Source organism: Candidatus Chloroploca mongolica (genome assembly GCF_004762035.2).
Lineage (GTDB): Bacteria > Chloroflexota > Chloroflexia > Chloroflexales > Chloroflexaceae > Chloroploca > Chloroploca mongolica.
Window position 1 is genome coordinate 1 of the sequence record NZ_SIJK02000001.1, and the last position, 84,201, is coordinate 84,201.

Below are 84,201 nucleotides of genomic sequence, written 5' to 3' on the forward strand. Positions count from 1 at the left end.
GGGCAGCAGCAAGGCTGATCCTCTGGCCGAGGAGGATGAGCAACCACAACACATGGCCGCGCCGACTGCTGCACTTGTACCGAGTGCTACGCCAGTAGTGCCACTGGCAACTAAAACACCCAAACCGGCAGAGCAAATTGGTTTTGATTTTACTAACCGAACCCCCGAACACCCAACGGGAGACAGCACTGCTTCATCCCACATTTTTATTCATAAATATCCTATGCCTGGCGCTGGTTCTATTACGAGAGTGATCTATGTTAATGATAGCGAGTTAGGTCAAGAGATCCCAGAGGCAGTCACTTTACTTATATTACGCCCTGTGACTGGGGGATGGGAAATTATGCACCGCGTTACTCTACCGGATGATGATCGTCCACCTACTACAACAGGAATTACTACGCTAACACTAGACTTCCCATTACCCGTCGAGACAGGAGATGTCTTTGCTCACTGGCAACCTCGAGCAGCAGGATCTATCCCATTTAATAATGACAGGTCATCTATTGATGGTCGTAGCGTTACGGAAGTCGGTTTCAGTTTTGCAGATATCGAGGAAGGACAGATCATTACCAATAGTGGCTTCATTGGAAGACGGGACTATTTCATAAACATCATTTTCGAACCGACACCTTAGTTCGACTTTATCCATCTGCACTGCCTACGCGGCGTAGGCCAGCGCGTCTGTGAGACGAGGGAGGAATGCCTTCGGAATTTTGACCTTGTCGGCTTCCGCAGGCGATATCCAAGAAAGAGTGACGTATCAAGAATGCGGGCGAAGTCCTTGAGCGGGTTGTTCAACGGCATCACAAAGGGTTAGGCAGTGCGGCCAAGGCCGTGGATCCTGCGTACGGCGTGCGTTCCCTTCCCGATGCAGCGTACCAGCCGGAGGGCCTGAGCCGCACACCGCGCTCGGCTCGCCCTCACGACAGCTTCCGTACGCCCGGCAACGGCGGTTTGCGCAGTACCAGGACGTGGTGGTGCTCGCGGAGCAGGAACTCGGGCCAACCATGATCGCAGCTCAGGTTGGTCTGACCCGGCAGACCGTCGCGCTCTGGCTGAAAGCGGGGGCCTTTCCCGAGCGCGCGTCTCTCGCACCACGAGCAATGCTCGTGACCGCCTACGAACCGTATCTGCGTGAGCGCTGGCAGGCTGGGGGTCAGAATAGGCGTCAACGTTGGCGTGAGGTGCAGGCACAAGGCTTTGCTGGGGGCAGGAGACCATACGTCGCCTCATTACCGGGCGTGCTTACTCAGGGCCGCAGCGCCAGCCTGTGACGACTGGGCCAGTATCACAGCATACGCCACCACCACCACCGACGACACGTCCGTGGTCACCGCGACAGGCCCGCTGGTTGTTGCGCAAGCCCGAGGTCAAGCTCACGCCAGCGCAGCAGGCGTATATCCAACAGCTTGGCCTGGTTTGCCCAGACATTGTGGTTGCTCAGGGCCTGATCGTGGCATTCACCCAGCTCGTGCGGAAGCGTGACAATGCAGCATTCTGCCCCTGGTTGACAGCAGCGCAGGAAAGTGGACTGCCAAAGCTGATAGAATTTACCAAAAGTATCGTGCGTGATCGAGCGTCCGTAGAAGCCGCGCTCACATATCGCTGGTGAAACGGCATCACCGAGGGTCAAATCGGCTCAAGATGATCAAGCGGACGGCATATGGACGCGCCAGCTTCGGGTTGCTCCATCAGCGCGTCTTGGCAAAACTGTGACGGCATGACGTGAGCACGGGAGATGCGGAAGAGCAGATCTTTCGTGAGGCAGCGATCCCCCCAACGTAAGATTCTCGCGTGAGGCGCTGCGGACAGCAAATCTAGTTGACATTCAACAGAAAACAGTCAGATGTTGTGTCTTGACAAATGGATCCACCTTACTTTACGGCCGACCTCAAGGTTATTGATGTGGCCGTGCGTGGTAGGGGGTGGCAAGCGTGCGAGCGCGGCCCGGACGCCGGTGGCTTCTCTGGTGTGTGTCAATGCAACCCAACACCCTTGCCCGCTGGGAGGTTCGCATTGGGAAGGATCGCATCTTCTATGTGATTGACGTCATCGATACAGTGGTACTCGTCAATCAAGTACTCCATAAATACTTGACGGGTTACACAAAAATATGTCTTTGTGAAGAGCTCGACCACGGCACGTTACGCCAGTTAGCGGTGATGACGCCATCGCTTACGACCAATCTTCAGGCCCATAACGTGCTGCGGCAAGCAAGCGTCTTGTTGCACACCCGCCTGATGCACCAGCGCCCGGAGCGGGCCATTTGATGGTGGTTCATGTGTGCCTTATGTGAAAACGCTGAACGGCCAGGTCGGCGCAGGCCTCAGGTTGACGATGATCCGCTCCAGGCTCTCATCGCGGATCATGGCCTCGGCCAGCGGTGCGTCCTCGACGGTGGTGATCACACGCGATATCCAGATCTCGTTCAGGATCAGCCATCCGTCGTCGAGGTTCGCGGCGACATAGATTGGACCTTGGTCGCAAAATTGCGCGCGGAGCGCCTGGGCACGGGTTGCCGTGGTTGCGTAGATACGCGTTTCCGGTCCGTCGTCGGGCTGGCGCATAGAACCCTCGGCGATGCGCACCTCCGCGATCAGTGCGCGCACCAGCGCATTGGGCGGCGGCGAGGCCCATCCAGGGCGACGCACATCCACCGACCCAGCGCGGCCCAATGGCATCGGGGAGCAATGGCGGTCGGTAGGGTATCCGGTGCGGCGAGGCTTCGCCTCTGACCACGAAGACACCCCTACCCCCGCCATGACCCCAAATTGCCTCATCTTTGACTCTTTTTGACTCATTGACACATGTGTGCAATAACGGTACGATACGCTTATCCTCTGGGGATGCGGCGCTGGGCACATTGAGGGAACCCGTCAGGGGGCCAGCATGGCCGCTTCAGCGTCAGCTATCGGCCCATCAGCATCTTGACAAGGAAGGAAGGTCAGGGTAGCATGGTGGCACGGTAAACATGGAGGATCTATGGCCGGGAACGACCGGGCCAACGAAGGACGTCAGGCGGGGGTACCCGCCCGCATTTCCGAAACAACGCATCGTGAGCTACGCTATGTGGCTGCGGTCTGGTCGCTCAGCGCGAAGGACGGCGCGCCGACGACGATTCGGAGTCTGATTGATCTGGCCTGGGAGACGTTGAAGCAGCAACGCCCAGAGGTGGTTGAGTTGCTGAAACGGGTCGATTCAGCCGAGGCTGATTGACGAAACCCACGGATTCTGCGAACCCACCCGTCGTGCGCATCTGCCCTTCCTTCCGCGACCGATGGGCCTCATGAGGGAGATGATTGATGGACGTGCTGCCCCGTTGTGGTTGGCAGGGTCTGCGCAAACGGTTCCTGTCCCCGTCCCGCTTCCTAGGTTGGAAGGATGTCCGTTGGACCTTCCCATGTGAAGAAGGTGTCGTTCGGGTGGTCTGCCGATGCAGACCACCGCAGTGCTGCCACCTCGTCGGAGGTGGCCAATGAAGCTGACGCATCGTCCGCGCATCACGGCGCATGTGTGCCACGTTCCCGGCGATCCGGGCGCTGGCTTGACCGAACTCGCCGATGCGCTCCTCATAGTGCGTGCAGAGCCGGCGCTCCAGGAGGCGTTCCGGATCGCGCATCAGTTCACCAGCGTTGAGGCCCACCTTCATACCCGGCGGCGCACGCTGACGCAGGCCGCTGAGACGCTGCGTGCCCAACTCGCTGCGCTGACGGCGCAACTGGGGGAGGCTGCCTGATGTCAAAACGTACGGCCCTCTACATTCGGTGTTCCAGTCGCGACCAGGTTGCCCACGGCGTCAGCATTCCAGATCAGTTGGCTCGCTTGCGGGCAGATGCCGGAACCGCTGGCGAGGTAGTGGTGGCGGAGTACATCGACCAGGCCCGTTCCGGCACGAGCGCGGCCCGCCGCGAGGAGTTCCAGAAGTTGCTCACGGCGGCCCGCCGCCGTGAGTTTGACCGGGTACGCGTCGAGAGTGTTGACCGCGGCCATCGCAACGATATGGAGCGCCGCCAGTTCGAAGCTGAGCTACAGACGTTCGGTATCCAGGTGCTCTATGTCGGTGAGCCGGAGAAGCAGGCCCCGCAGTATCGTAAGTTGCAGCGCGGTATCCGCGGCGTGCTCGCCGAGTGGGAGGTCGATGAGACGAGCCAGCGCACCTACAAGCGCCATCGCTTTCGTGCCCAGCAAGGCAAGTGGCGCGGTGGCCCAATCCCGTACGGCCTCCAGCCCGATCGCACCGGCTGGTTCGAGCCTGATCCGGAGACCTACCCGATCTTGCTCTGGATGCTGGAGCGGCGTGCGGCGAGCCAGGGCTACCACGCGATCACCAAGCAGCTGAACCAGGGTATCGCGCTGGCAGAGGGGCAGCCACGCGAGGTGCCGCCGACCCCCGGTTTGATCATGTATCGGCGGAAGCCGTACCTAGAGCGCCAGGATCCCGAGACGGGTGAGCTTATCCATGAGCCACGCCCGATGCCCTCCGGCACCTGGACAGTCTCGACTATCGAGAAGATCTGCAAGCGGGTTTTTGACGGGGTCTATGCTGGCGTCTTGCGCTGGGGTGAACGCTACAACAAATTCGAGGAAGACGCCGATGGTAATCGCAAACAGGCGGTGCGGGTCGAAACCGGCAGGCCGCTGATCCCTGAGGAACTCCTCCGCCGCGTCCAGGCCGTGGAGTTGGCGGCGCACGAGGGTGAGGCGGCGACGATGTCGGCCTTCAACAGCTACCTGCTCACGCTCCGTTGTGGTGCGTGCGGAGGCGCGATGCATGGCTATACCAGTACCAAATACAAGGGAGACAAGACGTATCGGTATCGCAAATATCGTTGTGCCAGACGGGTCAACAAACCTGGCGCATGCCGTATGCCAATGCTCAGCGCCGACGAGCTCGAGCGCCTGGTACTTGACGTTGTGATGAAGGACATCATTGAGCGTAGCCACGAGGCGTTGGTGGAAGAGATCAACGATGCCATCGCCCGGAAGCACACCGAGTTGCTCAGCGCCATCGCGGTGGCGGAGGTGCGGCTGCGCGAGTTGGAGGAGCGGCGCGAGGCGGCGCTTGACGCGCTGACCACGCAGTACAAGGGGGTGACGGAACGCACGCGCGCCGCGTTGGCCGAACAAGCCGACCGAATGGTGTGCGCGTACGATGAGGTGGAGGAGCAGATCCGCAAGCTCCGCCTCGGGATGGCCGTGATGGACGAGCAGGCGCGGTCAATCATGTTGATCTTGACCGACCCATTGCTTGACCCGTCCCGCTGGCAGGAACCCGAGGCGATCCATGCACTTAAGCGGGCTTTGAAGCTTCTCGTCCATGACCTGATCCTCAGGGAGAAGGTACCGGGCGAGTTTCATGTGGAGGTACAACTCTATGCAATTCGTCAAAGTCTATTGCACGAGAGCGCGTGGGAGTCGAACCCACCGACGAAGCTCGTCACCCCGTCCGCTGGTTTTGAAGACCAGGACAGCCACCAGGCCACATCCGCTCTCGCGGTGATTGTAGCCTGATCTTGTCCTTTGTGTCAATGCGTTGTTTGACGCAACGGCGCAGAGGCGTGAAGGTTTGCAGCCGAGCCTGTCAGGATGCACCGACACAGGGCGATACCAACACGTCTGTTTGTGTGATAGAATGGCGTACGTAAGCTGTTCGTGGGCCAACACCCCAGAGGGCGGACAATGATTGTTGACATTGAACTGACGCGGCGAGCACATGATCGCTACGTTGCACGAGCACTCCAGTTCCCAGATGTCGAGGTTGAAGCGGTCTCACGTGAAGCTGCGCTTGCCCAAATACGCGAGGCCCTCACTGCGCGTCGTCGTGCTGGCACCGAGATCGTTCAGATAACCATTGAGAACGGCAGCGCCGCACTCCAAACGGTCTGGCCTCGTCATGCCGGCACCTTTCCCGATGACGAAGCGTATCGCTTGATGCTTGCCGACGTAGAGCGTCAGCGCCGTGAGCTTGACGAGGATTCTCAGGCGTGACGTTTCTCCTCGACACAGACCATGTCAGTATCTGCGCCTCGGGTCAATTCTGGCAACATTAGACGACCAGATGTATCGGATCCGCGTTCTCCTCCCACGCTCGGCGGGGTGGATCGCAGAGGCCGAGCATGAGCACCGCGCCGTTGTTGCGCGGATTAACGATCGTGATGGTGACGGGGCCGCACAGGCGATGGAGCGACACCTGCGCGCTTCCTGCGACCGGGCTATCCGCCTGGTTCTGCCGATTCAGCGCTGAACCTTGGCACCCACGTGCAAGCCGCTCCGGTCTCCCGACGCTTCACGTACCGATGTTCCTGTGTCCTACGTACGTGATCGCAGTTCTATCCAGAAAGTGTACCGCATCCTATGACAAGCCTCGCCATCCTCGGTGCCTTAGGAACGCTCATCGGCCTGGTTCGCGCAATGCCACAACTTGTCCTGCTGCTACGCACCCGCCATGCCTACGGGGTCTCCGTCGACACGGCTGCCACTAGTTCTATTGTAAGCTTCGGCTGGGCTACTTATGGGTTGTGGACCAATCAGTTCTATGTCAGCCTCGCTACAGGGGCCTCCGGCGTTGTCTTTGCGATCATTACGGTGTTGGCCCTCCGCTTTGGACGTCGGGTCCGCGAGTTCGCTATCGCACCCGTCTGGCTCGTCGTTCTGCTTCTCGCCGCTGGGCTGGGAGGGACGACCGGGCTCGGCATGATCCTTCCCGTTAGCGTGCTCGCCGCGAATGTTCCCCAGCTTTGGGTCGCCTCGCGCGAAGGCAATCTCGCCGATGTATCGTTGGGTACCTGGCTTCTCTCGATGGCCGATGGGCTCGTCTGGGGTCTCTACACGCTCATCCAACCGGATATGGCGATTATGATCTTTGCCGGTTTGCAACTAGCGACAAGCGGCGTGATCGTAGCCATGAAGCTTGCCCATATGCTGCGACTGTCACGCCAGCCGGCGTAGCCCCCACCCTTTCCCCAGGCCTATGCCGAGCGCGGCTGGCGCAGCCTGCCGCGCTCGCCATCCTTTACCCCAGTTCTTGCTCAAGCAACGTACGCACTTGCTGCGGGTTCGCCTGCCCTCGCGTTGCTTTCATGACCATGCCTACCAAAAATTGTACCGCGCTCGTTTTGCCTCCACGGTATTCGGCGATCGCTTTGCTCGCTTTGCTGTCGGCGAGTACGTCGCGTACGATGCTTAGCAGGGCGTCGCTGTCGTTGATCTGCGTGAACCCGCGCTCGACGACGATCTGCGCCGGCGCAGCGCCAGTGTCAAAGCTGACTTCAAAGACTTGCTTGGCAATGCTTCGTGTGATCGTGCCGTTGGCAATGAGTTCGATCACTGCGGCGATGTGACTCACGGGCATGCGTTCGCTGAGCTGCGTCGGCGCTTCGCCACGCTCTTTTAAGAGCCGGAAGCCTTCGTTTAAGACCCAGTTGGCGACGTCTTTTGGGCTGCCGCCGCTCGCTTCTGCTGCCGCAACCGCTGCTTCGTAGTAGTCGGCAATTGAACGCTCGAGCGTCAATAGATCGGCGTCTTGCAGGCTCAGTCCGTACGCACGTTCAAAGCGCTCGCGCCGTGCGTCAGGAAGTTCAGGCAACTCTTCGCGGCGCGCAGCGATCCAGGCCGCATCCAGTTCCAACGGTGGGATGTCGGGTTCGGGAAAGTACCGGTAGTCGTGGGCGAATTCTTTCGACCGCTGACCAACGGTCTCCCCTTTGAATTCATCCCAACCGCGGGTCTCCTGGACAAGGGTTCCGCCCGCTTCAAGTACCGCCGTCTGGCGCTCGATTTCGTACGCCAGCGCGCGCTCGACAAAACGGAACGAGTTGATGTTCTTGATTTCAACTTTTGCTCCGTAGGCCTCTTGCCCTTCCGGGCGCACGCTCACGTTGGCGTCGCAGCGCAACGCTCCTTCCTCCAGGTTGCCGCTGTTGACCCCGATCCAGACCAGGATCTGCCGGATCTTCTCAAAATAGAGCCGCGCTTCCTCGGGGGTGGTTATATCCGGATGACTCACGATCTCCATCAAGGGCACGCCGCTGCGGTTGTAGTCGATCAGCGAGCCACCCTCGTCGGCATGCAAGAGCCGCCCGGTGTCCTCTTCGATGTGAATTCGCTCGATGCCGATCCGTTTCTCCACGCCGTCGCTCCGTCGAATCGTGAGCGAGCCTTCGGAACAGAGCGGCTGGTCGTATTGCGAGATCTGATACCCTTTGGGAAGATCGGGATATGGATACGATTTTCGACTGAAAACCGAGCGTTCGTTGATTGTGCATGTCAGCGCCAGGCCACTCAGCGCGGCCATTTCCACCGCACGTTGATTGACGACTGGCAGTGTCCCCGGCAAGCCGAGACTCACCGCCGAGACGTAGGTATTTGGTTCGGCCCCGGCATAGTCCGACGGGCAGCCGTCAAACATTTTTGAGGCTGTCTTGATGTGGGCATGGATCTCCAGGCCGATCGTGACAAGATAGGTGGGCATAGGCTCCTCGTTTGAACGTAGCCTCAGATGATGCGGATAAATTTGCGGCGACCAACCTGGATGACGACGTTAGCCCCAGGGCTCACGGTCTGTTCATAGCTGGTGACGCGCTCGCCATCAAGTTTGACCCCGCCACCGTCAATGAGGCGCCGCGCTTCACTCTTCGACGCAGCTAGCGCTGCGGTGACCATCACCTCAATGATGCTCACCGGCGCGTCAAGTTGGTGCTCGGGGATCACTTCGGGCAGTTCGCGGTTGACAAATTGCCGAATGAACGCCTCTTCCGCCGCCTGTCCGTCAGCTGGGCTGTGGAACTGCGCCACCACTTCGCGGGCCAGGCTCATCTTGAGGTCGCGTGGGTTGACGCTGCCTTCAGCCAGACTCTGCCGGATTGTGGCAACTTCGCTCATCGGGCGGTGGCTCAACACTTCAAAATAGAGCGGCAAGACTTCGTCGCTCATTGACATAATGCGACCAAACATTTCGTTCGGGGGCATCCGAATATCAACCGTATTGAGGAACGTCTTGCTCATTTTGCGTCCGTCGGTGCCGGGGATCAAGGGCACCAGCAAGACCTGTTGCGGCGTCATGCCGAGTTGACCCATCAGTTCGCGGCCAGCCAGGATATTGAACTTCTGATCGGTGCCGCCAAACTCAACATCGGCGTTGATCGCAACTGAATCATAGGCCTGCAACATCGGATACATCAACTCAAGGATGGTCAGAGGTGTCCCGGAATCATACCGTTTGCGGAACGTCTCGTGCGCGAGCATCTGCGCAAGGGTAAAGCGTCCGGTCAGGTCAAGCGCCTGCTCAAGCGTGAAGGTGCCAAACCACTCGCTCTGCCAGCGTACCTCGGTGCGTTGCCGATCAACCACGCGAAAGAACTGTTCCATGTAGGTCTCGGCATTTTGCCGTACCTCATCGGCTGTCAGGCGTGTGCGCGCCTCGTCGCGGCCCGACGGATCGCCAATCTGCGCCGTCCAGTCGCCAACAATCAGGACGACCTGATGCCCGAGATCCTGGAACATGCGCAGCTTGCGCAGGCCCACCGCGTGACCAATATGCATATCGGGTTTGGTCGGATCAAAGCCCTGTTTGAGACGCAACGGCTTGCCCGCAGCCAGGCGCTGACGCAACTCTGCCTCGACAATCACCTCGGCTACCCCGCGCGACAAGAGATCATTCGGCTCCATCTGTCTCTCTCTTCATGATAAGCAAGCGTTCTCGCAGGGGGTATTGTACACCAAAAAGCTGATCATCTGGCACTGGCCTGTGCTACAATCTCCGTAGGGGCGAAGCACCCGCCCCTGCCGGATCTCGAAGCTGTACCGTGCGCACACGGGCGGGTGCTTCGCCCCTACGTAATACGCGTCATCGCTCGTTCTGGTGACGCATCGCACCACCAGAACAAGCAAAGAACGGAAAGTCTCATGTTTCGACGTTTTCTGGCCCTCTTCGCCCTCGTTCTCCTCGTGACACTCAGTGGCTGTGGTGGTACACCCGCTGCCAGCTCTGCAACCGAGGTTCCTCCCGCACCGGCAACGGCTGTGGCGGAACGAACCCCGGTTCCGCCTGCACCAACAGTGGCTGAACCCACTGCCGAGCCATCTGCTGAACCCACTGCTGAGGCTACTACGTCAGTTGCTGGCGATGCCGCGACCCCTGAAATTGATCTGAGTGGCCTCCTCGGTGGTGGCGTCGGAGCCGGTGAGACCGTGACTAATGAACTCGGCTATTCCCTGGTCGTTCCTGAGGGCTGGACGGTTCTGATGAATGTTGCTTTTGAGGGTACTGGCGCGGTGATGATGGTGCCCGAAGGTACCGATCCGATGGAAGGTCCTGATGAGAATGTTCTTGCCATCAATGTTGGCGACTCTTCGGTTGTCTTTGATGAGGCTGCGTTGCCGCCAGATGCGAGTCTCGATGATCTCCTTGACTCATTTCAGAATCAAATGATCGAAGAAGATCCGACGGTGACGGTAAGTGATGTGGAAAATGTAAGCATCGGTGGCCTGCCCGGACGTGCCGTCAATATCACTGGTTCTGTGCCCGATACTGATGATGAGGTCTTTGTGCGCCTCGGGATCGCGCGAATCGATGATGCTCGCATTGTAACCGTCATTGGCATCGCGACTCGCGAGCTCTGGAATCCTGCCTCCGTGGATAGTGTCTTTGCGTCACTCGATCTGAGTGGGCTGGAATAGATTAGTTTCTTTGAGGTGATTGTCTTGCTTCAGCGCTTCCTTGTTGCTCTGTTGCTCATCGCTCTGCTGAGCGCCTGTGGCGGGCCTGCTGGCCCGCCACCGACGCCGACGCCGACGCCGCGCGAAATCAGTACCGCCGTTGGTCAGGCGACCCAGGCCAGCCAGAGTGTCCATTTTCGGATTGCACTCAGTGGTCGCCCCGTTGCTATCGATGCAACCGGCTTGACTCTGCTCAATACAATGGAGGGCGATCTGCTCCGCCCTGATGCGGTGCTGGCGGTGCTCAGTGTTACGGTCGGTGGTGCTGTCGCCGAGTTGCGTACGGTCTCGTTTGAGGGTCAGCAGTATCTGACCAATCCCCTGACCCGTCAGTGGACTTGTCTCGATGAGGGGCTTGCTTTCGATCCGGCGGTGCTCTTTGCGCCCGATCGCGGCATTGAGTATCTGCTGCAAGAGGGTTTTGCTGATGTGATCCTCGTTGGTACCGAGGATCTTGATGGTCGCCCCCATTACCATCTGCGCGGCACGATGGATGGGGCGCAGTTGCAGGCGATTAGCCTCGGTCTGCTCGGTGCAGGCCCGGTGGCCGTTGATCTCTGGGCTGACCAGGCGACGATGCTGGCGACCCGGTTGATCCTGGTGGATACCGCGACTGACCCGGAAAATCCGACGACATGGACGGTTGACTTCAGCGATTATGGCAAGGCCGTTGATGTCCGTGCGCCAGTGCAGTGTCCGTGATGCGCTTGCAGCTTGCAGCTTTGTGCTTATAGATTGGGCGCAGCGAAGGGTCTCAGAGGCTGTCTGAAAAGGCGACGGTTTGCTCTGGAGTGCCGGCTTTAGCCGGCTAAAGCCGGCACTCCAAGGGATCACCACGTGGTGGCGGACGATGCCGACACCCTTTTCAGCCAGTCTCTTATGCTCGGAGCGCAACGGCGCCACGGTCATGCCGCACGGAGCCGCAGGCGCCGTGAGGAATCTGCACGGATCGGCATGGAAGATCCCTCACTCCGTTCGGGGTGACAAGGGCGGGCCTGGGCACCACCCTGGTTGCTCACGGCATCACTGGCCTGCGGGCCATGTGATACTCAGCATGACTATGCGGCACCTTCACGTGTCATTGGATGAAATGACGATATCACCAACCTCAGGCACAACCCAGGCCCCACCGCGCCCCAACGTTGATCCACGCCTCACGCTGGCACTGCTTACGCTGGCGATCTTTGTGGGTGCCGTCGATCTGACGGTGGTCAGTGCGGTGCTGCCCAAGATCATGCTCGATCTGCGTGTCTCGCTCGATACCGAGCTCAACCGCGCGGCCTGGGTGGTCAGTGGCTATCTGCTCGCCTATACGATCAGCATGACGTTTATGGGCCGCCTGTCGGATCTGCTTGGCCGCCGCCAGGTCTATCTGGTTTCGCTCGTCGTCTTTCTCGTTGGTTCGGTGATCGTTGCGTCTGCTCCGACGCTCACGATTCTGATCACCGGTCGCATCGTGCAGGCGCTCGGCGCGGGCGCGATGGTGCCGGTGAGTATGGCGCTCGTCAGCGATCTCTTTCCGCCCGGGGCGCGGGCTGCTGCGCTCGGCTTTATTGGGGCCGTTGATACCGCCGGTTGGATGGTTGGGCACCTCTATGGCGGGGTGCTCATGCGCCTCTTCGATGATTGGCGCTTGCTCTTCTGGATCAATCTGCCTATTGGCCTCGTGGCGCTGGTGTTGACCTGGTGGGCCTTGCGCAACGTGCCTCAACAACGCGCTACCGGCAGCTTCGATTGGCGCGGGACGCTCTTGATTAGCGCGAGCCTCACGGCGCTTAACCTTGGTCTCTCGGCAGGGGCCGAACTGGGGGCGACCGATTTCTATGGCGAGCGCGTTGGGCCGCCACCGTATGCGCTTCCGCTTGTGCTGCTGGCCTTTCTGCTGCTGGCCGCCTTTGTCGTGTGGCAGCAGCGCGCCCGCGATCCGTTGCTCGATCTTGCCCTTTTTCGTGACCGTGGTGCCGCCGCTGCTTCGGTGATCAATGTTATGATCGGTTTTGCGATCGCACTGGCGATCACCAATGTGCCGCTCTTCATTAATACACGCCTCTTGCTGACGGCCCCGACCGATCCCGATATTCTGCGCCAGGCCGCCTGGGATGCCGGCTGGATGCTGTCGGCCCTGACTCTGACGATGGCGGCAGCGGCCTTTCCCGGTGGTCTCGCCGCCGGTCGTTTTGGCGATCGTCCCGTTGCGCTCATCGGTCTCGCCCTGACCATGTTCGGGTTTGGCTTGATGAGTCGCTGGAGCGCTGCCGAGACCTATGCTACCATGGCGGCACACTTGGTTCTTGCTGGTCTTGGACTTGGCCTGGTCATTGCCCCCGCTGCCGACGCGGTCATCCGTGCCGCCGCCGAAGACCGTCGTGGCGCTGTTTCGGCCGTTGTCATTGCGCTGCGCCTCGTTGGTATGACCGTGGGGGTCGCCATGCTGACGCTCTGGGGGGTGCAGCGCCAGGATGCGCTCCGGCGCGCTGGGGCCGATAATCCGCTGGTGAGTAGCGATCCGGCCTTCTTTTTGATGGAGATTGCCGCCCAGGTTATCGGCGAAACCTTTCTCTTTGGGGTGGTGGCTCTGGGTATCGCGCTCATAAGCGCAGGCTTGATGCAGTCGTCACGTTCGCAGCAGAGGGCGCGATGAACGAGATTGATGAGATCCGCGACAAAATCGATCTGGTTGAACTGATCAACAGCAATGGGGTGAGTCTGCGCAAGGCGGGACGCAACTACGTCGGGTTTTGTCCGTTTCACCCCAATTCGCGCACGCCCGCCTTTACGGTCTTTCCTGATACCCAGAGCTTTTATTGTTTCGGGTGCCAGGCTTCTGGCACGGCCTTCGATTTCCTGATGCGCAAGCAGGGCCTTGATTTCCCGACGGCGCTCGAGCAATTGGCGGCACGGGCGGGCGTCAAGCTGAAGCCGCGTACCGAACAGGCACGCGTCGAGGATGCGCGGCGCACCAAGTTGCTCGAGATCAATGCTGCCGCCGCTAAGTATTTCAACTACGTCCTGCGCGAGTTGAAACGGGGTGAGCCGGCGCGCGACTATGTGGCGCACCGAGCGGTCAACGATGCGATGGTTGAAGCCTTTCAACTTGGGTATAGCCTCGATGACTGGAGCCATCTCTTCACCTATTTGACCGAGAAGAAGGGCTATGCGCCTGAGGATGTCGAAGCGGCGGGCCTGGCGATCAATCACGAAAACCGGGGCTATTATGATCGGTTTCGCGGGCGGCTGATCTTTCCCATCCGCAATGCCAAAGGTGAAGTGGTTGGTTTTGGCGGGCGGGCGCTCGGTGACGGTACGCCCAAATACTTGAATACCCCCGAAACTCTGATCTACAAAAAGGGCGAACTGCTCTATGGCCTCGATCTTGCCCGTGAGGCGATCCGGGTGGACGATTGCACCGTGGTGGTCGAGGGCTATCTTGATGTGATCACGGCGCATCAACACGGCTTTCGCAATGTTGTGGCCCCGCTGGGCACGGCTCTGACCCGTAGTCATGTCGGCCTGCTCAAGCGCCTCTCGCACCAGGTCTATCTGGCCCTTGACGCCGATGCCGCCGGCCAACGCGCCACCCTCAAAGGGCTGAATACGCTCCGCGAGAGTGCCGACGAAGAGGGCGGCCATCTGGTGACGACGGCGCAGGGCGCGGTGCGCCTCGAAAGCGACGTTGCCCTGCGCATTATCCGTATGCCCGAGGGCCGCGACCCCGACGAGGTCATTCGTAGCGACCCCGACCTCTGGCAAAAGTTGGTCACCAGTGCCGTGCCGGTGATGGAGTTCTACCTGAGCGCGTATACCGCCGGGCTTGACCTGACGCGCCCCGAAGATCAACGCCAGGCGCTCGACCGACTTTTGCCCTTGCTCAAAGAACTTGACGGTACGCAGCAACGGGTCTACATTGCGCGCATCGAACATGTCGTCGGCATCAGGGCCGAGCTGATCCTCGATCTGCTCAAGGGCAAGGTTGACCGTCCGACCAACCGGCGTCCTGCGGGCAAAGGCCAGCCCGACCACGTGCGCCCCGGTATCCAGGTGCGTGCCATCCCAACCCCACCGCCCGACGATGCCCCGCACCCTGCGACAAGCGCCGAAGAGAGCGAGGGGCGCCAACCACAGCGGCGCCCAGGTTCCCCCACCGAAGCCTTTCTGCTGACGCTCGCCCTGCGCCACCCCACCGTCGAAGCAGCGGTCGAGGCACTCCTCGAAGCCAGCAACCTCCACCAACCGGCCCTGCGCGAAATCTTTGGCACGGGCATCGAAGATCTGCTTGAAAATCCGATCTATAAAGAGATTTGGCGTCACTACGCAACCCTCCCGATCGAATGGAGGCCAACGAACGCCGATGATCTGACCCGCTGGATCGACGGGCTCGATGAGGCGCTACGCAGCACCGCGAGTGCGCTGCTCGCCATGCACCAACGCACCGCCGAAGACTTTCGCTACCGCCAGGAAGCCGAGCATTGTGCCCGTAGCCTGCGCATCGAACAGGCCCGCCGGATGCAGCAACACCTCTTGCAACGCATCAAAGACGAGCAAGACCCACGCCTCCACAACGACATGCTGAGTCGCTTCAGCGCCCTTACCGCCTTTCTTGCGACCACTACCGCCCCTCGGCGCAGCAGCACCTACCCTGATCTGCGCGACACACTCGGTAAAGAGTGACGGCACCCGCCGGGAGGACGCGGTTGACGGTGCTCAACGATAATTCTCATCATGATCTCATCAACGACATAGAACCATGTATCTCGATTATACGTCATACATAACAGATAAGCCGGGATTGCCGATGATGCAATGACGCAAGCGCAAACCCCTCCCCTGATGCGAGGATGCGGCTTATGCCTAGAAGTGGATGCATACGGCAGAGGAGATGATCATGGAGCAGATGCTAACCCTTCGGACTGAGTTTCGTGTCTGGCAGGATGAGCGGTTCGGATGTATCTGGCGGTTGGCGTATCGTGAAGGTGCTGATGAAACCGTCGTGAGCTTCCCTGATATCGAGGCGCTCGGCGACTTCCTCAACGAGCAGTTTGGCCTTGATCTACTCGAAACACACGAAAACATGGCCCTCGCGGCTTAGCCGACATACCTTGCAAAGAAGGCGCTCTTTTTGACGCAAAGGCGCAAGGGCGCAAAGTTTTGTCGTAGTGTCCGCAGATTACGCAGATGTGGACGCTCTAAATCTGCGTAATCTGCGTAATCTGCGGACGATTGGGAAGACTTTGCAACAGCCCTACCCGTGCCACGACGCCTGCTACCCCATGCGCAACAGTCCATGGTATAATAGGGCCGCCCGCTGTTGGGGCCGCTAGCTCAACGGCAGAGCACTCGGCTCATAACCGACTGGTTCCCGGTTCGAATCCGGGGCGGCCCACCACGCCACATACGCCGGAGATGCCAGTTGTCCTGGTCTCTCCGGCGTATTGTATATGCGAACTGTGAAGCAAGGCGTGTGGTACAATAGGCCAGGCTTCTATCCTTGTTTACCCTTCAACAATTATGGCTATTCGGATCACAAAGACTGAACTGGACGGAGTCTTGATTGTCGAGCCCGATCTCTTTCGCGATGAGCGTGGGTTCTTTCTGGAAACCTATCGCCAGGATCTCTATGTGGCTGAGGGCATTACCTGTAGCTTTGTTCAGGATAACCACTCGCAGTCGCGTCAGGGGGTCTTGAGGGGCTTGCACTATCAAGATTTGACGGCCCCGATGGCAAAGCTGGTACGCTGTTCACGGGGTACGATTCTTGATGTTGCCGTTGATTTGCGGATCGGGTCACCAACGTTTGGGCGCTGGGTGGCGGCTGAATTGAGTGACCAGAATGCACGTCAACTCTTCATCCCCGTTGGCTTCGGGCACGGCTTTCTTACCTTGTCGGCGGTGGCAGAAGTGCAATATAAATGCTCGGGCTACTATGCACCTGCCGCTGAGGGTGCCGTGCGCTGGGATGATCCGGCCCTGGGCATTATCTGGCCGGTTGCTGACCCCATTGTCTCGCTCCGCGATCAGCAGGCGCAATCGATTGCCGCCTATGGCGAACGACCGGCCTTTGTCTATGAGCCTTGAATCGGACCCCCATCCGTATCCTCACAGGTTCTAAAACGGTAGATCATCAGGCGTACTGAGATCACATTTCGGCTTTGTTGCGCAAAAAGAGAGGCTTATGTCTGCACGTCGCAAACGTTGGGAGCTCGCGCCGCCTGCATCCTCCGAATTTACCAGGGCTACCGGGCTGAGTCCTTTGCTCGCGACGTTGCTCTATCAGCGTCAGCAACATACTCCGGAAACAATTGCGGCGTTTCTGACTGACGATCACCGTACCGGCCTGCATGATCCGTTTTTGATGAAAGGTATGGCGGAAGGTTGTGATCGTATTCTGCATGCTATTCAGCATGAAGAGAAAATCGCGATCTATGGTGACTTTGATACTGATGGTGTCACGGCGGTCACCTTGCTGATCCAGGCCTTGACGGCGATGGGGGCACAGGTGCAGCCCTACATTCCCCATCGTACCCGTGAGGGGTATGGGCTCAATGTTTTTGCCATCAACGAACTGGCCTCGCGTGGGGTGCAACTCTTGATCACGGTTGATTGTGGCATCAGCAATGTGGTTGAGGTTGCCGAAGCAAAGCGACTTGGGCTCGATGTAATCATTACCGATCACCACCAACCCCATGCTATTTTGCCCGACGCGCTGGTTGTGATCAATCCGAAACAGGCTGGTTGTTCCTACCCCTATAAAGATCTGGTGGGGGTTGGCATTGCCTACAAACTGGTGCAGGCGCTGGTTCGACGCGGGTTGACGTTGAACGGGTTGCGTGGGCGTGATCTGCTTGATGTGGTTGCCCTGGGCACGGTGGCTGATATGGGGCCACTGCATGGCGAAAACCGCACCCTGGTGAAGATGGGGCTCAAGGCGATCCATTCCTCTGAACGGCCCGGCCTCAAGGCGTTGATTGAGCTTGCTGGCTTGCGGCGGAGTGCCGTGACGGCGACGGATATCGGGTTTGCGCTGGGGCCGCGTCTGAATGCGGCGGGCCGCCTCGATGATGCCGTGCGCTCGTATGAACTCTTGCTTGCCCAGGATGCGCCAACTGCCGTTACGCTCGCCCAGGCGCTGAATCAAGCCAACCGCGAACGACAGGATTTGACGAAACGTGTCCAGACCGAGGCGCAGGCGCTGGCTGAGGCAACTGGTCTGGCGCAGCGACGGTTGGTGCTGCTTGCGCACGAGGAGTTTCCCGCCGGGGTGCTGGGCCTGGTGGCGGCGCGCCTGGTTGAAGAATGGGCGCGTCCAGTGCTCTTGATCGAACGTGGCGAAGGCGAGTCTCGTGGCTCGGCGCGTTCGGTGCCGGGTTTTAGTATCATTGACGCGCTCACGCAGTGCCAGGATCTTTTTGTCCGGTTTGGAGGCCACGCGGCTGCGGCTGGCTTTACCATTCACACGCTGCGTCTGCCTGAACTTGAAGCACGGTTGCTGGCGATCGCGGAACAGCACCTTACTGATGAGATGCTGGTGCCGCGGCTGTTGATTGATGCCGAAGTTGAACTGAATAGGCTTGACTGGGGTCTGCTTGAGGAACTCAAACGGCTCGAACCCTTTGGTCAGGCCAATCCAATACCGGTGCTGATGAGCAGTCGCGTTGAGGTTGTTGATGTGCGAACCCGTGGGGTAGGGGGGCAGCATCTGCGTTTGGTGGTGCGCAAGAATGGTACAACCTACGAGGCGATTGCCTTTCGCATGGGCCACCTTGCCGATGCGGTGCGCCGCCATCCGCTGCTCGATCTCGCCTATACCTTCGAGGACGACGAGTGGAATAACGACCGCCGCTTGCAGTTGAAGATCAAGGATTTCCGTCGAGCGACGCAGGGGTGAGCAGTCCCATCATTGTGCGCTCGTCCTGCGTAAGAATCGCCCCCTTTGACCGGGCACGCAGCAACGCGGCAACACACTCCTCATCCAGTTCACGGCCGGCAATGCGTTGCAGAATGGCGAGCGCTTCTTCGACCGAGCGCGCCGGGCGATAGGTGCGGTGGCTCGTGATCGCGTCAAAGACGTCAGCGACAGCGACGATGCGCCCGATCAGTGAAATCTGAACATCTTTCAGCCCATATGGGTACCCGCCTCCATCCAGGCGCTCGTGGTGCTGGGCTAGGGCCTGCCAGGCATCACGCAATAACTCTAGTTCAAGCAACCCATTTTCTTTGAGAAACTCTACCCCATAGAGTGGATGTTGACGCATCTGGCGGAATTCGGCCTCGGTCAGCGTGCCGCGTTTCTTCAGAATACGGTCAGGGATGCGAATCTTGCCGACATCGTGCAACTTGCTGGCAATGCGTACCCGATAGATCATGGCGTGATCAAGGCCCAGTTCTTGCGCAATTGCCACCGAGAAATCACTGACTCGTTGACTGTGGCCCCGCGTGTAGGGATCTTTCAGGTCAATGGCCCCGGTAATTGCATCAATAATGCGGGTCGACAGGGTCTCGACATCGGTATAGAGCTGGGCCAGGCGAATGATCGTTGCGGCTTGTCCGGCTAATGACTCGAACAGGCTAATATCTTCGGCATTGAAGCTGCGTCCCTGGCGCGGATTCAACGCCTGGGCTCCCCCAATGATCCGCCCCTCCAGGATACCAAGCTGCCCGCCCACGTCAATTTTGGGGGCCCTGAGGGGGACACAGAGAATCGAACGGGTCACAAAGCCACTCTCACTATCAACCTGGCGATAGAAGCGCTGGTCATGATGGACATCATTGACGACGACGGTTTCGCCGGTTGCGACGACATGACCAATGATGCCCTGTCCAGCTGGGATCCGCTTCGCCTCAACTTCGCTCCGTCGGTACCCCGTCGCCAGATAGAGCACCAGTTCGTTCTGGATCTCGTCGTAGAGCCAGATTGAAGCCGCCTCGATATCGAGCAGTTCGCACGCATACTCCATGATCCGATTGAGCAGATCGTCGCGGTTGAGCGTGGTCGTTAGGCGTGAGATAATCTCGATGAGGACGTGTTGCCGCCGTTCGCGCTGGCGGGCCTCGGTGAGCAAACGAGCTTTTTCGACTTCGGTGACCAGTCGGCTGCAGATGAGGTCGATCAAAGCGATCTCGTCTGGCTCATCGCATGTATCGTTGGTGAGGTTGAAGAGTTGCACCACGCCAACTGCGACGCCTCGTAGCATCAAAGGAACGCAGTACATCGTGCGCAATTCCATGCCTGCGAGTTCGCCGACGGCGCGATCCCAATGCGGATCATCAACGACATTGGCAATAAAAAGGGGTTGACCCTGACGAAGAGTCAACCCTGCGACCCCACGGTCGGCATTGATGCGCATCCCAATCAAGCTACGACTTGCCTCATTGCCTTTGACCACCGTAAAGATGAGCTCGTGGCTCGCCTCTTCATACAGATAGAGGGTTCCGGCTTCGGCCCCGGTCATTTCAATCAACAGATCGAGCATCTGATCCAGCAGTCCGTCCAGTTCGGTACTGGCCGCAATCTGATTGGCGCGTTGAATGACGTCAATCGTTGATGTGAGGCGTGTCTGCTGGTCTGGCATGATACGGTATCCTCTACCCTTTGGGCTGCCGCCCTCAAACATCATAGGCCAGGGCGCGTACATAGCGCACCAACTCGTCAGGATCGCCGGCGAGGGCGACCGGGACACCGGAGGCTTCCGTGATCTGGTGCAGCGTATAGTCGTCAATGGTGCGTTCACCAGTATAGTTGAACATGACCCGTGGCAAGAGCGCACGGGTGCAGCCGCTTGCACGGAGAACCGGGATCAGATCCTGGGCGGTCAATAGCCCGCTGACCGTGACAGTTTCACCAAAGAAGAGATTGGTGATCGGCAAGACGTGTATCGTTAACCCTTCAATCCGTCTGAGTCGTCGAGCGACCTGTTCAAGCAGTGGCGCAGCCAGGGTGCCACAGACGAGCGCCAGACTGGTCGGCTGGGCAAGGCGGGCAGGGAGTTTGCGGCGAGCGCGTGCCCACAGGTCGAGGAAGTCGCGTACCATGCCGACGCCATTCGAATACTGGGGCATATCATCGTACTGTTCGGCAGGGGGCAGCGTTCGTTCGGCCAGCAGATAGAACTCATCACTCGGATAGACGAGGGTAAAGCCGGTTTCAGCCCGGCAACGTGCCCCGATAGGCTCGATCAGGTCGATCACCGCTGCTGCTTCTTCACCCGTATAGCAACGCAGCGGAATATCGGTTGCCGCCCCGAGACGTGAGCAGAACCCCATCTCGGGGTTGTGCAGTGGTTGTACGGGTTGATCCTGCGGGGGCCTTTGCTCTTCCCAGAGGGGCTGTGCTTCCCAGTTGGTATTGATCCAGTCGGGCGTCTCGTGAACCTGAATTGCCGCCTTGATCGTGCTGGGGCGTTTGCCGTCAAAGCGATACTTCGTCAAGCCTACCGGAACAACCGCAATCGACTGAACAATTGGCTGGAGGGCCAGCAGATCCTCGATGCTCTGCCGCAAGACTTCGCCATCATTGGCCCCCGGGCAGGCGACGATCTGGGCGTGAACATCAATGCCCATGGCCCCGAGGCGGCGGATCTGCTCGCGCACATCGGGCACATCACGCTTGCCAAGCATCAGGGCACGCCAGAAGGGATCAGTCGCGTGAACACTAATATTCATCGGTGAAAGGCGCTGTTCGCCGATGCGCTGCCAATCCTCCTCGGTCAGATTGGTAAAGGTGACAAAATTATTGTAGAGAAAAGAGAGCCGGTAATCGTCATCTTTGAGATAGAGCGTTTTGCGAAACCCTTTGGGCATCTGGGTCAAAAAGCAGAAGGGACATTTATTATTGCATGTACGCAACCGATCAAAGAGTGGTTCGGTAAACTCAATGCCAAGATCGTCGTCGGGATCTTTGTCGAGTTGATGAGTATGTTCATCGCCACCGGCAGTGCGTACCCGCAACGTGACCGACTCTTCGGCGATGGCAAAACGATAATCAATCACGTCGCGCAGACGTTGCTGCCCGATCGCGACCAGCGTATCACCAGGCTTGAGTCCAAGCGTTGCCCCGAGACTACCCGGCGCAACCGAGGCAATGACCCCACCTTCGCCCGTAATCTGTTTGAGATCAGGTTGATATTCCACAGCACCTACATACGAGAACCTCTGATGAATCGTCCCCCAGAGGCTCTGCTAACTATACGCATAGATTTATATTATACCATCCTTCAGGGGATTTTTGCCCACCTAAAGGGTCTGCTGCACGGGCACCCGCAAGGGGTGCCCCTACACCGGGCCCGGCCCCGTAGGGGCACCCCTTGCGGGTGCCCGTGCGGGTGCCTGTTTCGTATGATGCCATCTCGTGTCTGCTGAGGCAACCGGCCAGCTTTGCTGGCCGTTGGCCTCAACAGACACAGAGGTATCCTACGAACTACACGAAAGCATTGAGCACCCGGCACGTTCGCGGGCCCAGTCGGGGCGTTTCTGGATGAATGGGGCGCTGACGGGCTGATCATCGTATGGTCTGCGGAGGGCGTTGAGCAGGGCGTGAATGCGACTTGGGTCGCCCTCTTCGGCAAGATCAATGGCCTGTTGGGCCAGATAATTCCGTAAAACAGTGCGCGGGTTGACCGCGTTCATCTGGGCGCGGCGCTCGGCGGGGTCAAGCCGATCACGCTGAACCCGCGCCGCGTAGTGGTGAATCCAGGTGGCAAAGGTCTGTTCGTGGCGAGTGAAGAGCTCATCACGATAAAAGGCCTCACGCAGGGGTTCCAGTGATGGTGCGGCGGGGTTGAGATCGGCTAGGCCGCGGAAGAACCAGGTCATATCCACTTCAGCGATCTGCATCAGCCGATAGGCCTCGCTGACGAGGGCCTGATCGTGCTCGTCAAAGCTCTTGAAGCCAAATTTTGCTGCGGTCATGGTGCGCTGTTCTGCCAAAAAGACCGCAACATACCGATCCAAGCTGGCCTGCAGGATCTGCTGGTCAGGCAAGAGGCTAGCAAGCGCCCCGGCGAGACAGGCCAGGTTCCAGTGCGCAATCTGTGGTTGATGGGCAAAGCGGTAGCGGCGCCCGCTCTCATCGGTGGTATTCGGCGTCCAGTCGGGATCAAAATTGTCGACCCAGCCATACGGCCCGTAATCGATTGTTAGCCCCAGGATCGACATATTGTCGGTATTCATCACGCCATGCACAAAGCCGACCCGCATCCAGTGCGTGATCATGTGGGCGGTGCGGACGCAGACCGCTTCAAACCAGCGGCTCCGCAGCGTCTCGGGGTCGCCTTCAAGTTCGGGAAAGTCACGGTTGATCGTGAAATCAACGAGTTGCGCCAGCAGATCACGGTCGCCACGGGCCGCCAGGATCTCAAAATTGCCAAAACGAATGAATGAAGGCGCCACGCGACAGACAATCGCCCCCGGCTCGGGGCGGGCATGCCCATCGTAGAACATATCGCGGATGACCTCTTCGCCGGTCGCCACCAGGCTAAGCGCCCGGGTTGTCGGCACCCCGAGGTGGTGCATCGCCTCGCTGCAGAGGAACTCGCGGATCGACGAGCGCAATACGGCCCGCCCGTCGGCGGTGCGTGAATAGGGCGTTAGCCCGGCTCCTTTGAGCTGTAATTCCCAGCGCTCGCCAGCACGATTGATCACCTCGCCGAGCGTAATTGCCCGCCCGTCACCCAATTGCCCGGCCCAGTGGCCGAACTGATGCCCACCGTAACAAGCCGCATACGGCTGCATCCCCCTGACCAGCGCATTGCCCCCAAAGACCTGGGCAAAGGCCGGTGACGTGATCGCTTCGTGGTTGAGATCGAGGAGCTCGGCCACCTCGGCGGCATACGCCAGTAACCGTGGTTCGGCCACAGGTGTGGGCAATACCGGCGACCAGCATGCGTTCAATACCTGACGTGGATGTCGGCTCTCTTCAGGATCACCAGGAAGTTCGTTGACAAAGCGGTTCTCAAAACGCCAGTTTTGCATACAAGAACAACTTGTTTCTAGATCTATTAATAGATAAATTCTGATAGATGATACAGAACGACTTTTGTCGCCGGGTCAACGTGTGCTTTGAGCCCCGCCTTGAGGAGGTCTAGCTGGACGTCAATGGCCTGCTCGTCGAGCGGTTGGCTGTTTACATCGCGCAACTGGGCGAGATAAGGGCTCTCATCAGGCACCATGAGGGGCGACAGATAGACCAGATCGCCTTCGCCGAGGCCCATCGCGCCAACGATGCGCAGCGAATTGGCGACGTGCTGCGCCGCCAGGCGCTCACCCCCGGCCCCCGCGAGCAAAATGACGCCCACACTGATCCCTGCCTGCTTGATCGTCTGCACGACCTCAACGCAGGCGGCGGGCGAACCGGGCTTGTTGAGCAACCCAAAGACCTCGGGGTCGCCAGTTTCGAGGCCCAGGTAGATTCGGCGCACCTGAGCCTCGCGCAACTCACGATACGCGGCGACCGACTTGCGTTCAGCGCCAAAAATATCGAGAAACGCATAGATCCCACGCAACGCATTCCCTGAACCCAGCGCAAACTCGCGCTGCACCACCTCAAGCAGTTCACGCAGGCGGGGCTGGGGGATGATCAACGCATTCGCATCACCGAGAAAAATGGCATTGCGCAGCTCCATGCCGCGCCCGAGCAGTCCCTTGACCTCGTGAATATGTTGACATAACTCTTCAGGGCCTTTGATCCGAAAAGGCCGGTCGTGGTACAACGTACAGAAGGTACAGCGGTTCCAGCTACATCCCTCGGTTGCCTGCACCACCACAGCCTGATAGTGATCAGGCGGAAGGATAGAGATCGGCTTGTAGATCGCATCAAAGCGTTCCCGTTCAGCCTCAAGCCGAGGGACATCCCAGGCGAGGATGCGTTCAAGCCACGCGTTGAGCTCAGGCTGCTGGCTAGCTTCAAGTTGACCAGCGAGATGGCTCATATGCGTGACCATCTCGTGCAGAAAGGTCTGCCGTTCATCCTGGTTCAGCATATAGCGGAGCTTCTGGCCAGGAGCCAGGGACTGCTTGCGCAACACATCGCCCCGCAGACCACGCCGATAATTGATCCCCTCACGAAACGCGCCGATCAGCCGTCCTTCGCCATCGAACGAATAGCGGTGGGTAAAGTTGTCGGCAAGCGTAAAAAAATGCGGTTGCACATTGAGTGACAGCACATGCTGATCGGGCGTCACGATTGTCTGCGCACCAGTAAGCGAAGGTTGCATATGAAATCCCTGGGTAAGTCTCTATTTATTGTACACGTTGTCACGACCTTGAACAAGGTGGCGCTTCCCAAGGAGCAATGCTTTTCACAGAAGACGGTTTTGATTTTGACGCAAAGGCGCAGAGGCGCAAAGATTTGAGGCATCTCCAAGCGTAGCTTCGTGCCTTTGCGTCAAACCAACCATCTTCGTTGAATGGCAAGCCAGGCCGGCTACCCTGATCTTGCCAGAAGGGAGTATACTTAAGCTTGATGAAGGTTACGCGTTTCATCAAGAAAGTTGCCCTATGCCGACCTTAGAACAACGTTTTGCTGCGCTCGAAGCAGAGAATCGGCAACTCCGTGCGCAGATAACGGAGTTAAGCAAAAAGACCACCCGCTTTCGTGACATGATTCTCTCGACGCCAGTGGCAGTGGCTGTTGCATCAGTCGAGACTGAACTGGTTGATTATGGCAATCCGGCATTTGCGAGTCTTCTTGGCTATGATCTCGAAGAGCTTATGGGCCTGCCGCTGACCAAGGTTTTTGCCGAAGAACCGGACTATATCCAGCATCTTTTTGTCAAGTGTGTTGCCGAGGGCGCATGGCAGGGCGAGTTGCGCTATTGTCACAAAGATGGCTCACCGATCCCTGCTTTGCTGACGGCCAGCGTGCTGCATGATAGTGATGGCAAGCCTTATGCGGTGGTTGGTTTTGCCCATGACCTGCGAGAGCAGAAAGAGCAAGAAGGGCAGTTACGCATCTTCAAGTTGCTGGTTGACAATGCACCAGATGGCATTGCCCTCTCTAATACGGATCTGCGCATTACGTATGCCAATCCTGCCTTTGTGACCATGATGGGGCATCACGATTCTCTGATTGGGCAGCCTGTCAGCAGTTTGATTATTGACGAAGATCATGCGCTGCTTGAGACGCTTGCCAAGAAGGTGCTTGTCAGTGGCACCGTGATTGAGCAGCTTCACTATCAACGCCCAAATGGCGATATCTTTACCGCCCAGGTCTCGGGACTCATTATCTATGATGAGCAAGGTCGCCCGATTGGCTTTGCCTCGATCAACCGTGATCTGACTGATCAGCTGCGGGCTGAGCAAGAGCGACGGACGTTGCAGGAAGAAGTGATCCAGGCCCAACAGGCGGCCCTGCGCGAACTTTCGACCCCGTTGATGCCGATTGCCGATAAAGTTGTGGTGATGCCAATTATTGGCAGCATTGATCAGACGCGGGCGCAGATGATTATGGAGACGTTGCTCGAGGGGATTGCAGCGCACCGGGCAACCTTTGCGATCCTCGATATTACCGGGGTGCGCGTGGTTGATACCCAGGTTGCCGCAGCGATGATCCGCGCGGCCCAGGCGGCGCGCATGCTCGGGGCCGAGGTTGTCTTGACCGGCATTGGCCCAGAGGTAGCACAGACCCTGGTGCATATCGGTGCTGATCTGCGTGAACTGGTTGCCCGCAGTAGTTTGCAGCAGGGCATTGCGTATGCGATGAAACGCATTTAGCTTCCGGGAAGCTTGAAGCTTCCCGGAAGCTACCCTTTTAGGGCAGGTTGCCCCCGCCAAAGTCATCGAAGGCTGCCCCTGCGGCGTTCATAAACCAGACACCAATCTGCCCGCCCTGACCGACGTACCTGTTGCCGGCAACCGTACGGGTATCGGCTGTGCCAAGCAGCAGGCAGTCGGCATAGACTGTGATTGTTCCATCAGCCAAGGCCCGCGCTCCAAGTAGCGCCCCCGGTTGGAGTGCCACCGGGTAACTTGCTATGCTGCGCCAGCCTCGCCCTGGCACAAGCGCCTCGACGCTGATGCGTTCTCCCCGTGCGTCGTAGCTGACCAGGATTGCATGGCTCTGCCCTCGTACTTTCAAGGCCAGGGTGTGGTGTGCGCTTGTTGGGTTGAGCGTACTCAGGCGCATGAACGCCTCCTGGTTAGAACCGAAGGGCGGTGTGCGCCATGTGGCGAGCCCGCCTTTGCCAACGCTGACGACGCCGTCACTGAGACGGTACTGATCGCGTTGGGTCGCGCCACGCCAGTTGTTGCCCAGTCTTCCGTCGGCGCGGTCGAAGTTGTCGAGGATGACCCTGGCAGGGAAGTTGCTGACTTTGACGACGATGCTTTGCACGGCTTCGCGATTGCCGGCATTGTCGGTTGCAAAGAACTCGACCCGGTTCGCGCCCTCGGTGGTGATCGCAAACGGGTTGGTGTAGGGTGCGAAGTCAGCCTCTCCGACGCGGTACCAGATCGTGTTTACCCCCGAGCGATCATCCTCGGCATTGAGCGTCACCGTTGCGCTGCCAGCAAAGCAGTCGCTCGGGCAGAGCGGGTTGCGCTCGCCACTGGTGCTGGCTGTGGTCGTGGGTGGGGTGAGGTCCGGGGTGCGGTCCTCGAAGCTGATTGTCCCTGTTGCCGCCGGGTTGATGCCGTCGCTCACGCTGGCGTTGACCGTAGCCGTGCCTCTTGCTCCAAGGGCTGAGGTGAAGAAGAGGTTGCTGCTGATCGCGTTGAGTGTGGCGGTGTTGCCCGTTGCCCGGTAGAGGCCACCACCCAGGTCGCTCAGGCCTGCGCTGCTGCTGCTAAGGGTGCCGATGCCTGCAGGAGTTACTTGCAGATCGAGCGTCAGGATGTCGCTGCCATCGCGGTCAATGGCCCCAAGCCCAAAGCTGCGCGGCGTGGCTTCGGTGTAGCCCAGCGTGATGTTCGGGGTGTTCACCGGAACCGTCGCAACGGTCACGGTGCCTGAGACCTCGTTGGCACTGAGCGCAAAGAGTTGCCCAGCGCGTTCAATGAGCTTGATGCTCTCAGGGGCCAGGCCCGTTCGTACCAGCCCGAAGGCCTGCGGGGCCGTCGGTGTCGTGATGTCAACAAAGGCCATGGCGTTGGCCCGTTCAAGGCCAACAGCGACCAGCACGCGCCCGTTCACCCTGATCACGTCAAGCATTTCGGGCTCGACGCCACCATTCGGGCTACGATTATCTGGGTAGACGCCATATTGGTTGGCTAGATCGGCCAACTGGTTGCTCAGATCGGCGACGAAGGCTCCGCTGGTGGCATTGAAGATGCTGATCGTGCGTCCACCACGTGGGTTCGGGCGCGTATCGCCTTCATCGGCGGTGATCAGATAGAGCGTGCCGTCAATTTCTACCGCACGGATGCCATCCGGCTCGCGGAAGGCGACCAGCAGTTCGTTCGGGTTGTAGATCCCGTCGTTGGTTCGGTCGGTTAGCAACGCAACCTGGCCCAGCCCGAAGATGTTGTCGGTCGGCATGAGCGTGGGCAACGGATCAACCAGGCTCAACCGTGCGATGGCGTTATTTTCTTGCAAGGCCACAAAGACCGTCTGGCTATCGGGCGCAAACGCGATTCCTTCTGGTTCGATGGTGCCAGGCGCATTGGTAATTGCGGCACCGCTGGCATCACCGTGCGTACGACCGATGCTCACTCCGGGTACCCCCGCGATGTCAGGGAACTCAACCGTGCTGACGGTCAGTACCGCTGGATCAGGATTGGCCGGGTCAAACGCGCTCACATCCATCACAACGAGCGCACCTGCGCCACCATCATCAGTGGCACTGACCTGCTCGGCTTCGATCGCAATGACGGCAAAACGTCCATCCGGTGAAATTTCCACCGAGTCGGGTTGGCGTCCGTCAGGCGAGGTGGCATCAAGGCCAACGATGAACTGTACCAGCGGCATGCCGTCCGAGAGACGGAAGACGAAGACACGGCCCGAACGGGGGTTGCTGCTGCCGGTGACGGCCACAAAGAGATCCTTGGTCGGGTGGATGGCAACCGAGGTCAGGTTGGCAAGTTCAGCGAACTGTAGCCGCTGGATCAGGCTGATGTCAGGCAGCGCACTGAGATCGAGCAGATCAATGCTGCCATCGCCCGCGTTCGAGAGCACGGCACGGTCGCCACTGACACTGATGATCTCGGCCCCACGGTCGCCAAGGCCAGTATCGTACGTAGCGAGCGCCGATAGTGCCGGCGGGCTATTGGGCCGGGTCAGGTTCAAGCCGATCAGCACCGGGTCGTGGTCAGAGGTGCGAAATTCGTCGGGAGCAAAGAGGCTCTCGATCTGATTGGCAATCTTGAACTCGACGTTGTAATCGAGCACGCTCGGTTCGTCGGCGTTGATATGGTACTCGTCAGTGCCTACGACCTGCTCGACTAGGCTCGGTGAGGCCAGGGCGTAGTCAAGATAGCCCCATTGCCCGTCGAAGACGTATGAGTAGGCGTCGGCCCCGCCAAAGCGCTCGATCAGATTGACAAAGCCAAACTCCTCGATAACCGCAATCGGATCTTCTTTCGCATATGCATTCAGATCGCCAATGATGAGCCAGTCGGTGTCGCTACTTCCTGTCGGATTCGTGGCGATCCACTCCATCAGCGCCAACGCAGCGGCGGTACGGGTACCATTGCAGTTGCCCTGGCCGTCGGTCAGATCATCATCGCCGAGGCCACAGGCCGAGCCCTTGCTCTTGAGGTGATTGACCACGACCGTCAACTCGCCGCCCGTCGCAATTTCGCGGAAGGTCTGGGCGAGTGCAGGCCGATTGCGGTCGGTTGCGGCATTGAACGGATTGACGAAGGAGGCTGCATCAAGCACCGCAAAGTCGCCGACGGGTTGCACGCTGGTCTGCTTGTAGAGGAAACCAACCCGAATGGCGTCGGTGCCGATAATGTCCGTATCGACATAACGATAAATATTGGCTCCCAGGGCGGTGTTGAGGGCGCTCGCAAGATCACCTTCGGGCGAGACACCGGGCGTATTCTCGATCTCGATCAGGCCAAGGATATCGGCATCAAGCTTGAGCAGAGCCTGCACCAGTTTGATGCGCTGGCGCTCGAACTCCAACGGCGAGTCGGCCCCACGACAATCAGCATTCTGCAGCGGACCGCAGTCGCCAACGGTTGAACTGGCCGTCGTGTCAATCGTCAAAAAGTAATTGAGCACATTAAAGGCTGACACCTTGAGCGAACCGCCGACCTCGGGGCGGGCCGTTGGGCGCGGATTAGTCGGTTGAAAATCAGGGACGCCCCCACCGAGCGCACCTACGGGGCGCAGGCGATAGTTGTTCGGGCTTGCCGCATTGCCGGCCCACCCATAGGTCATCACGCCAACCATGCCGGTTGCGCTATCGCCACCGCGCAGCGTATTGCTTGCGCTCAGTGGTTGGCCGCCACGTCCGAAGAGAATCGGATCGGGGTTCTGATTGTTGAGGTTATCGTCAACAATGATGCGGTTAAGATTATTGGCGGCCTGGAGTGTCGCAGCGGCAGCGCCTGGTTCAACGACATTGGTTGGTTGACGCAAGCGATCTCCCGACGACATCACGATCTGGCCGAAGCGACCAAGCTGGAAAAACTCGGTGGCAAAGAGTTGCTGCGGGAACCGTACCAGCATGCCCTCGTAGCGCTCAAGATAAGGCACCCCATTGACGGCATCTGGGAAGGGCATCATCACATCAGTTGGTGTGATGGTCGCACTGACCCCACAGTCAATGATGCTAGAGACCGAACTGATCTGCGTTTGATCCTGGAATTCGCCGGCTGTGCCGGTGATGCGTACCAGTTGGCCGAGTTGTACCGAGACAGCATCGCCATTGAAAACAAAGATGCCATCAGAGGTCGTCGGGTCGCCGTCGCCAACCGAATCTTGCAGATAGAAACCGCGGAGGGCTGGGGTTGGCCCCTGGAAATCGCCAACCACAACGCCCTGGGTGGTGACATTGCCGGTCACGGCCGCACTATTGCCATTGCCTTGAATGGCATAGATCGGCACAAATGCTTGTTCGCAGATCGGTGTCGGCACGGTGACCGTCAGCGTTGCTGTCTGGCTATCAACACTGCCCACCTCATTGCTGACGCGCACCCAGTAGCTGGTGGTTGCATTGAGGGCCGGGGTCGTAAAGGTCGCGCTATTCTCGCCGACAGGGTTGGTTGTGTCAGGGGCATTGCCCTGGTACCACTGATAGCTCAGCGGGGCGGTGCCTGTCGCGGCGACCGTCAAGGTTGACGTCGTGCCATCAGCGATGCTCTGACTCTGCGGTTCCGTCGTGATCACAGGGGCTTCTGGCCCGCTCGCCAGTGGCTCACCGATCACCGTCACCATATCAAAGCGCCAGGTTCCCGCAGTGCCATAGTTCGAGGTAGCATTAGTCGCCGCGTAGGCACTGCTTCCAGGCGCAAACGCCGCCACAATGCGAAAGGCAAAATTAGGATTATTATTGACCCCAGGCAACCCGGCAAGATTCACAGTCCGCCCGTTGAACCATGTATCCCCGCCCGTTGCCTCGAAGAGTGGCTCAACATTGGTAAAGTTGATGCCATCGGTGCTGTACTGAAAGCGCACAAACCGCGAGGCCGTATTGCTATGGCGCTGATCCCAGCTCACAACAATGTTCTGGCGACCGACGGTACTTGCATTGAACTGCACCCCACGCGTCTCGTTGCCGGCACCTTGAGCCGCAAAGGTAGTCACATTCCAACCAGAATTGTCAGTTGTAGCCGGATCGGAACTGCCATTTCCTGCCGTGCCACTGGCAAAAGCAGCCGTTGTGCCGCCGACCAGGGCCGCGGTACCCGTGCCTGTCGCTGGGTCAGTGGAACCGGTAGTCGTGCTCGTATCAGGCGGAACCGAATTGAACGTCCACTGCGTGAATGTGGTTGTCGCAAAAACCGATGCTGGTGCGAAACCAATGATTGAAACTAGCAGGGCGATCAGTAACCCAAGACTGCTTACCATGCGTACGCCCGCAGTGCGCCGCCGATGTCTGGCCAAAGCCATCATGCCTTGCTCTCCCTCAGATTGCTCTACAAACCTCAAACGCGAATCAATCCACCCCTATGTCAAAGGCAACATCCTGGTTTAGTCGTCGCGCTCTGCAACGCACAGAGAAACCAACCCTCGCCAGTATGACGAGAGCATGCAACATAGCGCCTCGGGGCGCAGGATGGCCTGACTCAGCTGCAAGCCGTGTCAAGGAATGAAGACGGAGGGGTGTGATCAGGGAAGATAATAGCAGAGCAATGTTAAGACTCGTCGGATCTTAGGATGACAAAACTGTTATCTGCGCAAGACCCTAAAACGGCTCAAGCGGGGGGCGATTGAAGGCCATCGCCAGCATCCAGACTTCGAGCGTGCGCCAGGCAAGGTAGGCGAGCACGGTACCAGTCACCAGTTTGCCTGCCCAGCCTCGTCGTCGGTAGTGGATGACCGCAAAGGTTGCGCCAACGGTCAGCGCCCAGCCCGCAAAGGTGACCCAGCGGGTCGTGATGGTTGAGAGCGTGATGAGCGGCAGGATTGCCTGCGAGAGACCCAGGCCAAAGGTGAGCCAGAGCAGGATGAGCAAACTGCCCCGCCGCCGGTGGGGGTTGAGCGTGAGGATGAGCGCCCCGGCAAGCCCAAGTGGCACCAGGAAGAAGCCGTTGAGCGTGAGAATGCCGTCCTGCCACAACGAACCAAGCCAGGCCTGGCGCGAGAGGGGCTCGCGGTCAGTGACATTCGCCATGCCGCCCTCGGTGAAGCTTGCGGCATGGCCAAGGATCAGATCGCTGTAGCGGCTGTAGAAAAAGATCATCACAAAGCTGAAGGCAATGATCCACGCCACGAGCAAGTGCCGTGCTGCGGCCCGTTCTTCCCCCGAATTGGCTTGCAGCCAGAGCAGAGCGGCAGCCGCAACCACCACAGCGCTGACATTGATAAACGATCCAATATGACCAAGAAAAACAAGAGTTAATAAAACAGGAAGCCACCCTAGCCCGGGGAGACGGGTGGGTTGACCGTGCATGCCCCATTGATCATAGGCAGGCCAGGTCAGCACCAGCAGGGCCATCAAGAGGATGCTGAGCATCTGGGCACCGATTTGGGCTTGAAACGACCACCAGATATTCTGCATCGGGATCGGGCTGAGCGCATAGATCACCGCACCGATGAGCCCACCGTAGGTACTGCCAGTCAGCCGGGTCAGCAGCACAAAAAAGATCAGGATCGCCGCCAGTTCGGCCAGCGCTGCCGTGCCCCAGAGCAGGGTATCGAGTGGGAGGCCGGTCAGGGAAAGAGGGGCAATCAGCAGGTACCATCCGCCGGGGTAGGGCGCAACGAGGCCGCGATGGCGCATTACCAGCGTCAAATTGCCCGTGAGGGCCTCGATAAAGCGATTGGTGTGGAACTGAATATCGCCGGGCATCGCGGCAGGATGCAGTCGACCGGCATATTTGGCGACAACCGTAAGCACCAGCACCAGCAGCAACCAGCGCATGATCGTCGCACGCGGGGCCACAGCAAAGCGTCGCAGCAGCGGCGGTACCACGAGCCGCGCCGCTGCCGCGCTGAGCAAGGCGATCCCCGCTGCCTGCGCCATCCAGGGATGCATTGCCCCCATGCGCGGCGGGACGAGGCCAACCAGAACGAGCAGCGTTGCCACAAGCCCCAGCAGCAACCAGCCTGCGGTACGTTGCGCAAAGCCCATCAACCCGAGCGCTGCCCAGCCCAGCACGATCGTCAACGCATACCCTGCCATCAGTGAACGACCCGGCCAGACCAGGGCTTGATCCGCAAGACTCGTGAGCGCAAATGCATTGCCAACAGCAACACCGAGATAGCCGCGCACATCCGTGGGATGTTGCCAGGGGTCAGCGCTCAAGCCAAGATGCAGCGTCCCATCCTGGAGGGCCGCAGGCGGAACGTAGATGTGGTAGGTGCTTGCATGCTGGCGCAGGGGTAACAGCAAAGGCGCCCCTGTGCCTAGATCAATGCTGAGCAATGGTTGTTCAGGCGTCTCAAGCCAGTTCTGCTGGTGCGAAACGATGGTCAATGCGACCATCAGGGGTTGCTGGCCCACGCCAGGCACCGTCACCGTGGCAGATGGTCGGGTCCAGCGCCATGTCTGTTCACCAGGGATGCCCTCGGCATCGAGAAAACCCTCGAGAAAAGGGTGATCCGTCCCGATCCCTTGATCAATTCCCACCTGAAACGTATAGTGCAAGGGGCGCTGATAGATCGCGAGCAACCCGATCATGGCGAGGAGCACGAGCAACCAGAGCCGCCAGGCCAAGAACCAGCGGCCAATCTCGGCAACCCTGGCAACGAGGGCGTCCTGCCCTCGGGGTGCGTCCGAGCGCGGGACGCCCTCGCTCCCAGGAGAAGTGTGAACACTGCCGAAGCGCGCTTGGGCTGCGTTTGCGCCAGCACGGGTTTTTCGGGTGATTGCCTTCAACTTGATCGGCATAGAATTCGGACGTGTCCTGCAGCTACGTTACGGAAATAGCCCGTAAAGCCCAGGCGTTATAGGAGTGCCGACATCAGTCGGCTTTGTACAAAGCCGACTGATGGTTTTCAAGAAATAAATCAGGGAGTGCCGACTTCAGTCGGCGTCCGGCTTAGCCGACTGAAGTCGGCACTCCGGTACACCGGATTTAATGCTTAAAGCCCATAAGTCGGCACGACCTGATGCAATGCGTAAAAACCAGTAGCCCTGCGAGGCGTCACAACTTCTCGCTGATCAGCTTGGCCTGGGTAAAGAGCGCGACATAGTCAGGCCCACCGGCTTTGCTATCGGTTCCCGACATATTGAAGCCGCCGAAGGGCTGAACGCCGACGAGTGCGCCGGTACACTTGCGGTTAATATACAGATTGCCGACGTGAAACTCGTCGTAGGCGCGTTCGATGCGCGCGATATCACGCGAGAAGATCGCCCCGGTCAGGCCATATTCGGTATTATTCGCAATCTCCATCGCGTGATCAAAGTCACGTGCCTTGATGATCGCCAGCACCGGCCCAAAGATCTCCTCTTGAGCGAGGCGAGCATCGGGGGCGATATCGGCAAAGACGGTGGGATTGATGAAATAGCCACCATCTTCGAGCAATTCATGGTCAACGACTTCGCCCCCAGCGACCAAGCGTCCCTCTTCTTGCCCGATAGCAATGTAGCTACTGATTTTATCGAAGGCAGCCCGATCAATGACGGCCCCCATAAAGGTGTCGGGCTGGGTCGGATTGCCGAGTTTGACGGCTTTGGTGCGCTCGACAATGCGGGTGACCATCGTATCGTAGACATCGGCGACAATGATTGCCCGCGAGCAAGCGCTACACTTCTGGCCCTGGAAGCTAAAGGCCGAACCGACAATCGCATCAGCGGCGGCTTCAAGGTTGGCGGTCTCATCAACAATGATGCCATCCTTGCCGCCCATCTCAAGTACCGTCCGCTTGATCCAGATCTGGCCGGGTTGACGCACACTGGCGCGCTCGTGGATGCGCAGGCCCACCTCTTTGGAACCAGTGAAATTGACAAAGCGAGTCTGTGGATGATCTACGAGCAGATCGCCGATCTCGCCGCCTGACCCGGGCACATAGTTGAGCACACCTGGGGGTAGGCCGGCCTCTTCGAGGATTTCGACCAACTTGGCCGCAATGATCGGGGTGGCGCTGGCTGGCTTGAGCACCATCGTATTGCCGGCCACAATCGGGGCCACCACCAGACCGGTAGTGATTGCCAGGGCGAAATTCCACGGCGGAATCGCCACCCCCACCCCAAGAGGAATGTATTTCAGCGTATTATTTTCACCCGCCCACGGATAGAGCGGCTGCTCGGTGCCTTGCAGCTTGAGTGCTTGGCGGGCGTAGTACTCGATAAAATCGATCGCCTCAGCGACATCAGCATCGGCCTCGCCCCAGCTTTTACTCACCTCATAGACGAGCCATGCGCCCAGTTCCTCTTTGTGGCGGCGCATCAACGCACTTGCCCGCAGCAAGACCCTGGCACGTGCCTCGACGGGCACCTTGCGCCACGTGGCAAAGGCTGCCGTTGCGGCTTCAATTGCCTTGACGGCATGCTCAGCGCTTGCCTTGCTTGCATAGCCCACAACGGTTTTTGGCTCAGAAGGATTGAGCGAAGCAATCTTATCTTCGGTCAGAATGCGTTCACCACCAATAATTAAGGGGTAGGTTGTCCCAAACTGCCCGGCCACGGTGCGCAACGCACGCTGCATCATCGCACGTCGCTCTGAGCTTGAAAAATCGCCAAAGGGTTCATTCTGGTATTCTGGTAGCATCTCCTGGCTCCTCATACTAAGGCTTGTTGCCGCATATTGTACCAGATTGAGCCAGGTCGCTGTTCTGCCTGTGAAGTACCCTTCTGATGATTTGACGCAAAGGCATGTAGCACCGGCTTCCAGCCGGTGGGGCGGGCACCCGCAAGGGGTGCCCCTACAGGGCCGGGGCCCGGGCCTGGTGTACGGGCACCCCTTGCGGGTGCCCTGGTGAGGTCTGGTCGAGCGGATTCATTTCGTGAAGCCCAATGCGCCCCCAGATTCTGGCTTCTGGCTCAAAGTGCCAGCATAGGAGCAAGCAAAAATGGTATCATACTAAGCGAGATACGGAATCAACTAAACTAAAATGATGAGCGCTATGAATCGTTTGTTGCGTAGCATAATGCTACTCTTGATCATACTTGGGTTGCTTGCCGGGTGTACGCAGGTACCCTGGGCGGCACTGAACCCGACGCCGGTGCCACCTTCGCCGGTGCCGCCTTCGCCCATGGCAACGCTGCAACCTTCACCCGAGCCGACGTCAACGCCGCGGCCAACGGCGACTCCGTTGCCTTCGCCGACCTTTGAGCCTTTGCCGCCGACCCCGACGCTTGCGCCTGTGGGGGCTGCGTCGCGTCTGCAGATCTTTGAGCGCACCTGGGAACTGGTGCGCGATAACTATGTCTATGAAGATTATCGTGGGGTTGACTGGGATGAGGTGCGCCGCTCGTTTACGCCGCGGGTCGCTGCGGCTGAAGAGCCTGAAGCCTTCTATGCGCTGATGCGCGAGTTGATCGATCTGCTTGATGACGACCATTCGCGCTTTGAGTCGCCTCAGGAAGTAGCGGCTCAGCAGGCCGAGTTTCGCGGTGAGTTGCGCTACGGTGGCATTGGTGCGCAGATCCGTACGCTTGATGAGGGCGGGTTGATCACCGGTACGGCCCCCGATGGCCCTGCTGAACGGGCTGGCATTCAGTTGAATGATCTCATCGTGGCGGTCAATGGCATTCCCTTTACCAATACTGATGCGTTTGGCCCCGATGGGCCGATTGGCACGGTGCGTGGTGAACCAGGAACGCCGGTGACGCTGACGATCCGCACGAGCAATGAGGCCCCACGTGAAGTCATCGTGATCCGCGAAACCGTCGCGATGGACGCCTTCAATCAGGTGCGGGGTCGCTTCCTTCCCGATCTGCCCGTGGGTGTGGTGACGATTCCCAGTTTTTATGTTGATGAACTTGATACCAAAGTGCGCATCGCCATTGAGGAGTTGCAGGCCGCGCAGCCGCTGGCTGGTCTGATCATTGATGTGCGCGAAAATGCCGGTGGTTACGTTCATCTGATGCGCAATACCGTGGCGCTTTTTCACGATGGGGGCAGCATTGGGAGCACCGCTGGCCGCACAACGAGTGAAGAGCAGCGCATTCCGCAGGGCAAGACGATCCCGGGGCTTGAAGATGTGCCCGTCGCCATCTTGATTGGCTCCGGCTCGGCGAGTGCCACCGAGATGTTTGCCGCCGGGATGCAGGTGCTTGGCCGGGCGCGCATCGTCGGCGAACCGAGTGCCGGCAATACGGAAAATCTGTATGGTTACAACTTTGACGATGGTTCGCGCTTGCTGTTGGCCCAGGTCGCTTATCGCTTGCCTGATGGGACGCTGATCGAAGAACGCGGCGTGATCCCTGATCGCCTCGTTGAGGTGGACTGGTGGCGTTATCCACCTGATGACGATCCTCAGCTTCGCGCTGCGGTAGAAGAGTTGGGTTTTGGGCTTCGTCCTGCGAGTACATCACCATGAAGACTGGCACTGAAACGTCAAGAGGCTCACTGTGAGTACGTCGTTGTATGGTCGTGTGTTGCAAATTAATGTCAACCCGCGTGGTGGTGTCCCTAAATATGCCGTGCCGAGTGCCGAAATTACGCTCAATGGGGTGCTTGGCGATAAACAACGCGACCACCGCTATCACGGCGGGGTCGAACGCGCGGTCAGTCTCTATGCGCTTGAACGTATCGAGGCGCTACGGGCCGAGGGCCACCCGATTGGCCCTGGTACCACTGGCGAAAATTTAACCCTCGCCGGGATCGATTGGGCGCGGCTGAAGATCGGCGCTCATCTGCTCATTGGTGAATGGGTCGAGCTTGAGTTGACTGGCTTTGCGGTGCCATGTAGCACCATCAGTGACTCGTTTCGCAATGGTGAGTTCAAACGCCTAGCCGAAAAATTGCATCCCGGCTGGAGCCGCGTCTATGCCCGCGTGCGCGCCGAGGGCATTGTTCGTACTGATGATCGTGTCATTGTCAATAGTTAGCCCTCTGCAATTATTCTTGCAAGGTTATGAAATAGTTGTTTACAGTTATGGTACTTACCCATAACTGATCTCCAGAAGTATGTTATAGTCCCCGCAACCTATCCCTTACTGATCAGTCTGATCGTCAATTCAAACCCGTACACACGCTTCTCCTGGCCAGAGGAGCATGTCGTTATTCCGCTGCATTGTCGCAGCCGTCCTCCCAAGCATGATGCTATGACGAGCCTGAGATCTGGGTTGTCCAGGTGCGGTTCGCAAGGAGGAGCGATCTATGGGTGCTTCAAAGAAGCCTGCGCGTGGCTCGGTTTTTTTTCGCGAGGTCGTTGGGGCTACGGCAGTCGATCCGCATCTTGAGGCTTGCCTGCAATGCGGTACCTGCGGTGGCTCGTGCCCATCGGGCAACGACATGGAACACACGCCCCGTACCCTTTTTGCGATGATTGCCGCCGGGATGCGCGAAACCGTTCTGCGTAGCAATACGCCCTGGTATTGTGTTTCGTGTTATTACTGCATGGAGCGTTGCCCGCAAGAGGTGCATATCACCGATGTGATGTATACCCTCAAGCGCCTCGCGATCAAAGAGGGCTTCTCACGGCAGTCGAGCGCGGCCCAGGCCCCGGCGTTTTCGGAAACATTTATGGAGCATGTCGAGCGGTATGGCCGTAGTTTTGAACTGGGCTTGATTACGCGCTATTTCTTGCGCCATCGCCCCCTTGATACGGTCAAGATTGCCCCGATCGGGGCCGGTATGCTTCGCCGGAAACGCTTCGATCTCACGCCGCGCAAGATCCGTCAGATCGAGCAGCTTCAGGCGATTCTTGCGCGGGCCGATGAGCTTGAGCGGAATGCTTATCGTGTTTAAGCAGTGCCTCAGGGAGTGCCGACTTCGGTCGGCTTCCGGGTTAGCCGACTGAAGTCGGCACTCCGGTTCGCCCGGTGGCATGTTTCAGCATGATGAGCGTAGCGCTTAGGAGTTGCTGCCTGGCGCTTTTGCGGCATTGATTCGACGATATATCTTTCATCCTTCTTGACTGGCGACTCCGGATCAAGCAAGGGTGGAGAAGGATTCCCCGCTATGCAGTATGGCTATTATCCGGGCTGCTCGCTTGAGCGCAATGCCGGTGCCTATCACGAATCGACGATGGCGGTGGCGGGGGTGCTGGGCCTCCAGTTTACCGAAGTTGATGATTGGAATTGTTGTGGTGCGACCGAGTTCTTTTCGGTGAACCAGATGCAGGCGTATGCGCTGACTGGGCGTAATCTGGCCCTCGCTGCCGATCAGTTTGCCCCGAAACCCGCGCTGCCGGTCATTCCGGTGGAGGTTGCCGAACCACCCCAGCTTGTGGCTCCCTGTAGCGCCTGTTACCTCAATCTGAGCAAGGTTGATCGGTATCTCGCCAGTTCGCCTGAGCTTGCCGCAAAAGTTAATACGGCCCTTGATGCGGGTGGCTTGCACTATGATCCCGGCAGTTTGCGCGTACGCCATTTGCTGGATGTGATGGTCAATGATGCTGGCTATGATGCGATTGCTGCCCGTGTGCAGCGGGCGCTGACTGGTCTGCGCGTCGCGCCCTACTATGGCTGTCTCGTGGTGCGGCCTGGCTTCCAGGGGCAGTTTGATGACCCCGAGTATCCGACGACGCTCGATAAGCTGATGCGCGTGCTCGGGGCGAAAGTGGTTGATTTTCCCCTCAAGGCGCACTGCTGTGGCGGCCATATGACCCAGATTAGCGAGGAGGTTGCGCTTGAGTTGCTGCGTCGGTTGCTCAAGAATGCCGCTGATTATCAGGCCGATGTTATTGTGACCCTCTGCCCAATGTGTCAACTCAATCTTGATGTCTTTCAGCGGGCAGTCAATCGGCGCTTTGGCACCAATTTCAATCTGCCGGTGCTCTTTTTTACCCAGTTGATGGGCCTCGCCTTTGGCCTTGCCCCCGAGCGGCTCGGCATCGGCAAGGAGTTTGTCGCTTCCCGGCCTGCTCTCGCCAAAATTGGCACATCGGTGGAAGTAGAGCAGGAACGCGCGGTTGGCAAGCGGGCGAAACAACGCAATGATCAGAGCCTGCCTATGCCGTATATGCCCGAGGAGGAAGAGCGATGAGCAATGATCAGATCCCTCCACCGCACGCTTCGCCTGATGAGGAACGCGTTGGCGTCTATGTCTGCCATTGTGGCAGCAATATTGCTAGGACGATCGCGGTTGAGGATGTGGCTCTCTGGTCCGAGCAGCAGGAGCATGTGGTTGTTGCCCGCGATTATAAGTTTATGTGTTCGAGCCTCGGTCAAGAGTTGATCGAACAGGATATTCAGGCGAAGGGCCTCAGCCGGATTGTCGTGGCAGCATGCTCGCCACATATGCACGAGCGAACCTTTCGTGGCGCATGCCAGCGGGCCGGGCTCAATCCCTATCTGTTCGAGATGGCAAATATTCGTGAGTTGACCTCGTGGGCGACTGATGACCGCGAGGCGGCGACGAGCAAGGCGAAAGCGCAGGTCAAGGGGGCGATCGAGCGCGCTGTGTTGCAAGAGCCACTCGAGCCGCTCTTTGTTGATATTAATCCCAATACGCTTGTGGTTGGTGGGGGCATTGCTGGCCTGACGGCGGCACTTGAACTGGCCGATTCTGGCTACCACGTCTATCTGGTTGACCGCGATTCGTCGATCGGCGGCCAGATGGCGAAACTTGATAAGACCTTTCCGACCCTCGACTGCGCGGCCTGCATCCTTACCCCTAAAATGGTTGATGCGGCCAACCATCCCAATATTACCCTCATGACCTGGAGTGAGGTGGTGGCCGTGGATGGCTTTGTCGGCAATTTCAGTGTGCAGGTGCGCCACAAGCCGCGTTATGTGATCGAGGATCTCTGTACCGGGTGCGGTACTTGTATCGAGAAGTGTCCCTCGCGGGTGCTCGATCAGCATTTCGAGGTTGGTCTGGGCTATCACAAGGCGATTGATCGCAATTTCCCCCAGGCGGTACCAAAATATCCGGTGATTGACACCACGCATTGTACCTATTTTCAGCGGGGCAAATGTCGTGCCTGTCAGGTTGTCTGCCCAACTAATGCGATTGATTTCACCCAGAAAGAGACCTTCGAGCAGCTTGAGGTCGGCAATATCATTCTTGCCACCGGCTATGAGCAATTTGATGCTCGCCGCGTGCCGCAGTATGGCTATGGGCGCCTCGCGAATGTCTTTACGAGCATGGAGTTTGAGCGCATGGTCAATGCCGCCGGACCCACCAGTGGGCAGGTGGTGCTCCGTGATGGCGTGACGGCTCCGCAGTCGGTCGGCATTATTCACTGCGTTGGCTCGCGTGACAAGAACTATAACGAGTATTGCTCGCGGGCGTGTTGCATGGCTGCGCTCAAGTTTGCCCATCTGGTGCATGAACGGGTGCCCGACGCCGAGGTCTATAACTTTTATATTGACATCCGTGCTGCCGGCAAACACTACGAAGAGTTCTATCATCGGGTATTGGAAGAGGGTACGCACTTTATTCGCGGGCGCGTGGCTGAAGTAACCGATGCGGCGCGTGGCCCCGGCGAAGAGGGCTCGTTGATTATTCAGGCCGAGGATACGCTGATCGGCAAACAACGCCGAATCCCGGTTGATATGGTGATCTTGATGGTGGGGATGGAAGCCCGTCACGACTCGCGCAATGTTGCCTCTACGTTCGGGCTCGGCTGCGATTTCGAGGGCTGGTTTACCGAGCGCCACGCCAAACTCGATCCGGTCGTCACCATGACCGAGGGCATTCTGATCGCCGGGGCCTGCCAGGGGCCCAAGGCCATCCCCGAATCGGTTGCCCAGGGTTCCGCCGCGGCTGCACGGGTGTCCGGGCTGATTGGGCGTCGTACGATCAAACTCGAGCCGGTGCGCGCAAGCATTGAGGCGGCGGCCTGTTCGGGGTGCCGTATTTGCAACAATGTTTGCCCCTATCATGCGATCGTCTTCCATGAAGAGATCAAGATCTCCGAGGTGATCACGGCCCTTTGTCAGGGGTGTGGCGCGTGTGTGGCAGCCTGCCCAAGTGCGGCCATCACCGGTGCTCACTTCACGCGTGAGCAGGTGCTCTCGCAGATCGATGGGTTGCTCTGGGATATGCAACCCGGTGTGTTGGTGCTCGCCTGAGCGCCTCTGGTACAACGACTATGCACGCGACAAGCGCACGAAGGAGACCATCACTATGGCAGAGCCAACAACGTTTCAACCGGTGATCATCGGCTTTCTCTGCAACTGGTGCTCGTACCGGGCGGCTGACCTGGCGGGAACGGCGCGAACTCACTATGCGCCAACGATGCGTCCGATCCGGGTGATGTGTACGGCCCGCGTTGAACCCGAGTTTGTGCTGAAAGCGCTGCGTTCGGGGGCCGATGGAGTGCTGATTGCCGGCTGTCATCCCGGCGAATGCCACTATGTTGAAGGCAATATCAAGGCGCTGCGACGCTTTCTGTTGCTCAAACGGATGCTCACGCAGTTTGGCATCGAACCGCAACGGGTGCAACTCGTCTGGGCTGCGGCCTCGGAAGGCCATCAGCTTGCCGCTGCGGTTGACCGCATGACCGAAGAGTTACGTGCGCTTGGCCCCTTGCACTGGCAACAGACGGTGTTGCGTGCAAAAGTTGATATTCCGCTGATCAAGCTTGAGGTTGGTGGTTAGGAAGATACCATGAGCAAAGCGACCTTTGCGATGTACTGGGCGGCGTCATGCGGCGGGTGCGAGATTTCGTTGCTCAATATTGGCAATGATATTCTCGCGGTTGATGAGGCCTTCGAGGTGCTCTTCTGGCCGTGTGTCGCCGATTTCAAGTATCACGATGTCGAGCAGTATGCCGATGGCGCGATCGATCTCTGCCTCTTCAATGGGGCCATTCGCAATAGCGAAAATGAGGAACTCGCCCGCTTGCTCCGCCGGAAGTCCAAGATCTTGGTGGCCTTTGGTTCATGCGCCTCAGAGGGGTGCATCCCTGGTCTGGCCAATTTGACCAGTTCCTCGGCGATCTTCAACGCGGCCTATGCCGACTGTTTGACGACGGACGCGTCACGGACGCAGTTACCGCAGACGGTGACGATGGTGCCTGAAGGCGAGATCCATCTTCCTCGGTTTTACGAGACAGTGCGCACGCTTGACCAGGTGGTGCCGGTAGAATATGTGATCCCCGGGTGCCCGCCCGAGGCGCATCAGATTGCCGCCGTCATCAAGGCGATCATCAGTGGTGCGCCGTTGCCCGCCCCTGGCAGGACAGTGATCGGCGCGAGCCAGACGGCTCTCTGCGAAGAGTGCCCGCTGACCAAGGATGTCAAGCAGATTACCCGTTTTTACCGTCCGTATGAGATCACGCCTGATCCGACGATCTGCCTGCTCGAGCAGGGCCTGCTCTGCATGGGGCCGGCGACGCGTGGCGGGTGTGGTGCCCTCTGCCCGCAGGTGGGCATGCGCTGCGAGGGTTGTTATGGCCCGTTAGAAGGGCAGGATCAGGGCGCACGGATGCTGTCGGCGGTTGCCTCGGTGGTGGCCGTGGGCAAGCCGGGTGACGAAGAGGCTGCGCTCGAAGCGGCGATTGACGAGGTGATGGCGACGCTGGTCGATCCAGCGGGCACCTTCTATCGCTTTAGCCTGGCCCGTTCATTGCTTCAGCGTTCGCGGGTCACTGACCCAGCGCAGCAGAGTGCGGAGGAAGCGCGATGAAGAAGATCAGCATTGATCCCGTCACCAGGCTCGAAGGGCATGGTCGCATTGATCTCTTTCTCAATGACGAAGGCGATCTTGCCAACGCCTATTTCATTATCCCCGAGTTGCGCGGCTTCGAGCAGTTTTGTGTCGGGCGGCCCGCCGAAGAGATGCCGCGCATCACGGATCGCATCTGTGGCGTGTGCCCCGAGGCGCACCATATCGCCTCGACCAAGGCCCTTGATGCGCTCTTCCACGCCGATCCGCCCCGCGTCACCAAAAAGCTGCGCGAGATGTTCTATTCGGCCTTTTTTGTGGCTGATCATACGACCCATTTCTATGCGCTCGGTGGCCCTGATTTTGTGCTGGGCCCTGATGCGCCGCCCGCCGAGCGCAATATCCTCGGGGTGATCCACAAAGTTGGTGTCGAAGTCGGCAAGCAGGTGATTGATGCGCGGGTGCGCAATCACCATGTGATCAAAATGCTTGGCGGGCGCGGGGTTCATCCAGTCGCCGGGCTTCCGGGGGGGTGGAGCAAGTCGGTCAGTCCCGAAGAGCGTGAGGTGATCGAGGCAACGGCGCGCAAGAATGTCGATTTCGCCCTGTTTAGCCTCAAGCTCTTTGCCGATGTGGTGCTCAGCAATCGGCAGTATACTGACATGATCTTTTCGGACGCCTTTACCAACCAGACCTACTCGATGGGTACGGTTGATGCGAATAACTGCGTCAATTTCTATGATGGCATGATCCGCGTCGTTGATCCTGACGGCGTTGAGTTGGTCAAATACCATCCGAAGACCTATGCCCATCACCTTGCCGAGCATGCCGAACCTTGGACCTATCTGAAGTTTCCGTACCTCAAACAGGTCGGTTGGCAGGGCTTTGTTGATGGCAAAGCAAGTGGCGTCTATTGTGCCACGCCGCTCTCGCGGCTCAATGCCGCCGATGGCATGGCCGCACCGCGGGCGCACGAGGCGTTTGAGGAGTTTTATACCACGCTGGGCAGTAAAAAGGTCAACGGGCGCTACCAGCCTGTACACCATCGCCTGGCGACCCACTGGGCGCGGCTAGTCGAGTTGCTTTTTGCGGCTGAACGGATGTTGGAACTATCGCTTGACCCTGAGATCACCGACCCAAATGTACGCACGCCGATCACCGCCACGCCGACCGAAGGCGTTGGTTCGGTGGAAGCGCCGCGCGGCACGCTGACCCATCACTACTGGACTGACGAAAACGGTATGCTCACCAGGGTCAACCTGATTGTCGGCACAACCAACAACTATGCCCCCATGGCAATGTCGATCAAAAAAGCCGCCCAGAGTCTGATTCAAAAGGGCACGGTCGTCACCGAAGGTCTCTTGAATCGCATTGAGATGGCGTTTCGTTCGTACGATCCATGTTTCGGGTGCGCCACCCACGCCCTGCCTGGTCAGATGCCACTCGAGGTGGTCATCCGCGATGCTCAGGGGGGCGAAGTGCAACGCCTGAGTCAGTATCTTGGAGAGACGTAGCATGGCAACGCTGGTGCTTGGCCTTGGCAATCCCATTCTGACTGATGACGCCGTGGGCATCCGGGCTGCCGAAGCGGTGCAGGCAGTGCTTGCGCAGCGTGCCGATGCCTGCCCCCTGGCCGAGGTTGCCACCGCCAGTGTGGGTGGCCTGGCGCTGATGGAAGCGATGATCGGGTATGAGCGGGTTGTCTTGATTGACGCCTTCTGTTGTCGGGAACCTTCGCCTGGGCGCATTCATCGCCTCACGCTCGAAGATCTTGAGGCCAACCGTGCAACGGTGCATAGTGCTTCGTCACATGACACCCGTTTTGAGACAGCGCTGGCGCTGGGGCGGCACATGGGATTTTCGTTACCCAATGAGATTATTATCTATGCGATTGAGGTGACAAACGTCGTTGATTTCAGTGAACAGATTACTCCTGCCGTTGCTCGCGCCATACCTCAGACAATCCATGCTATCATGAGTGAACTGTTACCGTCAAACCTGGTCAGAATGTCAACCGAGGAGGCCCATTATGGTTTCGCCTGAGTTGCTGCGCCGGTATCCTTTTTTTGCACGGATGTCGCTTGAGCATCTGACTGCCCTGGCCGATCTCTCTGAAGAGCGCACGTTTGCGCAAGGCGACAGCTTTTTTTACGAGGGTCAGGTCTTGACGCACCTCTATCTGGTGTTGCAAGGCCAGATCGCACTCACGCTCAAACTCCCGGTACAGGGCAATCGTGCGGTTGGCCCGGCGCTGAGCGCCCAGCAGCGCGAGGTTGTGCTTGCCACCGTCAGTGCGGGTGAGCTTTTTGCCTGGTCGTCGGTTGTACCGCCCTATGAATCGACCTTGAATGGTCAGGCTGCAACTGATGGACGGATGATCGAGCTTGACAGTGTCGCCTTACGCACGCTCTTTGATCGTGATCCCGTCTTTGGGTTTGCCTTCACGCTGCAGATTGCGCAGGTGATGCGGGATCGGATTCGTGATCTGCATAACGAGTCGCTGGCCGATCTTCTTGAACAAGCATAAATGAAGCATAGCTTCACGAAAAAACGCCAGCGTAGCTGGCGTTTTTTCGTGAAGAATCGTTTTTACCGGCGGGCGAGATTGGCCGCGACCAAGACGGGGTCCCAGACCGGCGCAAAGGGTGGGGCATAACTCAGGTCAAGTTCACTGAGCTCGTCAACCGTCCAGCCTCCGTGGAGGGCGGCGGCGATGACATCAATGCGTTTAGCGACGCCCTCACTTCCGGCCATCTGCCCACCGAGCAGGCGACGGGTTTCGGCCTCATAGACCAGTTTGACATGGATCGGCTGGTGGCCAGGCATATAGTGGGCGCGTGAACTCGCCGTCGCGCTGACCGCCTCAACGATGTAGCCCTCGGCGCGGGCACGGGCCTCCGAGAGCCCACTGCTAGCGGCTTCATAGTCAAAGGCCTTGACCACGGCCGTACCAACGATGCCCTTGAAGGTCGCATTGCCCCCGCCGACATTTTCGCCAGCGACGCGGCCTTGCTTGTTCGCCGTTGTTCCGAGAGGGATCCAGGCAGGGCGCCCAGTTACGCGATGCAACGCCTCGGCGACATCGCCGGCGGCCCAGATCCCCGGTATATTGGTGCGCTGGTGATCATCGACCGCAATCGCCCCGGTTGGCCCGAGGGCAATGCCAGCCTCGCGGGCGAGGCCAACGCCGGGCCTGATCCCGACTGACAAAATGACAATATCGGCAGGAATATGCTGCCCACCGGCGATGACCTCGCGGACGCCGTTGGTATCGCCGGCGAACCCTTCAACCGCGTGTTCTAACCAGACCGAGACATGCTGGCGTTCGAGTTCAGCCTGAACGTGGGCGGCGATCTCCTTGTCGAGATTCGGCAACACCTGGGGCAACCGTTCGATCAAGGCGAGCCCGATGCCATAGGCGGCAAGGGCCTCGGCCATTTCGAGGCCAATATAGCCACCACCGACAATCACGCCACGTTGCGGCTTCTTCGTCTCGATCCATTCCCGGATCGCCAGGGCGTCCTCGACCGTACGCAGGGTAAAAATACCGGGCAGATCAAGTCCAGGAAGCGGTGGGCGAATTGAAGCCCCTCCGGTCGTCAGAACGAGTTGATCCCACTGATCGCGGAATTCGCTGCCATCGGGGCGGCGTACCAGGACGCTCTTGGTAGCTGGATCAACCGCGAGCACCTCGTGACCGATGTGAACCTTGATGCCCTGTTTGGCAAATTGCTCGGGGGTACGCACCACAACATCACGCACCTGAGGGATTTCGCCTTTGATCGCATAGGGAAAGCCGCATGCCCCATAACTCACGTAGCCTGAGCGTTCATACACAACAAGTTCAAGCTCTGAATTCATCCGGCGCGCTTTTGAGGCTGCACTCATTCCGGCAGCGACACCGCCTACCACAATTACACGTTCACCCATACCAAACTCCTTTTTTTCCTTGACAAATGCGGGCTCATCTCGTTATAGTTCTCTTCATTGTGTTTGGCTACCGTACGAACAAGAAACGCTCTGATGCTAGCACAAACGGCCAGTTGCGCTGGCCGTTTGTGCCAGCACTCTATGCTTAGATGCAGTGGCAAGCCAAAAGGTTTGCCTCTCTCGCAGGAATTATACTCTATGCACCATCAATCTCGCTCAGCGAGCGCCGTTGTACGCGTTTAGCCCAAGGAGGTGCCCTCATTCGTTTGCATGGATGTCGGACTGGATAGCGTTGGCACAGGATCAGGCGTATACCACAAGGAGGTGGCTCCACTATGCTCATGCTCGATTTGAAACATCAGCCGGAAGAGGTCGCAAACACGCTGACTCATGGTCTTGGGGCGATTGCGGGTGCCATTGGGGGCATTATCATCGTCGCTTTAGCGGCCCGCTCGGCGGACGTCTGGCAAGTAACGGGTGCGGTTGTCTACAGCCTCGCCCTGGTGTTGCTCTACGCTGCTTCGACGTTGTTTCATTGGGAGCAGGATAGCCGGATCAAGCGTCGGCTCGAAATTTTGGATCACTGTGCGATCTATGTCTTGATTGCGGGAACGTATACGCCCTTTCTGCTCGTAACGCTGCGGGATAGCATCGGTCCGGTGCTGCTCGCGGTCATCTGGACGCTGGCTGTAGCGGGGATTATCTTCAAACTGATCTTCAAGACCCGCTTTCGTCTGACCTCAACTTTGCTCTACATTGCGATGGGTTGGCTGATCGTTGTTGCGGCCGGACCAATGATCAATGCGCTGCCACTCTCGGTGCTCTTTTTCTTGCTCTTCGGTGGCATCGCATATACGGTTGGTACCTACTTCTTCTGTAATGAACGCCTACCCTACACCCATGCGATCTGGCACATCTTTGTGCTGGTTGGAAGTGTCTTTCATTTTGTCGCCGTCGCGACGCAGGTGGTGCCGAGTTAGAGGGTTTTCGCTCGCGTTCGTTTCGTTTTGGCGGCACAGCCGCCAAAACGAAACGAACCAAAAACGCATTATCGACAGATCAAGACGGGAAGTTGGCTCTGGCGCAAGACGTGATCCACCGTGCTGCCGATGACAATCTCGACTTCAGGGCGAACACTGTAGCCCCCAATGAAGATCAGGTTCGACCTGTGTTCATTCGCCGCACGGAGGATCGCTTCGGCAGCGGGGTGGCGGTCGATGACATAGCCCGCTTGAATGCCACGCTCTTCGAGATAGGCCTGCGCTTTGCCGATCGTTAGCCGCAGGTCATCGTTGGCTTCACGGGCCGTGACGACAACGAGCGAGAGTTGGTCGCGCAGCGCAAGATAGGCGGCAAGCATCAGGGCTTCATCGGCGCGCGGGCTGCCATCGTAGGCCACCAACCCGCGATTGAGGGGCGAAATATCGTCGGGAACCGTCAGCACTGGCTGCGGTGAGCGTTGAATCAGATCGCGTAACCCCGAGCGCATGCGGCCAAAGGGCTCGTCAGGGGTGGGATGGGCGAGGCTCATTACCACCAAATCGGCCCAGCGCGCGCGGGCGCAGATCTGCCGGGCGATGATACCGTGATCGACCACGAGTTTGCCAACGAGACCCTCTTCGGCGCAGCGTTGTTCAAAACGGTCGCGTATGCTCGCGATGGTGCGATCATCTGGTACTTCGTGATCCGGCGGGATCACGTGCAGGCCATACAATGACCCCCCGTCACGATGGGCGACGACGAGGGCCTGTTCGAGGGCGCGCCAACTCTCGGCCTCGCCATTGATTGGCACCAGGATAGTATGAAAGAGCTGCTTCGTGCGTTCGTCGGCCAGGCGTTGTCGCCGCCAGACGCCCGGTGGTGGCCCGTCGCGCATCTTTTCAGGCACAAAGGTCTTGACGAGGCGTTCACGCGCACGGGCAAAGATATGCCTGGGGCGTTGCCCGCGTTGACGAGTCAGATCGGCGGCAGCGGCGTTCAGGCCTACGGACCAGCCTACACTTGACTCGAGCGCCTGCTGATGACGGGCAATCCAGACATAGAGGTCAGTCTCGCTCCGTCCTGGAAAGTCACGCAATAGGCCGCGACTCTCAATCAGATCAATCGCTGGCAGATAGATCCGCTCGTACCACGAAATGGCGGCCTCTTCGAGCGTTGGCGCGGTTTCTGTCCGCAACGCGGTGCGATGGCGTTCCTGTTCAATCTGCGCGGCAATCAGTTGATAGGCCCCTGGCGCACTCACCCGCAGATCAAGTTCTGGATAGACCATATCCAGACGGGTTGCCTCCATCAACTTGGTATATTCACTCGCAATAATCAGATCATCGGGCGTCACATCGGGGGTGAGCATCACCCGCGAGGGCACCTCGGTGACGTGGGCGAGCAGATGGTCAATGCCAAGCTCGCGGGCCACCGAGACCCGGTGATTACCGTCTTTGACAAAATAGACGCCGCCAAGCTCATAGACATCAATCGGGGGCAAGAGTTTGCCTTCACCCATAGCCGCTCGGACATTGGCCCAGCGCGTTTCGTGGGAATGCTGGCGCGGCAAAAAGTGACGCGTAAAATCGTGGTAGCGTCCAACACTACCGACAATCGCCTCGATGGGGATTTCACGCAGGCCGCGTACAGCCCAGCCCTGTTCCCCGATGCGGCGATGGACCTCTTCGAAGTCAAGGAGATCGTCTGGCTCACCCGTCATCCAGGCCAGCAAATCATCAACTAGGGCACGGCGCCGTGCCCGCCGAAACTCCTCAATCGCGGCCAGTCGCTGCTGTTCGCGCTCCTCCAGTCCCATGCTCAACCTCTCTTGACAGATTCTTCACTGAATCTGGCACTCTGCGTTATACTATAGCCAGACGCCGGGCGACCTTGCCTGAGCGCTGGCACGCGCTTGTTATTCTAGTAGCATGATACACGGTTCGTGCAACCATTCAAGCTCCACACGTTCTGGTTTCCCATGTGGCAAAAAGATGCGAATCAGTGTAGTATCCTAAGCAGTGAAATGTATGCCCATCACCGACGAAACGGTAACCATCGGATGAACAGTATGTATCATAGGCATAGCCCTGGCGTGGGGAAGAGCAGGTGCCTATGACAGGAGGAGCAGGTACGCCCATGAGCAACATCGACCAATTTCGCGGCCTCACCTTCATGAATAAGATTGGCTATCTCTATTACCTCTCGCTTGAAGAAGTGATGGGAGCCAACGGAGTGAAGGCCGTCCTTCGTCTAGGCAATCAACCGCAGTATCTCGATGCCTACCCGCCGAGTGATTTCAAACGGGCGTATCCCTTTGAGGCACAGGCCGCGACGTCGCAAGCGCTCCATACGATGTATGGCCCGCGTGGTGCCCGTGGCCTCGAGTTGCGTGCCGGTCGGGTTGCCTTCAATCTTGGCCTCAGAGAGTTTGGTCCTCTGCTCAGCGTCTCCGATCTCGCGATGAAACTGATGCCTCCTTCAATGAAGCTGAAGATCATCCTGAATGCGGTGACCCAGGTTTTTGATCGTTTTACCGATCTTAGACCGCATATCAAAGAGGAAAAGACCGAGTTTATCTATCACATTACCCAGTGCTCGAACTGCATTGCCCGTGATCCTGCACCGAATTTTTATCTTGCCCGTGGCATTCTCGAAGAGTCGGCGGCCTGGGCGAGTGGCGGCAAGCGCTTTCAGGTTGAACAGTGTACCTGTATGGGCCAGGGCGCAGAAACATGTGCCTTTAAAATTGGTAAAGAACCACTCACGTAATTGTATTGACAACCCTGGCTTGCATAAGGCATAATTAGCACTACACGCGAAGTATTATCGTCTGGCCCTGTCGTATCCTGAAGATTCCTGTTGTGTTGGGAAAGGCGACCAGTCTTGCTGACATGGTCTCCTGTTCCAACGCCGGGTTGTTCGGGCCGCTTACAGTTTGCCGTAGATGAAAGCGCGTTTGGCATGATGTAACTGATAGCGTGGTTGCTGTCACCTAGTTACAAGATTCAAGGAGGAATTGTATGCTTGGAGGGTTTGCCAATCGGATCGCCCACGTTGACCTCACGAATCGTACCGTTGAATATCGCGCCATCCCCGATGACTGGGCTCGCCTCTATATCGGTGCGCGTGGCCTCGCTGTCCGCTATCTGTTTGAGAATGGTCCCCAGGTTGAGCCGTTTAGCCCCGAGAATATGCTCTGCTTTATGAATGGGCCGCTCACTGGTACCGATGCGAATATGAGCGGGCGTCAGGCCGTGGTGACCAAGTCGCCACTCACTGGCACCGTGACCGATAGCCATATCGGTGGCTGGTCAGCCGCCCGGATGCGCTGGGCGGGTTTTGATGGCCTGGTGATTACCGGCAAGGCCGATGCTCCTGTCTATCTCTATCTGGAGAACGGTGAGGTTTCGATCCGCGATGCCAGCGATCTCTGGGGCAAGGGTATTCACACGGTGATCCCGATGCTCAAGGAGCGGTACGGTGAGAAGGATCTGAGTGTGATGGCGATCGGCCAGTCAGGTGAGAATCTGATCCGCTATGCTGGATGGGTCAATGAGAATGACCGCGCTGCCGGTCGCGGTGGTACCGGTGCGGTCGGTGGTAGCAAGCATCTCAAGGCTATTGTGATCAAGGCTGCGCGGGCAATTCCCAAGGCCGATGATCGCGAGGCCTGGAAACTCGCCCATAAGCGTGCGCTCGCAACGATTATGGACGAGAAGAATATTACGAGCCCCCGCAAGGGTGGTCTTTCGGTCTATGGTACCAATGTGTTGATGAATATCACCAATACAATCGGTGCCTTGCCGGCTTTTAATAGCCAGAAAACTTCCTTTGGCAACCGTGCCGAATTGATCAGCGGTGAGTATGTCAATGACAATATTCTCGTTGATAATCCCACTTGCCACGCCTGCCCGGTTGCCTGCAAGAAAGAGGTTGAGATCAAGGAAGGTCCGTGGAAGGGCCTGCGCATGGAGAGTGTCGAGTATGAGCCGGCCTGGGCCGTCGGTGCTAACTGTGGCCTCGATGATATCAATACGGTCGCCAAGTTGATCGATCTCTGCAATGACCACGGGATGGATCCGATTGAGCTCGGCAATGTCTTTTCGTGTTATATGGAGTGTTGCGAGCGTGGCTATGCCAATGGCGGCGGCCCGCTGCTTTGGGGCGACGCGATGGCGATGGTCGAGATGACGACGAAGATTGCGCTGCGTGACGGTGTCGGCGACATTCTCGCCGAGGGCACCGCCCGCGTGGCCGCCCACTACAACCATCCCGAGCTGAGCATGACGGTCAAAGGCCAGGCCATTCCTGCCTATGACCCCCGTGGGCTCAAGGGCATGGGCATTGCCTATGCGACGAGCAACCGTGGTGCCTGTCACCTCCGCGCCTATACGCCCGCCAGTGAGCTTGGCGTTATTCCGCTCAAGACCGATCCGCTGGCATGGAAGGGCAAGGGTGAACTCACCAAGCTGTTCCAGGATCTGCACGCCTTCTCGGATAGCCTCGATCTCTGCAAGTTCAGTGCGTTTGCGGAAGGTGCCGAAGAGTATGCCGCCCAGTATTCGGCCTATGTCGGGGTTCCGTTCACGGTCGAGGATGTGCTCGTCGCTGGCGAGCGCATCTATAACCTCGAACGCCGCTTTAATAACCTCGCCGGAATCGCCGAGGGCAGCGACTATCTGCCTGATCGCTTCACGAAAGAGCCGTCGACCTCGCCTGGTTCCGAAGGCCATGTCTGCGAGCTTGATCTGATGCTTGAAGAGTACTATACCGCCCGTGGCTGGGTCAATGGCGTGGTGCCCGAGGCCAAGCTGCACGAGTTGCAGGTCGTCTAAGCCTTCTGCGTATGCTCACATGACAAAACGGCCAGCAACGCTGGCCGTTTTGTCATGTGAGCATACGGTTTCAGGGCGCTTGCTCGTTTACGCTCAGCGGAGTGCCGACTTCAGTCGGCTGAGCGGGAAGCCGACTGAAGTCGGCACTCCGCGTCGAGGGTAGCGCCGAAGCTGCTTTGCGCTGCTTATCCTCCGCCGCGGGTCTGGAGTTTCACTGTCAGGCCCTCGCGGATCGGTTGCAGGGCGTTGATATCGCCTTCAAACGCGATGTAGACCTGCCCGATACGGAGCGAACCTACCTCGTAGTCATGCAGTTGCGTCAAGTAGGCATACCAGTCTGGGCCACGCACGGCGTAATCGCCTTCCAGCGTGCCTCCAAGCTCTTCGAGATATGCACGCAAGAGCCAAAGGGGGACGGCCCGAATTGGTTCGTCGAAATTGATCGTATTCATTATCCTCCTGCCACCGCCGGAAAGACATCAATGACATCTTCGGCGGTGATTGTTGCCTCCATGCCCCCGTCGCGGTATGGTGCATCGCGACCGTTAATAAAGACATGCACATGTTGATAGAGTTCGCCATGCTCATCGAGCAGTTGTTCGCGCAGGGGCGGCCATTGCTCCACGAGGCTGGTGACTAGTTCGCGTACGGTGACACCCTCCTCAAGCGGTAGTTCCACCGTACGCCCCCCCACGATTGGACGTAGCGTTGCGTAGAAGTTAATTTTCATGGTATGCCTCCGGCTGGGAGTTTCGTTGATACTTGGCAAAACATTGCCCTCAGGCAGACGAAGGTGCCGCAGCCACGACGGCTGCCACCAGTTTGGCAAGTTCCTCTTCCCAGAGGTGCCGAACGGGATCGGTCATGGTGCGTCCGTGTGTATTGATCCGGAAGATGACGGCCATCACGGCGGTTTCGGGTTGTTGTGGCCGAACCTCCACCTCGACGGCGACTGACCACTGGTCGAGTGATGGCTCTAGCTCGGTAAACTGGCGCTGGTCGCGGACAAAGCCGTTCCCCCACCATTTGCGCCGATAGCCCGCGTTGCGCAGATACGCAACGGCCCGTTGATAGGCCACGGGCGCAGGCATGGGCAATTCACGGATGGTGTGGAGTTCCATCGGACGGTCTTTTCTGGTACTATCCTATCCTACCTGTGTATTATACCTGGATCTCTCACATATATGCAGCTTCATCGTGCCGCTCGACGTTATTTGCTCGCGACCGCCTTGCTCACCACCGGTCTAGCGATCCGGATGCTCTTTTTGAATCTGTTGCTGGTCGAGCTTGGCTATGATCGTCAAACGGTAGCCTTACCATTGATCAGCGATCTACCGTTGCTCGGGCTTTTCAACAGTCTCCCGGTGGTGGCGGGGGTGCTGAGCAGCTTGCCGCTCTGGTGGCTGGTCACCCGTACCGGCCCGGTGGTTGGACTCTTTGTGGGCGGGGTGCTCTTTGCGGTGTCGCTGGTGCTGACGGCGAGTTCGATGGCACCGGTACCGCTGGCGCTGGGCCTTGCGCTGGGTGGCCCTGCCTCGGTGCTCGCGACCGTCAGTGCGGCCCCGTTTATGATGCGCTATAGTGCTGATGCCCCTGGGCGCAATCGGCTCTTTGCGCTCAACGCCGGCTTTGCGCTTGGCTTTGCGGGGCTGGGTAGCCTGGTGGGCGGTTTGCTGCCGGGGGTGGCGGTGGTTCTGCTCGATCTTCTCCCACAGAGCGCGGCGGCATACCAGGCGACCTTTGCTGTGGCAAGCATTATTGGGGTCATTGGGGTCTGGCCACTCGCCCTGAATCTGCGTGAAGGTGACCGGGTTGCTACGACCGATCGTCTGCCACTGGCGACATCGCGTGAGACGCCGTCGCCCAGGAAGCTCGGGGTGTTGCTGGCGGAAGGTCGCACCTTGCTGGTGGCAGGCCGGTATGCATTGCCATTCCTAATCTCGCCGCTGCTCATCTCAACCGGGGCAGCTTTGCTGATCCCCTTTCTCAACCTCTACTTTCGGCAGCAATTTGGGGCCTCTGACGCTGCCCTCGGCTTCATCTTTGCCGTGATCGGCATAGGCACAGGTGTTGCGACCCTGGGGGCACCCTGGCTCGCGCGGTACCTGGGGCAAATGGGCAGTGTCATTGCCACACAGCTTCTAGCGATACCGTGCCTAATCATGCTTGGCCTAGCCCCGACCCTTGGCCTGGCCTTTATCGTTGCGTTCGTGCGGGCCGCCCTGATGAACATGGCCTCACCGCTCTACGATGTCTATGCGATGGAACGCACCCCGGAAGCGGCGCGGCCCATCGTGATTGGCCTGATCAAAGGCGCTTTCGCGGCTGGCTACCTCTTTGGCCCACCGATCAGCGCCCAGGTGCAACGTGACCATGGCTTCGGGCCGCTCTTCATCGCCACCGCGATCCTCTACGCCTGCGCGGCCCTGGTCAATCTTGGGTTGCGGCATTATATCGAGGCCTGATCGCCTCGGTGCGGGGCGAATTTCAGCAGGCCATTGCCCAAATCACCGCTGCTCAGGCACAGATCCACCACCTTGGCAAAAGCCCCGGCCAGTCGCAGCCCTTGTTCGATGACAACGGGCAATCGCTCGAAGGTAGTCTGGCAGAGAAACTCTGTGTCGAGATCAACGGTGTTGAGCAACTGGCGTATGAATATGCTCTGGTATACTACAGACAACACGGCGACCTGCGCATGGTGCGCATGCTGGAAGCCCCCCGCCGACCATGGCGAGCCCGCTCCCGACTGCATAGGAAGCGCTGCGCGACGAATACATGCACCGAACTGGCATCGGCACCACCCGCACAATGACCTCGGTCATCACGGGCATTTTTTTGCCCTCTTGGCAATTCCGCGAGTACATGTTGGCAGAAAAGGTCAACCTGTGGCGCGGCAAGGTCTACTCACGTTTATGCGACTTTGGCCTGTGGGATTACTATGCTCGCCACCGACTTGAACCAGGTGGTGACTGAACTGGATGTCCTGGTCTATTTCTTCTACGGCCAATACGACTACACCTGCGCCATGGAGATAAAACAATGAAGATCACAGACTGTCAACGTGAAATGCGTTCTGCCTTTTTGGGTGGATTTGCCGGGCAACTGGTTTCCGGCATTATCTGGCTCGTTGCCGCCGCGCTTGGAACCTGGCTCGCGCCGAGGGCCGGCATGATAGCGCTCTTTTTTGGCAGCATGGCTCTCTTCCCGCTCACCCAACTCGGTGTGCGCCTACTCGGGCGCCCCGGCAAAGTCAGCCCGGAGAATGGACTGTGGTCGCTCGGTACACAGGTCGCGTTTACCGTGCCGCTCAACTTCCTGCTCGTTGGCGCAGCCACGCTCTACCGCGAGAACTGGTTCTTCCCAGCAGCGATGGTCGTAGTTGGCGCACATTACCTTCCCTTCATCACGCTGTACGGCATGAAGGTGTTTGGCATCCTGGCCGGGTTGCTGGTTGTCACTGGGGCCGGGCTAGCGCTCTATGGGCCGGACATGTTCAGCCTGGGCGGTTGGGTAACGGCTGTGCTCCTCATCGCTTTTGCCTTCATCGGACGGCATCTCATCTTGCGCGAGGAGCAGCAATGATACATTTCATCTCATTCTCCGGAAAGATTTGACTTATGAAAATCAATCGCATCCTTTTTGAGACCATTGCTGTAACTGCTATTACTCTTTTGGGAATGCTGCTCATCCCGTCGGCAAAAACGTTGTTTGCGCTTGTGCCGGTCGCGTACCTGCTGATCGAGCGCCATCTGCGTAAGCGCAGTTGGGGCGAGTTAGGCTTTAACCTCCGCACGTTTTGGGACGATTTGCGCGCCAATTGGATGCTGTTCATCCTGTTGGGCTTTGTTATTCAACCCCTGGTTGCCCTGTGGGCAAAGGCATACTTCCCATCTTTTTTGGCGCATGTCCAGGATCGCCTGCCCTTTGAAACGGGGATCTCTTGGGGTGTTTTGCTCCCATTGTTGGCATTTTCCCTGATTGGCGAGGAGATGACCTACCGGACGCTCATTCAGGGCAGGCTGACTCCGTTTATCGGAATTCCGGCAGCAATCGGGGTGGCTTCGCTCCTGTTTGGGTTGGCGCATTTTGCCCCCGGGCCGGGACTCATCGTTTTGACGGACATCGGCCTGATTGTCGTTGATTCGATTTTGTATGGCATCATGTTTGCCCGCCGTAATAACCTGTGGGTGGTCTGGCTGGCGCACCTGCTGGGCGATATCTTTGGGCTTTTAGTGTTGATGTCCGTGTGAGGAGAACATGATGACCAGTGACATTCTCATTGTACTCAGTATTCTTTTGGCAACGATCATTCTTTTTGTTAGTGATCGTTTGCGTTTGGATGTGGTGGCGCTGCTTGCGCTGCTCGCGCTTACCCTGACCGGTATCCTGACCCCTGCTGAGGCGTCGGCAGGGTTTGGCGATACGGTCGTGATCCTGATTGCGGCCCTTTTTGTGGTTGGTGAGGCGTTGTTGCAGACGGGGGTGGCGGCTTCGATTAGCCGCTGGCTCGGGCGGGTTGCCGGGACGAGTGAGTTACGCATTATTGTGATGTTGATGGTGGTGGTGGCCCCGCTCTCGGCGTTTATCAGTTCGACCGGGACGGTGGCGATTATGCTACCGGTGGTGGTCGCGCTTGCCCGGCGCGCTCGCATTAGCCCCTCGCGCTTGCTGATCCCGATGGCGTATGCGGCGCTCATCGGCGGCATGTTGACGCTGATTGGAACCCCACCGAATCTTGTTGCGAGTGAAGCTCTGGCGAATGCAGGGCGTGATCCATTTGGCTTCTTTAGTTTTACGCCGATTGGCCTGCTTGTTTTGGGGGTGGCGATCATCTTCATGGCCCTGGCCGGGCGTCATCTGCTCCCTACCAGAGTTCAGCCGCCCGCAGATGCACCTGATGCGCGCAATGATGCGGTTACATCCGCTGAGTTGATTGATGCGTATGCCGTGAAGGATGATCTTGTCTCGCTGCGTGTTCGTCCAACGTCACCCTTGATTGGCAAGAGTGTCGTCGAGAGCACGTTGAGCACAGCGTACGACGTGACGTTGCTGGCTTCGTATCCGTGGCAGAATGATCGTGCGCAGCCAGGCAAAGCCCGGGCGGTCAATGCCAATACACGGTTTGCGGCAGGCGATCTGCTGGATCTGCAAGCGCCGACGGCTCAGGCCGAGCGGATGGCGACGGAACTTGACCTGGATGTGTTGCCTTCGCCCCTCGAGAGCGGCCATTTGAACACAGGGCTGTTGGTCGTCGAAGTAGCCCTGACGCCACGTTCGAGCTTTCTTGGGCGCTCGGTGGTGGATCTGGCGGTGCGCAGTCGTTTCGGGGTCAATGTGCTTGGTGTGCAACGCCTGGGGCAGCCGCTCAAGGGTGCTTTTGCCCAGGAACAACTGCGTTTCGGGGATACGTTGCTGGTCGCCGGACCAATGGTGACACTCGCCCCGCTTGTGCGTGATCAGCGCTACTACGGTGATTTTGTGATTGCGGCGGTGCCGCCCGAACTCGAGGCCGAACAAGAGACAACCATGGCTCCGCAGGCCCCTGTTGCGATCATCATTACCCTCTTGATGCTGATCGTGATGGCTGGAGGATGGGTGCCGACGATGACGGTTGCACTGCTTGCGGCAGTGGCCCTGGTGCTGACGGGTTGCGTCAAAGTCACGGAGGTCTACAAACGCATGAGTTGGGAGAGTCTGGTCTTGATTGCGGCGATGCTGCCGATGGCAACGGCGCTGAACAAGACGGGAGGCACGTCGCTGATTGCCGGGGGCATTGTCGAGACGATCGGCCCGCTCGGGCCACTGGCGCTGATCGTAGGGATGTTCTTGCTCACCACCATCTTCAGTCAGTTCATCTCGAATACGGCGACGGCGGTGCTGATGATGCCGATTGCGCTCGAAGCCGCCAGCCGGCTTGGCATTGGCCCCGAACCGCTCTTGATGACCGTTGCAATTGCCGCCTCGACCGCCTTTGCCACCCCGATCGCCTCACCTGTCAACACCCTGGTGCTGACCCCGGGTGGGTATCGTTTTGCCGACTATGCGCGGGCGGGCCTCCCCTTGCAACTGCTGGTGCTGGTGATCTGCATGATCTTTGTGCCACTTCTGTTTCCGTTTTAGGCCCGACGTAGTGCCGACTTCAGTCGGCTGAGGCCGACTGAAGTCGGCACTACGTCGGGCACAAACTGTCAAGTGCCTACGAACCTTGTCAAAGGCGCAAAGCTGGGTATGGAGATCCATCAAACCTTCGCGCCCTAGCGCCTTTGCGTCAAGACGGATCAACCTTAGCGGTGAGGCTCTATCTTTGTGAAACTCGTACTGGTATAATGTCAATGGAGGGTAGATTGATCTTCCGGAATTATTCCTGGCAAGGGAGCCTGGATGAAGCCTTCGCTACATGCGCTGTTGCGGTAGCGAGTACCGGTTTATCAGAGAGGCCTTATGTACAATCACATTCTTGTTCCCCTGGATGGTTCGCCGCTCGCTGAGCAGGTTCTACCTCACGTGCGAGCTCTTGCCGCTGCTGGACTAGCGTCGAAGGTGACGTTGATGCGCGCCGTTCCCCGCGAATACCCCGATGTCACTGAAAGCGCGACGAAAACCACCGAGTTCGTTGATCCGATGAAAAAACTGCTCAACGATGCTCATTCTTATCTGTCTGACCTTATCGGCCCGTTACGTGATGAGGGCTTACAGGTCGGAACCGAGGTCTTGATCCGTTATCCTGCCGATGCGATCCTTGAGTTTGCCGAGAGCGAAGGCGTTGATCTAATCGCTCTGGCAACGCATGGTCGGGGTGGCCTTGGCCGCTGGATCTATGGCAGCGTCACGCAGAAGATTATGCAGACAACGCCGGTTCCGATGCTGGTTGTTCGTCCCCAGGCCTGAGCAGCTTACTCCTGAAATGCGTGAAAACGACCAGCTTTGCTGGTCGTTTTCACGCATTTCGCTATCAGTGCTCACGGCGCTTGCTGTGGCGTTCCTTCAATCCACCAAGACAACTTCCGCCCGGTCAGTGATGACCCCAACGTGACATGCCTCGGGCACCGCCGCAAGCGCCGCAGAGACCTCTTCTGGGGCAAGCACAACGAGCATGCCCAGGCCCATGTTGAGGGCATGATAGGCTTCGTGCTCGGCCAGGCGGCCCTGTTCGACCAGATAGGTGAAGATCGGCGGGATGGGCCATGTGCCACGCGTGATGGTCGCGCCCAGTCCTTTGGGGAGGATGCGCGGCAGGTTGTCGAAGAGTCCGCCCCCGGTGATGTGGGCCAAGCCTTTGACCGTCACGGCGTTGCGGAGCGCCTCAACTTCGCGGAGATAACAACGATGCACTGCCAGCAGCGCCTCGCCGATGCTGGCACCGCCGAGCACGGCAGGGCGGGCGGCGTAGCCATCGCGGGCAGCGATGCGCCGCGCCAGTGAGTAGCCGTTGGTGTGCAGGCCCGTCGAAGGCAACGCCAGCACCGCATCGCCCGGCGCAAGGTCGGTGCGGGGCAATAAGCGTGCTCGCTCCACAACACCAACAATCGTCCCGGCTAGGTCAAAGGCCCCTTCCACATAAACATCCGGCATCTCGGCGGTCTCGCCGCCAAGCAACGCGCACCCCGTGGCGCGACACGCCGTGGCGACGCCCTCGACGATGGTGGCGATCTGGACGGGATCGAGGCGGGCCGACGCGACATAATCAAGAAAAAAGAGCGGTCGTGCGCCCTGGACAAGAATGTCGTTGATACAGTGATTGACCAGATCCTGCCCGACCGTCTCGTACCGCCCAAGGGCCGTTGCGACGAGGGTCTTGGTTCCTACGCCGTCGGTACTGCTGACCAGCACGGGCTCGCGCAGGCCTTGCAGGGCGACACCGGCATCAAAACAACCGCCAAACGCTCCCATCCCGGCCAGCACTGCCGGGCTATGGGTCGAACGTACGGCTGCGCCCATCAACGCTTTGGCCATGGTTGCAGCCGCAAGATCCACTCCCGCGTCACGATAGGTCTCAGACATCCTGGCGTTCCTCGCTGAGAGCCGTGCGCAGACGGGCAAACGCCTCGCTTTCGGCTTTGAAGACGTGTTGCACCTGGACGGTACTGATGCTCACGGCACCAATGTTGCGCAGGTGTTGAACTGCGGGCAACAACTCGTCCTGGGGCACCACAACATTGACGGCATACCAGCGTGGTGCCGCCTGTTCGTCATCGAATTTGCTCCAGACCGGGGCAATTGTCGGGCCTTGCAAGCCGGCAAGTTCAATGCGGGCAGTCACCTGGCGCCCCACGCTCTCGATCGACGCACCAGGCAGGTTAGCGGTCAACGAATAGAAGAGGCGCCCCTGCCGTCGGCCTTCGATCAACTCGAGCAACTGACGCACCAGCGCGAGTTTGCCTTGGTCATTGCGCAGCGTGCGCCGACTGCCCACCAGCACCGCCTGTGAGCGCAAGATCGTACCGCCGACGATCTTGAGCCGGTTATCGCGAATAGCCGTGCCTGTTTCGGTAATATCGGCAATAATATCGGCGTAGCCCAGGCCAGGGGCCGCCTCGGTTGACCCTTGCGAGTCGATCAGGTCAAAATAGTTGATGCCCTGTTGATGACAGAAACGCCGGATAATCTCGGGATACTTGGTAGCAATCCGCAAACGCCGCCCCTGCCCGCGCAGCTCCATCGCCAAATCGGCGAGATCTTGCCACGAACTGACATCAACCCAGCCTTGCGGCACCGCAAAGACCAGTTCGGCGCGCCAGAAGCCAAGATCATCGTAGATCGTCAGCAAAGTGGGATCATCACCGCGCTGTTCCACCACCAGATCGTACCCCGTAATACCGAGATCAATGCTGCCTTCGGCAACCTTTTCGACAATATCGGCAGGACGATGGAGCAAAACTTCGGTATCAGGGAGGCCGCGGAGCGTCGCGGTATACTGGCGCGGATTCGCCCGTACGACCCGCAGGCCACAACTCTCAAGCAGACTCAACGTCGCATCATAGCCACGGCCCTTGGAAGGAATCGCAAATCGCAGCATGGAATCATTCACCTTGCGTCAATGCGGCCCACCAGTGTGCAGTTACCTGGGCAGGATCACTACCATAGCGGGCAAGAAAAGCTTGATAACGCTCGTGGCGTTGTTCGTACAGGGCGGTCAACTGGGCGGGATCATTGCGTTTTACGAGATCTTGCACGGCAGCAACGATCCGTTCGACCGCAAGGTTCAGCGCGCTGGTACCCAGCGTTGCTGCTGCGGTATAGCGGGGATCGCGCCCGACGACCCCACTGGTGCCTGGTTGCAAGGGCTGATCGCCAAGCATTGCAAGGTCAACCAGATCTGGCCGCAGGGCGAGCAAGAGCGAGGTTCCCCAGAGGCCACCGTGGTCAAGCATCGCTTCGTCAACCAGGGCCAGCGGCGTGATCGCCAGGACAAGTACCTGATGCTGATGCAGCGCACGCTGGGCCGCCTCCATCATGAACCGATCGTGGCTATAGCCATAGTGACCATTGAGCACCACAATCACGCGCCATCCTGTGGCCGCCAATTGGCCCAGCAGATCATCGAGCACCAGATTGAGCGTCGTTGGGTTGAACGTGAGGTTGTCGGGATGCGGAATACCATCACTGGCCCAGTTCATCGTTGGCAATAAGACGCCCCCGGTACGCTGCACGGCACGTTCTGCCATCGCTTCGATGACCAGCGTATCAAGGCCAAAGGGCAGATGCGGCCCGTGCCACATCAGACTCCCCCAGGGCAGATAGATCACGGGAATCGCGGCACGGATCGCGGCGAGTTGAGCCGGAAGCAATTGATTGTAGCGACCCCAGGGGGGCTTCTCGGCCATCGTGCCCTCTCCTTAGCCTGCTTGTCCCATGCGCGCCAGGTCGTCAAGGCTCATCTTCTGCTCGTGATGCCGAGCCAGTTCACGCCAGACCAGCGTCTGGTTCTGGCGTTCTTCATGCCCGACGATCACCACAACGTCAACGCCCCGGCGTGCTGCATCGCTCAGATTGCGCCCCACGGCGCGCCCACGCAGATCAACGGTGACAATCATGTTCTGGGCACGCAATTGCCGCGCCACCTGCTGGGCATAGCCATAATCATCATCGGTAACCGGTGCCACCAGGACGTGCTGACGGCGACTGGGGGGAGGCGTGAGCTTGCTAGCAGCGACGACACGTTCGAGGCCATAGGCAAAGCCAACCGCAGGAACGCGCCCGCGCCCACCGAGGGCAGCGACCAGATCATCATAGCGCCCACCACCACACAGTTGCAGACCGCTGGCATCATCAATCTCAAAGATCATGCCGCTATAGTAGTGCAACCCGCGCCCCAACCCGGCCTCAATCCGGATGTGTTCGGCGTCAAGCCCGTGCGCCTCGAGCAGTTCAACCAACGCCCCCAACTCCTGGTAGGCGGGTGCTTCAAGGTTATACTCGCTGAGCATCGCGGCCATGGCAGGCATTGCGGTCGCGGGTGGACCACTGAGGCTCGTCAAGTGGGTGAGGATTGTCAGGGCGTGGTCAATCGCCGCCTGTTCGTCGCGGCGGCGCAACTTGCGCAACAAGCGTGCCACAATCTCTTCAGGATGGCGCGTGCCCGTACTGAGGTCAAGTTCCATCATGCGGAGCGTCTGAAGCAACCAGGCGGCTGATTGGCTCTCGTCGATCCCGGGAGGCAACTCGAGGCCTGCCGGTATTTCGCTATTGTCTTCATGCAACCGTTCACGGATGACCTCGGGGCCGCGGGTGCGGAGGCGATCAAGCCCCCAGACCAGAATGCCCTGCGTACGTTCGGTGAGGCCGAGTTGGGCAAGGATTTCGCGCACGAGACCGACATGGCCAATCAGCACACGGTAGTCGTTGATCCCCACAGCCTCAAGGCCCGCGCATGCCACAGCGAGTGCCTCGGCATCAGCGCGCGGGGCAGGGCCACCAATGATCTCGCCCCCGATCTGGGTAAACTGGCGATACGTGTGGCGTTGTGGGCGTTCATAACGAAAGACCGGCCCGCTATAACTCAGACGTAGCGGCAGGGGTTGATCCTGCAAATGGGCCACATAAGCCCGCAGGACTGAGGCTGTCCATTCAGGCCGCAGGGCGAGGTCGCGCCCACCAAAGCTAAACTCATAGACCTTGCCGGCCAGTTCCTCACCGAGCTTGCGTTGATAGAGATCGCGGTGTTCGATGATCGGCAGATCAACGGATGCATAGCCATAGGCCTCAAGGATTGCCTCGATGTGCGAACGCACCCGTATGGCCTCACCCTGGGCAGCAGGAAGCAGATCACGCATCCCGCGAACGACCTCAAGCGTACCACTCACAGCATCTTCCTCTTCGCTAACGCCCTCACAGCCGCAAGAAGTATAGTACGGTTAGCTTTTCAGCGCAAGGGAAGTTCCTTCGGGTCAGCATCAATCGGTGAGCAGATTTCAACCAACGGGCCATCTGGGCAGCGGACATACGAGACCACTTGGCCCCACGGCTTCGTCTCAGGCGCTTTCAGCTCGGTCGCACCCGCAGCCAGGGCTTTCGTGTGGGCGTCAGCGACCGGGGCGTCACCAGCGCAACTTCAACGCCAAGGGGTGTCCTGGATCCGCTTGCCGCAACAAACCCGTTGGACAGATTCATGTGCCCCAAGGCATGCGATGCGCACGCAAGCGGAGTTGCTCCCGTCTCAAGTTCGCCGTAGTCGCCAGACGCGTGAAGAAAGCGTCGTGCGAGCCCAAAGGCACGCTCAAAGAAGGCCAACGATGCACCGACATTGGGAACATATCTGCGCTACCTGTATCCGCGAGGGCCATTGTACCATCTGGCTCAAAAGATGGGAAGCTGCGAGACGATGCTCTTGCAGGGCGATGACCTCAAACGCACGAGCGCACAAGTCACGCTGTCATCCGTCAGACCTCGCAGGTCTAGCAGACGTGCGAGGTCTCACAGCGTTAGTTTTGCGGTATTGCGAAAAAACTGCACACTGGTCCAGACCAGTGCCACGGCGACCACGGACAACACCAGTAGCATCGTGTTCTGGAACGTTTCGCGGGCCGGGTTGTTGGTGGCCACCAGGATCAGGAACGCGGTGTACGCAACGTAGCTGCCCAGGAAGAAGACGCCCTCCCAGCGAGCGATGGTGAACCCTGTGAAGAAAATTGGCAGGCAGGCCACCGCGACGGCGATCATGATCGGCAGATCAAAGCTGATCACCTGTGGGTTCACGTTCAGCCCGCCCGGCGTCACGATTGCCGAGAGGCCAAGAATGCCGAGAATGTTGAAGATATTCGAACCGACAATGTTGCCGATGGCGATGTCGCGCTCCTTGCGAATGGTGGCGATGATCGAGGTGGCGAGCTCGGGTAATGAGGTACCAGCGGCGACGATCGTCAGGCCGATGATCAGGTTGCTGACGCCAAGGCTGCGGGCGATCGTCGTTGAGGAGTCGATCAGGTAGTCTGCACCGAGCATCAGGATGCCGAGGCCTGCGATGATAAAGCCGACCTGGTGGGCAATGTCGCCGCCCTTTGTGGTGCCGCTTTTGCCGAAGAGCGAGCCGGCGATGAAGAGCACCGTGCCTACGGTGAGCAAGCCGACCACTGCTACATTGAACCAGCCGAAGAAGAAGCCCGCCACGGCCAGAGCTAGCACTGCTACTGCCCCACCAAGCCAGAGGGGACTCTTCGCGGCGATGGTATCGATCGTCACCGACTCCTCGGTGTCCTTCGCAGACGCCGTCTCCTTGCGGCTCGCGATCACTGACCAGCCAGTGTAGCCGACGATGCCAGCGAAGAGCAGCATGCCGTCTAGCAGGCCGATCTTGCCGTCGAAGGCCAGGAGCAGCAGCAGGAAGGAGATGACGATCATGATCGGCACCTCGCGGCGCACCAGTTGCCGCGAGACCAGCAGCGGTAGGATCAGCGTGCAGACACCGAGGATGAGCAGCACGTTGAAGATGTTCGAACCCACCACATTGCCAACAGCGATGTCGGGGTTGCCCGCGAGGCCCGCCTGGATGCTCACCGCCAGTTCGGGCGAGCTCGTGCCGAAGGCCACCACGGTCAGTCCAATTACCAGGGGCGAGATACCAAAGACCGTGGCGACACTCGACGCGCCCCGTACCAGCAACTCGCCGCCCACCACCAGCAGTGCCAGCCCGGCCAGCAGCATCAGCAGGATCGTAAACCAGTCCATATTCAAGTCTCCTCTCAATCGAGATGCGCGTTCACTTGGAGGAGCGGGGCCGGGTGCGCGCATCGCCTTGGCCCCACTGGATACATTTTCTTACGACCGCGCCATAAGCCGAGCCTCTGACCAAGTATACGGCCAGTGCGCCCTCCTCAACGTTTGGAAAGCATTTGCTGCCAAGGTGTGCAGGCCCAAATGGTTCCCAAATACCGGGTAGTGCGCTAGAAGCGTATACTCGTAAACGAACTTCGTACCTAGCGGCCTTGTTACCCGTAGGAACGCGGTCGGTGCGCAAGGTATGTGAACGATTGACAAGAAAGGGTGATCATAATGCGTATCCAGAAACAGCAGCAGGCTAGGGGCCGCAGTCAGACCCGCAAAAGCGCTACTCTTAGCCTGACCATTCTGGCCCTCACGATCACATTGGTCGCGATTGGCCTCGCCGCATTTGCGATGGATCTGCTCTTCCGCACGCTCTGAGTCCTTAGACCTGGTTTCAGAAGGGCCGGATCAGCTTGACCCTCGACGCGGAGTGCCGACTTCAGTCGGCTGAACTGGAAGCCAACTGAAGTCGGCACTCCGATGAGCGTAAAGGGTGTCAGCATCGTTCGCCACCACGTGGTGTGCCCTGGGAGTGCCGGCTTTAGCCGGCTAAAGCCGGCACTCCGAAGCAAACCGTTGACTTTTCAGACAGCCTCTTCGGAAATAATCCGGTATGCGCAACACGGGCGAGACCTCACAGATCTGCCTGACGGTATAATAGGGAGTATGGCTATCCCTCGTGTTACCGCGCTTCAGCGGGCAGCCGCGTCAATGGTACGCGCCCCGCTCGCCCAGGTTGTGATCAGTATCGCAGCGATTGGTCTCATCACGATCCTGATGCTTCAACAACAGGACGTGATCCACTCGGCCACTGCGGCACTGATCTATATGCTTGTGGTGCTATTGAGTGCCATGCGCTTTGGGCACCACGCCAGCCTGTCGGGTGCTCTGCTCGCCTCGCTCGCCTTTAGCTACTTCTTCGTCCCGCCCTATGGTGGGTTCGCCCTCACCTCACTCGAAAGTGGCGTGCGGCTCGGGGTCTTTCTGAGTGTCGCACTGCTGGTCAGTGGGTTGGCGAGTGCGGCCCGACGTCAGGCGCTGATCGCCGAACGCCGCACCAGCGAACTGAGTGCCCTCTATCAGCTCAGTCAGGCGCTAAGTGCCGAGTTGACCCAGGAGCGCATCCCACCAATCGTCGCCCGGATGACGCCTCAAATCCTCGCTGTACCCGCATGTCAGGTACTACTCGCTGAGGCAGGCGACGCGCCGCCCCCACCCGACCTCGCCGGGGACTACGAGGATGTGCCATTGTACGCCGAACAGCGCCAGATTGGCGTGCTCCGCGTGCGTCGCCCGGTGACCGGTATCCCCTACAACGCAAGCGAGCACGAGTTGCTGGCTACCATCGCTGCCCAGGTGAGCCTGGTGATCGAGCGAGTACGGCTGAGCGAGATGGCCGGGCAGGCCCGCGCCCTGGCAGAGTCCGACCGGTTGAAGTCGACGCTGCTCTCGCTCGTCTCGCACGATCTGCGCACCCCCCTGGCCGTCATCAAGGGCCTGGCGACCAGCCTGCTCGACCCGGCGGTGTTATGGAGCGACGCCCAGCGCCGCGAGTTGCTGGACACGATCAGCGTCGAGACCGACCGGCTCAACCGGATCGTCGGTGATCTGCTTGAGATGTCACAGATCGAGGCGGGGGCTATTCCTCAGTCCCGGTCTTTGCACGACCTTGACGAACTGATCGGCACCGTGGCTGGGGAGTTGGCCACCCGGCATCCGGGCACCCAGTTGATCCTCGGGGTGCCCGACGACCTGCCCTGGGTGCGGATCAGCTATGGCCAGATCGAACACGTGCTGCGGAACCTGCTCGAGAATGCAGCCGCCTATGCTCCAGTGGGGAGCTTGATCGAAGTTGCGGCGCAGGTCGAGGGGCAGCAGATCCGCGTGGAAGTGCGCGATCGGGGGCCGGGGGTACCTGATGCGCTGCGCGAGCGCATCTTCGAGAAGTTTGTGCGCGCTGCGGCAGCCGAGCGTCACGCGGCGGGCACCGGCTTGGGCCTGGCCATCTGCAAGGGGCTAGTCGAGGCCCACGGCGGAGCGATCTGGGTGGAGGCGCGGCCCGGTGGCGGGGCGGTGTTTGCCTTCACACTGCCGGTCGCCAGCCGGCAAATCACGCCGCCTCGGGCGGGAATCGCATAGTGGAGGAGTCGGCCATGGCGCGAATTCTGGTGGTGGATGACGAGCCGCAAATCAGGCGCATGCTGCAGACTGTCCTGAGCGCTTATGGGCATACGGTGGCAATCGCGCCGGATGGTGCTGCTGCGGTGGCGCAGGCGGCGAATTGGCAACCAGAGGTCATGATCCTCGACCTGGGCCTACCGCAACTCGATGGACTTGAGGTCGTGCGCCAGGTGCGAAGCTGGTCACGGGTGCCGATCATCGTGTTGACGGTGCGAGGGGCCGAGCAGGACAAGGTAGCCGCGCTCGATCTGGGTGCCGACGATTACCTGACCAAGCCCTTTGGGATGGACGAATTGCTGGCCCGCTTGCGGGTGGCGCTGCGAAACGCGGCCTGGCGCCAGGGGGCCGACGAGCCAGTCGTGGTCTTCGGCCCGCTGTGCATCGACCGGGCGCGCCGCCGCGTCGCGCTCGCCGGACAGGAGGTTCGGCTGACCCCGACGGAGTACCAACTCTTGACGCTGCTTGCCGCGAGCGCGGGCAAAGTGTTGACCCACCAGCACATCCTCACCACGATCTGGGGGCCGGGTGCCGCCGACGATGTGCCGACGCTCCGCGTATTTATCACGCAGCTGCGCAAGAAGATCGAGCCGAACCCTGCGCAACCCATCCTGATCCGCAATGAGCCGGGCATCGGCTACCGCTTCCAGGCTCCGCTGGATCCCCCGTAGGTTCCGGCGTACGTCACGGCTTGGTCAGTTCCATTGCGACAGCGGCTCCAGCGTTTAGCGCGCAAGCAACTGATCGAGATGGTGCCTATCGAGCGCAGCTTGCACATGCTCAGCGAGCCGGTGGTGATGCCGCGCCGCACCGCGATGCGGCACAGTGCTGCGACGAGCGTGCTTTTGCCGACCGAGGAGGCGGTGCCGAGAACCATCCAGGTCAGCTGAAAGGTGCCAACGCGTGCGATCAACACTGGTGCGGCCAGCAGATAGCCCAAACGTAACCCGGCCAGGGCATAGCTTTTGGTCAGCGAGTGCAGGGTGATCAGGTGCGGCGACGATGCTTCGGGCAGCGACGCGCTATCCTGGCGTTGCAGATCGCTATACGAGCGATCCAGGATCAGGTAGCCCCCATCTGTCGCACTGATCGTGGTAAGCATCTGCATGATCGCCGACGAGAGCATCACCCCGGTGGGATTATTTGGCGCACAGATCCAGGTGAGCTGTGGGCGCAGCGTGTGCATCAGCGCGCTTCAGCGCTGGGCCATCGGGGTGAAAAGCACTTTCCGGCTGTGTTTGTAGCTCGACAACGTGCGCACCCATCAACCTACTCGCATACGCATATTCGCCGTAGGTTGGCCCGATCACAAAAACACTATCGCCGGGGTGCAGCAGGGCACGGGCGACCAGGTGGATCAGCTCGTTGGCCCCGTTCCCCGGCAGGATGGCCTCGGGCTCACATGCATGACGCTCAGCCAGGGCTTGCCGGAGCCGCACGCAGCTGCGATCCGGATACGGGGCGGGATCGAGGGTCGCCAGCGCTGCCCGCACACCCGCAGGTGGTCCAAACGGATTGAGATTGCTGCTGAAATCGAGCACGCTGTCGGGTTGCACCCCCAGTGCCGCCAGTTCACGTTCATCAAGGGCACCGTGGACTACTCGATTGGGCGTGCCCATGCGACCTCCAAGGCCTTCAACTCAACCGCGATCCCGCAGACTACCAGATAGACGTCGGTTGCCGCCGCGGCGACCTGCTGATTGGCTCGCCCAAGCAGATCACGATAGACGCGGCCAAGCGGATAGTCCGGCACGATCCCCATACCGACCTCGTTTGTCACCACGATCAGGGTCAGATCGTGCGCATGTGTTGCCTCCAGGATGGCGCTGATTTCGGCAGTGACGGCTTGATCCGGGGCGGCTTCATTGGCCAGCAGCACATTGCTGACCAAGAGCGCGAGGCAATCGAGCACGACGACGGTTCCTGGCGCGACGTTCGCCAGCGCCGTCGCGACCTCTAGCGGCTGCTCGCAGGTTGTCCAGGTTGCGGGACGGCGCTGCTGGTGATGCGCGATCCGTTCGCGCATCTCATCGTCGCGTGCTTCAGCCGTCGCCAAATAGGTCACCGGGCGATGCAGACGAGCGGCGTAGTGTTCGGCACGCGCACTTTTGCCGCTCCGCGCCCCACCCGTAAACAGAATGACCGTGCTCATAGGGCAAACCTCGCTGCTGCGGTGATGGCGGCCAGGGCCACCACTTCGGTTCCTTCACACAGGGCCCCATATGTATCACCCGTGAGCCCACCGAGGTCACGGGTCCACCAGCGCCCAAGCAGATACGCCCCACCGCCGACGAGCAGGAACGCAACGATGCCGCCGAGTCCGGCAATGGCGACCACGGTCACGGCCACCACAACGCTGATACCGCTCAGCGTACCACGGCTCACCTGACCGTGGACGCTGCTTCCGAGGCCATCAGTACGGGCCAGCGGAAACCGCACGATGGCCGCGATCATCGCCCAGCGCCCAAGCATTGGCGCGAGCAGCACGGCGTACCACCAGTGTTCGCCGGCGTCGGCAAGGAAGGCTACCTTCAAGAGCAGGACAGCAACGAGGGCCAGGGTGCCCATGGCACCGATGTGGCTATCCTTCATGATCGCCAGCTTGCGCTCACGCGGCCGCCAACTCATCACCGCGTCGAAGGTGTCGCTCACGCCATCAAGATGCAGCCCGCCGGTGAGGATGGCCCAGGCAACCACGACCAAGGCGGCCTGAACGAGTGGCGGCCAGAAGAGACTGGCGATCCACCCGGTTCCAACCAGGATGAGGCCGATGATTGCCCCAACCAGCGGAAAATACGGCACCGCCCCGGCAAGACCACGGCCCAAGGCTGGGGCAGGCCATGGCAGTGGGATCGTGGTTAAAAACCGCAGCGCGGTGTCGAGATCGTGCGTGAAGGCACCCCCTGATGAAGGTTCGCGGTCAGTCATTGGTTGCTTGCCACTCCAGCTTCAGCGAAGGTCGCCATTTCATCAAGGATTTTGCAGGCTGCCTGCGCGAGCGAGATCCCCAACACGGCACCGGTTCCTTCGCCCAGACGCATCCCGAGATCAAGCAGCGGTTCAAGGTCAAGCTGCGCAAAGATCGCCTGGTGTCCACGTTCGACCGAGCGATGGGCCGCAATGAGATAGGGCTGCAGGGCTGGCGCAAGGCGACACGCCAGCAAGGCGGCTGCTCCAGAAATAAAGCCATCGACCACAACGGGAACCTGGCGTGCGGCGGCGCCGAGCATCACGCCGACGAGCCCACCAATCTCGAAGCCACCGACCTTGGCTAACACGTCGAGCGCATCGGTCGGGTCGGGGCGATGGCGGGCGAGGGCTTGTTCGATCAGCGCGATCTTGTGGGCCAGCCCGGTATCATCAATACCAGTGCCACGCCCGGTCACCTCGGCGACGGGGGCGCCGGTGAGGGCCGCAACGATAGCACTGGCGGCAGTCGTATTGCCAATGCCCATCTCGCCGGTGGCAATGACATCAACGCCAGCTTCGATCAGCTCGGTGACCACCGCGATGCCGGTCGCGATAGCAGCCTGGGCCTGGGCACGGCTCATCGCTGGTTCGACCGACATATCGTTGGTGCCGGGGGCGATCTTCCGCTGAAGGAGGCCAGGCGTAGCGGGTAGGTCAACCGCCACCCCGACATCAACGACCACCACCCTGGCCCCGACGTGGCGAGCTAGGACATTGATCGCGGCACCACCCGCCAGAAAGTTATACACCATCTGGGGCGTCACTTCGGCAGGGTAGGCGCTCACACCCTGCCGGGCAATGCCATGATCCGCGGCCATCACGACGACTGCGGGGTTCTTCAGGCGAGGCCTTGCGGTGCCAGTGATCCCGGCAAGCTGGATCGACAGCGTTTCAAGCCGACCGAGCGCACCGTGGGGCTTGGTCAATTGCTGCTGGCGGAGACGGGCAGCGGCCATGGCGTCTTGGTCGAGGGGGCGAATGTGATTGATGGTCGCGGGCAAGAGCAAATTCATCGCTTGTTCCTTTTCTTGGAAACGGCCTGATATGCGCCTGGAAGTGGGAGTGCGTCTGGCACAGCTTTCCGTCGCGCGCTTGGCGTCCAGATGCGGTCACAACACCCTTTGCGCCTTTGCGCCTTTGCGTCAAATGATCAGAAAACTCTCGTTACCGACGACGATGTTGTTGGCTTGCCGCCGCCACAAAGCGTGCGGCAAGCGCCGGATGGGCCTGCCAGTGAATGTGGACATATACTCCTTGCGCGCCGGCACCTTTCCTAAATCTTCGTAGCGCTCGTTACGGTAGCCCTACATCGCGTCGGCAGTATTGGTTAGGCGGTAGACTGCGATGCCAGACAATCCACCGAGCAGGTAGGCCAGCGATGGGGCCACCAGACTATCGGAAAGGTTCTCGGCCAGGGACTCGATCGTCGCTGCGGCCACCTCGTCGGTCCTCAGGTCGGACGTGGGCCGACTGACCAGGTGCCAACTCAGGAGCCGTCGGGCTTCGGCGAGATCATTGGCCTCGAGCGCCGCTTGCACCTCACCGACGGCCCGATCGTCCAGTTCAGCCACCGTCAAGCTTGCCCCATCGACCGCGATATAACCCTTCTCGACGATATAGGGCAGCAACTGGGCTGGCGGTTGAATGCGGATACGCTTCGCATCACCCTCAGGCACAACCGCGACGATCGTGCCGACGCCATCCACATGGCCCTGGACATAATGACCTCCCATCCGTCCGCCAAAGGTCAGCGAACGCTCGAGGTTGAGCGGGTCGCCGACCTGCAACCGCCCGAGATTAGTGCGCCGCAGCGTTTCAGGGCTCAGCCCAACACGAAACTGATCCGTCGCGAGCGCCGTCACCGTAAGACACGTCCCATTGATCGCAATGCTATCACCGAGACGCGCCCCTTCACGAGCGACCTGGCTCGCAATCGTCAGGAAGTTGTCACGTTCCTGATCACCGACAATCTCGAGCACCCGGCCAATCTCTTCGACAATCCCCGTAAATATCACGCATTCTCCTTCTTCAGGTATGATTTCATACCATACTTACAGCTCATTTTGATTCCCTTACAAGATCTGCTTACAACAAAGTATCGTACAGGTCGTGCCAAGCGGGATTCTGTTGCTCAATCAAGTGCAACTTCCAGCGACGGCGCCACTTCTTCAGCTGTTTTTCACGTCTAATAGCGGCCATTGTATCACTCATGACTTCATAGTAAACCAGTGTATGAACACCATAGATTTTGGTAAACCCCTCGTAGACACCCTGTTTGTGTTGCCAGACACGTCGGATAAGATTGCTGGTCATACCGATATACAGCGTACCATTTCGTTTACTTGCCAGGATATAAACAAAATACATGTTCACCGCAAACTCCTGAAGACAGAAGTGTATAATAACGATGCTCACATATTTTACCGTTGAGAATGGTCAAAAGGTTCACTGCGCTATCCCCGCGTAGGCGGGAATCCAGCGGTCCTCGCTGGGAGACAGGCTCCCCGGGTGCCCAGCGCGGTCCCTGGCAGATTGAGAACGTTCTGCATTATCGTCGTGATGTCACGTGAGGCGAAGATGCCTCGCACGTGCGCATGGGTCAGGCCGCACACATCCTCGCTTGCCTCAACAATGCCGTCTGCGGGTTGGCCGCCCGTGGCGGTCAGTCGAACCTGGCCGCGTTACAGCGGTCGATGGCGTCCGCCATCGACCGCCTCCTGTTCCGTCGCTGACTTTGCATGATACTGCTGGCAAACCCCAACTGAGCGGCACCCTGCGTTTTTCGGGTCGTCTTGCGTCGAGAAATTGCGCCTCGTGCGGCGTGGGCCACCAAGCGAGGTCGTCACAGCCCTCCTCCGCAAAAAACCGCAACGACGCTGTGGGGAGTACAGGCTCTCTGAGCGAAGGTTGCTCATGCAACGTTTGCCAGCAGTATCTTTGCATCAGCCCTGCCTCCCCTCAGGGCGACCATGCGGCCTACGAACGGTACATGCTATGATGGGGGCGCATAATGGCACGTAGAGCCGCTAGCGCATACGTTTTGTTACAGACGCACTGGAAAGAAGGAAAGCATGGCCGATATGCTCGTCAAACTCTACCATATCACGCCCGACCACGCGCTGATCGCCCGACTTGCGCAGCAGCAGATCACGATCAAGCGCGTGCTTGCGCCTGATGCATTGCGCGTCATCCGCTTCATTGAGACGAGCGCGGAGGCCCACTGGCCCCAGGAGGCCAAAGAGCGCTGGATGGCGGAGTGTGCCGCGAGCATGTCCAACCACCCACCTACGTGCTTCGTTGCGGTGCAACAGCGCACGATCATCGGGTTTGCTTGCTACAATGCCACCGCGAACGGCTACGTTGGCCCGATGGGTGTCTTGCGCGAGGCGCAGGGCAATGGCGTCGGCAAGGCCTTGCTGATCACTTCCCTGCTGGCAATGTGGGACGAGGGGTACGGCTACGCGATCATCGGCTGGGCGGCGCGCAGTGCCATGGAATTCTATGCCAAGACGGTGCAGGCCCAGGTCATCGAGGACTCGTCGCCTGGGATCTACCGCCGCCTGATCGATGGCTAGCCGCACTGGAGGCGGCTACAGCGTCAGGTCAAGGCCGTGCGGGGGCCAACATTATACCGTGCCTATAAGGCGACGGCCACTGGGTGCTGAGCGTGGGCGTGCTCACAGAGGGATCGGCGGGAGGCAGCGGCACGCAGTACTTTGTGGGCAGCTTTGACGGCACGGCCTTCCATTGCGCTGATCCGCCCGCCATCGGCTGATATGGGACTTGCCCTGTTTATGCAGAACAAGTCCGCCGCAAAAACGTCGCGACGTTAGCCGCACCAGGCCATTGTTCCAGTTCGCGGCGCAGGTCAGTCGCTTTCTGACGGAAGGTGGGTTCGGTGAGCAGGCGATGCACAGCGGTTAACACCCGATCCTCCTTCACGGCATACCGATTCAGGTGCAGCGCACTGCCAAAATGAACCGCTTGCAGCACATTGAGGTCTTGCTCTGGCTGCAAGCCGATCCCCAAAAAGGGCGTGCCGGCAGCGCACGCCGTCTGCACTGTGCCTTGCCCACCGTGAATGACGGCCACGTCCGCCAGCGGATTGACCAGATGCGCCGGCAGCCAGTCGAACACCAGCACATTGTCGGGAACAGCCACGTTCAGCCCAGCCAGGTGGCGCTTGATGGGCGCAATCACGGTGTAGGGCTGTCCGGCAAACATCCCCAACACCCGCAGCAGCACCTCCCGGTTGGCCGAGCTTCCCATGGCGAAGTAGATGAGTGGCCGGTCGCGGGGCAGCGCGGCGATCGCTGGCGGCACTTCCCCCGCCAGATGGGCGTAAATCGGGCCGACGTAGTGCCATGTGTCCGGCAATGTGGGCACGCCGGTCAACTGGGGGATGTCGGTGACCAGGGTATAATCGCCACGCAAGATGTCTAACGAGCGCGGGAAAGTGGGTGCGCCGAACTGCCGCGCCACGCGGTTCATCGACCCGGTCCAGACGCGGGTGCGGAGCGCCCAACCGTTGATGACCCAATTGAGCAACCCCTCTGGGAGCCAGTCGAGCGGCGTACCCCGCAGCAGTTCGCCCCAGATGGTCGGCTGCGCCTGGAAAAAGGGGCGCGTCAGCGCGAAGGGGTTGACCGATACCAGTGGGATACCGGCCGCCCGTGGCGAGATGAAGGCACTCATGGTGAAGCCGATGACCACGGCCGCTGGCCGCACCCGTTCATACAAAGCCAACTCATTTCGCACCCGCGTTGCCAGTTCCTCGGTGGTGAAGAACTTGCCGCCCCGCTCCATCCGGTCCGCTTTCCACAGTTCTTCGGCGCGTTGCGGCGTCAGGCGCGGTTCCAGGGTGTGACAGGTGAAGCCGGCCTCGCCAATCAGGTATTGGTACTCGCCGCCATAGCCGAAAAACTCACAGTGAAAGGCGCCGCCGCAGGCGCGGGCAATTTCAATCATCCGCGTCGTCTCGGCAATGTTCAGGGTTTCTGGGGCAAAGAGTAACGTCTGCATCAGTGGTCATCCTTTTTCGGCTGCCAGACCGGTCAACAGCAAGGCAACGGTCGTTTCCATCTGTTCGCGCAGCTTGATCTGGTCGGGGAAGAGGCTCCAGAGCAAGATAATCCCCTCAATGGCAGCGATGACGACATGAGCCGTAGAGGCAACGTCGGTTGTCGCTGTCCAGACTCCTTCATCGATGCCCGCTTGCAGCAGGTGGCAGAGCTTTTCATGGTAGGTGGTGTAAAACTGCGCCAGCCGTGCCCGCAGCGTTTCGTTGTGGGCCGCCAGGGTATAAAACTCCAGCGGCGCGGGTAGGCGAACCGTGGTGGCTTCCAACTCGGCCCCGGCCAGCTCAACCAACCGGCGAAGCCGGAGCGCCGGATGCTCTGCGCTGTTCAGTACCCTGGTCAAAATCACCTCTTGCTCGCGGAAGAAGGCGTCGAAGATCGCCAGCACCAACGCATCCTTGCTCGAGAAATGCCAGTAGACGCCTCCTTTGCTCACGCCTGACGCACGCACGATGTCGTTCATGCTGGTATGGGCAAAGCCCTGCTGGGCAAAGAGGGCGAGGGCAGCGTTGAGAATCTGGTCACGGGCGTCTTGGGCATCCATTGGCGTCACATCCTCTAACATACCGACCAGTTGGTCTGTTAGCGATAGTATATCATTGCGGTGCCCGGTTGTCAATCTTCCGCACGGCGAGCGAGCGCATCGCGCAGGGCCACCACGTTGCGTGAATGCGCCGTGCGATTCATGACACCGCGCTCGACGGCTCGCCACGCTCGCGCACCTCGCCGTGCACCGATCTTTCCGCCATCGAGCGGCATGTTCACCGCCGGATGTCCAGTGATGGGGTATACTTAGCGCAGTCCTCGCTGCGTGCCGAGGCCCAACGCCGAGGGTGATCGGCACTCCTGCGTGTGCGCTGCTCGTGCGCAATGCGGCCCACGCTCAGCACGCGGCGCTTTCTGAGGGCGCTCCAGGGGAGGTTTCATGTCCTGGCTGAACGCCGTGAATGGTGACGCACGTGCCTGGTTGCTAGAGCCGGATTCCGTCAATCCAGGCGTTCGCTTGTTCGCGTTCCGTGATCTGCTCGACCAGCCCGCCGATGCGGCCGAGGTCATTGCGGCGCAGGCGGCGGTGATGCAGTACGGCCCGGTACCCGCCATTCTAGAGGCGCAACATCCCGACGGCTACTGGCAGAAACCTGGCGGCGGCTATGGCAAGTATCGCGGCACCGCCTGGCAGATCATCTTCCTCGGCGAGCTCGGCGCTGACCCGAACGATGAACGCGTGCAGCGCGGCTGCGCGTACCTGCTCAACCACACGATCGCCGCCAATGGCGGTTTTGCATGCAGCAATACCAACAACCCCGTGCCGAGGAACGTCGTCCATTGCCTGAACGGCAATCTGCTCGCCAGCCTGATCCGGTTAGGCTGGCTGGATGATCCGCGAGTGCAGCAAGCGCTGGTGTGGCAGATACACGCGATCACGGGCGAGGAGCCAATCCGTTACGACCAATCCGGCACCAGCGGCCCAGGATTCGCCTGCGCGATCAACGCGGGCCAGCCGTGCGCCTGGGGCGCAACCAAAGCCATGAAGGCGCTCGCCGCCGTGCCGACGTCCGCACGCACACCACTGCTCCAGCAGGCCATCGAACAGGGCGCGCAGTTTCTGCTGCGCCATAACCTGGCCGGCGCCGACTATCCCTTCACGGGCAAGATCAGCCCATCCTGGTTCAAACTCGGCTTCCCGCTCAGCTACTGGAGCGATATCCTAGAGACTCTGACCGTGCTGGTTACGTTGGGCTATGGCCATGATCCGCGCCTAGCGGAAGCGTATCAATGGCTGCTGGACAAGCAAGACGCGCAGGGGCGCTGGAAGCTTGAAAACGCGCTCACTGGCAAGATGTGGATCGACCTCGAGCGCCGCGGCAAGCCGAGCAAATGGGTCACCTTGCGTGCGTTACGGGTTGTCAAGGCTATGGCCGTGGCGGAGGCCGAGGGTTCATCCTGACGGCCTCACGCGTGCCTCACGCTATGGTTGGAGAAGAACGATGAAGCCACCCATGTGACGAAAGGTTGCTCTGATGACCGACTTTCACCCCAACCACAGCCGAGCAAGACTTTCATCCGCAGGTCGCCCAATCCCGGTACTCTCTTGGCGTAACCCCAAACCACTTCTTAAACGATTTACGGAAGACGCTTGGCTCTGAGAAACCCAGCAGGTAGGTGATTTGCTCGACCGAGTAGTTTTCGCGCAGATATTTCTTGGCCAACCGTTGGCGGATGTCGCGCAGCAGGTCGCTGAAGACCACGCCCTCGGCTTCCAGCCGCTTTTGCAGGGTGCGCACGCTGACGGTCATCTCACGGGCGACCTTCTTAATAGAGAGCGACTCGTCATCCAGTCGCGCAAGGATGATTTTGGTCACGGCCTGGGTGGTGGCGTCGTTCTGTTCCATCTGGGCGATGAAGTTCTGCGCATAGTGCTCGAAATGCTCCAGCAGGGCCGGGTTGGCCATACGGACGGGCAGGTTGCCCATCCGCATATCGAGCGTCATCGCGTTCTCTCGTTGTCCAAAACACACCGGGCAGTTGAAGATGCGCTCGTATTCGGTGCGCGATGCGGGTTCTGGATAGATGAAAGCCACTTCGAGAGGGTTGAGCGGCAGGCCAGAGAGCGTCCGCACCAGACGCACGCTGCTCGAAAAGGTCGATTCGAAACAGTGCCGCGACATCGGTGGGGCGTGGGGCGGCGTGAAGTAGACCAGTCGCACCTTGCCCAGGCTGAGCTCGGCACGGCCAGTAATCAGGTTGCCGATGATGCGCTGGTAACGCCCCGATTTCTCGAAGGCTTCGCCAAGCGTTTTGCAGTTCATCATCAGGTAGCCGAGGATGGACCAACTGCCGGGTTGGGCGAACTCGCCCATATGCAGGCCGAAATACGGGTCATTGACGTACTGCGCCGCACTGTCCTGGATGTGCAGATAGGTCTCGACCGGAAGATAGGCGTCCGGCGAGCGCACTTGATCTGCTGGTGGTCGGCTCGCCGACCCGCGGCCTTCGGCCAACCGAGGGCATGGTCAAACTGCTGCAGGGTTTGCCCAAAAATCACCTGACTGGCGTGCGGGTGGCCGCCTTCGACACGCGCATTGCGTTGGAGACGATCAACTCTAGGGCTCTGCGTTTCCTGGTGGACAAGGGCGGGTACGCCGCCAGCACGATTGCCAAAACGCTCGAAAAGAAGGGTGGTGTCTTAGCTGCTCCGCCAGAAGGCTTTTTCGTCACCGGCGAGCAGGGGCCATTGAAAGATGGCGAAGGCGAACGCGCCGCAGCCTGGGCGGGCGGGCTCGGCACAAGGAGCGATGATGATGGCTGAAGCAAACTGGAAGAGCATCTACCGCCTCGGCGCGGTTGCCGCGCTGCTGGCGGTGGTGTTTGCCGTGCTGGAAATCCTGATTACGTTTGTGCCCGGCGGCGAGCGCGTCGCCCCTGAATTGCTCACCGTGCCGCTCTGGTTCGCACGCTTGCAGGCCAATCCGCTGCTCGAATTGCGCAATCTGGGGCTGATCAACATCTTCCTGACCATGTTCGGGGTGCTGCTCTCGTTTGCCCTGTTTGCCGCGCACCGCACGGTCAACCCCGGCTGGGCGGGGTTGGCGCTGGTCATCGCTGCGATTGGCGGAGCGGTCTTCTTTGCCACCAACCGCAGTTTTGCAATGTTGGCACTCAGCAACCGGTACGCCACGGCCACCGACGACGCCCAACGTGCCGCCCTGGTGGCCGCAGGCGAAGCCATGCTGGCGGTCGGGGAGAGCCATACACCCGGCACCTTCCTGGCTTTTGCGTTGAGCCTGCTTGCCAGTTTGCTGATGGCCTGGGTGCTGCTGCGCGGCGGCATCTTCAGCCGGGCCAGCGCCTATGTTGGCATGCTGGGCTTTGGGTTCCTACTGGTCTTTGAAATCCTCTCCGTTTTTGTCCCGGCCCTGTTTGACGTCGCCATGATCTTCGCCATGATTGGCGGGATTGCCAGCATCGTCTGGTACTTCATGGTTGCCCGGCGGCTGTTCCAATTGGCAAAAATGCCTTGACCCTCAAGATGAGCCTATGAATGCGGCGGTGGCTTTGACGCAAAGGCGCGAAGGCGCAAAGGTTGACCGAAGATGGTTGCTTTGATGCAAAGGCGCGAAGCTACGCATGGAGATGCCTCAAATCTTTGCGCCTCTGCGCCTTTGCGTCAAAGAAGCTCGCGCGGGGATGGCGCAACTGGTGAAAGCGGCAAACGTGCGGCGTAGCACCATACAGGGCAGATTTAGGTGGTATCATCGCGGTAGAGCACGGGCAAGGCTGATCGAGGCCGCAGAATCGCTGTCGAATTCATGCACTGGCCGGCGGCCGGCCAGTGCATGTCCATAACCTGTGCCAGCACTCCCTCGCTCAATCAGCCTCATCGCAGGAGAGTTATACTCTCGTCTCCGAATTACCCGCTGTGTCATCACCTCCATCCTGCAGCCGAGTCCCTGATTCGGTGCTGCGTCCACAGCTTTGGGGTACGAAAGAGTCTCGTTGGAGCAACCGATTCCCTGTTCCTGGGCTGCATCCACATCGCCGTGGTATGGTACCATAGCGCATGTATGTGTCTCTCTCCTAGAGAGAACCCAGAAGCGAAACGCGCTTTTGTGTTCTGAATATGCCGGGGAACATACGCTAATGGGAACGCTCAACCTCTCCAACCAATTAGGCAACCTGACCAAAACATACCGTTTTGTACCGGATACAGCGGGGATGTCCCCGGCTAGTGTGTATCAATTAATCGGACGTAATGACCATCTGTATTTGAAAGTATCACCTCGCCAGTATAATGGAACGACCTACGATGTTGAGCGGGAAAAAGATGTCATGCTTTGGTTACAAGGACAATTACCTGTTCCTGAAGTCCTGCACTTCGAACAGTACGAAGGTAACAAGTTTTTACTGATGCGTGCCGTTGACGGTGTCGTAGGATCTGAAGATTACAAACACCATCGCGACCCAAAACGCATGGTACACATCTATAGCGACGGGATTAAGCGGTTTCATGCGATACGTATCGAAGACTGCCCGTTTGATAGCAGCGTAGACTATCGACTTGCGGAATTAGCATATTTCCTCCGCCACAACCTCGCTGACATCAATACAGAAAACTGGGAAGATGATACGCCCTTTGCTGATCCAGATGCGCTCTACGCGTTTCTGCAAACCCATAAACCAAACGAAGAACTGGTCTTTTCGCACGGTGATTTTGGCGACAGCAATATATTTATCAGAAACGATCGTATCAGTGGCCTCATCGATTTAGGAAGAAGTGGAAAAGCGGATAAATGGTACGACATCGCATTTTGTGTCCAGTCCATCCAACATGACATAGGCAATGACAAAGCGTATGTTGATTTACTCTTTAACCTACTTGAAATCGAACCAGATTGGGCGAAGATACGGTACTACATTTTATTAGATGAGTTGTTTTAAGCAAAAAAACAGTTTCCCTCAGCGGCCCAACACCCCGTGCAGCCGACCCCGCTGGCGCGGGCGGGAGCTGGGCGCGGGTTGGGGCCGCAAACTGCGGCGTTCTATTTCCACCTTCACGCTCGGAGTCATCGTCGCCATCAACACGATCATTCCACCGCTCGACGGCGAACGCTCGCAGTTTGCTAGGGTCGTCGCGTGCCGGCGCTCGTCGCGCTTCAGACGGCTGCCAGCGGGGCGGCTAACGTGACCGTTAGCGATGATACATTTCATAACACCGTGCAACCGTTATTGGCTGAAGCCTACGATGTGGCCGTGCAAAGACACCTACGGCGGCAAACGACGAATGAGTCCTAAGGGATGCTCGTTGAAGCTACCGTCCTTCCGGCCCAACAAGCGCATGCAGCACGACCGGCGAATCGGGGCTTTTTTGAAAACCAGAATCAGTCAGGACGTGGCTCCAATCCAGCGTGTGGTCCTTTCGCCGGCGGCTGATGCGCGGGCGTTAGGCGGCCTCTGCCCGGAACGCAGTTGCCGAACCGGCGCCTCTCCGTACTTGACAATACCTTCCTTTGTAATTACACTGTGGGTACGTAGAAAGGATTGCCGTATGAGCACCGTGATTAAAACGCGGCTGATCAAAATCGGAAACTCGCACGGTGTCCGTATACCCAAAGTCGTGCGGGACCAAGTTGGACTTACCGACGCCATTGAGCTTGAAGTACAGGGCGCCCAATTGATCGTGCGCTCTGGTTCTGCTCCACGCGCCTCTTGGGCCGCGCAGTTTCAGCAGATGGCTGAACAGCAGGATGATAGGCTGCTTGACCTCGACCAACCCCCAACCCTGTGGGATGAGCGTGAGTGGGAGTGGGAATGAAACGCTTTGACGTGTACCTTGTGACCCTTGACCCGACCGTCGGGGTCGAAATCCAGAAAACCCGTCCCTGCCTGATCATTTCACCCGACGAGATGAATGACTATATTCAGACCGTGATTGTTGCCCCGATGACGACCAAAGCGCGCGCCTATCCTTCGCGTGTCGCCACACGCTTTGAGGGCAAAGACGCCCATATTGTCCTCGACCAGATACGTACTGTCGATAAGCGCCGCTTGGTGAACTATCTCGGTCGTATTTCTGCAACGACTCAGACCAAGGTGCTCGCAGTGCTCGCGGAACTCTTTGCCGAATGAGATCATACTCTGTCGCATATCGACAGCATACTGAGCGAGAAGCGCCGCATCAGCCCGTACGCGCAGGTGATGTCCGGAGCACATGGGCCCAAGAAGTGGGCAAGTTCATGGCACACGTCAGGGCGTTCCACTGCGGCGATTTGCGCGCCACCAGCAGCGACTGGCCGGTTGCCAGAAAGGGAGCGATCCGGCCTGTGTCGCTAGCACACCCCCACGCCCGCATCCCACCGCAGCGTAGAGGTCACCCGCACCGTCGCCTGCTCCGGCGCGACGGCCCCGGCCTCCTGGTTGCTCCAGGTTTCCTGGGTGATGACGGTGATGGTGATCGCGCCGATTCCCCGGCGGCACCCGCCACCAACCGGGCACCCGCCACCAACCGGGCACCCGCCACCAACCGGGCACCCGCCACCAACCGG

General features: G+C 59.2%; 76 protein-coding genes, 2 tRNA genes and 2 pseudogenes. 47 read left to right on the plus strand and 33 right to left on the minus strand.

The window, feature by feature from the left end:
• Both EYB53_RS00005 and EYB53_RS00010 read left to right on the plus strand, forming a co-directional pair.
• The coding region (locus EYB53_RS00005; protein WP_167857167.1) for a hypothetical protein at positions 1 to 637 on the plus strand (637 nt) is incomplete at its 5' end.
• Positions 638 to 980: 343 nt separating this feature from the next.
• Positions 981 to 1,277, plus strand: coding sequence for a hypothetical protein (locus EYB53_RS00010; RefSeq protein WP_135475427.1), 297 nt, complete (start codon positions 981 to 983; stop codon positions 1,275 to 1,277).
• A gap of 56 nt (positions 1,278 to 1,333) precedes the next feature.
• Here the strand turns inward: EYB53_RS00010 and EYB53_RS25415 are convergent, their stop codons facing one another.
• Entirely contained in the window at positions 1,334 to 1,636 is a 303-nt protein-coding gene (locus tag EYB53_RS25415; RefSeq protein WP_254150835.1) for a hypothetical protein, read from the minus strand.
• Positions 1,637 to 1,982: 346 nt separating this feature from the next.
• Here EYB53_RS25415 and EYB53_RS00020 point away from each other — a divergent pair, with 346 nt between their 5' ends.
• Positions 1,983 to 2,273, plus strand: a complete 291-nt coding sequence (locus EYB53_RS00020) for a hypothetical protein (RefSeq protein ID WP_135475431.1) — start codon at positions 1,983 to 1,985, stop codon at positions 2,271 to 2,273.
• Between the two features lie 18 nt (positions 2,274 to 2,291).
• Here the strand turns inward: EYB53_RS00020 and EYB53_RS00025 are convergent, their stop codons facing one another.
• Positions 2,292 to 2,660 (minus strand): hypothetical protein, encoded by a 369-nt coding sequence (locus tag EYB53_RS00025; RefSeq protein ID WP_135475434.1) that lies wholly within the window; start codon positions 2,658 to 2,660, stop codon positions 2,292 to 2,294.
• 325 nt (positions 2,661 to 2,985) lie between these two features.
• On the opposite strand from EYB53_RS00025, the gene EYB53_RS00030 reads away from it, so the two are divergent.
• The 3 genes and pseudogenes from EYB53_RS00030 to EYB53_RS26470 all read left to right on the plus strand — a co-directional run.
• On the plus strand, positions 2,986 to 3,219 hold the full coding sequence (locus tag EYB53_RS00030) for a hypothetical protein (protein ID WP_097650480.1): 234 nt from the start codon (positions 2,986 to 2,988) through the stop codon (positions 3,217 to 3,219).
• 259 nt (positions 3,220 to 3,478) lie between these two features.
• The gene (locus EYB53_RS00035) at positions 3,479 to 3,739 is read left to right on the plus strand and encodes a hypothetical protein (protein ID WP_135475436.1); all 261 of its coding nucleotides are present in this window, start codon (positions 3,479 to 3,481) and stop codon (positions 3,737 to 3,739) included.
• A pseudogene (locus EYB53_RS26470) lies at positions 3,739 to 4,860 on the plus strand (recombinase family protein); the annotation flags it as partial. The gene EYB53_RS00035 and the pseudogene EYB53_RS26470, both read left to right, overlap by 1 nt.
• A 542-nt stretch (positions 4,861 to 5,402) precedes the next feature.
• On the opposite strand, the gene EYB53_RS00050 reads toward EYB53_RS26470, so the two are convergent.
• A tRNA-Sec gene (locus EYB53_RS00050) sits at positions 5,403 to 5,496 on the minus strand.
• Between the two features lie 186 nt (positions 5,497 to 5,682).
• On the opposite strand from EYB53_RS00050, the gene EYB53_RS00055 reads away from it, so the two are divergent.
• The 3 genes from EYB53_RS00055 (at position 5,683) to EYB53_RS00065 (ending at position 6,951) form a co-directional block, all read left to right on the plus strand.
• The gene (locus tag EYB53_RS00055; RefSeq protein WP_135475441.1) at positions 5,683 to 5,991 is read left to right on the plus strand and encodes a hypothetical protein; all 309 of its coding nucleotides are present in this window, start codon (positions 5,683 to 5,685) and stop codon (positions 5,989 to 5,991) included.
• Entirely contained in the window at positions 5,963 to 6,247 is a 285-nt protein-coding gene (locus EYB53_RS00060) for an FCD domain-containing protein (RefSeq protein ID WP_371879041.1), read from the plus strand. The genes EYB53_RS00055 and EYB53_RS00060 overlap by 29 nt, the downstream gene beginning before the upstream one ends.
• Positions 6,248 to 6,357: 110 nt before the next feature.
• Complete coding sequence (locus EYB53_RS00065; RefSeq protein ID WP_135475445.1) at positions 6,358 to 6,951, plus strand: hypothetical protein; 594 nt, start codon at positions 6,358 to 6,360, stop codon at positions 6,949 to 6,951.
• Between the two features lie 64 nt (positions 6,952 to 7,015).
• Here the strand turns inward: EYB53_RS00065 and gatB are convergent, their stop codons facing one another.
• Together gatB and tyrS are read right to left on the minus strand one after the other, a co-directional pair.
• Complete coding sequence (gatB, locus tag EYB53_RS00070) at positions 7,016 to 8,473, minus strand: Asp-tRNA(Asn)/Glu-tRNA(Gln) amidotransferase subunit GatB (protein ID WP_135475447.1); 1,458 nt, start codon at positions 8,471 to 8,473, stop codon at positions 7,016 to 7,018.
• A gap of 23 nt (positions 8,474 to 8,496) precedes the next feature.
• A complete protein-coding gene (gene tyrS, locus EYB53_RS00075) occupies positions 8,497 to 9,669 on the minus strand; it encodes a tyrosine--tRNA ligase (RefSeq protein ID WP_135475449.1) in 1,173 nt (390 codons plus the stop codon).
• A 237-nt stretch (positions 9,670 to 9,906) separates the two neighbouring features.
• On the opposite strand from tyrS, the gene EYB53_RS00080 reads away from it, so the two are divergent.
• The 8 genes from EYB53_RS00080 (at position 9,907) to recJ (ending at position 18,601) form a co-directional block, all read left to right on the plus strand.
• The gene (locus tag EYB53_RS00080) at positions 9,907 to 10,680 is read left to right on the plus strand and encodes a hypothetical protein (RefSeq protein WP_135475451.1); all 774 of its coding nucleotides are present in this window, start codon (positions 9,907 to 9,909) and stop codon (positions 10,678 to 10,680) included.
• Positions 10,681 to 10,695: 15 nt separating this feature from the next.
• Entirely contained in the window at positions 10,696 to 11,421 is a 726-nt protein-coding gene (locus tag EYB53_RS00085) for an LppX_LprAFG lipoprotein (protein ID WP_371879042.1), read from the plus strand.
• A 388-nt stretch (positions 11,422 to 11,809) separates the two neighbouring features.
• Positions 11,810 to 13,360, plus strand: a complete 1,551-nt coding sequence (locus EYB53_RS00090) for an MFS transporter (RefSeq protein WP_135475454.1) — start codon at positions 11,810 to 11,812, stop codon at positions 13,358 to 13,360.
• The gene (dnaG, locus tag EYB53_RS00095) at positions 13,357 to 15,387 is read left to right on the plus strand and encodes a DNA primase (protein ID WP_135475456.1); all 2,031 of its coding nucleotides are present in this window, start codon (positions 13,357 to 13,359) and stop codon (positions 15,385 to 15,387) included. Before EYB53_RS00090 ends, dnaG begins: the two co-directional genes overlap by 4 nt.
• 214 nt (positions 15,388 to 15,601) lie before the next feature.
• The gene (locus tag EYB53_RS00100) at positions 15,602 to 15,805 is read left to right on the plus strand and encodes a hypothetical protein (protein WP_135475458.1); all 204 of its coding nucleotides are present in this window, start codon (positions 15,602 to 15,604) and stop codon (positions 15,803 to 15,805) included.
• A 222-nt stretch (positions 15,806 to 16,027) separates the two neighbouring features.
• Positions 16,028 to 16,102, plus strand: a tRNA-Ile gene (locus EYB53_RS00105).
• Positions 16,103 to 16,224: 122 nt separating this feature from the next.
• Positions 16,225 to 16,791, plus strand: coding sequence for a dTDP-4-dehydrorhamnose 3,5-epimerase (rfbC, locus tag EYB53_RS00110; RefSeq protein ID WP_135475460.1), 567 nt, complete (start codon positions 16,225 to 16,227; stop codon positions 16,789 to 16,791).
• Between the two features lie 97 nt (positions 16,792 to 16,888).
• Positions 16,889 to 18,601, plus strand: a complete 1,713-nt coding sequence (gene recJ / locus EYB53_RS00115; RefSeq protein WP_135475462.1) for a single-stranded-DNA-specific exonuclease RecJ — start codon at positions 16,889 to 16,891, stop codon at positions 18,599 to 18,601.
• Here recJ and EYB53_RS00120 read toward each other — a convergent pair.
• The 4 genes from EYB53_RS00120 to EYB53_RS00135 form a co-directional block, all read right to left on the minus strand.
• Positions 18,570 to 20,285 carry a GAF and HD-GYP domain-containing protein gene (locus tag EYB53_RS00120; protein ID WP_135475464.1) on the minus strand — a complete coding sequence of 572 codons (1,716 nt, stop codon included), beginning with the start codon at positions 20,283 to 20,285 and terminating at the stop codon, positions 18,570 to 18,572. The two genes, recJ and EYB53_RS00120, sit on opposite strands and share 32 nt — an antisense overlap.
• 34 nt (positions 20,286 to 20,319) lie before the next feature.
• The gene (locus tag EYB53_RS26475) at positions 20,320 to 21,843 is read right to left on the minus strand and encodes a DUF512 domain-containing protein (protein WP_135475466.1); all 1,524 of its coding nucleotides are present in this window, start codon (positions 21,841 to 21,843) and stop codon (positions 20,320 to 20,322) included.
• Positions 21,844 to 22,122: 279 nt separating this feature from the next.
• Positions 22,123 to 23,682, minus strand: coding sequence for a protein adenylyltransferase SelO (locus EYB53_RS00130; RefSeq protein WP_135475468.1), 1,560 nt, complete (start codon positions 23,680 to 23,682; stop codon positions 22,123 to 22,125).
• A gap of 26 nt (positions 23,683 to 23,708) precedes the next feature.
• Positions 23,709 to 24,923 carry a radical SAM protein gene (locus EYB53_RS00135; RefSeq protein ID WP_135475470.1) on the minus strand — a complete coding sequence of 405 codons (1,215 nt, stop codon included), beginning with the start codon at positions 24,921 to 24,923 and terminating at the stop codon, positions 23,709 to 23,711.
• A gap of 283 nt (positions 24,924 to 25,206) precedes the next feature.
• Between EYB53_RS00135 and EYB53_RS00140 the strand changes: the two genes are divergently transcribed.
• Positions 25,207 to 26,421, plus strand: coding sequence for a PAS domain S-box protein (locus tag EYB53_RS00140; protein ID WP_135475472.1), 1,215 nt, complete (start codon positions 25,207 to 25,209; stop codon positions 26,419 to 26,421).
• A 37-nt stretch (positions 26,422 to 26,458) separates the two neighbouring features.
• Here EYB53_RS00140 and EYB53_RS25440 read toward each other — a convergent pair whose 3' ends face one another.
• The 3 genes from EYB53_RS25440 to pruA all read right to left on the minus strand — a co-directional run bounded on the left by EYB53_RS25440 (position 26,459) and on the right by pruA (position 35,970).
• Positions 26,459 to 31,708, minus strand: coding sequence for an ExeM/NucH family extracellular endonuclease (locus tag EYB53_RS25440; RefSeq protein ID WP_254150811.1), 5,250 nt, complete (start codon positions 31,706 to 31,708; stop codon positions 26,459 to 26,461).
• Between the two features lie 292 nt (positions 31,709 to 32,000).
• Positions 32,001 to 34,148, minus strand: a complete 2,148-nt coding sequence (locus EYB53_RS00150) for a hypothetical protein (protein ID WP_135475474.1) — start codon at positions 34,146 to 34,148, stop codon at positions 32,001 to 32,003.
• Positions 34,149 to 34,404: 256 nt separating this feature from the next.
• Positions 34,405 to 35,970, minus strand: coding sequence for an L-glutamate gamma-semialdehyde dehydrogenase (gene pruA, locus EYB53_RS00155; RefSeq protein ID WP_097653491.1), 1,566 nt, complete (start codon positions 35,968 to 35,970; stop codon positions 34,405 to 34,407).
• A gap of 355 nt (positions 35,971 to 36,325) precedes the next feature.
• Here pruA and EYB53_RS00160 point away from each other — a divergent pair, with 355 nt between their 5' ends.
• From EYB53_RS00160 to EYB53_RS00205, 10 genes are all read left to right on the plus strand, one after another.
• A complete protein-coding gene (locus EYB53_RS00160) occupies positions 36,326 to 37,744 on the plus strand; it encodes a S41 family peptidase (RefSeq protein ID WP_135475477.1) in 1,419 nt (472 codons plus the stop codon).
• Between the two features lie 31 nt (positions 37,745 to 37,775).
• Positions 37,776 to 38,255: an MOSC domain-containing protein gene (locus EYB53_RS00165; protein WP_135475479.1), complete on the plus strand. Its 480-nt coding sequence runs from the start codon at positions 37,776 to 37,778 to the stop codon at positions 38,253 to 38,255.
• Between the two features lie 271 nt (positions 38,256 to 38,526).
• Positions 38,527 to 39,117 carry a 4Fe-4S dicluster domain-containing protein gene (locus EYB53_RS00170; protein WP_135475481.1) on the plus strand — a complete coding sequence of 197 codons (591 nt, stop codon included), beginning with the start codon at positions 38,527 to 38,529 and terminating at the stop codon, positions 39,115 to 39,117.
• A gap of 213 nt (positions 39,118 to 39,330) precedes the next feature.
• Entirely contained in the window at positions 39,331 to 40,356 is a 1,026-nt protein-coding gene (locus EYB53_RS00175) for a CoB--CoM heterodisulfide reductase iron-sulfur subunit B family protein (RefSeq protein ID WP_135475483.1), read from the plus strand.
• Entirely contained in the window at positions 40,353 to 42,389 is a 2,037-nt protein-coding gene (locus EYB53_RS00180) for a CoB--CoM heterodisulfide reductase iron-sulfur subunit A family protein (protein ID WP_135475485.1), read from the plus strand. Before EYB53_RS00175 ends, EYB53_RS00180 begins: the two co-directional genes overlap by 4 nt.
• A gap of 55 nt (positions 42,390 to 42,444) precedes the next feature.
• Entirely contained in the window at positions 42,445 to 42,918 is a 474-nt protein-coding gene (locus tag EYB53_RS00185) for a hydrogenase iron-sulfur subunit (RefSeq protein WP_135475487.1), read from the plus strand.
• Positions 42,919 to 42,927: 9 nt separating this feature from the next.
• On the plus strand, positions 42,928 to 43,947 hold the full coding sequence (locus tag EYB53_RS00190; protein ID WP_135475489.1) for an NADH-quinone oxidoreductase subunit B family protein: 1,020 nt from the start codon (positions 42,928 to 42,930) through the stop codon (positions 43,945 to 43,947).
• Positions 43,944 to 45,440, plus strand: a complete 1,497-nt coding sequence (locus EYB53_RS00195) for a Ni/Fe hydrogenase subunit alpha (protein ID WP_135475492.1) — start codon at positions 43,944 to 43,946, stop codon at positions 45,438 to 45,440. The genes EYB53_RS00190 and EYB53_RS00195 overlap by 4 nt, the downstream gene beginning before the upstream one ends.
• A gap of 1 nt (position 45,441) precedes the next feature.
• Positions 45,442 to 45,969 carry a hydrogenase maturation protease gene (locus EYB53_RS00200; RefSeq protein WP_135475494.1) on the plus strand — a complete coding sequence of 176 codons (528 nt, stop codon included), beginning with the start codon at positions 45,442 to 45,444 and terminating at the stop codon, positions 45,967 to 45,969.
• Positions 45,956 to 46,453, plus strand: coding sequence for a Crp/Fnr family transcriptional regulator (locus EYB53_RS00205; protein ID WP_135475496.1), 498 nt, complete (start codon positions 45,956 to 45,958; stop codon positions 46,451 to 46,453). The genes EYB53_RS00200 and EYB53_RS00205 overlap by 14 nt, the downstream gene beginning before the upstream one ends.
• A gap of 62 nt (positions 46,454 to 46,515) precedes the next feature.
• On the opposite strand, the gene EYB53_RS00210 is transcribed toward EYB53_RS00205, so the two are convergent.
• A complete protein-coding gene (locus EYB53_RS00210) occupies positions 46,516 to 47,856 on the minus strand; it encodes an FAD-dependent oxidoreductase (protein ID WP_135475498.1) in 1,341 nt (446 codons plus the stop codon).
• A gap of 335 nt (positions 47,857 to 48,191) precedes the next feature.
• Between EYB53_RS00210 and trhA the strand changes: the two genes are divergently transcribed.
• Positions 48,192 to 48,836, plus strand: coding sequence for a PAQR family membrane homeostasis protein TrhA (gene trhA / locus EYB53_RS00215; RefSeq protein ID WP_135475500.1), 645 nt, complete (start codon positions 48,192 to 48,194; stop codon positions 48,834 to 48,836).
• Positions 48,837 to 48,904: 68 nt separating this feature from the next.
• On the opposite strand, the gene EYB53_RS00220 is transcribed toward trhA, so the two are convergent.
• Positions 48,905 to 50,653 (minus strand): universal stress protein, encoded by a 1,749-nt coding sequence (locus EYB53_RS00220; protein ID WP_135475503.1) that lies wholly within the window; start codon positions 50,651 to 50,653, stop codon positions 48,905 to 48,907.
• 320 nt (positions 50,654 to 50,973) lie between these two features.
• Between EYB53_RS00220 and EYB53_RS00225 the strand changes: the two genes are divergently transcribed.
• A complete protein-coding gene (locus EYB53_RS00225) occupies positions 50,974 to 51,606 on the plus strand; it encodes a 4-vinyl reductase (RefSeq protein ID WP_097653504.1) in 633 nt (210 codons plus the stop codon).
• A 251-nt stretch (positions 51,607 to 51,857) separates the two neighbouring features.
• Positions 51,858 to 53,672: an aldehyde ferredoxin oxidoreductase family protein gene (locus tag EYB53_RS00230; protein ID WP_135475505.1), complete on the plus strand. Its 1,815-nt coding sequence runs from the start codon at positions 51,858 to 51,860 to the stop codon at positions 53,670 to 53,672.
• Positions 53,673 to 53,857: 185 nt separating this feature from the next.
• On the opposite strand, the gene EYB53_RS00235 is transcribed toward EYB53_RS00230, so the two are convergent.
• Genes EYB53_RS00235 through EYB53_RS00245 form a run of 3 tightly spaced genes read right to left on the minus strand, consistent with a single transcriptional unit; the run spans position 53,858 to position 54,793 of the window.
• Positions 53,858 to 54,124, minus strand: coding sequence for a MoaD-like domain-containing protein (locus EYB53_RS00235; protein WP_135475507.1), 267 nt, complete (start codon positions 54,122 to 54,124; stop codon positions 53,858 to 53,860).
• Positions 54,124 to 54,402, minus strand: a complete 279-nt coding sequence (locus EYB53_RS00240; protein ID WP_097653507.1) for a ubiquitin-like small modifier protein 1 — start codon at positions 54,400 to 54,402, stop codon at positions 54,124 to 54,126. The genes EYB53_RS00235 and EYB53_RS00240 overlap by 1 nt, the downstream gene beginning before the upstream one ends.
• A 49-nt stretch (positions 54,403 to 54,451) precedes the next feature.
• On the minus strand, positions 54,452 to 54,793 hold the full coding sequence (locus EYB53_RS00245) for a hypothetical protein (protein ID WP_135475509.1): 342 nt from the start codon (positions 54,791 to 54,793) through the stop codon (positions 54,452 to 54,454).
• Positions 54,794 to 54,856: 63 nt separating this feature from the next.
• Between EYB53_RS00245 and EYB53_RS00250 the strand changes: the two genes are divergently transcribed.
• Entirely contained in the window at positions 54,857 to 56,137 is a 1,281-nt protein-coding gene (locus EYB53_RS00250) for an MFS transporter (protein WP_135475511.1), read from the plus strand.
• Here the strand turns inward: EYB53_RS00250 and EYB53_RS00255 are convergent.
• Complete coding sequence (locus tag EYB53_RS00255) at positions 56,122 to 56,424, minus strand: hypothetical protein (RefSeq protein WP_135475513.1); 303 nt, start codon at positions 56,422 to 56,424, stop codon at positions 56,122 to 56,124. The two genes, EYB53_RS00250 and EYB53_RS00255, sit on opposite strands and share 16 nt — an antisense overlap.
• Positions 56,425 to 56,711: 287 nt before the next feature.
• Here EYB53_RS00255 and EYB53_RS00260 point away from each other — a divergent pair, with 287 nt between their 5' ends.
• The 4 genes from EYB53_RS00260 to EYB53_RS00275 all read left to right on the plus strand — a co-directional run bounded on the left by EYB53_RS00260 (position 56,712) and on the right by EYB53_RS00275 (position 60,560).
• Positions 56,712 to 57,254 carry a DUF7010 family protein gene (locus tag EYB53_RS00260; RefSeq protein ID WP_135475515.1) on the plus strand — a complete coding sequence of 181 codons (543 nt, stop codon included), beginning with the start codon at positions 56,712 to 56,714 and terminating at the stop codon, positions 57,252 to 57,254.
• A 35-nt stretch (positions 57,255 to 57,289) separates the two neighbouring features.
• Positions 57,290 to 57,922 carry a CPBP family intramembrane glutamic endopeptidase gene (locus tag EYB53_RS00265; protein WP_135475517.1) on the plus strand — a complete coding sequence of 211 codons (633 nt, stop codon included), beginning with the start codon at positions 57,290 to 57,292 and terminating at the stop codon, positions 57,920 to 57,922.
• A 7-nt stretch (positions 57,923 to 57,929) separates the two neighbouring features.
• Positions 57,930 to 59,792: an SLC13 family permease gene (locus EYB53_RS00270; RefSeq protein ID WP_254150812.1), complete on the plus strand. Its 1,863-nt coding sequence runs from the start codon at positions 57,930 to 57,932 to the stop codon at positions 59,790 to 59,792.
• Between the two features lie 321 nt (positions 59,793 to 60,113).
• Positions 60,114 to 60,560, plus strand: coding sequence for a universal stress protein (locus EYB53_RS00275; protein ID WP_135475519.1), 447 nt, complete (start codon positions 60,114 to 60,116; stop codon positions 60,558 to 60,560).
• Positions 60,561 to 60,656: 96 nt separating this feature from the next.
• On the opposite strand, the gene purM is transcribed toward EYB53_RS00275, so the two are convergent.
• The 5 genes from purM to EYB53_RS00300 form a co-directional block, all read right to left on the minus strand.
• Positions 60,657 to 61,673: a phosphoribosylformylglycinamidine cyclo-ligase gene (purM, locus tag EYB53_RS00280; RefSeq protein WP_135475522.1), complete on the minus strand. Its 1,017-nt coding sequence runs from the start codon at positions 61,671 to 61,673 to the stop codon at positions 60,657 to 60,659.
• The gene (hisG, locus tag EYB53_RS00285; protein ID WP_135475524.1) at positions 61,666 to 62,688 is read right to left on the minus strand and encodes an ATP phosphoribosyltransferase; all 1,023 of its coding nucleotides are present in this window, start codon (positions 62,686 to 62,688) and stop codon (positions 61,666 to 61,668) included. The genes purM and hisG overlap by 8 nt, the downstream gene beginning before the upstream one ends.
• A gap of 4 nt (positions 62,689 to 62,692) precedes the next feature.
• Positions 62,693 to 63,496 (minus strand): creatininase family protein, encoded by an 804-nt coding sequence (locus tag EYB53_RS00290; protein ID WP_135475526.1) that lies wholly within the window; start codon positions 63,494 to 63,496, stop codon positions 62,693 to 62,695.
• A 12-nt stretch (positions 63,497 to 63,508) separates the two neighbouring features.
• Entirely contained in the window at positions 63,509 to 64,975 is a 1,467-nt protein-coding gene (gene hisZ, locus EYB53_RS00295; RefSeq protein ID WP_371879043.1) for an ATP phosphoribosyltransferase regulatory subunit, read from the minus strand.
• 610 nt (positions 64,976 to 65,585) lie between these two features.
• The gene (locus EYB53_RS00300; protein ID WP_135475528.1) at positions 65,586 to 66,836 is read right to left on the minus strand and encodes a calcium/sodium antiporter; all 1,251 of its coding nucleotides are present in this window, start codon (positions 66,834 to 66,836) and stop codon (positions 65,586 to 65,588) included.
• A gap of 324 nt (positions 66,837 to 67,160) precedes the next feature.
• Here EYB53_RS00300 and EYB53_RS00305 point away from each other — a divergent pair, with 324 nt between their 5' ends.
• The 3 genes from EYB53_RS00305 (at position 67,161) to EYB53_RS00315 (ending at position 69,781) form a co-directional block, all read left to right on the plus strand.
• Entirely contained in the window at positions 67,161 to 67,310 is a 150-nt protein-coding gene (locus EYB53_RS00305) for a hypothetical protein (RefSeq protein WP_167857168.1), read from the plus strand.
• Between the two features lie 288 nt (positions 67,311 to 67,598).
• On the plus strand, positions 67,599 to 69,071 hold the full coding sequence (locus tag EYB53_RS00310; protein ID WP_167857169.1) for a sensor histidine kinase: 1,473 nt from the start codon (positions 67,599 to 67,601) through the stop codon (positions 69,069 to 69,071).
• A 14-nt stretch (positions 69,072 to 69,085) separates the two neighbouring features.
• Positions 69,086 to 69,781 carry a response regulator gene (locus EYB53_RS00315; RefSeq protein ID WP_097655174.1) on the plus strand — a complete coding sequence of 232 codons (696 nt, stop codon included), beginning with the start codon at positions 69,086 to 69,088 and terminating at the stop codon, positions 69,779 to 69,781.
• A gap of 206 nt (positions 69,782 to 69,987) precedes the next feature.
• Here EYB53_RS00315 and EYB53_RS26935 read toward each other — a convergent pair.
• The 7 genes and pseudogenes from EYB53_RS26935 to EYB53_RS00350 all read right to left on the minus strand — a co-directional run.
• A pseudogene (locus EYB53_RS26935) lies at positions 69,988 to 70,296 on the minus strand (aminotransferase class I/II-fold pyridoxal phosphate-dependent enzyme); the annotation flags it as partial.
• A complete protein-coding gene (locus tag EYB53_RS00325; protein ID WP_135475535.1) occupies positions 70,250 to 70,729 on the minus strand; it encodes an aminotransferase class I/II-fold pyridoxal phosphate-dependent enzyme in 480 nt (159 codons plus the stop codon). The gene EYB53_RS00325 and the pseudogene EYB53_RS26935, both read right to left, overlap by 47 nt.
• The gene (gene cobU / locus EYB53_RS00330) at positions 70,708 to 71,262 is read right to left on the minus strand and encodes a bifunctional adenosylcobinamide kinase/adenosylcobinamide-phosphate guanylyltransferase (RefSeq protein ID WP_135475537.1); all 555 of its coding nucleotides are present in this window, start codon (positions 71,260 to 71,262) and stop codon (positions 70,708 to 70,710) included. Before cobU ends, EYB53_RS00325 begins: the two co-directional genes overlap by 22 nt.
• Complete coding sequence (gene cobS, locus EYB53_RS00335; RefSeq protein ID WP_135475539.1) at positions 71,259 to 72,038, minus strand: adenosylcobinamide-GDP ribazoletransferase; 780 nt, start codon at positions 72,036 to 72,038, stop codon at positions 71,259 to 71,261. The genes cobU and cobS overlap by 4 nt, the downstream gene beginning before the upstream one ends.
• Complete coding sequence (gene cobT / locus EYB53_RS00340) at positions 72,035 to 73,093, minus strand: nicotinate-nucleotide--dimethylbenzimidazole phosphoribosyltransferase (protein ID WP_135475541.1); 1,059 nt, start codon at positions 73,091 to 73,093, stop codon at positions 72,035 to 72,037. Before cobT ends, cobS begins: the two co-directional genes overlap by 4 nt.
• 291 nt (positions 73,094 to 73,384) lie before the next feature.
• Positions 73,385 to 74,095 (minus strand): riboflavin synthase, encoded by a 711-nt coding sequence (locus EYB53_RS26490; protein ID WP_371879044.1) that lies wholly within the window; start codon positions 74,093 to 74,095, stop codon positions 73,385 to 73,387.
• A gap of 70 nt (positions 74,096 to 74,165) precedes the next feature.
• Positions 74,166 to 74,447 carry a GIY-YIG nuclease family protein gene (locus EYB53_RS00350; protein WP_135475967.1) on the minus strand — a complete coding sequence of 94 codons (282 nt, stop codon included), beginning with the start codon at positions 74,445 to 74,447 and terminating at the stop codon, positions 74,166 to 74,168.
• 704 nt (positions 74,448 to 75,151) lie between these two features.
• Between EYB53_RS00350 and EYB53_RS00355 the strand changes: the two genes are divergently transcribed.
• Positions 75,152 to 75,655 (plus strand): GNAT family N-acetyltransferase, encoded by a 504-nt coding sequence (locus EYB53_RS00355; protein ID WP_135475543.1) that lies wholly within the window; start codon positions 75,152 to 75,154, stop codon positions 75,653 to 75,655.
• A 217-nt stretch (positions 75,656 to 75,872) separates the two neighbouring features.
• Here the strand turns inward: EYB53_RS00355 and EYB53_RS00360 are convergent, their stop codons facing one another.
• Together EYB53_RS00360 and EYB53_RS00365 are read right to left on the minus strand one after the other, a co-directional pair.
• Positions 75,873 to 77,102 (minus strand): glycosyltransferase, encoded by a 1,230-nt coding sequence (locus EYB53_RS00360; RefSeq protein WP_135475545.1) that lies wholly within the window; start codon positions 77,100 to 77,102, stop codon positions 75,873 to 75,875.
• A gap of 6 nt (positions 77,103 to 77,108) precedes the next feature.
• Entirely contained in the window at positions 77,109 to 77,702 is a 594-nt protein-coding gene (locus tag EYB53_RS00365) for a TetR family transcriptional regulator (RefSeq protein WP_167857170.1), read from the minus strand.
• Positions 77,703 to 78,083: 381 nt separating this feature from the next.
• Here EYB53_RS00365 and EYB53_RS00370 point away from each other — a divergent pair, with 381 nt between their 5' ends.
• Positions 78,084 to 79,106, plus strand: coding sequence for a prenyltransferase/squalene oxidase repeat-containing protein (locus EYB53_RS00370; RefSeq protein ID WP_135475549.1), 1,023 nt, complete (start codon positions 78,084 to 78,086; stop codon positions 79,104 to 79,106).
• A 112-nt stretch (positions 79,107 to 79,218) separates the two neighbouring features.
• Here the strand turns inward: EYB53_RS00370 and EYB53_RS00375 are convergent, their stop codons facing one another.
• Complete coding sequence (locus EYB53_RS00375) at positions 79,219 to 80,115, minus strand: AraC family transcriptional regulator (RefSeq protein WP_167857171.1); 897 nt, start codon at positions 80,113 to 80,115, stop codon at positions 79,219 to 79,221.
• Positions 80,116 to 80,168: 53 nt separating this feature from the next.
• Here EYB53_RS00375 and EYB53_RS00380 point away from each other — a divergent pair, with 53 nt between their 5' ends.
• The 6 genes from EYB53_RS00380 to EYB53_RS00405 form a co-directional block, all read left to right on the plus strand.
• Complete coding sequence (locus tag EYB53_RS00380; protein WP_135475553.1) at positions 80,169 to 80,468, plus strand: hypothetical protein; 300 nt, start codon at positions 80,169 to 80,171, stop codon at positions 80,466 to 80,468.
• Positions 80,455 to 81,180 carry a DUF4386 family protein gene (locus EYB53_RS00385; RefSeq protein ID WP_167857172.1) on the plus strand — a complete coding sequence of 242 codons (726 nt, stop codon included), beginning with the start codon at positions 80,455 to 80,457 and terminating at the stop codon, positions 81,178 to 81,180. The genes EYB53_RS00380 and EYB53_RS00385 overlap by 14 nt, the downstream gene beginning before the upstream one ends.
• 619 nt (positions 81,181 to 81,799) lie before the next feature.
• Complete coding sequence (locus tag EYB53_RS00390; RefSeq protein WP_135475557.1) at positions 81,800 to 82,597, plus strand: APH(3') family aminoglycoside O-phosphotransferase; 798 nt, start codon at positions 81,800 to 81,802, stop codon at positions 82,595 to 82,597.
• A 607-nt stretch (positions 82,598 to 83,204) separates the two neighbouring features.
• The gene (locus EYB53_RS00395) at positions 83,205 to 83,471 is read left to right on the plus strand and encodes an AbrB/MazE/SpoVT family DNA-binding domain-containing protein (protein WP_135475559.1); all 267 of its coding nucleotides are present in this window, start codon (positions 83,205 to 83,207) and stop codon (positions 83,469 to 83,471) included.
• Entirely contained in the window at positions 83,468 to 83,785 is a 318-nt protein-coding gene (locus tag EYB53_RS00400; RefSeq protein ID WP_205712543.1) for a type II toxin-antitoxin system PemK/MazF family toxin, read from the plus strand. The genes EYB53_RS00395 and EYB53_RS00400 overlap by 4 nt, the downstream gene beginning before the upstream one ends.
• Positions 83,786 to 83,892: 107 nt before the next feature.
• On the plus strand, positions 83,893 to 84,201 hold a 309-nt coding region (locus EYB53_RS00405), incomplete at its 3' end, for a hypothetical protein (protein ID WP_205712544.1).

Excerpts from the sequence above, each read along its gene's own strand:
- rfbC (WP_135475460.1), top strand. The coding sequence starts at position 16,225 with ATGGCTATTCGGATCACAAAGACTGAACTGGACGGAGTCTTGATTGTC.
- tyrS (WP_135475449.1), bottom strand. The coding sequence starts at position 9,669 with ATGGAGCCGAATGATCTCTTGTCGCGCGGGGTAGCCGAGGTGATTGTC.
- EYB53_RS00170 (WP_135475481.1), top strand. The coding sequence starts at position 38,527 with ATGGGTGCTTCAAAGAAGCCTGCGCGTGGCTCGGTTTTTTTTCGCGAG.
- EYB53_RS00020 (WP_135475431.1), top strand. The coding sequence starts at position 1,983 with ATGCAACCCAACACCCTTGCCCGCTGGGAGGTTCGCATTGGGAAGGAT.
- hisG (WP_135475524.1), bottom strand. The coding sequence starts at position 62,688 with ATGCTGCGATTTGCGATTCCTTCCAAGGGCCGTGGCTATGATGCGACG.
- EYB53_RS00225 (WP_097653504.1), top strand. The coding sequence starts at position 50,974 with ATGAGCAACATCGACCAATTTCGCGGCCTCACCTTCATGAATAAGATT.
- EYB53_RS00150 (WP_135475474.1), bottom strand. The coding sequence starts at position 34,148 with ATGCCGATCAAGTTGAAGGCAATCACCCGAAAAACCCGTGCTGGCGCA.
- EYB53_RS00305 (WP_167857168.1), top strand. The coding sequence starts at position 67,161 with ATGCGTATCCAGAAACAGCAGCAGGCTAGGGGCCGCAGTCAGACCCGC.
- pruA (WP_097653491.1), bottom strand. The coding sequence starts at position 35,970 with ATGCTACCAGAATACCAGAATGAACCCTTTGGCGATTTTTCAAGCTCA.
- EYB53_RS00290 (WP_135475526.1), bottom strand. The coding sequence starts at position 63,496 with ATGGCCGAGAAGCCCCCCTGGGGTCGCTACAATCAATTGCTTCCGGCT.
- EYB53_RS00260 (WP_135475515.1), top strand. The coding sequence starts at position 56,712 with ATGAAGATCACAGACTGTCAACGTGAAATGCGTTCTGCCTTTTTGGGT.
- EYB53_RS00395 (WP_135475559.1), top strand. The coding sequence starts at position 83,205 with ATGAGCACCGTGATTAAAACGCGGCTGATCAAAATCGGAAACTCGCAC.
- EYB53_RS00220 (WP_135475503.1), bottom strand. The coding sequence starts at position 50,653 with ATGGGACTGGAGGAGCGCGAACAGCAGCGACTGGCCGCGATTGAGGAG.
- EYB53_RS00250 (WP_135475511.1), top strand. The coding sequence starts at position 54,857 with ATGCAGCTTCATCGTGCCGCTCGACGTTATTTGCTCGCGACCGCCTTG.
- EYB53_RS00270 (WP_254150812.1), top strand. The coding sequence starts at position 57,930 with ATGATGACCAGTGACATTCTCATTGTACTCAGTATTCTTTTGGCAACG.
- recJ (WP_135475462.1), top strand. The coding sequence starts at position 16,889 with ATGTCTGCACGTCGCAAACGTTGGGAGCTCGCGCCGCCTGCATCCTCC.
- EYB53_RS00195 (WP_135475492.1), top strand. The coding sequence starts at position 43,944 with ATGAAGAAGATCAGCATTGATCCCGTCACCAGGCTCGAAGGGCATGGT.
- EYB53_RS00205 (WP_135475496.1), top strand. The coding sequence starts at position 45,956 with ATGGTTTCGCCTGAGTTGCTGCGCCGGTATCCTTTTTTTGCACGGATG.
- EYB53_RS00300 (WP_135475528.1), bottom strand. The coding sequence starts at position 66,836 with ATGGACTGGTTTACGATCCTGCTGATGCTGCTGGCCGGGCTGGCACTG.
- EYB53_RS00035 (WP_135475436.1), top strand. The coding sequence starts at position 3,479 with ATGAAGCTGACGCATCGTCCGCGCATCACGGCGCATGTGTGCCACGTT.
- EYB53_RS00100 (WP_135475458.1), top strand. The coding sequence starts at position 15,602 with ATGGAGCAGATGCTAACCCTTCGGACTGAGTTTCGTGTCTGGCAGGAT.
- EYB53_RS00120 (WP_135475464.1), bottom strand. The coding sequence starts at position 20,285 with ATGCCAGACCAGCAGACACGCCTCACATCAACGATTGACGTCATTCAA.
- EYB53_RS00210 (WP_135475498.1), bottom strand. The coding sequence starts at position 47,856 with ATGGGTGAACGTGTAATTGTGGTAGGCGGTGTCGCTGCCGGAATGAGT.
- EYB53_RS00080 (WP_135475451.1), top strand. The coding sequence starts at position 9,907 with ATGTTTCGACGTTTTCTGGCCCTCTTCGCCCTCGTTCTCCTCGTGACA.
- EYB53_RS00240 (WP_097653507.1), bottom strand. The coding sequence starts at position 54,402 with ATGAAAATTAACTTCTACGCAACGCTACGTCCAATCGTGGGGGGGCGT.
- EYB53_RS00190 (WP_135475489.1), top strand. The coding sequence starts at position 42,928 with ATGAGCAAAGCGACCTTTGCGATGTACTGGGCGGCGTCATGCGGCGGG.
- EYB53_RS00230 (WP_135475505.1), top strand. The coding sequence starts at position 51,858 with ATGCTTGGAGGGTTTGCCAATCGGATCGCCCACGTTGACCTCACGAAT.
- EYB53_RS00245 (WP_135475509.1), bottom strand. The coding sequence starts at position 54,793 with ATGGAACTCCACACCATCCGTGAATTGCCCATGCCTGCGCCCGTGGCC.
- EYB53_RS00255 (WP_135475513.1), bottom strand. The coding sequence starts at position 56,424 with ATGCAGTCGGGAGCGGGCTCGCCATGGTCGGCGGGGGGCTTCCAGCAT.
- EYB53_RS00355 (WP_135475543.1), top strand. The coding sequence starts at position 75,152 with ATGGCCGATATGCTCGTCAAACTCTACCATATCACGCCCGACCACGCG.
- trhA (WP_135475500.1), top strand. The coding sequence starts at position 48,192 with ATGCTCATGCTCGATTTGAAACATCAGCCGGAAGAGGTCGCAAACACG.
- EYB53_RS00130 (WP_135475468.1), bottom strand. The coding sequence starts at position 23,682 with ATGCAAAACTGGCGTTTTGAGAACCGCTTTGTCAACGAACTTCCTGGT.
- EYB53_RS00400 (WP_205712543.1), top strand. The coding sequence starts at position 83,468 with ATGAAACGCTTTGACGTGTACCTTGTGACCCTTGACCCGACCGTCGGG.
- purM (WP_135475522.1), bottom strand. The coding sequence starts at position 61,673 with ATGTCTGAGACCTATCGTGACGCGGGAGTGGATCTTGCGGCTGCAACC.
- EYB53_RS00380 (WP_135475553.1), top strand. The coding sequence starts at position 80,169 with ATGGTCAAACTGCTGCAGGGTTTGCCCAAAAATCACCTGACTGGCGTG.
- EYB53_RS00090 (WP_135475454.1), top strand. The coding sequence starts at position 11,810 with ATGACGATATCACCAACCTCAGGCACAACCCAGGCCCCACCGCGCCCC.
- EYB53_RS00235 (WP_135475507.1), bottom strand. The coding sequence starts at position 54,124 with ATGAATACGATCAATTTCGACGAACCAATTCGGGCCGTCCCCCTTTGG.
- EYB53_RS00175 (WP_135475483.1), top strand. The coding sequence starts at position 39,331 with ATGCAGTATGGCTATTATCCGGGCTGCTCGCTTGAGCGCAATGCCGGT.
- EYB53_RS00370 (WP_135475549.1), top strand. The coding sequence starts at position 78,084 with ATGTCCTGGCTGAACGCCGTGAATGGTGACGCACGTGCCTGGTTGCTA.
- cobU (WP_135475537.1), bottom strand. The coding sequence starts at position 71,262 with ATGAGCACGGTCATTCTGTTTACGGGTGGGGCGCGGAGCGGCAAAAGT.
- EYB53_RS00385 (WP_167857172.1), top strand. The coding sequence starts at position 80,455 with ATGATGATGGCTGAAGCAAACTGGAAGAGCATCTACCGCCTCGGCGCG.
- gatB (WP_135475447.1), bottom strand. The coding sequence starts at position 8,473 with ATGCCCACCTATCTTGTCACGATCGGCCTGGAGATCCATGCCCACATC.
- EYB53_RS00325 (WP_135475535.1), bottom strand. The coding sequence starts at position 70,729 with ATGGGCACGCCCAATCGAGTAGTCCACGGTGCCCTTGATGAACGTGAA.
- EYB53_RS00310 (WP_167857169.1), top strand. The coding sequence starts at position 67,599 with ATGGCTATCCCTCGTGTTACCGCGCTTCAGCGGGCAGCCGCGTCAATG.
- EYB53_RS00030 (WP_097650480.1), top strand. The coding sequence starts at position 2,986 with ATGGCCGGGAACGACCGGGCCAACGAAGGACGTCAGGCGGGGGTACCC.
- EYB53_RS00065 (WP_135475445.1), top strand. The coding sequence starts at position 6,358 with ATGACAAGCCTCGCCATCCTCGGTGCCTTAGGAACGCTCATCGGCCTG.
- EYB53_RS00185 (WP_135475487.1), top strand. The coding sequence starts at position 42,445 with ATGGCAGAGCCAACAACGTTTCAACCGGTGATCATCGGCTTTCTCTGC.
- EYB53_RS00265 (WP_135475517.1), top strand. The coding sequence starts at position 57,290 with ATGAAAATCAATCGCATCCTTTTTGAGACCATTGCTGTAACTGCTATT.
- cobS (WP_135475539.1), bottom strand. The coding sequence starts at position 72,038 with ATGACTGACCGCGAACCTTCATCAGGGGGTGCCTTCACGCACGATCTC.
- EYB53_RS00135 (WP_135475470.1), bottom strand. The coding sequence starts at position 24,923 with ATGCAACCTTCGCTTACTGGTGCGCAGACAATCGTGACGCCCGATCAG.
- cobT (WP_135475541.1), bottom strand. The coding sequence starts at position 73,093 with ATGAATTTGCTCTTGCCCGCGACCATCAATCACATTCGCCCCCTCGAC.
- EYB53_RS00200 (WP_135475494.1), top strand. The coding sequence starts at position 45,442 with ATGGCAACGCTGGTGCTTGGCCTTGGCAATCCCATTCTGACTGATGAC.
- dnaG (WP_135475456.1), top strand. The coding sequence starts at position 13,357 with ATGAACGAGATTGATGAGATCCGCGACAAAATCGATCTGGTTGAACTG.
- EYB53_RS00180 (WP_135475485.1), top strand. The coding sequence starts at position 40,353 with ATGAGCAATGATCAGATCCCTCCACCGCACGCTTCGCCTGATGAGGAA.
- EYB53_RS25440 (WP_254150811.1), bottom strand. The coding sequence starts at position 31,708 with ATGATGGCTTTGGCCAGACATCGGCGGCGCACTGCGGGCGTACGCATG.
- EYB53_RS00360 (WP_135475545.1), bottom strand. The coding sequence starts at position 77,102 with ATGCAGACGTTACTCTTTGCCCCAGAAACCCTGAACATTGCCGAGACG.
- EYB53_RS00315 (WP_097655174.1), top strand. The coding sequence starts at position 69,086 with ATGGCGCGAATTCTGGTGGTGGATGACGAGCCGCAAATCAGGCGCATG.
- EYB53_RS00160 (WP_135475477.1), top strand. The coding sequence starts at position 36,326 with ATGAATCGTTTGTTGCGTAGCATAATGCTACTCTTGATCATACTTGGG.
- EYB53_RS00390 (WP_135475557.1), top strand. The coding sequence starts at position 81,800 with ATGGGAACGCTCAACCTCTCCAACCAATTAGGCAACCTGACCAAAACA.
- EYB53_RS00055 (WP_135475441.1), top strand. The coding sequence starts at position 5,683 with ATGATTGTTGACATTGAACTGACGCGGCGAGCACATGATCGCTACGTT.
- EYB53_RS00350 (WP_135475967.1), bottom strand. The coding sequence starts at position 74,447 with ATGTATTTTGTTTATATCCTGGCAAGTAAACGAAATGGTACGCTGTAT.
- EYB53_RS00140 (WP_135475472.1), top strand. The coding sequence starts at position 25,207 with ATGCCGACCTTAGAACAACGTTTTGCTGCGCTCGAAGCAGAGAATCGG.
- EYB53_RS00365 (WP_167857170.1), bottom strand. The coding sequence starts at position 77,702 with ATGGATGCCCAAGACGCCCGTGACCAGATTCTCAACGCTGCCCTCGCC.
- EYB53_RS00275 (WP_135475519.1), top strand. The coding sequence starts at position 60,114 with ATGTACAATCACATTCTTGTTCCCCTGGATGGTTCGCCGCTCGCTGAG.